The organism is Gordonia jinghuaiqii, assembly GCF_014041935.1.
Lineage (GTDB): Bacteria > Actinomycetota > Actinomycetes > Mycobacteriales > Mycobacteriaceae > Gordonia > Gordonia jinghuaiqii.
The window spans coordinates 4,889,907-5,003,182 of the sequence record NZ_CP059491.1 but is presented as its reverse complement, the minus strand read 5'-3'; the positions used below and the strand labels follow the sequence as shown (position 1 = coordinate 5,003,182).

Annotated in this window: 108 protein-coding genes and 3 pseudogenes (2 of these 111 cut by a window edge); 53 read left to right on the top strand and 58 right to left on the bottom strand. The window is 67.3% G+C overall.

Annotated features, from left to right (window positions below):
* A protein-coding gene (locus tag H1R19_RS22300) for an SDR family NAD(P)-dependent oxidoreductase (RefSeq protein WP_188328461.1) crosses the window boundary here: on the top strand, nucleotides 1-566 show its 3' portion. It extends 190 nt beyond the left edge of the window; 566 of the gene's 756 nt are visible here — the last part of the coding sequence; the start codon falls outside the window, past its left edge; the stop codon is at nucleotides 564-566.
* Nucleotides 567-615: 49 nt separating this feature from the next.
* Entirely contained in the window at nucleotides 616-1,566 is a 951-nt protein-coding gene (locus H1R19_RS22295; RefSeq protein WP_188328460.1) for a PDR/VanB family oxidoreductase, read from the top strand.
* Between the two features lie 27 nt (nucleotides 1,567-1,593).
* Here H1R19_RS22295 and H1R19_RS22290 read toward each other — a convergent pair whose 3' ends face one another.
* The 3 genes from H1R19_RS22290 to H1R19_RS22280 form a co-directional block, all read right to left on the bottom strand.
* Nucleotides 1,594-2,247: a response regulator transcription factor gene (locus H1R19_RS22290; RefSeq protein ID WP_188328459.1), complete on the bottom strand. Its 654-nt coding sequence runs from the start codon at nucleotides 2,245-2,247 to the stop codon at nucleotides 1,594-1,596.
* A gap of 63 nt (nucleotides 2,248-2,310) precedes the next feature.
* Entirely contained in the window at nucleotides 2,311-2,583 is a 273-nt protein-coding gene (locus tag H1R19_RS22285) for a hypothetical protein (protein WP_188328458.1), read from the bottom strand.
* 129 nt (nucleotides 2,584-2,712) lie between these two features.
* On the bottom strand, nucleotides 2,713-4,005 hold the full coding sequence (locus H1R19_RS22280; protein ID WP_219850190.1) for an amidase: 1,293 nt from the start codon (nucleotides 4,003-4,005) through the stop codon (nucleotides 2,713-2,715).
* 142 nt (nucleotides 4,006-4,147) lie between these two features.
* Between H1R19_RS22280 and H1R19_RS22275 the strand changes: the two genes are divergently transcribed.
* The 8 genes from H1R19_RS22275 (at nucleotide 4,148) to H1R19_RS22240 (ending at nucleotide 14,476) form a co-directional block, all read left to right on the top strand.
* On the top strand, nucleotides 4,148-5,647 hold the full coding sequence (locus H1R19_RS22275; protein ID WP_219850189.1) for an MFS transporter: 1,500 nt from the start codon (nucleotides 4,148-4,150) through the stop codon (nucleotides 5,645-5,647).
* A 55-nt stretch (nucleotides 5,648-5,702) separates the two neighbouring features.
* Nucleotides 5,703-6,878 carry a flavin reductase family protein gene (locus H1R19_RS22270; RefSeq protein WP_219850188.1) on the top strand — a complete coding sequence of 392 codons (1,176 nt, stop codon included), beginning with the start codon at nucleotides 5,703-5,705 and terminating at the stop codon, nucleotides 6,876-6,878.
* On the top strand, nucleotides 6,875-7,435 hold the full coding sequence (locus tag H1R19_RS22265) for a nuclear transport factor 2 family protein (protein ID WP_188328454.1): 561 nt from the start codon (nucleotides 6,875-6,877) through the stop codon (nucleotides 7,433-7,435). The genes H1R19_RS22270 and H1R19_RS22265 overlap by 4 nt, the downstream gene beginning before the upstream one ends.
* Nucleotides 7,436-7,569: 134 nt before the next feature.
* Nucleotides 7,570-9,750, top strand: coding sequence for an amidase family protein (locus H1R19_RS22260; protein WP_219850187.1), 2,181 nt, complete (start codon nucleotides 7,570-7,572; stop codon nucleotides 9,748-9,750).
* A 4-nt stretch (nucleotides 9,751-9,754) separates the two neighbouring features.
* Nucleotides 9,755-10,642, top strand: coding sequence for a 5-oxoprolinase subunit PxpA (locus tag H1R19_RS22255; protein ID WP_219850186.1), 888 nt, complete (start codon nucleotides 9,755-9,757; stop codon nucleotides 10,640-10,642).
* A complete protein-coding gene (locus H1R19_RS22250; protein ID WP_219850185.1) occupies nucleotides 10,639-11,991 on the top strand; it encodes a cytosine permease in 1,353 nt (450 codons plus the stop codon). Before H1R19_RS22255 ends, H1R19_RS22250 begins: the two co-directional genes overlap by 4 nt.
* Nucleotides 11,988-13,478 (top strand): amidase, encoded by a 1,491-nt coding sequence (locus H1R19_RS22245; protein WP_219850184.1) that lies wholly within the window; start codon nucleotides 11,988-11,990, stop codon nucleotides 13,476-13,478. The genes H1R19_RS22250 and H1R19_RS22245 overlap by 4 nt, the downstream gene beginning before the upstream one ends.
* Nucleotides 13,475-14,476, top strand: coding sequence for a formamidase (locus H1R19_RS22240; RefSeq protein ID WP_188328449.1), 1,002 nt, complete (start codon nucleotides 13,475-13,477; stop codon nucleotides 14,474-14,476). Before H1R19_RS22245 ends, H1R19_RS22240 begins: the two co-directional genes overlap by 4 nt.
* Before the next feature lie 33 nt (nucleotides 14,477-14,509).
* Here H1R19_RS22240 and H1R19_RS22235 read toward each other — a convergent pair whose 3' ends face one another.
* The 8 genes from H1R19_RS22235 to H1R19_RS22200 form a co-directional block, all read right to left on the bottom strand.
* Nucleotides 14,510-15,247, bottom strand: coding sequence for a type 1 glutamine amidotransferase (locus H1R19_RS22235; protein ID WP_188328448.1), 738 nt, complete (start codon nucleotides 15,245-15,247; stop codon nucleotides 14,510-14,512).
* A gap of 35 nt (nucleotides 15,248-15,282) precedes the next feature.
* Nucleotides 15,283-16,536 carry an NAD(P)/FAD-dependent oxidoreductase gene (locus tag H1R19_RS22230; protein ID WP_219850183.1) on the bottom strand — a complete coding sequence of 418 codons (1,254 nt, stop codon included), beginning with the start codon at nucleotides 16,534-16,536 and terminating at the stop codon, nucleotides 15,283-15,285.
* The gene (locus H1R19_RS22225) at nucleotides 16,533-16,853 is read right to left on the bottom strand and encodes a 2Fe-2S iron-sulfur cluster-binding protein (RefSeq protein WP_188328446.1); all 321 of its coding nucleotides are present in this window, start codon (nucleotides 16,851-16,853) and stop codon (nucleotides 16,533-16,535) included. Before H1R19_RS22225 ends, H1R19_RS22230 begins: the two co-directional genes overlap by 4 nt.
* A gap of 49 nt (nucleotides 16,854-16,902) precedes the next feature.
* On the bottom strand, nucleotides 16,903-18,393 hold the full coding sequence (locus H1R19_RS22220) for a glutamine synthetase family protein (protein ID WP_219850182.1): 1,491 nt from the start codon (nucleotides 18,391-18,393) through the stop codon (nucleotides 16,903-16,905).
* Nucleotides 18,394-18,454: 61 nt separating this feature from the next.
* A complete protein-coding gene (locus tag H1R19_RS22215; protein ID WP_219850181.1) occupies nucleotides 18,455-19,144 on the bottom strand; it encodes a type 1 glutamine amidotransferase in 690 nt (229 codons plus the stop codon).
* Nucleotides 19,141-19,449, bottom strand: a complete 309-nt coding sequence (locus H1R19_RS22210; protein WP_219850180.1) for a hypothetical protein — start codon at nucleotides 19,447-19,449, stop codon at nucleotides 19,141-19,143. The genes H1R19_RS22215 and H1R19_RS22210 overlap by 4 nt, the downstream gene beginning before the upstream one ends.
* A gap of 2 nt (nucleotides 19,450-19,451) precedes the next feature.
* A complete protein-coding gene (locus H1R19_RS22205; RefSeq protein WP_219850179.1) occupies nucleotides 19,452-20,051 on the bottom strand; it encodes an aromatic-ring-hydroxylating dioxygenase subunit beta in 600 nt (199 codons plus the stop codon).
* Entirely contained in the window at nucleotides 20,048-21,394 is a 1,347-nt protein-coding gene (locus H1R19_RS22200; RefSeq protein ID WP_188328441.1) for an aromatic ring-hydroxylating oxygenase subunit alpha, read from the bottom strand. The genes H1R19_RS22205 and H1R19_RS22200 overlap by 4 nt, the downstream gene beginning before the upstream one ends.
* 203 nt (nucleotides 21,395-21,597) lie before the next feature.
* Here H1R19_RS22200 and H1R19_RS22195 point away from each other — a divergent pair, with 203 nt between their 5' ends.
* Together H1R19_RS22195 and H1R19_RS22190 are read left to right on the top strand one after the other, a co-directional pair.
* Nucleotides 21,598-22,509 (top strand): MurR/RpiR family transcriptional regulator, encoded by a 912-nt coding sequence (locus tag H1R19_RS22195; RefSeq protein WP_188328440.1) that lies wholly within the window; start codon nucleotides 21,598-21,600, stop codon nucleotides 22,507-22,509.
* Nucleotides 22,510-22,700: 191 nt separating this feature from the next.
* Nucleotides 22,701-23,531, top strand: coding sequence for an aldo/keto reductase (locus H1R19_RS22190; RefSeq protein ID WP_219850178.1), 831 nt, complete (start codon nucleotides 22,701-22,703; stop codon nucleotides 23,529-23,531).
* Between the two features lie 60 nt (nucleotides 23,532-23,591).
* On the opposite strand, the gene H1R19_RS22185 is transcribed toward H1R19_RS22190, so the two are convergent.
* The 3 genes from H1R19_RS22185 to H1R19_RS22175 form a co-directional block, all read right to left on the bottom strand.
* Nucleotides 23,592-24,401, bottom strand: coding sequence for a class I SAM-dependent methyltransferase (locus H1R19_RS22185; protein ID WP_219850177.1), 810 nt, complete (start codon nucleotides 24,399-24,401; stop codon nucleotides 23,592-23,594).
* 169 nt (nucleotides 24,402-24,570) lie between these two features.
* Nucleotides 24,571-25,353 (bottom strand): sulfite exporter TauE/SafE family protein, encoded by a 783-nt coding sequence (locus tag H1R19_RS22180; protein ID WP_188328437.1) that lies wholly within the window; start codon nucleotides 25,351-25,353, stop codon nucleotides 24,571-24,573.
* A gap of 178 nt (nucleotides 25,354-25,531) precedes the next feature.
* Complete coding sequence (locus H1R19_RS22175) at nucleotides 25,532-26,485, bottom strand: DUF808 domain-containing protein (protein WP_219850176.1); 954 nt, start codon at nucleotides 26,483-26,485, stop codon at nucleotides 25,532-25,534.
* Between the two features lie 146 nt (nucleotides 26,486-26,631).
* Between H1R19_RS22175 and H1R19_RS22170 the strand changes: the two genes are divergently transcribed.
* Nucleotides 26,632-26,853 (top strand): hypothetical protein, encoded by a 222-nt coding sequence (locus H1R19_RS22170; RefSeq protein WP_244970803.1) that lies wholly within the window; start codon nucleotides 26,632-26,634, stop codon nucleotides 26,851-26,853.
* A gap of 15 nt (nucleotides 26,854-26,868) precedes the next feature.
* On the opposite strand, the gene H1R19_RS22165 is transcribed toward H1R19_RS22170, so the two are convergent.
* The 11 genes from H1R19_RS22165 to H1R19_RS22115 all read right to left on the bottom strand — a co-directional run bounded on the left by H1R19_RS22165 (nucleotide 26,869) and on the right by H1R19_RS22115 (nucleotide 37,626).
* Nucleotides 26,869-27,756, bottom strand: coding sequence for an MBL fold metallo-hydrolase (locus H1R19_RS22165; protein WP_219850175.1), 888 nt, complete (start codon nucleotides 27,754-27,756; stop codon nucleotides 26,869-26,871).
* Nucleotides 27,753-28,814 carry an acetamidase/formamidase family protein gene (locus H1R19_RS22160; protein ID WP_244970802.1) on the bottom strand — a complete coding sequence of 354 codons (1,062 nt, stop codon included), beginning with the start codon at nucleotides 28,812-28,814 and terminating at the stop codon, nucleotides 27,753-27,755. The genes H1R19_RS22165 and H1R19_RS22160 overlap by 4 nt, the downstream gene beginning before the upstream one ends.
* The gene (locus H1R19_RS22155) at nucleotides 28,811-29,263 is read right to left on the bottom strand and encodes a cupin domain-containing protein (protein WP_188328434.1); all 453 of its coding nucleotides are present in this window, start codon (nucleotides 29,261-29,263) and stop codon (nucleotides 28,811-28,813) included. The genes H1R19_RS22160 and H1R19_RS22155 overlap by 4 nt, the downstream gene beginning before the upstream one ends.
* Complete coding sequence (locus tag H1R19_RS22150) at nucleotides 29,260-30,003, bottom strand: cysteine hydrolase family protein (RefSeq protein WP_188328433.1); 744 nt, start codon at nucleotides 30,001-30,003, stop codon at nucleotides 29,260-29,262. Before H1R19_RS22150 ends, H1R19_RS22155 begins: the two co-directional genes overlap by 4 nt.
* Nucleotides 30,000-30,809: a creatininase family protein gene (locus tag H1R19_RS22145; protein ID WP_219850174.1), complete on the bottom strand. Its 810-nt coding sequence runs from the start codon at nucleotides 30,807-30,809 to the stop codon at nucleotides 30,000-30,002. Before H1R19_RS22145 ends, H1R19_RS22150 begins: the two co-directional genes overlap by 4 nt.
* A gap of 99 nt (nucleotides 30,810-30,908) precedes the next feature.
* A complete protein-coding gene (locus tag H1R19_RS22140) occupies nucleotides 30,909-31,793 on the bottom strand; it encodes an ABC transporter permease (protein WP_219850173.1) in 885 nt (294 codons plus the stop codon).
* Entirely contained in the window at nucleotides 31,790-32,605 is an 816-nt protein-coding gene (locus tag H1R19_RS22135) for an ABC transporter ATP-binding protein (RefSeq protein WP_188328430.1), read from the bottom strand. The genes H1R19_RS22140 and H1R19_RS22135 overlap by 4 nt, the downstream gene beginning before the upstream one ends.
* Nucleotides 32,602-33,966: an amidohydrolase family protein gene (locus tag H1R19_RS22130; RefSeq protein WP_188328429.1), complete on the bottom strand. Its 1,365-nt coding sequence runs from the start codon at nucleotides 33,964-33,966 to the stop codon at nucleotides 32,602-32,604. The genes H1R19_RS22135 and H1R19_RS22130 overlap by 4 nt, the downstream gene beginning before the upstream one ends.
* A gap of 37 nt (nucleotides 33,967-34,003) precedes the next feature.
* The gene (locus tag H1R19_RS22125; RefSeq protein ID WP_188328428.1) at nucleotides 34,004-35,053 is read right to left on the bottom strand and encodes an ABC transporter substrate-binding protein; all 1,050 of its coding nucleotides are present in this window, start codon (nucleotides 35,051-35,053) and stop codon (nucleotides 34,004-34,006) included.
* Nucleotides 35,054-35,145: 92 nt separating this feature from the next.
* The gene (locus H1R19_RS22120) at nucleotides 35,146-35,853 is read right to left on the bottom strand and encodes a FadR/GntR family transcriptional regulator (RefSeq protein ID WP_188328427.1); all 708 of its coding nucleotides are present in this window, start codon (nucleotides 35,851-35,853) and stop codon (nucleotides 35,146-35,148) included.
* 210 nt (nucleotides 35,854-36,063) lie between these two features.
* On the bottom strand, nucleotides 36,064-37,626 hold the full coding sequence (locus H1R19_RS22115) for an AtzH-like domain-containing protein (protein ID WP_219850172.1): 1,563 nt from the start codon (nucleotides 37,624-37,626) through the stop codon (nucleotides 36,064-36,066).
* A 103-nt stretch (nucleotides 37,627-37,729) separates the two neighbouring features.
* Here H1R19_RS22115 and H1R19_RS22110 point away from each other — a divergent pair, with 103 nt between their 5' ends.
* Nucleotides 37,730-38,230, top strand: a complete 501-nt coding sequence (locus H1R19_RS22110; protein ID WP_188328425.1) for an ureidoglycolate lyase — start codon at nucleotides 37,730-37,732, stop codon at nucleotides 38,228-38,230.
* Complete coding sequence (locus H1R19_RS22105; protein WP_188328424.1) at nucleotides 38,227-39,243, top strand: LLM class flavin-dependent oxidoreductase; 1,017 nt, start codon at nucleotides 38,227-38,229, stop codon at nucleotides 39,241-39,243. The genes H1R19_RS22110 and H1R19_RS22105 overlap by 4 nt, the downstream gene beginning before the upstream one ends.
* A 21-nt stretch (nucleotides 39,244-39,264) precedes the next feature.
* On the opposite strand, the gene H1R19_RS22100 is transcribed toward H1R19_RS22105, so the two are convergent.
* Nucleotides 39,265-39,984 (bottom strand): GntR family transcriptional regulator, encoded by a 720-nt coding sequence (locus H1R19_RS22100; RefSeq protein ID WP_188328423.1) that lies wholly within the window; start codon nucleotides 39,982-39,984, stop codon nucleotides 39,265-39,267.
* A 282-nt stretch (nucleotides 39,985-40,266) separates the two neighbouring features.
* On the opposite strand from H1R19_RS22100, the gene ribB reads away from it, so the two are divergent.
* Together ribB and H1R19_RS22090 are read left to right on the top strand one after the other, a co-directional pair.
* Nucleotides 40,267-41,511, top strand: coding sequence for a 3,4-dihydroxy-2-butanone-4-phosphate synthase (ribB, locus tag H1R19_RS22095; protein WP_219850171.1), 1,245 nt, complete (start codon nucleotides 40,267-40,269; stop codon nucleotides 41,509-41,511).
* An 88-nt stretch (nucleotides 41,512-41,599) separates the two neighbouring features.
* On the top strand, nucleotides 41,600-42,184 hold the full coding sequence (locus H1R19_RS22090) for a hypothetical protein (protein ID WP_188328421.1): 585 nt from the start codon (nucleotides 41,600-41,602) through the stop codon (nucleotides 42,182-42,184).
* Nucleotides 42,185-42,188: 4 nt separating this feature from the next.
* Here the strand turns inward: H1R19_RS22090 and H1R19_RS22085 are convergent, their stop codons facing one another.
* The 4 genes from H1R19_RS22085 to H1R19_RS22070 form a co-directional block, all read right to left on the bottom strand.
* Complete coding sequence (locus H1R19_RS22085) at nucleotides 42,189-43,013, bottom strand: SHOCT domain-containing protein (RefSeq protein ID WP_219850170.1); 825 nt, start codon at nucleotides 43,011-43,013, stop codon at nucleotides 42,189-42,191.
* 120 nt (nucleotides 43,014-43,133) lie between these two features.
* On the bottom strand, nucleotides 43,134-43,628 hold the full coding sequence (locus H1R19_RS22080) for a flavin reductase family protein (protein WP_219850169.1): 495 nt from the start codon (nucleotides 43,626-43,628) through the stop codon (nucleotides 43,134-43,136).
* Nucleotides 43,629-43,636: 8 nt separating this feature from the next.
* Complete coding sequence (locus H1R19_RS22075) at nucleotides 43,637-44,152, bottom strand: NADPH-dependent FMN reductase (RefSeq protein ID WP_188328418.1); 516 nt, start codon at nucleotides 44,150-44,152, stop codon at nucleotides 43,637-43,639.
* Between the two features lie 80 nt (nucleotides 44,153-44,232).
* Nucleotides 44,233-45,090, bottom strand: a complete 858-nt coding sequence (locus H1R19_RS22070) for a GntR family transcriptional regulator (protein ID WP_244970801.1) — start codon at nucleotides 45,088-45,090, stop codon at nucleotides 44,233-44,235.
* A 275-nt stretch (nucleotides 45,091-45,365) separates the two neighbouring features.
* Between H1R19_RS22070 and H1R19_RS22065 the strand changes: the two genes are divergently transcribed.
* The 6 genes from H1R19_RS22065 to H1R19_RS22040 all read left to right on the top strand — a co-directional run bounded on the left by H1R19_RS22065 (nucleotide 45,366) and on the right by H1R19_RS22040 (nucleotide 52,110).
* Nucleotides 45,366-46,508: an ABC transporter permease gene (locus H1R19_RS22065; RefSeq protein ID WP_244970800.1), complete on the top strand. Its 1,143-nt coding sequence runs from the start codon at nucleotides 45,366-45,368 to the stop codon at nucleotides 46,506-46,508.
* A 1-nt stretch (nucleotide 46,509) separates the two neighbouring features.
* Complete coding sequence (locus tag H1R19_RS22060; protein WP_219850168.1) at nucleotides 46,510-47,412, top strand: ABC transporter permease; 903 nt, start codon at nucleotides 46,510-46,512, stop codon at nucleotides 47,410-47,412.
* Nucleotides 47,413-47,474: 62 nt separating this feature from the next.
* Entirely contained in the window at nucleotides 47,475-49,094 is a 1,620-nt protein-coding gene (locus H1R19_RS22055) for an ABC transporter substrate-binding protein (RefSeq protein ID WP_188328416.1), read from the top strand.
* Nucleotides 49,091-49,927 (top strand): ATP-binding cassette domain-containing protein, encoded by an 837-nt coding sequence (locus tag H1R19_RS22050; RefSeq protein ID WP_219850167.1) that lies wholly within the window; start codon nucleotides 49,091-49,093, stop codon nucleotides 49,925-49,927. Before H1R19_RS22055 ends, H1R19_RS22050 begins: the two co-directional genes overlap by 4 nt.
* Nucleotides 49,924-50,697, top strand: coding sequence for an ABC transporter ATP-binding protein (locus H1R19_RS22045; protein ID WP_188328414.1), 774 nt, complete (start codon nucleotides 49,924-49,926; stop codon nucleotides 50,695-50,697). The genes H1R19_RS22050 and H1R19_RS22045 overlap by 4 nt, the downstream gene beginning before the upstream one ends.
* A gap of 78 nt (nucleotides 50,698-50,775) precedes the next feature.
* Nucleotides 50,776-52,110, top strand: a complete 1,335-nt coding sequence (locus tag H1R19_RS22040; protein ID WP_219850166.1) for an NtaA/DmoA family FMN-dependent monooxygenase — start codon at nucleotides 50,776-50,778, stop codon at nucleotides 52,108-52,110.
* Nucleotides 52,111-52,199: 89 nt separating this feature from the next.
* Here H1R19_RS22040 and H1R19_RS22035 read toward each other — a convergent pair whose 3' ends face one another.
* Nucleotides 52,200-53,054 carry an oxygenase MpaB family protein gene (locus H1R19_RS22035; RefSeq protein ID WP_219850165.1) on the bottom strand — a complete coding sequence of 285 codons (855 nt, stop codon included), beginning with the start codon at nucleotides 53,052-53,054 and terminating at the stop codon, nucleotides 52,200-52,202.
* Complete coding sequence (locus tag H1R19_RS22030) at nucleotides 53,051-54,046, bottom strand: esterase/lipase family protein (protein ID WP_188328411.1); 996 nt, start codon at nucleotides 54,044-54,046, stop codon at nucleotides 53,051-53,053. The genes H1R19_RS22035 and H1R19_RS22030 overlap by 4 nt, the downstream gene beginning before the upstream one ends.
* Nucleotides 54,047-54,343: 297 nt before the next feature.
* On the opposite strand from H1R19_RS22030, the gene H1R19_RS22025 reads away from it, so the two are divergent.
* The gene (locus H1R19_RS22025) at nucleotides 54,344-55,990 is read left to right on the top strand and encodes an acyl-CoA synthetase (RefSeq protein ID WP_219850164.1); all 1,647 of its coding nucleotides are present in this window, start codon (nucleotides 54,344-54,346) and stop codon (nucleotides 55,988-55,990) included.
* Between the two features lie 20 nt (nucleotides 55,991-56,010).
* On the opposite strand, the gene H1R19_RS22020 is transcribed toward H1R19_RS22025, so the two are convergent.
* The 4 genes from H1R19_RS22020 to H1R19_RS22005 form a co-directional block, all read right to left on the bottom strand.
* Nucleotides 56,011-57,291 carry a competence/damage-inducible protein A gene (locus H1R19_RS22020; protein ID WP_219850163.1) on the bottom strand — a complete coding sequence of 427 codons (1,281 nt, stop codon included), beginning with the start codon at nucleotides 57,289-57,291 and terminating at the stop codon, nucleotides 56,011-56,013.
* Nucleotides 57,292-57,394: 103 nt separating this feature from the next.
* On the bottom strand, nucleotides 57,395-58,927 hold the full coding sequence (locus tag H1R19_RS22015) for a catalase (RefSeq protein ID WP_219850162.1): 1,533 nt from the start codon (nucleotides 58,925-58,927) through the stop codon (nucleotides 57,395-57,397).
* Between the two features lie 89 nt (nucleotides 58,928-59,016).
* Nucleotides 59,017-60,192: a CaiB/BaiF CoA transferase family protein gene (locus H1R19_RS22010; protein ID WP_244970799.1), complete on the bottom strand. Its 1,176-nt coding sequence runs from the start codon at nucleotides 60,190-60,192 to the stop codon at nucleotides 59,017-59,019.
* 111 nt (nucleotides 60,193-60,303) lie between these two features.
* Nucleotides 60,304-60,789 (bottom strand): MarR family winged helix-turn-helix transcriptional regulator, encoded by a 486-nt coding sequence (locus tag H1R19_RS22005; RefSeq protein WP_219850161.1) that lies wholly within the window; start codon nucleotides 60,787-60,789, stop codon nucleotides 60,304-60,306.
* Nucleotides 60,790-60,934: 145 nt separating this feature from the next.
* On the opposite strand from H1R19_RS22005, the gene H1R19_RS22000 reads away from it, so the two are divergent.
* Entirely contained in the window at nucleotides 60,935-61,327 is a 393-nt protein-coding gene (locus H1R19_RS22000; protein ID WP_244970798.1) for a DUF5313 domain-containing protein, read from the top strand.
* A 72-nt stretch (nucleotides 61,328-61,399) separates the two neighbouring features.
* Here H1R19_RS22000 and H1R19_RS21995 read toward each other — a convergent pair.
* Nucleotides 61,400-61,515 (bottom strand): annotated as a pseudogene (locus H1R19_RS21995) (SDR family oxidoreductase); the annotation flags it as partial.
* A 135-nt stretch (nucleotides 61,516-61,650) separates the two neighbouring features.
* Here H1R19_RS21995 and H1R19_RS21990 point away from each other — a divergent pair.
* Nucleotides 61,651-62,236 (top strand): annotated as a pseudogene (locus H1R19_RS21990) (GMC oxidoreductase); the annotation flags it as partial.
* A gap of 24 nt (nucleotides 62,237-62,260) precedes the next feature.
* Here the strand turns inward: H1R19_RS21990 and H1R19_RS21985 are convergent.
* The gene (locus H1R19_RS21985; protein ID WP_188328404.1) at nucleotides 62,261-62,908 is read right to left on the bottom strand and encodes a TetR/AcrR family transcriptional regulator; all 648 of its coding nucleotides are present in this window, start codon (nucleotides 62,906-62,908) and stop codon (nucleotides 62,261-62,263) included.
* Between the two features lie 219 nt (nucleotides 62,909-63,127).
* On the opposite strand from H1R19_RS21985, the gene H1R19_RS21980 reads away from it, so the two are divergent.
* A complete protein-coding gene (locus H1R19_RS21980; RefSeq protein WP_219850160.1) occupies nucleotides 63,128-65,122 on the top strand; it encodes an OPT family oligopeptide transporter in 1,995 nt (664 codons plus the stop codon).
* A gap of 30 nt (nucleotides 65,123-65,152) precedes the next feature.
* Here H1R19_RS21980 and H1R19_RS21975 read toward each other — a convergent pair whose 3' ends face one another.
* Nucleotides 65,153-66,487, bottom strand: a complete 1,335-nt coding sequence (locus H1R19_RS21975; protein ID WP_219850159.1) for an aspartate aminotransferase family protein — start codon at nucleotides 66,485-66,487, stop codon at nucleotides 65,153-65,155.
* A gap of 91 nt (nucleotides 66,488-66,578) precedes the next feature.
* On the opposite strand from H1R19_RS21975, the gene H1R19_RS21970 reads away from it, so the two are divergent.
* Nucleotides 66,579-67,235, top strand: a complete 657-nt coding sequence (locus H1R19_RS21970) for a maleylpyruvate isomerase N-terminal domain-containing protein (RefSeq protein WP_219850158.1) — start codon at nucleotides 66,579-66,581, stop codon at nucleotides 67,233-67,235.
* Nucleotides 67,236-67,240: 5 nt separating this feature from the next.
* Here H1R19_RS21970 and H1R19_RS21965 read toward each other — a convergent pair whose 3' ends face one another.
* Nucleotides 67,241-67,816: a type 1 glutamine amidotransferase domain-containing protein gene (locus H1R19_RS21965; protein WP_188328400.1), complete on the bottom strand. Its 576-nt coding sequence runs from the start codon at nucleotides 67,814-67,816 to the stop codon at nucleotides 67,241-67,243.
* Between the two features lie 274 nt (nucleotides 67,817-68,090).
* Here H1R19_RS21965 and H1R19_RS21960 point away from each other — a divergent pair, with 274 nt between their 5' ends.
* A complete protein-coding gene (locus H1R19_RS21960) occupies nucleotides 68,091-69,167 on the top strand; it encodes an alpha/beta hydrolase (RefSeq protein ID WP_188328399.1) in 1,077 nt (358 codons plus the stop codon).
* A 32-nt stretch (nucleotides 69,168-69,199) separates the two neighbouring features.
* On the opposite strand, the gene H1R19_RS21955 is transcribed toward H1R19_RS21960, so the two are convergent.
* Nucleotides 69,200-70,333 (bottom strand): phosphotransferase family protein, encoded by a 1,134-nt coding sequence (locus H1R19_RS21955; RefSeq protein WP_188328398.1) that lies wholly within the window; start codon nucleotides 70,331-70,333, stop codon nucleotides 69,200-69,202.
* Nucleotides 70,334-70,519: 186 nt separating this feature from the next.
* On the opposite strand from H1R19_RS21955, the gene H1R19_RS21950 reads away from it, so the two are divergent.
* From H1R19_RS21950 to H1R19_RS21940, 3 genes are all read left to right on the top strand, one after another.
* Nucleotides 70,520-70,963 (top strand): CoA-binding protein, encoded by a 444-nt coding sequence (locus tag H1R19_RS21950; protein WP_188328397.1) that lies wholly within the window; start codon nucleotides 70,520-70,522, stop codon nucleotides 70,961-70,963.
* A 15-nt stretch (nucleotides 70,964-70,978) separates the two neighbouring features.
* On the top strand, nucleotides 70,979-71,716 hold the full coding sequence (locus H1R19_RS21945) for a hypothetical protein (RefSeq protein ID WP_219850157.1): 738 nt from the start codon (nucleotides 70,979-70,981) through the stop codon (nucleotides 71,714-71,716).
* Between the two features lie 340 nt (nucleotides 71,717-72,056).
* The gene (locus tag H1R19_RS21940; protein ID WP_244970797.1) at nucleotides 72,057-73,817 is read left to right on the top strand and encodes an HNH endonuclease signature motif containing protein; all 1,761 of its coding nucleotides are present in this window, start codon (nucleotides 72,057-72,059) and stop codon (nucleotides 73,815-73,817) included.
* 64 nt (nucleotides 73,818-73,881) lie between these two features.
* Here H1R19_RS21940 and H1R19_RS21935 read toward each other — a convergent pair whose 3' ends face one another.
* Entirely contained in the window at nucleotides 73,882-74,778 is an 897-nt protein-coding gene (locus H1R19_RS21935; protein WP_219850156.1) for a LysR family transcriptional regulator, read from the bottom strand.
* A gap of 100 nt (nucleotides 74,779-74,878) precedes the next feature.
* Here H1R19_RS21935 and H1R19_RS21930 point away from each other — a divergent pair, with 100 nt between their 5' ends.
* From H1R19_RS21930 to H1R19_RS21915, 4 genes are all read left to right on the top strand, one after another.
* Nucleotides 74,879-75,247 carry a YybH family protein gene (locus tag H1R19_RS21930; protein WP_219850155.1) on the top strand — a complete coding sequence of 123 codons (369 nt, stop codon included), beginning with the start codon at nucleotides 74,879-74,881 and terminating at the stop codon, nucleotides 75,245-75,247.
* Nucleotides 75,248-75,338: 91 nt separating this feature from the next.
* Entirely contained in the window at nucleotides 75,339-76,736 is a 1,398-nt protein-coding gene (locus H1R19_RS21925) for a phosphotransferase family protein (RefSeq protein WP_219850154.1), read from the top strand.
* A gap of 40 nt (nucleotides 76,737-76,776) precedes the next feature.
* Nucleotides 76,777-78,048 (top strand): acyl-CoA dehydrogenase family protein, encoded by a 1,272-nt coding sequence (locus tag H1R19_RS21920; protein ID WP_188328392.1) that lies wholly within the window; start codon nucleotides 76,777-76,779, stop codon nucleotides 78,046-78,048.
* Nucleotides 78,049-78,061: 13 nt separating this feature from the next.
* Nucleotides 78,062-78,538: a hypothetical protein gene (locus H1R19_RS21915; protein ID WP_188328391.1), complete on the top strand. Its 477-nt coding sequence runs from the start codon at nucleotides 78,062-78,064 to the stop codon at nucleotides 78,536-78,538.
* 303 nt (nucleotides 78,539-78,841) lie between these two features.
* Here the strand turns inward: H1R19_RS21915 and H1R19_RS21910 are convergent, their stop codons facing one another.
* From H1R19_RS21910 to H1R19_RS21900, 3 genes are all read right to left on the bottom strand, one after another.
* Nucleotides 78,842-79,369 (bottom strand): DUF1697 domain-containing protein, encoded by a 528-nt coding sequence (locus tag H1R19_RS21910; RefSeq protein ID WP_188328390.1) that lies wholly within the window; start codon nucleotides 79,367-79,369, stop codon nucleotides 78,842-78,844.
* The gene (locus H1R19_RS21905) at nucleotides 79,366-80,667 is read right to left on the bottom strand and encodes a glycoside hydrolase family 183 protein (protein WP_219850153.1); all 1,302 of its coding nucleotides are present in this window, start codon (nucleotides 80,665-80,667) and stop codon (nucleotides 79,366-79,368) included. The genes H1R19_RS21910 and H1R19_RS21905 overlap by 4 nt, the downstream gene beginning before the upstream one ends.
* 134 nt (nucleotides 80,668-80,801) lie before the next feature.
* On the bottom strand, nucleotides 80,802-81,569 hold the full coding sequence (locus H1R19_RS21900) for a methyltransferase domain-containing protein (protein ID WP_219850152.1): 768 nt from the start codon (nucleotides 81,567-81,569) through the stop codon (nucleotides 80,802-80,804).
* A 101-nt stretch (nucleotides 81,570-81,670) separates the two neighbouring features.
* Between H1R19_RS21900 and rnhA the strand changes: the two genes are divergently transcribed.
* Genes rnhA through H1R19_RS21885 form a run of 3 tightly spaced genes read left to right on the top strand, consistent with a single transcriptional unit; the run spans nucleotide 81,671 to nucleotide 83,923 of the window.
* Nucleotides 81,671-82,165 (top strand): ribonuclease HI, encoded by a 495-nt coding sequence (gene rnhA / locus H1R19_RS21895; protein ID WP_219850151.1) that lies wholly within the window; start codon nucleotides 81,671-81,673, stop codon nucleotides 82,163-82,165.
* Complete coding sequence (locus H1R19_RS21890; RefSeq protein ID WP_188328386.1) at nucleotides 82,162-83,073, top strand: D-isomer specific 2-hydroxyacid dehydrogenase family protein; 912 nt, start codon at nucleotides 82,162-82,164, stop codon at nucleotides 83,071-83,073. Before rnhA ends, H1R19_RS21890 begins: the two co-directional genes overlap by 4 nt.
* 58 nt (nucleotides 83,074-83,131) lie before the next feature.
* Complete coding sequence (locus tag H1R19_RS21885; protein ID WP_188328385.1) at nucleotides 83,132-83,923, top strand: SDR family oxidoreductase; 792 nt, start codon at nucleotides 83,132-83,134, stop codon at nucleotides 83,921-83,923.
* Here the strand turns inward: H1R19_RS21885 and H1R19_RS21880 are convergent, their stop codons facing one another.
* Nucleotides 83,924-84,616 (bottom strand): hypothetical protein, encoded by a 693-nt coding sequence (locus H1R19_RS21880; RefSeq protein ID WP_188328384.1) that lies wholly within the window; start codon nucleotides 84,614-84,616, stop codon nucleotides 83,924-83,926. It abuts the gene before it with no gap.
* 45 nt (nucleotides 84,617-84,661) lie between these two features.
* Between H1R19_RS21880 and H1R19_RS21875 the strand changes: the two genes are divergently transcribed.
* From H1R19_RS21875 to H1R19_RS21865, 3 genes are all read left to right on the top strand, one after another.
* Nucleotides 84,662-85,231, top strand: a complete 570-nt coding sequence (locus H1R19_RS21875) for a YdeI/OmpD-associated family protein (protein WP_219850150.1) — start codon at nucleotides 84,662-84,664, stop codon at nucleotides 85,229-85,231.
* A 345-nt stretch (nucleotides 85,232-85,576) separates the two neighbouring features.
* Nucleotides 85,577-86,863 carry a cutinase family protein gene (locus tag H1R19_RS21870; RefSeq protein ID WP_219850149.1) on the top strand — a complete coding sequence of 429 codons (1,287 nt, stop codon included), beginning with the start codon at nucleotides 85,577-85,579 and terminating at the stop codon, nucleotides 86,861-86,863.
* A gap of 121 nt (nucleotides 86,864-86,984) precedes the next feature.
* A complete protein-coding gene (locus H1R19_RS21865) occupies nucleotides 86,985-87,278 on the top strand; it encodes a transposase (protein WP_188328381.1) in 294 nt (97 codons plus the stop codon).
* Between the two features lie 6 nt (nucleotides 87,279-87,284).
* Here the strand turns inward: H1R19_RS21865 and H1R19_RS21860 are convergent, their stop codons facing one another.
* The 6 genes from H1R19_RS21860 to H1R19_RS21835 form a co-directional block, all read right to left on the bottom strand.
* Nucleotides 87,285-89,204, bottom strand: coding sequence for an ABC transporter ATP-binding protein (locus tag H1R19_RS21860; protein ID WP_188328380.1), 1,920 nt, complete (start codon nucleotides 89,202-89,204; stop codon nucleotides 87,285-87,287).
* Nucleotides 89,201-90,934: an ABC transporter ATP-binding protein gene (locus tag H1R19_RS21855; RefSeq protein ID WP_188328379.1), complete on the bottom strand. Its 1,734-nt coding sequence runs from the start codon at nucleotides 90,932-90,934 to the stop codon at nucleotides 89,201-89,203. The genes H1R19_RS21860 and H1R19_RS21855 overlap by 4 nt, the downstream gene beginning before the upstream one ends.
* A 214-nt stretch (nucleotides 90,935-91,148) precedes the next feature.
* Entirely contained in the window at nucleotides 91,149-91,958 is an 810-nt protein-coding gene (locus H1R19_RS21850) for a family 1 encapsulin nanocompartment shell protein (RefSeq protein WP_219850148.1), read from the bottom strand.
* Nucleotides 91,959-91,998: 40 nt separating this feature from the next.
* Nucleotides 91,999-93,006 carry a Dyp-type peroxidase gene (locus H1R19_RS21845; protein ID WP_188328377.1) on the bottom strand — a complete coding sequence of 336 codons (1,008 nt, stop codon included), beginning with the start codon at nucleotides 93,004-93,006 and terminating at the stop codon, nucleotides 91,999-92,001.
* 114 nt (nucleotides 93,007-93,120) lie between these two features.
* Nucleotides 93,121-94,794, bottom strand: coding sequence for an FAD-binding dehydrogenase (locus H1R19_RS21840; RefSeq protein ID WP_219850147.1), 1,674 nt, complete (start codon nucleotides 94,792-94,794; stop codon nucleotides 93,121-93,123).
* Nucleotides 94,795-94,869: 75 nt separating this feature from the next.
* Entirely contained in the window at nucleotides 94,870-96,348 is a 1,479-nt protein-coding gene (locus H1R19_RS21835; protein WP_219851847.1) for an amidase, read from the bottom strand.
* 401 nt (nucleotides 96,349-96,749) lie between these two features.
* Here H1R19_RS21835 and H1R19_RS21830 point away from each other — a divergent pair, with 401 nt between their 5' ends.
* Nucleotides 96,750-97,715 carry an alpha/beta hydrolase gene (locus H1R19_RS21830; RefSeq protein WP_188328375.1) on the top strand — a complete coding sequence of 322 codons (966 nt, stop codon included), beginning with the start codon at nucleotides 96,750-96,752 and terminating at the stop codon, nucleotides 97,713-97,715.
* Between the two features lie 392 nt (nucleotides 97,716-98,107).
* On the opposite strand, the gene pgfA is transcribed toward H1R19_RS21830, so the two are convergent.
* Both pgfA and H1R19_RS21820 read right to left on the bottom strand, forming a co-directional pair.
* Nucleotides 98,108-99,466, bottom strand: coding sequence for a cell envelope lipid trafficking protein PgfA (gene pgfA / locus H1R19_RS21825; RefSeq protein WP_188328374.1), 1,359 nt, complete (start codon nucleotides 99,464-99,466; stop codon nucleotides 98,108-98,110).
* Between the two features lie 100 nt (nucleotides 99,467-99,566).
* The gene (locus H1R19_RS21820) at nucleotides 99,567-100,943 is read right to left on the bottom strand and encodes an ABC1 kinase family protein (RefSeq protein WP_188328373.1); all 1,377 of its coding nucleotides are present in this window, start codon (nucleotides 100,941-100,943) and stop codon (nucleotides 99,567-99,569) included.
* A gap of 184 nt (nucleotides 100,944-101,127) precedes the next feature.
* Here H1R19_RS21820 and H1R19_RS21815 point away from each other — a divergent pair, with 184 nt between their 5' ends.
* Complete coding sequence (locus H1R19_RS21815) at nucleotides 101,128-102,171, top strand: NAD(P)-dependent alcohol dehydrogenase (RefSeq protein WP_219850146.1); 1,044 nt, start codon at nucleotides 101,128-101,130, stop codon at nucleotides 102,169-102,171.
* Nucleotides 102,172-102,228: 57 nt separating this feature from the next.
* Here the strand turns inward: H1R19_RS21815 and H1R19_RS21810 are convergent, their stop codons facing one another.
* Nucleotides 102,229-102,516 carry a DUF6480 family protein gene (locus tag H1R19_RS21810; protein WP_188328371.1) on the bottom strand — a complete coding sequence of 96 codons (288 nt, stop codon included), beginning with the start codon at nucleotides 102,514-102,516 and terminating at the stop codon, nucleotides 102,229-102,231.
* Between the two features lie 130 nt (nucleotides 102,517-102,646).
* Between H1R19_RS21810 and H1R19_RS21805 the strand changes: the two genes are divergently transcribed.
* Complete coding sequence (locus tag H1R19_RS21805; protein WP_244970796.1) at nucleotides 102,647-102,847, top strand: hypothetical protein; 201 nt, start codon at nucleotides 102,647-102,649, stop codon at nucleotides 102,845-102,847.
* A 74-nt stretch (nucleotides 102,848-102,921) separates the two neighbouring features.
* Complete coding sequence (locus H1R19_RS21800) at nucleotides 102,922-104,028, top strand: hypothetical protein (protein ID WP_219850145.1); 1,107 nt, start codon at nucleotides 102,922-102,924, stop codon at nucleotides 104,026-104,028.
* Between the two features lie 92 nt (nucleotides 104,029-104,120).
* On the opposite strand, the gene H1R19_RS21795 is transcribed toward H1R19_RS21800, so the two are convergent.
* The 3 genes from H1R19_RS21795 to H1R19_RS21785 all read right to left on the bottom strand — a co-directional run bounded on the left by H1R19_RS21795 (nucleotide 104,121) and on the right by H1R19_RS21785 (nucleotide 108,197).
* Entirely contained in the window at nucleotides 104,121-104,555 is a 435-nt protein-coding gene (locus H1R19_RS21795; protein WP_188328368.1) for an SRPBCC family protein, read from the bottom strand.
* Between the two features lie 14 nt (nucleotides 104,556-104,569).
* Nucleotides 104,570-106,165: a phytoene desaturase family protein gene (locus H1R19_RS21790; RefSeq protein WP_219850144.1), complete on the bottom strand. Its 1,596-nt coding sequence runs from the start codon at nucleotides 106,163-106,165 to the stop codon at nucleotides 104,570-104,572.
* 493 nt (nucleotides 106,166-106,658) lie between these two features.
* Nucleotides 106,659-108,197, bottom strand: a complete 1,539-nt coding sequence (locus tag H1R19_RS21785) for an FAD-dependent oxidoreductase (protein WP_219851845.1) — start codon at nucleotides 108,195-108,197, stop codon at nucleotides 106,659-106,661.
* A 163-nt stretch (nucleotides 108,198-108,360) separates the two neighbouring features.
* Here H1R19_RS21785 and nadB point away from each other — a divergent pair, with 163 nt between their 5' ends.
* From nadB to H1R19_RS21750, 7 genes and pseudogenes are all read left to right on the top strand, one after another.
* Nucleotides 108,361-110,013, top strand: a complete 1,653-nt coding sequence (gene nadB / locus H1R19_RS21780; protein ID WP_219850143.1) for an L-aspartate oxidase — start codon at nucleotides 108,361-108,363, stop codon at nucleotides 110,011-110,013.
* Between the two features lie 74 nt (nucleotides 110,014-110,087).
* Nucleotides 110,088-111,064: pseudogene (locus tag H1R19_RS21775) on the top strand (alpha/beta hydrolase).
* A gap of 178 nt (nucleotides 111,065-111,242) precedes the next feature.
* Nucleotides 111,243-112,097 carry a hypothetical protein gene (locus H1R19_RS21770; RefSeq protein WP_219851843.1) on the top strand — a complete coding sequence of 285 codons (855 nt, stop codon included), beginning with the start codon at nucleotides 111,243-111,245 and terminating at the stop codon, nucleotides 112,095-112,097.
* Nucleotides 112,098-112,232: 135 nt separating this feature from the next.
* The gene (locus H1R19_RS21765) at nucleotides 112,233-112,526 is read left to right on the top strand and encodes a metal-sensitive transcriptional regulator (protein WP_188328364.1); all 294 of its coding nucleotides are present in this window, start codon (nucleotides 112,233-112,235) and stop codon (nucleotides 112,524-112,526) included.
* 49 nt (nucleotides 112,527-112,575) lie between these two features.
* Nucleotides 112,576-112,782, top strand: coding sequence for a heavy-metal-associated domain-containing protein (locus H1R19_RS21760; RefSeq protein ID WP_188328363.1), 207 nt, complete (start codon nucleotides 112,576-112,578; stop codon nucleotides 112,780-112,782).
* Nucleotide 112,783: 1 nt separating this feature from the next.
* Nucleotides 112,784-112,978, top strand: coding sequence for a hypothetical protein (locus H1R19_RS21755; RefSeq protein ID WP_188328362.1), 195 nt, complete (start codon nucleotides 112,784-112,786; stop codon nucleotides 112,976-112,978).
* Nucleotides 112,978-113,276 carry the 5' end (the start) of a heavy metal translocating P-type ATPase gene (locus tag H1R19_RS21750; protein ID WP_219850142.1) on the top strand. It continues 2,017 nt past the right edge of the window, so 299 of the gene's 2,316 nt are visible here — the first part of the coding sequence; the start codon lies at nucleotides 112,978-112,980; the stop codon falls past the right edge of the window. The genes H1R19_RS21755 and H1R19_RS21750 overlap by 1 nt, the downstream gene beginning before the upstream one ends.

The window sequence follows — 113,276 nt, the reverse complement described above, 5'->3', positions numbered from 1 at the left end:
ACGTCGCACACCGCGAGAACTTCGTCGCGGCACTGCGAGATGTGCAGTCGCTGTGGGGCACTCCCACCATCATGGTCAACAACGCCGCGCTGACCCAGGCGGCCGACCTGATGACGCTCGACGAGCCGGACTTCACCCGCGTGCTGTCGACGAATGTGAACAGCATCTTCTTCGGTTGTCAGGTGTTCGGCGCGGCAATGGCCGAACAGGGGTACGGGCGGATCGTCAACATGGCCTCGCTCGCAGGCCAGAACGGCGGAACCGCCACCGGCGCGCACTACGCCACCTCCAAGGGTGCGATCCTGACCGTCACCAAGATCTTCGCCAAGGAACTCGCGGCGCGGGGGGTCACGGTCAACGCGATCGCGCCGGGCCCGCACGACCTTCCGGTCGTCAAGGCCACCGTCCCGCCGGACAAGCTCGACGCCGTGGTCGCCGGCATTCCCGTCGGCCGCCTGGGCAGTCCCGAATTCGTCGCCGACATGGTCGGGCTGCTCACCGCCGACAACGCCTACTTCGTCACCGGCGCCTGCTGGGATGTCAACGGCGGCTTGTTCGTCCGCTGATTCACCGGTACACGCGGTAACCGTCATCTCTCCTGCGAGGAACACCACCATGGCACTCATCGACGTCATCGTCTCCGACATCGTGCAGGAGACACCGAGCGTCAAGACGCTCTACCTGTCCCGTCCGGACGGTTCGTCGGTCGGGGGGTACTCGCCCGGCGCGCACATCGACGTCGTCGGTCCGACGGCCATCACACGTCAGTACTCCCTGTGCAGCCGTCCCGACGGCCGGGAGTCCTATGCGGTGGCGGTGAAACGGGAGGAGGCGTCTCGTGGCGGGTCGGCGGCGCTGCACGAGTTGCGCGTCGGCGACCGGTTGCAGATCAGCGAGCCACGCAACCTCCTCGGAATCGATTCCTCCGCCACACATCACGTCCTGGTGGCGGCAGGTATCGGCATCACGCCGATGCTGAGCATGGCGCGGTACCTCGACGTGCAGGGGATCGGCTTCGAGTTGCACTACTTCTCCCGCACCGAACAGGACGCCGCATTCCTGCCGCTGTTACGCGACCGCTGCCCGGAGAAACTGCATGCTCATGTCGGCGTGCCCCGCGACGAGCAGTCGGCCATCCTGAGTGCGGCACTGCTCGACGCCCCGCCCGGCACACACGTATATGTCTGTGGCCCAGATGGGTTCATGGCGAAGGTGCGCGAGACCGCGGAACGGTTCGTGCACGCCGATGCTGTCCATCACGAGAACTTCCACGCGAATGAGCACGCCCAGGATGCGGCCAACACCGCATTCGACGTCGAGTTCGACGGCGCCACCTACCATGTTCCGGCAGACCGCAGCATCGTCGACGTGCTGGGGGAGAACGGTTGTGACATCGACACCTCGTGCAACGAGGGCATCTGCGGAACCTGCATCATGCAGGTCCTGTCCGGTGAACCCGAGCACCGCGACAACGTTCTGACCAAGGCTGAGCGCGAATCGGGAGAGGTCATCGCGGTGTGCGTGTCGAGGGCCGTCGGCGATCGCATCGAGATCGACTACTACTGAGTGGCACCAGATTCGGGCGGAGCAAGGTCAGGAAGTGCGTTCCGTCGGCACGCTGACGCCGAAACGCAGGATGTCGCGGACGAGGGTGCTGATGCTGTCGGCGTCGGTCTTGGCCTTGATCCGCGCGCGGTGCACGTCAACGGTTTTCACGCTCATCGAAAGTCGGCGGGCGATGTTCTGGCTGGGCAGGCCTTCGACGACGAGCGCCAGGATCTCGCGTTCGCGCGGGGTGAGCAGCGCGAGCTTCGCCTGCACCATGCGCTTCATCTCGAAGGCGTGAAAACGTTCCGCGGCCTTGTCGACCCCCGCCTGCACGGCATCGAGGAGTCGCTGCGGATCATAGGGTTTCTCCAGGAAGTCCATGGCCCCGGCCTGCAGCGTCGACACCGACATCCGGATGTCGCCGTGGGCGGAGACGAAGATGACGGCCACATGCGGTGCGAACTCGTTGAGCTTCTCCTGCAACCGGGGTCCACTCATCCTCGGCATCCGAACATCCAGGACGATGCAGGCCGGTACGTCGCCGGAGTACTCGGCGAGGAAGTCGTCGGCGCTGTGACAGATACGCGGTTTGATGCCGATGCTGCCCAGCAGCCAGTCCACCGATTCGCACAGTTCGGGGTCGTCGTCGACGACGTAGACCCTCGTCGCGCGCGCTGCTTCGTCCACCGTTTCCCTCATCTGTCCCCGTCCCGAGAGTAGTCCGCCGCGCGCGGGGTCACGGCCACGTCAGTCCCACGGGGTTCAGTCCCACGAGGCGTCGGCGGTCCAGTAGTTCATACCGAGGGCGCTGACGCGGTGGGTCCACTCGGAGGTGCGCATCAGGCCGGGCTCCTCGCTGCGCACCGACTCGTCGGCGGCCTCGGGGCCGTCGGCTTCGACGGTCCAGTGCACCCAGTTGACCTCGCGGCCGTGCTCGTCGTGCACGAACAGGTCGACGTGGTGCCACCCGTAGTTGAAGGTGTCCTCGTAGCAGGTGAGGAACATGCGGTGGTGGGTCTGGGGCCGGGGTTTCATCGGCTGCTGCCGCGTCGGTGTGGTAGTCGTCGGTGTCGCAGTCGTCGGTGTCGTATTCGGTGTCATGGCCTTCGGCTCAGTCGTCGTCTCCGGGTTCACGGTCAAGGTGTTCTTCTCTCCGCTCGGTGATCACGCCGGGGCAGGCAGGGCCTGGAGTTCGGCCTCGAGTGCGGAGGCCACCGCGAACAGATTCGCCTCGTGTCCGGGCAGGCCGATCAGCGCGATGCCGAGCGGGAGTCCCTCCCCGGAGCGTGCGCCGGGCACCACCACCACCGGGCAGCCCAGGAGCTGCCACGGGCGACTGAGGACCGGTGAACCCGTCGCGCCCAGCCCGTGAGGCGCCGGTCCCGGTGCGGCGGGACCGACGATGATCCGGTGCTCGCCCAGTGTCTCGGCGAGCAGATCGCGGGAGCGGTCGCGCCGGATCAGGGCCGCCCTGTGTGACTCGGGCGCGACGGCCCGGCCGTCGGAGACCAGCGCGCGCAGTTGTGGACTGAGCGCCCCGCCATGCAGTTCGACCAGCTCGTCGAGGGTGTGGGCGGCTTCGTACGACATCACCGTGAGGTGGTCGTCGGCAAGGGTGTGTGCGTGATCGTCCCATTCGAGGTCGCGGGTGGCGATGCCGATCCGCGCGAGCAATCCGGGGAGCAAGCGGAGCAGCTCGGCCATCGCCGGATCGATCGGGTGCAGGTCACTGCCACCCCACATCAGTGCGGTACCGACCGGTGCCCGCCCGGCGGTCAGCGGGGCACGTCCGGTGAAGGCGTTGTACACGTAGTGCAGATCGGCGATGCTGCGCGTCAACAGACCCAGCGAATCGAGCGACTCGCTCAGTCCCGTGACGCCGGCCAGGCTCGTCGATCCGTGGGCCAGGACCATTCCGGCCGCACCGCAATACGATGCCGGCCGAGAGAGTGACCCGGCGGTCTGTGTTCCCAGCGCCACCGGGATGACGCCTGCGCCGACGGCTGCGGCCGAACCGCTCGACGAACCGCCCGGGGTGTGGTCCAGAGCGTGCGGGTTTCGGGTGGGCCCGGGCGAGAAGTACCCGAACTCGGTGGTCACGGTCTTGCCTTGGATCAGTGCACCGAGTTCGCGAAAACGCCTGACGCAGGCCGCGTCGACGGGCGCCGGCGCGGTCGGGGTCACCGTCGATCCCGCCCGCGTGGGAAGCCCTCGGACATCGATCAGGTCCTTGACGCCCAACGAGATTCCCTGCAGGGGGCGTCGTCCGGGAGTGGAGTCCTCGCGGCGTGCGTCGCCGAGGAGACCGTCGGACAGGTCTACCCAGGCCCGGAGATCGGGTTCGGTGCGCGCGATCTCCGCGCGCACCTGCGTCGCGAGTGTCTCAGCGGAGACCGCTCTCTCGTGGACCGCCCTCGCCTGGTCACTGACGGGCTGCTTCCAGTAGGCCGAGCTCACCGTTCCTCCTTTGTCCGGTTGGCTCAGTCTGCCTGTTCGCGACCATTACCGACAGTAAAGATTTCCCTCCTACCGCTGTAGGCACGCCCACCCCTAGCGTTCGACATCATCAGTCCGACCTGTAGCGGAAGAAGGAAACATGATGGCCACCAACACAACAGCCGCGACAGTCGCGGCGTCACCGCCGTCGCCTCGCCGCGTCGACTTCAGCCGGGTGTCGCGCAGGGCGTGGGTGGTCACCGGAATGCTTGTGCTTTTCCAGATCATCGCATTCGCCGACAAGGCGGTCCTCGGTCTGGTGTCCGCGGACGCGATGGCCGAATTGGGTTTGACCGCCGCGGAATTCGGCTTCATCGGTAGTGCGTTCTTCTTCCTCTACGCGATCGTCTCGGTGATCACCGGATTCCTCGCATCGAAGTTCTCGGTCAAATGGATCCTGTTCGCGATGGGGATCACCTGGGCGGTTCTCCAGTTCCCGATGCTCCTCGGTGGCGGCGCCGCGATCCTGCTGCTGACCCGGATCGTGCTCGGCGGCGCCGAGGGCCCGGCAACCGCGATGTCGCTCACCTCGACGCAGACCTGGTTCTCGCCGACCCGACGAGCCCTGCCGTCGAACCTGGTCGCGGCCGGTTCGACGCTGGGACCGGTGTTCGCCGCACCGCTCCTGGCGTGGGTCATCGCGGTATGGGGATGGCGCTGGGCGTTCGGTGTGCTGGGCATCATCGGGCTCGTATGGGTGATCGCCTGGTGGGCGATCGGCGCCGACGGTCCGTACCGCGACCGTCGCGGTCAGTCGACGCAGGTGGCCGACGGTTCCGGACCCGACGAAGCATCCGGTGGCGAGGACGGCGCGACGCCGGCGGCGAGCACCGCGGCGGTCGACGAGCAGAAACCGGTCGTGATCTGGCGGGCGCTGCTCAGCGTGGCATTCCTGGCCGCGGTCATCGGCGGCGCCTCCAACTTCTGGGTGCAGGGCTTCCTGACCACCTGGCTTCCGCAGTATCTCGGGACCGTCGTCGGGCTGGATCTCGGTCAGGTCGGCATGATGACCACCGTGCCGTGGGTCGTGGGCGCGCTCGTGCTTCTCGGGCTGGGAGCCATCGGGCAGCGGCTGCTGCGCAACGGCCGGACCGCCCACATCGCCATCGCCGTCCCCTTCGGCTGTGCCGCGGTCCTCGCCGGCATCTGCTTCATCGCCATTCGGATGGCTTCGGGTCCCACCGCGGTGGTCCTGCTCTGCGTCGCCGCCGGCTGCAGTCTCGCCTACCCGATGACGGCTTCGGCGATCGGCTACGCCGTCGGCGCGCGGCAACGACCCATCATGATGGCGACGCTCGGCGGCGTCGCCTCCTTCGGAGCGGTGATCTCACCGAGCCTGGTCGGCTGGCTCATGACCAAAGCCGGGTACGTCACACCGCCGAAGGGGGAGAAGCCGACCGCCGAGATGGCCGAGCGGATGGCCGACGGTGTCCATCAGGCCTTCACGATCACCGGCATCCTGCTGCTCGTCGGCGGTGCCCTGTGCATCGCGTTCCTGCGGCCCGAGCGGCTCGGCGCGACGCTGCAGAAGCGGTACGTCAAGGAAAGCCCAGCCACGGAAAACCCAGGCAAGGACACCCCCGACGAGGTGCCCGCCGTCTGACGCCGACGGACCCGCGCTGTTCATAACGACCGGCCGACCGGCCACAGGAGACGACATGTCCGACAACACCGCGACCGCCATCGACGCGACGGTCTTCCGGAACGTGATGGGCCACTACCCGACCGGCGTGGTGGTGGTCACCGGCCGCGCCCCCGACGGTGAGGTTCTCGCGATGGTGGTCGGCACCTTCAACTCGGTGTCCATGGACCCGCCGCTGGTGTCGTTCATGCCGATGAAGACCTCGCGCACCTTCGAGAAGATGCGGAGCTGCGAATCCCTGTGCATCAACATCGTCGGCGGCGACCAGGAGGACATCGTCCTGCGGGTCGCGCAGCGCTGGCAGGACAAACTCGAGGGAATCGACTGGTTCGCCTCACCTTCGGGCGATCCGGTCCTGGCCGATTCGGTGGCCTGGATTGACACCCGCGTGGAGAACATCGTCGAGGCGGGAGACCATTGGATCGTGTTGTGCGAGGTCCGGGATCTCGCCGTCACCAATCCGGTCTCGCCCCTGATCTTCTTCCAGGGCGGATACGGCAGTTTCGTGTCCACGTCGTTGATGGCGCGGATGGATCACGAGATCCTGCCCGCCATCCACGCCGCGCACTCCGCCCGCCCACAGGTCGAGGAACTGGCGGCAGCACTGTGCTGCGAGGTCTCGGTGCTCACCGCGGTCAGCTGCGACGAGATGGCGGTGGTGCTCTCGGCGACCGGACCCGGCGTGGACCGTGCCGAGGGGCTCGCCGATCGAATCCCGATGGTTCCGCCGATCGGTGACAGTTTTGTCTTCGCCCAGGATGCGGCCGTGCAGGAACGGTGGCTGGGCAGGCTCGCCGATGCCGACGACTCGGTGCGGCAGCTGCACCGCGAACGCCTCGAGTTCGTCCGCGAGCACGGATACCTCATTTCTTTCCTCCCCGCGGACGCAGGTCCGGCGGCCTACCGCGAGATGCGGTCGGCCACCAGAACATTTGTGAGAGGGCGGCTCACCCCGTCGCAGGAACGCCGCATCCGCGAGTCCATCGGGCGGTCACCGGTCGACTACCGTCTGCGTGAGCTGTCAGATGGGGCCGCCTACGACGTCGGTTCGATCGTGTTGCCGGTCCGCGACCGCAACGGCCGCCCCTCCCTCACGCTTCGGCTCGCGCAGTTGCCGGCGGGGGCAAGCGGTGCGCAGGTGACCGACTGGATCGATCGGGCCCGCTCGACGGTGAAGGCGCTCGAGGGATGAGCGATGTGACCCGGACGATCGCGGCCCTGACCGCACGGATCGAGACGCTGGAAGCCGAGGCGGAGATCCGTCGGCTACAGGCGCGTTACATGTTCCTCTGTGACACACCGTGTCCGGAGTTCGGTCTCGCCGACGACGCGGAGCGCATCGAACTCATCGTCGACCTCTACACCGATGATGCGGTGTGGGAGGGGGTCGGCGAGTACTACGACGGTCAGTTCGGTCGGGCGGTCGGCAAACAGGCCATCGGCGAGCACTTCCGACGGTTCTGGGGAGAGAAGAAGGACCCGGCACTGTTGCTCAACGCCCACTACCTCACCTCGGAGCAGATCCACGTCGACGGCGACGAGGCGACTGGTCAGTGGATTCACATGCAGCCGTGGCTCTTCGACGACGGTACCGCGCTGTTGCGATCCAGCAGGCTCAACAACGCCTTCCGCAAAGAGGACGGCCGGTGGCGAGTGTCGCGCACCCGAACCGAGAACGTCTTCATCGCGCCGCTGAAAAAGAACTTCGCCAGCGACCACCCGTCGACCTCGGTCTTGATGCGCGACTGAACCGGCGTGGGCGCGGACAGATCGGAGCTCCACACTCGTCACGCGCCTGAAACACTTCGACAACACGCCCGGAACCTGCAGCGCCCATGATCTTCGTGTGATCACACGAAGTCACGAGGGGGTGTTGGTATCACATGGCAACTGACCTGGCGGTGACGCCGACTCTGGCCGAGAGTGTCTATCAGCAGGTCCGGCGCAACATTCTCGAGGGCCGGATCGTGCCCGGCACACGTGTGTCGATCCGATCGCTCGCCGAGTCGATCGGTGTGTCGACGATGCCGACGCGAGAAGCACTGAAACGCCTGGGTTTCGAGGGCCTCGTCGAGTTCGATCGACGCGCCGTGACCATCACGATGCTCTCGCCCGACGAGATCCGCGAGCTGTTCACCATTCGGCTGCGGCTGGAATCCCTGGCCACCGAATGGGCTCTGGGCGAGCTCGACGCGCAGACCGCGGTCACGCTCCGATCGATCCTCGATCAGATGACGGTCCCCGGCATCGCCGCGATCACCTGGCGCGAACTCAACCGCGAGTTCCACCAGACCTTCTACGCCTGCGGTAGCAGCCGCTACCTGATGGAACTCATCGGCAACATCTGGGACCGCATCCAGCCCTACATGGCGATCTACGCCACGGCCATGCACGACTTCACCGAAGCCGACTGCCAGCACGAGCAGATGTACCGGCTGATGCTCGCCCGCGATCTCGACGGGTTGCTCGAGGCGACACGCAATCATCTCGAACACACCGCGGAAGCCATCATCGGCGCCCTGGACACCGGCGTCGACACGAACAGGGAGAACGACGTGAATTACGAAGAGCTGTCGGTCAGTACGTTCCACGCGCTGATCGAATCCGGTGCGCTCACCGGCGCCGAGCTCACCGCCTGGTATCTCGATCGCATCGCCGCACTCGACTCGATAGACAATGCCGATGGCCCGCAGCTGAACTCGGTCGTCACGCTCAACCCGGACGCCCTCGACGACGCGCGGCGCATCGACGAGAAGTACTCCCGGACCGGCACATTCGTCGGACCACTGCACGGTGTGCCGATCCTCGTCAAAGACCAGGGTGAGACAAAGGGCATCCCAACCGCCTTCGGCTCCACCGCATTCGCCGATTACGTTCCCGAGAACGACGCCACGGTGGTGGACCGTCTGCGGAAAGCGGGAGCGGTCATCCTGGGCAAGACGGCGATGTGCGACTTCGCCGCCGGGTGGTTCTCCTTCTCCTCGCGCACCGAACACACCAAGAACCCCTACGATCTCGACCGCGAGACAGGCGGTTCCAGCGCGGGGACCGCCGCGGCGGTGACCGCGAATCTCTGCCTGGTGGGGATCGGCGAGGACACCGGCGGATCGATCCGGCTCCCCGCATCGTTCACCAACCTGTTCGGTCTGCGGGTCACCACCGGACTGATCCCGCGTACCGGGTTCTCGCCGCTACTGCACTTCCAGGACACGCCAGGACCCATGGCGCGCAACGTCGCCGACCTCGGCGCCATCCTCGACGTCATCGTCGGTTACGACCCCACCGACCCCTACACCGCCATCGCGACCACGAGCTCAGAGGTGGGCAACTACGGGGAAGCGATCGACGAGGTCGATGCCGGCACACTCTCGACCTTCCGCGTCGGCGTGCTCTCCGACGGATTCGGCACCGGTGACGACCAGGAGCTCACCAACGGTGTCATCCGCTCGGCCATCGAGACGCTGCGCGAACACGGTACGGGCATCGTCGACGACGTCGTGCTCGGTGACCTCTCGACCTGGGTCGCCGACACCTCGCTCTACACGATCCAGTCCAAGACCGACCTCGAGAACTTCCTCGCGTCACGCGACCACGGCGGACCGACGACGATCAAGGAGATCGTCGACGCCGGCGACTTCCACCCGCTCACCGACCTGTTGGCCGACATCGCCGACGGCCCGGACGATCCCGCAGCACATCCCGACTACTACAAGGGAAGAATCCGTCAGGAGGAGTGGCGCCGCACCCTCATCGCGATGATGGCCGACGCCGGCGTGGACTTCCTGGTCTACCCGACGGTCCAGGTGCCGGCACCGACGCGTGCCGACCTGGCCGCGAAAAGATGGACGGCACTGGACTTTCCGACCAACACGGTCATCGCGTCGCAGACCTCGCTACCGGCCATGAGCATTCCGGTCGGCTTCACCGACTCCGGGCTGCCCGTCGGACTCGAAGTCGTCGGGCGGCCGCTGTCCGAGCGTGCACTGCTGCGTTTCGCCCGCGCCTGGGAACTCGCCGAATCCCCGCGCCGCCCCGCGGCTTCGACTGCCGGCGTGGAGGCCTGAGAACATGACCGTCATCGATCTCAACTCCGATCTCGGCGAGAGCTTCGGGGTCTACACCTACGGCGCCGACCCCGAGATGATGCCGATGATCACCTCGGCCAACATCGCCTGCGGTGCGCACGGCGGCGACCCGGCGGTCATGCGGACCAGCGTCGACCTCGCATACGCCCACGGCGTGGCCATCGGCGCCCACGTGGGGCTCCCGGATCGCCTCGGATTCGGTCGGCGGGAGATCCCGACGACGCCACAGGAGGCCCACGACCTCTGCGTGTTCCAGGTGGGAGCGCTGGAAGCCTTTGTGCGCGTGCGGGGAAGCGTTCTGCAACACGTGAAGCTCCACGGGTCGCTCTACATGATGGCCAACCGCGACCGGGGCCTGGCCGAAGCCGTGTGCGCCGCGGTCAACCAGCTCGACCCCTCGCTGATCCTCTACGTCCTACCCGAATCGGCCCTGCACGCCGCCGCGACCGAAAGCGGGTTGTCGACGATGATCGAGGTGTTCGCCGACCGGCCGTACCGGAACGGGAGTGTCCAGATGTACGACCGCACTGCCGAACTCATAGGCGGTCCGGACCAGGTGATCGCGCGAACCCTCGCGCAACTGTCGGCGCTCGACGGCGCCGACGCCCGGACCGTGTGCCTGCACAGCGACACCCCCGACGCACCGGTCCTGCTCGCCGAACTACGTTCCGCCCTCGTCGACGCGGGCTACTCCTTCCGTCCCCCACGACCGACCGCATCACCCCCGGTGTCACCTTCGGTGTCATCTCCCACCGGGCCATCTGCCACAGTGTCATCCCTTTCAGTGTCATCCCTTTCAGCGTCATCGGCGACGCGAGAAACCGTCCCGGCTGCCGTCCCGGCGGCCATCACCCCAGAGAGTGCCTCATGACAACCACTGCACGTTCCGCTGAGGCGGAACAGAACTCGCTACACCTGGAGTCGGAGTTCGAGGACACCCCGGTCCCACAGTCGCACCGACGGTCCACGTTGTCGGTCTCCGCGGTGTGGTTCGGCTTCCCGATGGTGTTGACCTGCGCCATCTTCGGCGGCACCATCGTCTACGGCCTCGGCTTCTGGAAGGGAATCCTGGCCATCGTCCTGGGCAACGCGGTGCTCTTCGGGTACGTGGGTGCGCTGTCCTACCTCGCGGGCAAGACGGGCAAGAACTTCGCGCTCATCGCCGCGGAGACCTTCGGCCGTCACGGATCGAAGATCGTCACCGGCTTCCTCGCCACCGTGGTCATCGGGTGGTTCGCCTTCCAGACCGGCCTCACCGGAGCGACTCTCAACACCTCACTGGGGTGGAACGAGACCCTGATCGTGTTGATCGCCGGTGTGCTCTACATCGGTGTGACGTTCATCGGCATCCGGGCGCTGACAGTGATCGGCATGATCGCCGCACCACTGTTCGTCGCACTCGGCGTGGTCGCGATCTACCTCGTCACCCGCGACAACGGCTGGGGTGCCGTCGCCTCCTATGAGGGCGGCGCCACCGACGCCACCGTGCTGTCCATCGGTGCCGCGGTCACGATCGTGGTTGCCAGCTTCATCGATTCCGGCACCATGACCGCCGACTTCACCCGCTGGTCCAAGGGCGGCAAGGAGGCTGTGATCGCCACGTTCAGCGCGTTCCCGGTCGCCAACCTGATCGCCATGCTCACCGGTGCGCTCATCGTCGCCGCCGGCGGTGCTCTCAATCCCGCCACCGACGGCGGCGACTTCCTGCCGATCCTCGTCGACCACGGGCCGATCCTGACGGTTCTCGCGGTCTTCTTCGTCTTCGTCAACCTCGGATCTGTCTGCGCGCACTGCCTGTACAACGGCGCCGTCGGATGGAGCCAGCTCGTCGGTTCCAAGATGCGGGTACTCACGCTCATCCTCGGTGCTGCCGGTCTGGCGATCGCACTGGCCGGTGTCTGGAGCCACTTCCCGACATGGCTGAACCTGCTGGGCATCTTCGTGCCCTCCATCGGCGCCGTGCTGATCGTCGACCAGCTGGTCACCCGCCGGGCCGCCACCCGCGAGTCCGTTTCCTTCCGCACGCAGCCCTTCGCCGCGTGGATCATCGGCGCCGCCTGCGCCTACGCCGTGCATCACTGGGCGCCGCAGCTCAGTGAAGCGGTTGTCGGAATGGTTTGTGCCGCAGCGGCATACTTCCTCATCGAGCTGATCGCCCCGACCCGGCGCGGTGCGGTCGACCACACCCGGACCACGGAGACCATCGAGGTCACCCCGTGACATTGCCGGCGACTGAGCTACACCAGACGACGGCCACCGAACTCGCCGGGCTCATCCGATCCCGGGCGGTCAGCGCAGTAGAGGTCACCGAGGCGGCCCTGGCACGCATCGACGCTCTCGACGACCGGCTCCACGCATTCGTCGAGCTGACCGACAAGTCCGCCCGGCTGCAGGCCGCCGCCGTCGATGCCGCGCTCGACCGCGGTGAGGACCTCGGTCCGCTCGCCGGCGTGCCGATCGCGGTGAAGGACCTGATCGCCACCGCCGGGGTGCCGACCCGCAACGGGTCGGTGGCGTACCGGGATTGGGTGCCCGCCGAGGACGATGTCGTCGTCGAGCGGGTGAAGAACGCGGGTGCGGTCATTCTCGGCAAGACGACCGTTCCCGAGTTCGGGTACAGCGGCGTCGGTCACAGCCCGGTGTCACCTGCCGCGCGGAATCCGTGGAATCCCGAGCTCACCCCGGGCGGGTCGTCGGCGGGTTCGGGTGTCGCGGTGGCCACCGGCATGGCGCCCCTGGCACTCGGCAGCGATGGCGGTGGCTCCGTCCGCATCCCGGCGTCGTTGTGCGGACTCGTCGGATTCAAGGCGTCGATGGGTCGCGTCCCGCTGTACCCGGGATGTCGTGACGAGCGATATCCGGGCGTGTCCAGCTGGGAAACACTCGAACACATCGGCCCGATCACCAGATCCACCGCCGACGCCGCGCTGCTCATGTCGGTCATCGCGGGCCCCGATCCGCGGGACCGTCACTCGCTGCCGGCCGGCGACGTCGACTGGCGCGCAAGCGTGTCCGAGGAGGCGATCGCAGCGGCGGTCACCGGTAAGACGATCGGCTACACCGCCGATTTCGGTCTCTTCACGATCGACCGTCGGGTTCGAGACGCCGTCGGCAAAGCAGTGCAGGTCTTCGAGTCACTGGGCGCTCGTGTCGTTCCCATCGATCCGGTGATCGACGACCCGAGTCCGCACTTCTGGCCGCTCGTGCTCGCCGACACCGACCTCAGCGGCATGCGCCGGCTGGTCGACGTCTACGGCGGACAGATGTCGCCGCACCTCGTCGAGCTGCTCACCCGCCCGTGGACTGCCGAGGACCTGACCGACGCGCAGATGGGACGCAAGCGCCTGGTCAACCAGATGTGGAAGGTGATGTCCGGCATCGACCTGCTGGTGACCCCGACGCTGTCGGTGCCCGCCTTCCCCGTCGGGTCGCAGGGTCCGGAGCTCATCGACGGGCAGATGGTGAACTCCGGCAGCTGGATGGGCTTTCTGGGCATGTTCAACATGACCGGGCAGCCGGCGGTGTCGGTACCGGCCGGATTCACCGACGACGGCCTGCCGATCGGGATGCAGATCGTCGGACCGCATCTCGGCGACGCCGCCGTTCTGAGTGCCGCGGCCGCTTTCGAGAGCGCGCGCCCGTGGGCAGACCGGTGGCCCGAACTCTCGTTCCCCACAACTGCTGCAACACAGGAGGTCACCCGATGACGGGACTCGACGGTCTGAACCCCTCGCCCGGTGCACTCGTGCTCGGGCTCGTGCAGGCGCGCGTACCCACCATCACCGAGCCCGGCGACCTGAAGTCGACGGCGGAACGTCTCGCCGGGGTCGTCATCGGCGCCAAGAAGGCCATGCCCACAGTGGATCTGGTGGTGATGCCGGAGTACAGCATCAACGGTCTCGATCCCGACACCTGGCTCGACGACGAGCTTCTCTGCGACCGGGACGGGCCCGAGATGACGGTGCTCGCCGACGCCTGCCGCGAGGCCGGGGTGTGGGGCTGCTTCTCCATCATGGAACGCAACCCCGACGGCGCACCGTGGAACAGCGGCATCATCATCGACGATCAGGGCCGGGAGCAGCTCTACTACCGCAAGATGCATCCCTGGGTGCCCGCGGAACCCTGGGCGCCGGGTGATCTCGGCGTACCCGTGTGCGATGGGCCGTCGGGATCGAAACTCGCGCTGATCATCTGCCACGACGGCATGCTGCCGGAGATGGCGCGCGAGGCGGCGTACAAGGGTGCCAACGTCATCCTGCGCACAGCAGGCTACACATATCCGATCCAGAATTCGTGGCGGATCACCAACCAGTCCAATGCCTTCCACAACCTTGCCTACACCGCATCGGTCGCGTTGGCCGGACCCGACGCGAACAACATCTGGTCGCAGGGCGAGGCGATGGTGTGCGACGTCGACGGCACCGTCCTCGTCTCCGGCGACGGCAAGCCCGACCGGGTCGTCACCGCCGAGGTGGTTCCCTCACGCGCCGACGACGCACGACGCACCTGGGGCGTGGAGAACAACATCTACCAACTCGGCCACCGCGGTTACACCGCGGTCGAGGGCGGCGCGCGCGATTGTCCCTATACGTTCATGCAGGATCTCGTCGGCGGCGAGTACAGGGTGCCGTGGGAATCCGAGGTCGAGCACGTCGACGGAACGGGTGCGGGCTGGGGGACGCCGGACACCGTGCGGGCGAAGTGAGTTGACCTGCAGCGGAGTATGGGCAGCGGGTAATCACCGCGGGTTCCGGGGCCCGCCGGGCCTCGCTCGCGCGGCGGTGAGCCCGGCGTGGTCCAGGAACCGCTCGACCAGCTGGTCGCATCGTTGTGCAGCCACGTCCGCGTCACCGGCGATCGCGTGGGCGAGATGATCCAGATCGACACCGTCGTCGCCGAGATCGCTTCGGGCGCCGTCGAACCCGGTGAGCCAGGACGAGAAGCAGTCCGGGGTGATCTCCGGATGGAACTGCACACCGAGGTGCGGTCCGGAGACGAAGGCCTGAACCCCGGCGTCGTTCTCGGCGATCACCTCGGCCGTGGTTGGAACAGTGACGGTGTCGTGATGGAACTCGAACCAGGGGCCGTCGGAGACCAGGTCGGGGCGGGTGGACCGCACCCAGGTGAACCCGTGCTCGGGCTGTTCGCTGCGTCGCACGGTCCCACCCAGGACTGTTGCCAGTAGCTGGGAGCCGAAGCAGACACCCATAACGGGGACCGAGCTGTCGACCGCGGCGCCGACGAGGCGAGCCTCGGCGCCGATCCAGGACACGGAATCGTCGTAGACGGACTCCGGCGAGCCTGTGACGCAGACGGCGTCGTAGTCCTCGGGAGAGGGTGCCGGTCCCGGGTCGGCGACGTCGTGGATGTCGACACCGAACCCGCGCTGCTCGAATGCCGGCCCCAGGGTTCCGAGAACCGACACCCGGTTGCCGGGTGACACATCGTGTACCAACGCCAGCACTCGGCCAGACATGAACGACCTCCTCCGACGCTGGTTACTCCGGCATCTTAGCGAGGTGCCGGGACCCCGCTTCCGGCCGCCGGTGTGACGAGCGACTTCAGCGGCACGCTCGTGTCCCCGGCGACGGCCGGGTCGACGGTGGAACCCTGTGCGAGGGCACGTTTGATCGCCATGTGTTCGCGCGGATCGTTGACGGTGTCGCCGGCGATGAGCAGCCCGGCCCGGTAGTAGAGCACGGTGAGTCTGTCGTCGGCACCGCGTCGTATGACGTAGTGGTCGTGACCGTCGGAGATCCCGGCGATCTGGATCTTCAACGCCCCCTGGTTGGACCAGAACCATGGCACACCCCGCGCCGGGGGTTCCATGTCGAGCAGGGAGTGGGCCGCCACCTTGCCCTGTTCGGTGGCGTTGTTCACCGACTCGATGCCGATGAGATCCCCCTCACGGTGCGGGTGTGGCTGCACGGCGCAGTCGCCGGCCGCGACGATCCCGGGATCACTGGACCGGGCATGATCGTCGACGACGATGCCGGGCCGGCACTGCAACCCCATCTGCACCGCGAGATCGGTGACCGGGACCGCTCCGACCCCGACGATCACCAGGTCGGCCGGAACCTCCTCGCCGTCGTCGAGGAGCACTGCGTCGGCACGACCATCGGTCTCGCCGATCCCGGTCACACCGCGACCCGTCTCGATCCGGATTCCCGCTGCCTCGTGGTGTCGCCGCACGAACGTCGACATCGGTTCGGCCACAACGCGACCCAGGACCCGATCGGCGGCCTCGACGACGGTGACCGCGGCGCCCCGCGCCCGTGCGGCGGCGGCGACCTCCAGCCCCACGAACCCGCCGCCGACGATGACCACGTCGCGAGCACGTTCGAGGCCGGCGCGGATGACGTGGGCGTCGTCGATGGTGCGGAGTGCCACGACCCCGTCGGCGCCGGCCCCGGGGACAGGTAACCGTCGGGGTGTCGAGCCGGTCGCCAGGGCCAGCCGGGAGAACTCGAGAACGGTGCCGTCGTCGAGGGTCGCGGCACCACCCTCCGCGTGGCGTTCGACCGACGTCACGCTCCGGCCGGTGACCAACCGGATGTCGTTGGCGGCGTAGAACTCCGGGGCCCGGAGGAATGCCGGGTCGCCGCCGTCGGTCAGGTACTCCTTGGACAGCGGGGGGCGTTGGTAGGGAGAGAAGGGTTCCGCGCCGACCAGACAGATCTCTCCGGTGTGACCCAGTTCGCGGAGGGTGACCGCGATGGTGAGACCTGCCTCGCCGCCGCCGACGATCAGGATGCGCCCGCTCATTGCTCGGGGGCGATCGTCAGGATCAGGCCGTCGAGCTCATCGGTCATCCTTATCTGACAGGACAGGCGACTGCACTCGGTGGCCGGTGTGAGGGCGTCCTCGAGCATCTCCTCCTCGAAGTCCTCGGCCCTGCCGGTGCGGTCGATGTCGTCGGGTTCGACGAACACGTGACAGGTGGCGCACGACAACCCGCCTCCGCATTCCCCGACGATACCGGGCACGCCGAACTTGACGGCCGTCTCCATCGCGGAGGCACCGGCTTTCGCCTCCAGCTGGTGCTTGGTGCCGTCGGGACTGATGAACGTGATGGTGGGCAACGGAACTCCTCTATCCCTACCTACTGCAACGAAATCGGGTGTTCCGAACTCAGAAGAGTTCGAAGTACTCGCGGTGCTCCCAGTCGGTCACGCCGTTGACGTACGTCGACTCGTCCGGGTTCTCGGCGACCCAGGCGTCGTATCGGGTGACCTCGCTGCGCTTCATGGTGACCAGGTAATCGATGAATCCGTCTCCGAAGGCCTTGCGGAAGAACGAATCCTGCTCGAGCGCGTCGATCGACTCGGCGAGTGAACCCGGCAGCTGGGGGACGTCGGCGCTATACGGGTCATCGCTGACGGGACCGGGGTCGGTGCGATTGAGGATTCCGTCGAGACCGGCAGCCGCCTGGGAGGCGATGTACAGGTACGGATTGGCGGCGGAGTCGCCCACGCGGTTCTCCACGTGGGAGGCCACGTCGCCGGGCGCGCTGATGACTCGCATCATCGCCGCCCGGTTGTCCTGTCCCCAGGCCAGTCGATCCGGGGCCAGCGAGTACGGCCGGCGGCGGCGGTAGCCGTTGATCGTCGGGGTGGTGAACACCGAGGCCGCCGCCCCGTGTTCGAGTGTGCCGCCGACATAGTGGACACCCAGCTCGGACAGCGGCGCGTCGTCGGTGGGCACCATCAGGTTCTCCCCGGTCTCCCGGTCGGCGATCGAGGTGTGCAGGTGCCAGCCGTTGGCGTAGAACCCCTCGATGGCGGGCGTGCACATGAACGACGCCAGGTGGCCGTTGCGCTTGGCGATCTGCTTGGTCGCGGTGCGGAACAGTGCTGCCGCGTCGGCCGCCGCGAGTCCGTCGAGGATGTCGAAGGTGGTCTCCATCTGGCTGGGGGCCCACTCGTCGTCGAACGACCGGATCGGCAAGCCCATGTCCGACAGTGCATTCCGGATGGGTCGCAGGATGTCGTCGACCTCGTCGAGGTGGTCGACGAGGAGGTAGTTGTAGCCGCGGGCCACCGGCGCCACGGTCGGCGGGTCAGCGGGAGACCCGGGCGCGCCGAGGGAACATGTGCCGAGGCCGTCGTCGACGACCTTGGTGAGATACCACTCCATCTCGATGCCTGCGACCAGCTTGTAGCCGTTCGACGCCATCTCGGCGAGCGTGTTCTTCAGGATGGTCCGTGGTGCCAGCGGGAAGGGACGGCCGTCGGCAAGGTACAGGTCGCAGAAGACGAGTGCGGTCTTCGGCGCCCAGGGCAGCACGGTGAAGGTGCCCGGGTCGGGCACCATCTTGACGTTGGGGCTGCCGCCGAGACCGTCGAAGCTGAAGCCGCCGTCGGGGCTGAACGGGTTGAACACGATGGCGTTGGCGGTGTCGAAGAAGAACGGCGCCATGGTGATCTCGTTGCCGGCCTTCATGGCCGCCAGGAACGCGGGGACGGTGAGTGCCTTTCCGCGCAGCAGACCGTGCTGGTCGGGCCAGACCACCCGGACGACCTCGATGCCCTCACGGTTGATCGTGTCGATGGCGTGCTCTGCCGCACGGTGGTCTTCAGGGCGATACAGATCGTATTTCTCGACGAACTTCGCTGCGGTCACTGGAATCTCCTCGGGTTGAACGGTGAGCTGGAGCGGGACTGGGATTGACGGAAACAGATGGTCAGGGGCGGACGGGGTTTCGCACCGGCACGGCGTCGAGCCAGGCGTCGAGCAGGCGGCGGCCGGGTGGTGGGCCGTCGGTCGGGATGGAATCGCGGACGGCGTCGACGTCGACGCCGAACTGTCGCAGTTTGGGTCCTTCGAGAGTGAGCAGGGCCTCGATGCCCGGCCTGTCGAACTCGGGATGGAACTGGATGGCCGTCGACGTCCCCAGCCGCCACGCCTGGAGGTACCGGTCACTGCGGGCCAGCACCTCGGCTTCGGGAGGTGGGTCGGCGGAATCGGAGTGGAACGAGAAGAACCGGCCGGTCAACGTCGACTCCGCGCCACTCGCGGTCACCTCGATGAAACCGCATTCCAATCCGCTGTCGCCCGGGCGGGAACGACCGCCGAGAGCGTCGGCGAGCAGCTGCGAGCCGAGGCAGAGCGCGAGGATCGGCACCTCGCGGGCGTGGACGTCACGCAGGTAGCGCACCTCGTCGACGAGATACGGGTGAGCCTGTGTGTCGTAGGCGCTCTGCGGGCCGCCGAGTACGACGAGCGCCTCGAGCTGGTGGATGTCGGGTAGCGGGTCCCCACGAAAGGGGCCGATCACCGACATCGTCCAGCCACCTTCGTCGGCGGCCTGCGCCAGTACACCGATCGACGGATTGTCCACGTGGGCAATGACTGTGAGCGTGCGACGGTTCATGGTTGCGGCCTCGCCTCGATCGGTGTGGACCACGGCTGCCAGTGGTCGACCCCGGCCAGCGCGGCCAGGAGTTCGGCCGCGGCCGCGCGATCGATCGCGACCCAGTCACTGCCCGGGTGCACGCCGTACGGGGTGTAGTCCCAGATGTCGAGGCCGCGGACGGCGGCGACGAGCGGGCGTGTCGTCGCGATCTCGCGCTCGATGCGTCCCACCCGCACACGCAGCAACTCCAGTTCGGCGGTGAGGGTCCGGACGACATCGGCGAGTCCGGCGTCGCCGGCTCCGGAACCGTCTTCTGCGTTCATGGTCAGAACACCAGGGTCAGGTTCTCGTGGTACTGCTCGGAATCGATCAGATTGACCGACTTGAGCCGAATCCGCCATCCGTCCTGCGTCTTTCGCAGCACGTGCCCATACCAGCCGGTGTAGGTCTTCGCGGTGCCCGCGCGCATCTCGTGGATGACGAAGTTGGAGCGCACATATCGGAGACCGTCCGGGTGGTCGAGGCTCTCGATGTTGGTGAGCAGGCGCCGCGTCCGCGACGGCGGCAGCTGACTGTAGGCCAATCCCGTCCGCAGCCAGTACACCCGGTCGGTGAGGCGGCGATGGTCGTCGAAGGCGTGGCTGACCTCGCGGCGGGGGTCGCCGCCGCCGGCGGTCACGGGCACCCAGTACAGGCTGTCCCCGGTGAACAGATCCAGCCAGTCGTTGAATCGACCGCTGTCGACGAGTCGTGCCTCATCGATCAGGAACGACTGGGCCTCATACCAATCGGTCATCGGGGCGGTCGGCCAGTCGTCGGACAGGATCTGCCGGAACCGGTCGAGTTCGTCGTACCAATCGGCGTCGACGTGATAGGAGAACGACGACGTGTCGGTGTACGCGTCGGGAAGACGGTCGAGGTTCATCGGTTCGCTCCTCGCATCCGGTGCTGCCACTCCTCGTAGTAGCCACGCATGTGGATCTCGTCGGTGACCGCGGTGCGGATCACGCCGTCGTGTTCCACGCTCTGCCAGTCGGGGGCGTCGAGTCCGCGGTTCATGAACACCCATTCGGCTTCGGGGGCGGCCAGACCGCGTTGTGCCTCTTCGAAATTGGCCTGGTCGTCGGGTTCGCCGAAGGCGGGGAAATCCTCCTGGGACCGCATGCGCATCGTGTTGATCATGTCGGGGACACCCCCGATCGAGGTGGCATGCCAGGTGAGTTGCGTCTTGTCCACGGCCAGCGGCTCGACGACCTGGATCTGGTTGCCGATGATCAGCAGGTTGGGGAAGATGCTCAAGTTGATCTGCGCGCCGATCGCCAGGTCGAGCAGGGTATCGGCGGCGTCGCCGTGCTCGGCGCGGACCTGCTCCTCGAAACGCTCGCGGCCGGGCTGCGGGCGCTGGTTGGCCCAGAAGCTGCCCGGTCCCTCGTACACCGGACGCTGGTCGATCACGCTGTGGCCGTTGCCCAGTGAGTACACCTTCATCGGTCCGTCGTCCGGTGTCCTGCCGAAGTAGGACATGTCCTTGGCATCACCCATCCGCGATGCCATCTCCAGCAGGGATCGATGGGAGAAGGACGGGTGATAGCCGTCGCCCGCGTTGTCGAAGGCGAGTTTCCAGTTCCCCCGGTAACCCATCCGGAAGGCCGCCGACTTGACCACGACCTCGCTGGTGGGGGAGCGATCGATCCAGTAGTCGAGCCACGTGCGGGCGTGTCCGAGCCACTCGTCGACGGGCGGTGCGTCGGCGTTCATGGTGCCGAAGATGAATCCGCGGTAGCTCTCGACGCGGGGGACGACGGTGAGACCGAACCGCTCCTTGTCGAGTTCGCCATAACCCTGCGGCCACGGTGCGCCGACGAGTTCGCCGGTGTTGCGGAAGGTCCATCCGTGGTACGGGCACTGGAAACTCTTGGCGGTGCCGGACTCTTCACGGCAGACGGTGGCCGCGCGGTGGGCGCACCGGTTGAAGATCGCGTGCAGTCCGCCACGCCGGTCTCGGGTGACGATCACCGGGCGCAGGCCCATCCGGATCGAGACGAATGCGTTCGGTCCGGGCAGTTGGGACTCGTGGGCGAGGTACACCCAGGACTGGCCGCCGAAGATCTTCACCATCTCCTCGTCGAAGACCGTGGAGTCGGTGTAGAGGGTGCGGTGAACGCGGTCGTGCTGGATGAGATCGGACCATCGGTCCGCTGAGGGGGGAGCCGGGGGTGGGCCCCACGCGGTGGCGGGGGGAGGTGCCGGGCTGTTGTGCAGAGTCATCGCTACTTCCTGGGTGAGCTGAACCGGGATGCAGTGCCGACGTTACATCCATTACGTAGGTCTGTGTAGGCGTAATAGGTAAAACGTTTGTTTCGGGTACGAGGACTCTTGACCTGTCCGGGACCGGTGCGCATGCCGGCCGCTGTCGTACCCATAGACCGCAGACGCCGTTGCGGGCAGGCACGGCCACTAGACTCCGGATCATGACGCAGGGCGCTCCGCTCGAGGGGACTGTCGCGCAGCGCATCCGTCAGGTGCGCGGTTCCCTGGCGCCCGGAGAGCTGCGAGTGGTCGCGGCGCTCACCGACGGCTATCCGACCGCGGGGCTGGTGCCCATCGCGCAGCTCGCCGCCGAGGCGAAGGTGTCTGCGCCGACGGCGCTGCGGCTGGTGAGCAAGCTCGGTTTCGCCGGGTACGGGGCCTTCCAAGAGGCACTCCGCGACGAGGTGCAGACGCGGTTGTTCTCTCCGGTCACCGTCTACCCGGCCCCCGGGAACTCGGGGCACGATGCGGGGAACGGGTCAGCGGGGGACTCCGTCCTCGCCGACGCCGCGTCTCTGTACACCGAAGGCGTGCGCGCCACCATCAACAATCTTTCCAGGGACGACCTCGCCGTCGCGGTCGCGGCGCTGGCCGACGCCGACCGTCGCGTGATGCTCCTGGGCGGCAGGTTCACCTCGGTTCTCGCCGCCGAGCTCCACCAGTATCTGCGGATGCTGCGACCGGGCGTGGTGCTGGTCCCGGCGAGCTCCGCCGACCGCATGGCCGCGATGACCGACGTCGACGACCGCACCGTTGCCGTGCTGTTCGATTACCGGCGATATCAGCAGACCACCATCGAATGGGGCCTGCGAGCTGCCGAGCGTGGCGCCGAACTGGTGCTGATCACCGATGTCTACCTGTCCCCGCTGGCCTCGCAGGCAGCGGCTGTCCTGACCACCAGCCACACCGGGCCCGGCCCGTTCGACTCGATGGCCCACGGATTCATCCTCATCGAGCTGCTCATCTCGCTGGTGGTGAAGGAGCTGGGCGAGCCGGCCCGTGACCGGCTTGCCGACTTCGAGGAGATGCAGCTCGCCGAGGAACGCGAGCGTCGCCTCCCGCGCAAGGGCTGACCGGCCGGGCGGGCCGAAGAATGCAGGCCGAACATGCAGGTGAGAAGTGGTGCCGGAATATCTCACCGGCCGCCGTCCCTTGAACCTGGGCATGGTCGCGCCGATTTCGGGTAAGCCACTCATCGGCCCCTACGTCGCACACTGTATCGGCGACCCAGAGGAATCGGCGACCCCGAGGAAAGGACACTTTCATGACAGTCCCGAACATCACGTTGAACAACGGAATCACCATCCCGCAGTTGGGTTTCGGTGTGTTCCAGGTCCCGCCGGAGGACACCCGTGCGGCGACGTCGACGGCCTTGGAGGTCGGCTACCGGCACATCGACACCGCCGAGATGTACGGCAACGAGAAGGGTGTCGGCGAGGGCATCCGTGAATCGGGCATACCTCGCGACGAGGTGTTCATCACGAGCAAGCTCAACAACGGCTTCCATGCCTACGACGACGCGCTGAAGGCGTTCGACCAGACCCTCGCCGACCTGGGCGTCGAGCAGATCGACCTCTTCCTGATCCACTGGCCGCTCCCGGACGTCGGGGACTACGTGCAGACCTGGAAGGCGCTGGAGAAGGTATACGCCGACGGCAAGGCGCGCGCCATCGGCGTGTCCAACTTCCAGCAGTCGCATCTGCAGCGGCTGTTCGACGAGGCCGACGTGGTCCCCGCGGTCAACCAGATCGAGGTCCATCCCTACCTGTCGCAGAATGCGTTGCGCGCGTTCAATTCCGAGCACGGTATCGCGACCGAGGCATGGTCGCCGATCGCGCAGGGCAAGGTCGTCGACGATCCGGTGATCACCAAGATCGCCGAGGGCAAGGGCCGCTCGGCCGCCCAGGTCACGTTGCGGTGGCACATCCAGCGCGGCGATATCGTCTTCCCCAAGTCGGTCACGCGGTCGCGCGTCGAAGAGAACTTCGCACTCTTCGACTTCGAGCTCTCCGACGACGAGGTCGCCCAGATCGACGGGCTCAACTCCGACGAGCGGATCGGACCGGACCCGGACACGTTCAATTACATCCCGTAGTGAGCTGACCCGACCGCTGCTCCCTGACCCGCGGCTCCCTGAGGTGGGAGTTCTGCCGGATCAGGGAGCGCTGGTGGGGGTCGCAACGGCGCCTCGGGAATCGGTTCGCAGTGAGGCACGCAGCTGGCTGAATCGGATGACGGCAGGCTCCCCGATGACCGCCTCGTAGCGCGCCACCACCGCGCCGATGAAGCCGTCGACCTCCGATGGCGGAAGCCGGCTGGTCCAGTCCGATGCCCCCACCGTGGACCAGGCGCGGAAGTCGGCGACCGAATCGAACTGCCAGCGAACGTCTTTGACCGAGAGGTCATCCACGGTGAAACCTGCCTGGACAGCCAGTTCGCGGAAGTGGGCCGGTTCGACGTGGACGTAGGGTGCGACGAAGTCGTCGAAGTACCTGCGCCAGTGCTCGTCTGCCGCCACCTCCATGAACACATCCTCGATGCTGGGGCGCTCCGTGGCGCACACCATCTGTAGGACCGCACGCCCTCCGTGGTCGAGGCTCCGTGCGATTCCACGGAGAGCGGCACCTTGGTCGGACACCCAGTGCAGGGCGTTGAAGGACACGGCGATGTCGAAGTCGTGGTCGAACGGCAACGCCAGGACGTTGTCGACATGAAACTGCACGCGCAGGTTGTCGGCGGCCACACGCTCGAGTGCGCGCTCGATCATCCGATGCGAAGCATCTATGCCGACAACCGAACCCGACGGGAGACGATCGGCGAGGAGCATGGTGATGAACCCGTCGCCGCAACCGACGTCGAGTAGGCGTTCGTTCCCGACGAGTTCGAGGTCACCGATCGACTCCTCGGCGACCCTGCGCTGCAGTGCGCTCACGTCGGCGTATCGATCGCCATCCCAATCGACCATCGCAACTCCTCGGATCCGACCGACCACCGGTCATTGTGCGCCGAGCAGCGTGAACGTGTGCGGATTCGACGGAACCGAAATGAAGTCACCAGCGGGCGTGTGCAGACCCGCACGCAGATCGCAGTTCTGAAGACCGTTGCGCTGCAGCGGTTCTCCACGCCCGCCGAGCTCACCCCAGCAGGCGCCACAACCCGATCAGCCCGACGATCACGATCACCGCGCGGAGGGCGCGGGGCGACAGGCGTCGACCATAGCGTGCGCCGACGACACCGCCGACCAGCGAGCCGATGGCGATGACCCCGGCAGCAGACCAGTCGATGCGGTCGAACGCCACCAGCGTGTAGGTGACGGCGGCAACGATGTTGACGACCAGTGACAGCAGGTTCTTGGCGGCGTTCATCCGCTGGATGTGGTCGGGTACGACGATGCCGAGGATCGCCATCAGCATGATGCCCTGGGCAGCGGTGAAGTAGCCGCCGTAGATGCCCACCGCGAATGTTCCGGCGACCATCAGGGCGATGCGGACCGCGCTCAGGTGCGGGCGGACGAGCTCGCCGGTGGTGACGGATCGACGTCCGACCCACTTCTGGATCCGGGGCTGCGCGACCACGAGAACCAGGGCCGCGATCAGCAGGACCGGGACGACGGCCTCGAACACCGTCTCGGGCAGATGCAGCAGCAGCCAGCAACCGACGAGGGCGCCGACGAACGAGGCCGGGATCTGCCAGCGCAACTGGGGCCACTGCCCGGCCAGTTCACGGCGATAACCCCAGGTGCCGGACACGCCGCCGGCGACCAGACCGATCGCGTTGGACATCGTCGCGGTCACCGGCGGCACGCCGAAGGCGACGAGCGTGGGGAACGTGATCAGCGTGCCGCTACCCACAACCGCGTTGATCGCGCCGGCTCCGACGCCCGCGACGAGGACGGCCAACAGCTCCCAGGTGCTCACGATCTCTGAGCGTGCCCGTTGCCTCGGCCCGAGCGCTCACCGGGGTGGGTCAGTTGGTTGTCTGCCCGCGAAATGACGTCGCGTGCGACACCAGTCTGAACATTCGACCTCGATCGACGTCGCAGCGTCGGATTGACGTCGCGTGCGACGTCGGTCTTCGATCTGGGGAGAGGCCAGGTCAATGGGCGGCGGGTTGCTTCTTCTTGCGCTTCGGGATGACGTGCATGATCGCCACGACGAGGGCACCGACGACGAGACCGACGACCGCCGATGCGATGGTGCCCGCGGTCCAGGACAGGACCCCGCCGAAGCCGCCGTGGACGAGCTCCTCGAACCAGTGCTCGAGGTGGTGGAGCTGGTCGGCGGGCCAATGGAAGCCGGCCTCGCCGACGTTGACGATCAGGATGTGCCCGCCGACCCACAGCATCGCGGCGATACCGACGATGGTGAGCGTCGACATGATCTTGGGCATCGCGGTCACCAGACCGCGGCCGACCTTCTGGCTCAGCGTCGACTCGCGCTGCGCCAGCGCCAGACCGACGTCGTCGGTCTTGACGATGATCGCGACCACGCCGTAGACGAGGGCGGTGATGAGGAAGGCGACGACAACGAGGACGGCCAGCCGCGTCCAGAACGGCTCGGACTCGACCGACGACAGTGAGATCACCATGATCTCGGCTGACAGGATCAGGTCGGTACGGATCGCGCCGCTGACCATGGTCTTCTCGAACTCGGGACCGTTCCGGTCGACCGTCGTCTCCTCGGTGTGATGACCACCGCCGACCGCCTCCCAGACCTTCTCGGCACCCTCGAAGCACAGGAACAGGCCACCGGCGATCAGCAGGTACGGCAGCGCCTGCGGGAGGAACTGACTCAGGATCATCGCGATCGGCAGGATGATCAGCAGCTTGTTGCGGATCGAGCCGATGGCGATCTTGCGCACGATCGGCAGCTCGCGATCGGGGGTGAACCCGTCGACGTACCGCGGGGTGACAGCCGTGTCGTCGACCACGACACCGGCGGCCTTGACGCTGGCTTTACCGGCAGCCGCCCCGATGTCGTCGAGGGACGCCGCGGCGACTTTGGTGAGGGTCACGATGTCGTCGAGCAGGGCGACGAGGCCACTGGCCACGGGAACCTCCGGAGTCGAAGAGCAGAGTCACCGAACAGTATGCCGAAGCCGCCTTCGGCGGGTACGGCCGCCAGGTGACCTCCCACCGCGCGCGGGGAGTCTCGGGTCCAGCGGTTCCCATGGTTCGCCGAGGTTTCGATTCCGTCGTGGTGCTGCTCAGGGACTTCGCGCAGGCCGTCATCGGATTCACCTGGGAGCACCCGCTGCACCACTACTTCCGGCGGGCCAAGACCGATCAGCTGCTGTTCCAGGACACCCAGGTCCACACCGGCACCGTCGCCGACGCGATGATCGGGCGTGTGCGGGCGAGCCGGTCGATGGACGGTGGCGGCGCTCCGCCGACACACGATGTCACGGCGTTCGGATAGTCCGACAAGCGTTGGTCAGAGCGCGCTGAGGATCGCGAAGCCGGGTCCCTCGGTACGACGGACAGTCGCGCCGTGCGGACCGTCGACGACCTCGCCGCATCCGGGTGCGGCCGCCACGCGGGAGAACGCGGCCGCGACCCGTGCGACATATGCGGCGTCCACGTCGGCAACGAGATTGTGTCCGACAAAGGCTTTCGTGATCGGAAGTGCTGCGAGCGCCTTGAGTGAGGCCGCGAACATCGTGACGTCGCTCTCCGGGTAGTGGGCCCAGTAGGTCGTGGTCAGCACTGTATCCCCGCAGAACAGGAAACCGGTGTCGGCCTCCCACAGGCACACCGAGTCCGGGACGTGGCCGGGTGTGTGCAGCACTTCGAGTCGTCGCCCGCCGAGATCGATGACATCGCCGTGATCGACTCCTCGTGTCGGTGGTGTCGCCGGAATCGCCCACGACCGCAGATCGGGCAACGGTCTCATCGTGAGGTCATCTGGACTGAGGAAGAACTTCACCTTGTCCAGAGCGCGGAACTCGTTGTACACGGCCAGCATCTGCTCGGCGCCCACGGCATAGTCGCGCAGTTCGTCGTCGGGGACCGCACGGTAGAGGGACTCCCCCGACCGGTGGCAGAGGAAGTCCTCGGCGTCGACGTGCTGGTTGCCACCCCGGTGATCGAAGTGATGATGTGAGTTGACGACAACCAGTGGTAGATCGGTGATCCGGCGCACCTGCGCGTGGATGTTGCCGATTCCGAGGCCGGTGTCGAAAAGCAGTGCGCGCTCGGCGCCGACGATGAGATAACTGTTGACGTGGCACGGTTCGGAGATCAGGTGGACCCCGCAACCGTAGTCGCGCACCACGAACCAATCCGGAACAGCTTCCGTGCCGGCGGCCGTACCCGAGCTCATGACCATTCTCGGAAGTCGGCTTTGCGCATCACCGCGTGACATCCCTTCACCTGATCGACGACCTGCGAGATGCGGACATCGGCCGCGGCACTGAGGTAGGCGTAGGCCAGATGCCGAGGGATGTCGTATCGGTGCACCAGGAGGTCCAGTGCACCACGGACACTCTCGCGGCACGCCTCGTCGAGGTCCTCGTCGAGCCCGATACTGATCAGCAGTTCCGCGGTCTCGGCGAACGGGCGATTGTTGGTGGCCCGCGCCCCGCCTTCCACGACGTCCACGTGGAGGGTGGCGCGCAGCGGGGCCTCGAACGCGGTCAGGGCCACCTCGCCATCCCCCTGGGCGAAGTGGGGATCGCCGACGTAGAGCAGCGCGCCGGCCACCTGCACCGGCAGATAGAGCGTGGCGCCGACACCGAGGTGGGAGATGTCGAGGTTGCCGCCGTAGAGACCCGGCGGCGTCGAGTGGGGCCGCAGGGTCGCCTCGGTCGCCACACCCATGAGGCCGAGGAAGGGGTGCAGCGGGAACCGGATGGACCGGCCGCCACCGGCATAGGCGGATTCGTCCTGGGCCAGGGGCAGGAACCCCACGTCACCCTGGGCGCGGCAGAACACACTGGTCGACAAGCCGTCGGGAAAGCTCTCGGGCAGTGCGCCCTTGCCGTGTCGCGACGACACGATGCCGTAGTCGGCGCGACGCCGGAGGTCGACGACGGTGACCGCCAGCAGGTCTCCCGGGACCGCACCGTGCACCGCGATCGGTCCGGTCACGACGTGGGGACCGAGCTGGTCCGCGCGGGGGACGGCGGCCGCGGTCTCCACCGCATCGGGGAGCACCTCGCGGGCCGGCACACCGAAGCGGGCGAAGAACTCGAGCGGGTCACTCCCCTGGTCGGGCAGGATTCCCTCGTGGCTCACCGTGTCGATGGTGATCGTCTCGCCGGGATTCATCGCCGCCACCGGGGAGTCACCGGCGCAGGGGAGCTCGCCCCACATCACCGTGTCCGGGGACGAGACGAGACTGTGAGTGCCGACCACGTCGTCGGCGATGTTCGTACTCACTCTCGGGGAGCCCCCAGCGGACCGGCTGCCGCCAGCACGGCCACGTCGTCGGCGGCCAGTGGGGTCGGTGTGCCACGGAGGATGAGATCCTCGAAGCCGCCGTCGTTCTCCATCACGGTGAGGGCATACATCTTGTCCGTCGCCGATGTGTTGACGATGCGATGCACCGAACCGGTCGGCAACACGATCACCGAACCGGCCGTCAGTTCCACGGCGTGTTCGTCACTGTGCGCCGTCCCGCCGCCTCGCAGGACCACGAAGGTCTCGGTGGAGTCGGCGTGAGAGTTGTCCGGTTGCGACCCGCCGGGTTCCCAGATCTCGAAACAGACCGTCGTCGACGATCCTGACGTCTTCGGTCCGGACAGCACGACCAGCACGACGGTGTCGTCCGGGCTGATCTTGTACGCCGTCAGGTCGGTGATGGCGTGCAGGACAGGTGCGGTGGTCATGATTTCTCGATTCTGGCGATCAGTGCGGAGAAGAGGGCGGTGAATCCGTAGCACTGACGAACGTTGTAGGTGGTGGCTTCCATGCAGTACGAGGGCGATGTGGTCGCGACGACATCGCTGAGCATGATGACGTCGTATCCCAGGCACGCCGCGTCGGTCAGCGTGGCGTACACGCATTGATCGGCGTTCACCCCGGCGAACAGGAGGGTGTCGACGCGCAGGTTGCGGAGTACGGAATCGAGCGGGGTGTCGAAGAACCCGCTCATCCGGTACTTGTCGACGAACAGGTCCCGGGGGTCGGGGTGCAGCGACTCGGTGATCGCCGCTCCCCAGCTGCCCTGTGTGAGAACGGCTTCCGAGCGGCCTGCCCGGTCCCCGATGCCACCGCCGGAACCGTCGGGGTCGTAGACGTGGCGGACCCCCGGCGGCAGATTGGCCAGGTCGGGCCGATTGCCCCAGTTCAGCCAGATGACCGGCACGCCGGCATCACGCAGGACCGGAAGGCCCGCGTCGAGGGTGGTGATCGCCTCGGCGGCACCCGACACGTCGACGCCGATGTGGTTGAGCCATCCGCCCTCGGCGACGAAATCGTTCTGCATGTCGACGACGAGCAGCGCCGTGCGGCCGAGGTCGAGGGTGAGCGCGCTGGGTTCGGCATCCAGCGTGAGGGGGGTGGCAGACGCCGGGGGTCTGCGCAGGTCGGCGTGTGTCGGCGACAACGTCCAGGAGTTGCGCGTCATGACGGGCTGGCGGCGGGCGCGTCGAGGGCGGGGAAACTGAACGAGCGCACCTCCAGGAGGGATTCGGCGAGGTGCCCGGCCGCCGAGGCCAGGATCTTCTTGCCCACATCGGCATTGGCGTGGGTCGGGTCGCCGACCGTGCCCGACCGCGAGATGTCGTCGGTGAGCCAGGCGGTGGGGAAGGTGCCCTCAAGCGTGAGGTGCTTGTACCGGGCGAACTCCCGGGCCGCGCGCTGTCCGTCGGCGAAAGCCCGTTCGTGGCGGACCAGTTCGGGCGCGATCGCCATCATGATCGACGTTTCGCCGTAGCCTCCGTGGATGTCGAAATCGTCGTGCGAGCGGTCCACCTCGGGCGGCGAGGGAAAGCGCATCGGCATGACAGGGAAGACCTCGAGTCCGGTCTGGTGGCGGATGTCGCGGGCGACGACATCGAGCAACCCGGGTTGCCCACCGTGGCCGTTGACGAACACCAGTTTGCGGAAACCACTGGCGGCCAGTGACTCTCCGAGATCCAGGCAGACCGACATGAGGGTCGACGCCGACATCGCGATGGTCCCGCTCCGGCCGAGGTGTTCGGTGGACTTGCCGTAGTGCAGGGTGGGCAGCACCCACACGTTGCAGTCGTCGGGCAGGCTCTCGACGGCGGTGGTGGTGATCACCTCGGCGTGCATGGCGTCGGTGATCAGCGGGAGATGCGGGCCGTGTTGTTCGACGGCGCCGATGGGCTGGACCACCACGGCATCGGATTTGTCGATCGCCTCGACATCGGTGGTGGTCAGATGGGCAAGGTGGAAGATTCGTGACATGGACGGGTCCTCACTCGGCGTCGGGTGGCCGCGGTGTGTCGGGTGGTCGGGATGTGGCAGGTGGTCATGGTGTGTGGGGCCGGCACGGCGCGTGGGCGGTCATTCGTCTTCGGGAAGTGCCGACTCGTGCCACCGGGACAGCAGAAGGCGTTCGAGCAGGACGACAAAGCCGAACAGGACCAGGGACACGGCGCTGGCCATGACGACGGCGACGAACAACTGAGGCGTCCGCAGTTGCACCGCGCTCTGGGTGATGATGTAGCCCAGGCCGCCCTCCCCGCCGCCGACACCGGCGACGAACTCGCCGACGATCGCGCCGATCACGGCCGAGCCGGCGGCGATGCGCATGCCGGTCAGGATGGCCGGTGACGCGCCGGGGAAGCGCAGCGAGAACAGTGTGATCCGCGGCGGTGCGCCCGCCATCGAGTACAGCTGGACGAGGTTGCGGTCGGTCGACTTCAGGCCGTGGAGCGTGTTCGCGGCGACCGGGAACAACGCGATCATGGCACCGACGAGCATGTTGGTGGTCTGCCCGGGCCCGATCCACACGACGAAGAGCGGTGCGATCGCGACGATCGGAATCGTCTGCAGCACGATCAGATAGGGGTAGAAGCCCCGTTCGGCGATGTTCCAGCGCGCCATCACCAGGGCGATCGCGATACCGGTGACGGTCGCGACCGCGAAGGCGAGGTAGGACTCCTGGACGGTCACCCAGGTGGGCTCCCAGATCGCCGTGCGCTCCTCCCACAGTGTCTCCACCAGCGTTCGCGGTGAAGGCAGCATGTAGGGCGGGATGTCGAAGAGCTCGATCACCAACTGCCACAGCGCGAGTCCGATGACGAACGCGCCCAGCGGTGGCAGCATGCGCCGGAGCCGTACGTGCCACGGGGCGTCGGATCCCGCCTTCCTGACCGACGTCGTGGGTCGGACGACCTTGGTGAAGAAGGACTTGACGACAGACGACTGGGACTCGATGACGGTCATTCGCGGAAGCTCCCGAGCTTGATGGAAATCTGTTGTTGCAGAGCACGCAATGCCTGCTCGTCGCGCTCGTGGCCGGGGTCGAGTGAGGGCGGGCTGGGGGACGAGACGACCTCTTCGACGTGGCCCGGGCCGGTGTTCATGATCGCGATCTGATGGCCGAGCGTGCAGGCCTCGTAGATGGAGTGCGTGATGAACAGGACGCTGAACTGCTTCTCGCGCCACAGCCGTAGCAGCTCGGCACCCATCTTCTCGCGGTTGAACTCGTCGAGCGCCGAGAACGGCTCGTCCATCAGCAGCAGTTCGGGATCGCTGGTGACCGAGCGGGCAAGCGAGGCCCGCATCTTCATGCCGCCGGACAGCTCGCGGGGAAACGACTTCTCGAAGCCGTCGAGTCCCACCATCGAGATGGCCTCGGTGGCGCGTGCGCGGCGTTCCTTGCGCCCCACGCCCTGGAGTTTCGCGACCAGCTCCACATTCGCCTGGACTCTGCGCCACGCGAGCAGCGTCGGGTCCTGGAACACATACGACATCCTGTCGGTGTCGCGCGTCATCGTCCCCGACGTGGGCTCGGTGAGTCCTGCGGCCATCCGCAGAAGCGTGGTCTTACCGCAGCCCGACGGTCCGACGAGGACGGTGATCTCGCCGCGTGTGACCGTGAGGTCGATCGGTGCCAGCGCGCGGAAACCGTTGTTGTACACCTTGTCCGCGCGCGTGAACGAGATCAGACCGGAATCCTGTTGGGGCCCACTCTCGTGGTGGGGTCCGGTGTCTTGGTGGGGATCGGGGCCGAGGTCTGTGAGGGACTCTGTCATGGTGTCACCGCCAAATCGTCGAAGTTGACTATCGCTGCGCGTCTCGCACGCATCTCGTGGTGGATGTCGTGGCGGTCGGCGGTGAGGACCTCGGAGTCCCGGACCACCTGGATGCCGTCGACCCACACGTCCCGCACGTCGGCGGGTGAACCGGTGAACACCACCGCCCGGCGCAACGTCGACGATCCGGAGTAGCCGGGGGACTCGACGTCGAGTGTCACCAGGTCGGCGAGATGACCGGCGCGCACGGCGCCGAGACGGCCTTCCATGCCGACCGCACGGGCGCCGCCGCGCCAGGCCATGTCCAGCGCGTCGACCTCGCTGAGCCGCCCGGCGTCGAGCGTGCGCAGCCGATCGGACAGCACCGACCATTTGATGGCCTCGAACATGTTCTGTCCGTTGTTGCTTCCCGGCCCGTCGCATCCGATCGCAACCGGCACGCCCAGGGCGCGCAGGTCCGAGACCGGTGCCGGACCGGAGGCGAGGTAGGCGTTGGAGGTCGGGCAGGTGACCACCGTGGCGCCCAGCTCGGCGATCAGTTCACACTCCTCCGGGTCGATCCACACGCAGTGGACCAGTTGGGTGCCGGGCCCGATGAGGCCGTGGTCACGGAAGTAGGGCACCTCACGCCGGCCGTGGCCGGCGATCGTCGACGCGACGCTGGTCCGGGTCTCCGCGCAGTGCGCGTGCAGGCCGATCCGGTTGTCGGCGATGAACCCGCCCACCCGATCGCAGAGCTCACCCGATGCCAGCCAGGTCGTCTGTATCGCTGCCTCGCAACGGATTCGGCCGTTTGCGGCACCGTCCCAGTCGGACACGAATCGCGCGACGTTGTCGAGGAAGCCGTCGACGGTCTCCAGTCGGGGGTTCGGTACGCCGGGGACCTTCACGTCGACGCCGCCACGGGCGATCAGGCCACGGATGCCGATGTCACGAAAGGCGCGGGCGACCCGGTCGGTGTTGTCCGGGTGGTGATGGACGTACTGGTTCTCCAGGACCGTGGTCACCCCGGAACGGAGGTTCTCCAGGAGTCCCGCGGTGGCGGCGAGGTAGAGGTCGGCCGGCTGCAGGCGGGCGGTGTAGGGCGCGATGTCATTGGCCAGCCAGTCCTCGAGGCATTGCGTCGTCTTGTTGAGCCCGCGAAGCATGGACTGGAAGAGATGGCAGTGTGCGTTGATGAACCCGGGCATCACCAGACGGCCGGTGGTGTCGACCGTGCGGTCGGCCGAGGAGAGGATGTCGTGTGTGGCCTCGCCGTCGCCGACGTCGGTGATCACACCGTCGTCGACGACGACGAAACCCGACGGCACCTCGGCGTGGGCGTCGATGATGACCGCGCCACCGCTGAATACCGTTCTCATTCCGTATGTCCTAGCGTTCGTGGGTCGTGATGCTCGATCAGTTGGCGTCGGCGGGAACCGGCGGCATCTCGGTCGGCGAGGCGATCATCGGGAGCAGGGTCGCGTCGTAGAGTTCGCTCGCGGTCACCGGCTTGGTGACCTGGCCGAGCTCGGTCAGCTGCTCGATCAGGGTGTTCCAGCGGGCCTCGGTCATCGCGCCGATCTGCTTGACGCCGTCGCCGGTCGCCACGAACTTGCGCTGTGCGTCCCAGGCGAACCAGACCGATTCGGGGGACTGCTCCGAGTTGGCCTTGAGGATCGCCTCATTCGCCTTCGTCGCGACATCGACGTCGGCCATGTAGTCGTGCCAACCCTGGATGCTGGCGTCGAGGAAGGCCTTCAGCTCCTCCTGGTGGGAGTCGAAGTACTCCTTCGAGGTGAAGACCACGTCGTTGTAGGGGTTGAAGCCCGACTCCGAGTACGGCATGAAGTTGACCGGGACACCGGCCTCTTCGGCCTGGCGGACCTCGTTGGTGGGCCAGCCCTGCTGGAGGAGCGTGGGGTCGTTGAGGAAGGTCGCGATCGACCCCTGGTACTGCATGGTCTTGAGCGGCACACCGAGCTTCTTGTCGAGCCACACCGGGTACAGCGCGCCGGCCTGGCTGACGAGGGTCTTGCCCTTCATGTCGTCGAAGGAGGTGATGTTCTGATCCTTGTGGGAGATGATCCCCACCGGATTGTCCTGGTAGATGGCGGCGATCGCGACCACCGGGATGCCCTGCTGCTGCGCCTGCACGATGCCGGCGGCGTCGGAGTGGCCGATCTGGGCCCGACCCGACGCGACGAGCTGGGTGGCCGACACCTGGGGACCGCCGGGCTCCAGGGTCACGTCGATGTTCTTGTCCGCGTACAGATTCTCGGCATCGGCGGCGAAGTATCCGCCGCCCTCCGGATCGGCGTACCAGGGCAGGATCACGTTCATCTTGGTGGCGCCGTCGGCATTCTCCGACGTGTCCGAACCGCAGGCCGCGGTACTCAGTGCGAGCGCCGAGGCGATCACGGCGACTGCCACTCGGATGAGCCGTCGACGGGGACGTGCAGGATTCATGGGGAGACCTTCTGTGCGGGTGAATGGGACGCACTGGTCGACGCTGACCGGTGCGAAATGATGAAAGTTGCGGTGCTCGAACGAGTTCGAGGTCAGAACGAGGGGTGGTGTGTGCGTGTCATGTCGGCCACCTCGGACAGGTGGTCCAGCATCGCCTGCCGTGCCGCTTCGGCGTCGCGTTCGCGCAGGCGGAGGTAGATCCGGTGGTGGCCCTCGTGGGACAGGCGGCGCGCGGGCGAATCCGCGTGTGAGAGCGCGCGCGTCGAGGCGGTCCATTCGTTGGCCAGGGTGCCGAGCGCAACCAGCAGCCGGTTCTGGGAGGCCTGCGCGATGAGCATGTGGAAACTGATGTCGAGCTCGATGGACTCTTGCTGGGTCATCGGCAGCCGCGTCTTCGCCAACACGTCCTCGAGGGCGATCAACGTCGAGTCGGTGATGCGACGAGCCGCGAGTTCGGCGAACCTCGGCTCGATGGTCTCCCGCAGCTCGGCGACGTCACGCAACGTGCGCTCGGCCTCGGAGATGCGCTCGTACAAGTCGTTTGCCTGACCGTGCGGTTCGGTGACGATGGTCCCTCGGCCGGGGCGGCGCGCCACCATGTTCTTGACTTCCAGCTCGTGCATCGCCTCACGCAGCGAGGTGCGCGAGACGTTGAGGGAGGTGGCCAGTTCCCGCTCGGAGGGCAGCCGGGTTCCCGGGGCGAGTTCGCCGCTGGAGATCAGTTGTTCGAAGTGGGCGACGATCTCGGCGCCGATCGACGTCGACCGGCGCACGAACCCGACCGAGTGTGGGAACTCCATCACTGGCACCTCGCTGGGCTCGTGGGGCGATTGGACTGATTGGTCCGACCATCTGATGAACACATCGTATGAACAGATCGGCCGCGAGCGCGAGGCGTGCGGCCAAGCCGCAACATGTTCTTGACGCGCGAAACCTCGGCGACACACGGCCCGACAATGCGCCGCGGCCCCGCATCGTCACCGATGCGGGGCCGCCGGGTACCGCGGGAGTCAGATGTGAAAGGTCAAGTGCCGGGCCGCGAATCGCAACAGCGTGTGATCGGCGCCGACCGCCCCGACCGCCGACAGTCCCACCGGTGCGCCGTCCGCGGTGAGGCACGGTGCGGAGATCGCCGGCCGGCCGGAGAGGCTGGCCAGGCACGTGAGATGCAGGGTCGCGGTGCGCGCACGCTCGGCGGAGCCTTCCGTCCGCAGGGGTGCGGGACCGGCTGCGCTGGGGAGGAGCAGGGCCGTACCGGCCCCGAGCACGCCGTCGAGGTGAGCTCGCGCGCGCACGATCTCGGCTCGCGCGTCGTCGGCCTCGGTGGCGCTCACCGCCGACGCGATGCGGAATCTCGCGGCGACATCGGTGGCGACCGCGTCCGGGTGATCGGTGAGGAACTCGCCGTGGCTCCGCCACGCCTCGTGGGCTTGCACGGTTCGGAACGCGTGGAACCACGTGGGCAGGCGCCCGTCGGTGACGTCGTGGTACCGGAGCGCGAGCGAACTGTCGAGGGTGCGGACGGCGGACCAGAACGACTGTGCGACCTCGGGTTCGGCATAAGCGAGGAGCGTGGGGTCCACGACGATCTCGGTGATGTCCGCGTCCGCGTCACCGCGACCGTCGGTCACCAGGATGTCGGCGCCGAGGCGCACCGTGTCGATGTCCCGGGCCATCAGGCCCACGGCGTCGAACGAGGGTGCCAGGGACAGCAGCCCGGTGGTGTCGATGAGTCCGTGGGTGGGGCGGAATCCCCAAATTCCCTGGTAGGACGCGGGAACACGGATGGAACCCGCAGTGTCGGTGCCGAGGCCGAGATCGACCTCGCCCCCGGATACGGCCACTGCGGGACCGCTGGTGGAGCCGCCCGGGATGCGGCCGGGCGCGGCGGGGTTCGGTGGCGTTCCGTAATGCGGATTCGTGCCGCCGAGGCTGTAGGCGAGTTCGTCGGTGTGCGCGATCCCGGTCACGGTGGCCCCGTGGCGGAGCAGTGCGGCGACCGCGCTCGCGTGCTCGGTTTCGACGGGGGCCAGCTCGAGGTGGGCCGGGGTTCCGGCGCCGATGCGTTCGCCGGCCACGGCGAAGAGGTCCTTCACCGCAATCGTCAGCCCGCTGAGGGTTCCCGCGCCGGTCGCCCCGACCAGCGGCGCGCCGACCTTGCGCCACACCGTCTGATCGCGCGGTGACCCGGCACTCAGGTGTGCGTAGGCGACCTTCCAGCCTGCGGGTGTCCGCCGCCAGACCTGAGTCTGCAGTCCGCGCGTACCGTCGGGGCGGCAGTTCTCGGCCAGGACGACGGCGGCGGCGTCGGAGATCTCGCGCACATGGACGGCGGTGATCGTACGCACCGGGGCACCGTGGGAGCGCGCGGCCCGGAACTCGGCGATCGCGTTGTGACCCAGCAGAACTGCGACGGAATCGGCACGCACGGTCTGCTCGTCATCCCAGAACAGGTCGTCGAGGGCGGCGACATCGTTGGCCATGAGCGCGGCCTCGTACCGCCAGAACTGCTGCATGAGAGCGGAATCGGCGTCTGGTGTGAGATCGGGTAACCCCTCGATGCTGGTACTCATCGTCTCAGCCTGCACCGCAAATGTTTCGCGGATGTGACGAGCCCTTTCAACATGTCAGACATGTGCTAGCGTCCCCGCCAAACAACGAATTCACGGAGGAACCATGACTGGTGTCGTCCCTGCCCGGCGCATCCCGATCCAGAACCTCACCGACGACGCGTTCGCCCCGTTCGGGGCCGTGCTGACCGCGGTGCCCGACGGTGACAGCCCCCGGGAGGGTGAGCGGCTTCTCGATCTCTCGCGCGGAACCCCGCGGTTCTACCTGATGGCCCTGCAGGACCGGCCGGCACGGTTCGACTCGATCACGCGTCACCGTTCGGTGACGCAGGTGCTCGCATCGGTGGGCGGCGGGGAGTGGATGATCGCGGTCGCCCCTCCGGGGGCGGTCGACGATCCCGAGGACCGTCCCGGCGCCGACGACGTCAAGGTCTTCAGAGTGGGCGGTGACGCTGCGGTCTTGCTCCATCGCGGGACGTGGCACGCCGGACCGTTTTTCGCTCCAGAGCAGATGTCGTTCTTCAACCTCGAGCTCGACGACACCAACCAGGTGGACCACCAGAACTTCTCTTTCGGTGTCGAGTTCGTCGCCGGACAGTCGTCGTGACGGGGTCCCGGGTGCTGCCGGTCGGCCTGCTGTACCAGATGTGGGAGACACCGGCGGTCTCGACTGCGGCTCTGGTGGAGCGTGCTCTGGACGATTTCGCCCATGCCGAAGCCCTGGGTTTCGATGCGGTGTGGGTGGGTGAACATCATTTCGTCGACAAGGACCGAGACTTCTACGGGCGCATCGCGCACCCGGAGATGCTCCTGGCGAAGGCGGCGGCGGAGATCCCGCGGGTGCGTTTCGGGACCGGGGTCAAGGTGTTGCCAGATATCAGTGCAACCCGCGCGGCGGAGGAGATGTGCATGCTGGATCTCCTGTCCGGGGGGCGGGCGGACTTCGGGATCGGTCAGGGCACCGGGTACTCCGGCGAACAGCGTCTCGAGCGTCAGAAGGTCTACCGACAACGTGTGGACCACATTCTTCGCCTTCTCGACCGTGCGACCGACGACGAACTGCCGACGCTGACCTTCGACGACGGAGCTCGCGTGCGCGCCAACCTGTGGGCGGCTTGTCGCGACGACGACTCGATCGACGACGCCGCCCGGCACGGACTGAATTACGTGGTGGGCCAGGCCGAGAACGCACTGTCACAAGCTGAACACATCCGTCGATTCCGGTCGGCCGGCGGCACCGGCACGGTGCGCGGTGTCCGGGCTGTGCACATCGCGGAGTCGTGGGATCGGGCGTGGGCCGAGTTCGAGGAGGCGTTCGACATGTACGGCGCGATCTTCACCGGCCCCGACCACCGGTACACCCGTGAAGCAGTGGCCGCCGGGCATATACCGGAGACGCCGAGCACTGTCGACGAACGGCTGCGACAGGCGAACGTCATACTCGGGACGCCTGCGCAGGTCGCCGAACAGTTGCGCGAGTACATCGATGTCACCGGGGTCGATCGGCTCGACCTGCTGGTCCAGTTCCCCGGCCTGCCTGCGACTTGTACGCGGCGGTCGATGGAACTGTTCGCCGGCGAGGTGTGGCCCGAACTCGAACCGGTGCTGATCGGCTCGTAGTTCGGGGCGCAAGCGTTCTGGTCACCGCCGCACCAGTCGGATCATCGTGTGCTGAAAGTTGTGCGTGGAGTGGAGTTCCGACGCCCAGTAGGCGGTCCGGCCCGAACGCGCGACACCCACCACTTCCATGGTGAGGGCCGGATGTCCCTCGGGGAGGTCCAGCAGACGGGCGTCGCGTGGTGATGTCGCCGTCGCGGAGGGATACACGATTTCCCACTCGGTCGGGCCGACGCCGACATCGGCCGCGATGTCGAACACGGGCCTGGTGGCGTCGATCTGGGCTGCGGCGCCGGGGGGAAGGACGATCGAGTCGTTGGCCCGGATCACCGGCTCGTCGTCGGCGAACCAGACCTTGGTCGTTCGGAGCAGTCGGGAATCGGGTTCGAGCTCGTACTGCGTTCTCTCTTCGGATGTGGGGACGTCCAGCCTGGATTCCACCACGACCATCGACGCGCGTCGTCCCGTCGACGCGATGAGCTCGCTCCGGTCCACCTGTTCGTCGATGCGCGCAGACACGTCGAGCAACCGTCGATTGATGATCGTGTCCGCGCCCTTGCGCCGCCGGATGTATCCGCGTTCCTCGAGTCGGACGAGGGCTTCGCGGACCGCCGGACGCGACGCGGCGAGGCGCTCGGCGAGCGCTGGTTCTCCGGGCATCGGTGAGCCCGCCTGCGCGGACTGCAACCACACCGCCTCGAGGCGGGCGGGTAGACCGGGCAGCGCCGTGTTCGCGTCGGACATGACCGAAGTGTAGTGGAGCCGAGAGCACGTGTATGACACGTGGACAGTCCGGCCCCGGCGGACGATGCCGGCTTCGACCGATCGGCGGATTGACGTTCGGGGATGATCGCGTCCGGCGTGTTTCGCCGCTCCGCGGCTGCTGACCTGCGGCGTCAGGATCGGTGAGCGGCGAAATTCACCTGCCACGAGCGGGTTTCGCCTCCGACATGGAGACGTTGTCGAATGGCGTACAGCGCGTGGTGAGCCACGCGAGCACGATTCGCTCTACGTCGAGGAGATCTGATGAACGCCGTCGAGAACGCAATCGATGCGCTGCGTGCGGGACGACCGGTCCTGGTGACCGACGCCGCCGACCGCGAGAACGAGGGCGACGTCATCCTGGCGGCCGACCGCGTCACCACCGAGTGGACGGCATGGACCGTGCGGAACACCTCGGGGTTGTTGTGTGCGCCGATGACCGGCGAGCGGGCCGACATGCTCGAGTTGCCTGCGATGGTGATCGACAACGAAGACCCCAAAGGTACGGCGTACACCGTGACCGTCGATGCGGCCGAGGGCGTCACGACGGGGATCTCGGCGGCCGATCGGGCGCACACCCTGCGGATGCTCGCCGCCGCCGCGTCGGGTCCGCGGGACTTCACCCGCCCGGGGCACGTGCTGCCGTTGCGGGCCCGTCCCGGTGGCGTGCTGGAACGTCCCGGTCACACCGAGGCCGCCGTCGACCTGTGCGCGCTGGCCGACATCGCGCCGGTGGGTGTCATCGCCGAACTCGTCGCCGACGACGGCTCGATGATGCGTTATCCGCAGGTCGCCGCTTTGGGATCGCGGATGGGGTTACCCGTGCTGACCATCGAAGAACTGGTCAACTACCGGCGCATGCACGACGCGCAGAGCTGGTCGGTGGCGCCTCGTGTCCGGCGGGGCGCCGAGACGGTACTGCCGACCCCGGCCGGTGAACTGCGTGCCATCGGTTACCGCGACACCGAGACCGGCGCCGAGCACATCGCCCTGATCAGCGACCCGATCGGCGGCAGGAGTCTCCACAAGGACTCCGTTCTGGTCCGGGTGCACTCGGAATGCCTTACCGGTGAGGCATTCTCGTCGCAGCGATGCGAGTGCGGGCCTCAGCTGGATGCAGCCCTCGAACGAATCGGGAACGAGGGCGGCGTGCTCGTCTACCTGCGCGGGCACGAAGGTCGCGGCATCGGGTTGCTCCAGAAGCTGGCCGCCTACCGTCTCCAGGATCAGGGGCTCGACACCGTGGAGGCCAACCTCGAACTCGACGAGCCCGTCGACGGTCGCGAATACGGTGCGGCCGCAGCGATCCTCACCGATCTGGGAATCCAACGCGCGCGGGTGATGACCAACAATCCGGACAAGGTCCGCGGCCTCACCGATGCCGGGATCGAGGTGACCGAACGGGTGTCGCTCGTCGTGGGGGTCACGTCGTCGAACGTCCGGTATCTGGACGCCAAAAGGCAACGCCTGGGCCACTTTCTGGGCAACGCCACGTACGCGCACCGGTAGGCCCGTATGACGCTGTGCTCGGATGGCGACCACAAGGTCATATGGATCTTCAGTCGATGTGCGCCCGCGGGACGTGCAGACTGACCTCATGACGGCACCCGAACCGAATGTGTTCCTGTGGTGGCTGCCGGTCGGCGCCGGTGGCCGAGTCGTGGTGCGCACGAGTGGCTGGTGGGAGTCCGTCTCGGCGCGGCGCGAACATCGTCGGCCACGGCAGCTGTTCCACAGTGCGCTGGAAGTGCGTGTCGGAGAGACGAATCACGTCATCGAGATGGCCCCCGCGTGGGGAGTGCCGCCCGGCGAGCGTGGCGTCGTCGCCACCGGATCCGTCGGGCTCGCGAACCTCGGATGGTGCCCGCTGTTCCGGTACGAGGTGCGGTGCTGGGCCGGCGGGATGATTCCCGATCGCGAGTGGGCGGTGGACGGTCCGGTGGCCTGGTCGGTGGGTGAGGAGGTGGCGTCGGCGCTGGTGCGCATGGTGGGGGACGTGCCGCGCTTCACGTGGGGCCGCGACGCGCTGGGTGTCGGGGACATGTGGAACTCGAACTCGTTGATCGCGTGGCTACTCGAGCGATCTGGGATCGACGCGGCCTCGGTTCACCCGCCCGGTGGCGGAGGTGCGCCCGGGTGGCGTGCGGGAGTCGCAGCCGCGAAAGCTCCGGGCGGTCGCTGACCCGTCAGAGCCGGGCGAGCAGCTCCGCCTTCTTGGAGGTGAACTCGTCGTCGGACAGGATGCCTCGCTGGTGCAGGTTCGCCAGCGACTCGATGGCCGCCACGATGGCGGCCGGGTCGTTGGGCGTCGGTTCCGAAGCGGACGGCGACTGGGTGTTGGAGGACTGGGGGTTTGGGGACTGGAGGTCTGGGGACTGGGCCGCCGCATGTCGGGGTGCGGGCGCCGCCACCGGCGTCTCGGTGATCTGCTGGGCACCGAGCTCCCGGAGGCCGGAGACGTCGAATGTCCCGTACTGGCTGGAGAAGCTCACCGAACCGTAGCCCGACCCCTGTTGCTGCTGGACGCCACCGATCTGATGATCGGCGGTGTCGAACACCCGGGTGACACCGCCGACCTGGATCGCGAGCCGGCGCGTGGCCGGGAAGATCGCGTACCGGACGTCGTTCTGCCCGCCGGTCGAGCTGGGTACGCCGAGGTCGGCCGGCCACCAGTTGTTGGAGGGGAAACCGCCGCCGTTGGGTGCAGAACCCGTCGAATGGGCCGGCGCAGGGGGGAAGATGCTGATGGTGGCCAGCACGTTCGACAGCTCGTTGCACAGTGAGTCGACCCGGGACTTCAGCGAGTGGTTGAACATGTCGCCCACCATGGTCATGCCGCCGCGCATCCACTGTCCGGATCCGCCCAGTTCGGGAATAGTGAACTGCGCCATGGTGCCACCGCCGTTGTTGACGGCCAGCAGCATGGCCAGCACGGCATCGCGTGACAGGCCGTGACGCCGGGCGATGTCGGCGATGGCGTTCTCTGCCTCAAGGGTGACCGGTGGGTTCATGGTGGTGTCTTTCGTCGCGGATGGCCCGGTTCAGGGTACAGGGAAAGCCCTGAACAGCCGCTCACCCACCGGGTGGCCATTACTCCTCTCAGACGCCTACCTGCTGGGGCGCCCACACCCTCAGGCGCTCAGCCGCGCGAACGCCGAGCGGTGGAAGATGATGGGTTGTTTGGAGTGATCGTTGGCGAGTCCGACGACGCGGAGGACCACTATCTCGTGGTCGCCCGCCGTGTGCGAACTCTCGATCGCACACTCGAAGTGAACCGGCGCATCGTCGAGAAGCACTGCGCCGCCGGGAAGTACCGTCGTCGCCACCCCGGTGAACCGTTGCGTCTTGTCCTTCGACGAGAGCTGGCGGATGACCTCGGTGTGACTCTCGCCCAGAACGGAGACGCCCAGGGTGGGTAGATCTTTCAGTGTCGGCCAGGTGGTGGAGCTCTGCTGCACCGCGAACATGACCAGTGGCGGATCCTGCGAGACACCCACGGCGAACGAGGACGCGACCAGCACCGTCGCCACGGTGTCGGACATGCCGGCCAGTGCGACCACACCGGTGGGGAAGGCGCCGAAGGCGTTTCGCAGTTCGGCCGGATCCAGATCGGCGGTCGGCGTCATCGTCGTGCTCATCGGTCGCCCGCCGTGACGGGCACGTTCGCCGACGCCAGCACGATGCGGCCCCACCGATCTATCCACGGTTGAAAGGCTTCGGAGTCGTCGTGCAGCTTGTCGACGACGTACAGGCCTGCTGCCGGGACAGTGGCGCCGAGTTCGACGAGCACGGGCTTGAGGAGCAGGTCCGGTGCCATGTAGTGCGCCGGTCCGGCACCCAGCATGAGCGGGATGGCGGTGACGTCCTGCAGACCGTCGCTGGTGGAGAACTGGTCGAGGAACAGCTTCAGGAGCCCGGTGTAGGTGGCTTTGAAGGTCGGTGACGCGAAGACCACGAGGTCGCTGTTACCGACGATCTCGACAGCCGCTGACACCCCTGCGTCGCCCCAACCGAGGAGCCCCGCACCGAGGTCGACCACGTCGACGACGTGATCGGGTTTCTTGCCGGTGAGGTTCGTGGCCAGCAGACAGGCCGCGGACAATGTTCTCGATGCAGGCTTCGGGTTGCCTGCCACTACCGAAACGATCACGGTCTTCCCCTTCGAATGTCGCGTGTTGCGTTTGAATGCAGCGTGCGGGGGCGACATTGCCGAATCGTCAACCGTTCATTTCACCCAGATTGCGCGAGATCGGCGGGAGGTGAACCGTCCGGATCGTGCGCGATCGTCCCCGAAGTAGCCGATTCGTGCGCGGCCGGAGCGGAATTGGCCTCCGGGAACCATGTCACATCCGAGTTGTCCACTTGTGACTCGAAGCGCACCCGATCCGCGCGGAACCGGTCGAAGACGATCTCCAGAGGTGTGCCGTCGGCGGTGGTGTAGAGGATCTCGCGCGAGAGCAACGTGTCTCCCGACCGAACATCAAGGAGGCGCGCAGTCCGCTCGTCGGCGCTCTCGGCACCGATCGACACCGAGGCGCCCCCGGGCGCGACCCCGAAGAACTCCGCGAGCGTTCGTGCCATCGACATGGGTTTGCCGCGTAGAAGATTGGGGTCCGCGGTGAATCGGGGGGAGAAGTACGCGCTGCGCATGCCGATGATCTCCCCACGCGCGATGAAGGAGTTCTCCACGAGACGGACGACGTCGTCGTCGATGCGGAGTCTCGACCTGATGAGTGGAAACGTCGGGACGATGCACTGATCGGTGACCTGGATCTGAACCTGCTCGCCACCGGTCCCCGACACATCCCCCAGTGCCACACCGAGATCGCGCCGATTGACACGCGTTCCGATGCGTGGCCTGCGGATCACGACGCCGGCCTCACTCAACTCGTTGAGCGCCGCTCGCACCGATCCGCGGCTCGAGTTGAACATGATCATCAGGTCCTCCTCGACGAGTTGTGCATCGATGTCGATGGTGCCGTTGCGAATAGAGGCGAGGATGAGATCGCGGACACGACGGGAGGACACCTGCCGGCCGCGCGCGGAGCCGCCGCGCGAGCGGGGGTGATGTGGGGGTGGTGTCGTCATCAAACGTCACCTCCGATCTGGGTAACAGAGCAAGGAAACGCTTATGACCGGTGAGTCTAAGAGCTCTCCCGCCGTTTCGAGTTGCGAGTAGCCAGCGTCACATCCGGCGCAAAATCCTCGGAGACCAGGACGCAGGGCCTTCTGACCTGTGCAAACGCGTGTTCCTGATTGATTGTGAACCCGCGCAATTGATCAGTCACCGGAAGACGCGGGTTTGGAAACAAACCGCCAACAGGATCTGCACTCATCAGATCGAGTTCCCGGGGAGGGATCGAGTGACCATCCAAGCAAACGACATCGACACCAGACTTGCATTGACTGCAGTCGGTGACGGCGGGGCCGGTAGTGTCGGTGCGCCGGGTTCGGGCGGATCGGCCGTCATGGCGCGGCTGTTCGAGTGGGCCTGGATCGGACGTGCCGCGGGCCGGGCCCTCGTCAACTTCCTCATCTTCGTGGTCGCGGCCTTCTTTCTCGTCCAGTTGATTCCCGGCGACCCACTCGTCTCGGCCTCCGGCGGGCAACTGAGCGGCGAAGCGCTGGAGAAGGCGCGGGAGAGCTACGGGCTCAACGGTTCTCTGGTATCCCAGTTCTGGGACTACCTCACCGGTCTGCTGGGCGTTGATCTGGGCAGCTCGATCGCCACCGGACGGCCGGTGGCCGAGGACATGGCCACCCGTGTTCCGGCGACACTCGAACTCATCGGCACCGGGCTGTTCTTCGCCTGTCTGATCAGCTTGCCGATGTCGTACCTGATCGTCACCCGTCCGACCTCCCGGTTCGCCCGAGTGCTCCGGTCCTACGCCAGTTCGGCGGGCGCGATCCCCGAGTACGTGGTCGGAATCCTGTTCCTGTTCGTCTTCTTCGCGACACTGGCGTGGGTGCCGGCGCCGTCGGGACGCCTGGACCCGATCCTCATGCCGCCGGCGCAGGTCACCGGATTCCCGATCTTCGATGCGTTCCTCGCCGGTGACACCGCGGCGGCCGACTCGTACATCTCGCACCTGATCCTGCCCGTCGCAGTCATGGTGGTCGCGCACACCGCCATCCTGGTCAAGTCACTGGTTCTGGCTCTTGACACCGAAATCGACAGCCCGGCAACACGGTTCCGCATCGCCTCGGGTGCACCGCGTCGCGTGGTGGTGCTGAGCATCTATCGGCGGGCGTTGCCGTCGGCGGTGGCGATGCTGGGCATGATCTTCGGACTGCTGCTCGGCGGCGCGGTCGTCCTGGAATCGCTGTTCGGCCTCGGCGGCCTCGGCCAGTATGCCGTCGACGCGGTACGAGCCTCGGATGTCTACGCACTCAGGTCATTCCTGGTGGTCATCGCCGCCCTGTGTCTGACCGTCTACTTCCTCACCGAGGTGGCCACCGGCCTTCTCGACGCCCGCCGACGCGATTCACGAAACCAGGAGATCTGACATGGTGATGGCACCCCTCTCCGACACCTCGGCTCTCTCGGAATCGCCTTTCTCGGAAGCGGCACCGGACACCCCGCGGCGAACCGGAGCGATCGGCAGGATGCGCGAGTACGCCCCCCTCATCCCGTTCGCGATCGTGCTGCTGCTGGCGATCCTCGGACCGATGCTGGCACCGCAGTCGGCGACGATGGTCGTGGGCACCCCCTCCACGCCGCCCACCGGTGACCACTGGTTCGGCACCGATGCCAACGGCTTCGACATCCTGTCGCGAACCCTCACCGCGTTCCGCCTCGACATCGTGATCGCCATCTGCGTCACCCTCCTGGCCACCATGGCCGGGATCGCGATCGGCTCGCTGGCCGGCATGTACGGTTCGCGAGGCGGACCCCTCGGGATGGTCGCGGCGACCCTGGGACGCACGATCGACCTGGTGCAGGCCATGCCCGTGATGATCGGCGGACTGGTCATCGTCTCGTTCTTCGGACGCAATTCGGTGGTCATCGCGCTGGCGCTGGCACTGGTGGTGATGCCCTTCCAGGGGCGCCTGATGCGCACCGAGGTGTTACGCACGCGCACAGACGGATTCGTGACCGCGGCGCGGATGAGCGGTGAATCCGAAACCCGGATACTCCTGCGCCATGTGATCCCGAACGCGTGCGCTCCCGTATTGGAGAATGCCTCGGCGATCTTCGGTATGGCCATCATCTTCTGCGCCGGCCTCGGCTTCCTCGGCGTCGGAATACCCACTCCTGCTGCCGAGTGGGGGAACATGCTCGCCGCCGGCGCCTCTGACGCCGCCGTCGGACGCTGGTGGCCTGCGCTGTTCCCTGTACTCGCCCTTGCCTATTCGGTGTGGGCTGCATCGAAGGTCACCACATTCGTCTCTCGCCGTCGGCGTTCCTGACTTCTGCCCCGGCTCAACCATTCCTCTCTCGACCCCTTCTACGAACGGAGATCTCGATTCCCATGAGACGCCTATCCACATTGGTCAGCGGCACCGCGCTCGCGCTCGCCGCCGCCATGACCCTGAGCGCCTGCGGTGGCGGTTCGTCGTCGGACTCCGCCTCCGGCGGTGTGGTCATCGTGACCGCCGCCCAGCCTCCGAGTTTCAGCTACGAGACATCGGCCACCGGATACGAGGCCGCCGAGTTCTTCGTGAACACCGGCGCCACTCTCATCCGTAACCCGTACGTGGCGGGCAAGGACGGTCTGGCGGCCCACCAGGAACTGTTCGAGTTCGAGCCCCGCCTGGCCAAGAGCTACGAGGTCAGCCCCGACGGCAAGATCTACACCTTCCACCTCAACACCGAGGCCAAGAGTGCATCGGGCAACGCCCTCGACGCCGACGACGTGATCTTCACGATGAAGCGCAAGTTCGGTGTGGAGACGAGCATCGTCCCGTTCATCAGTGCGCCGGTGATCAACACGCCCGATCAGTTCCAGAAGGTCGACGACGCCACCGTCACGATCTCGATCGACGATCCGGCCCACGGTTTCACCCTCCTGTCCCTGCTGTCGAACGCGCCGTACTCGATCTACGACTCCGAGGTCCTGCAGGCCGCCGCCACCCCGGATGACCCGTATGGCGTCGAGCACTCGAAGACCAACGCGGACTTCGGGTTCGGTGCATACAAGCTGGCCAGCTACACGCCGGGACAGCAGATGGTCTACGAGGCCAACCCCGGCTATGCGCTCGGAGAGCCCGGGGTCAAGCGTGTGGTCCAGCGAGTCGTGGCCGACGCGGGCCAGCGCTCGAACCTGGTCAAGAGCGGGGACGCCTCCATCGCGACTCAGCTGCGCCCGGCCGACCAGGTCGCGCTCCGTGACGCGGACGCGGCGCAGATCTTCACCGTGCCGAGCAACGCCTATGTCTACGTACCGCTGACCACCACCATGGCGCCGTTCGACAACGTCGAGGTCCGGCGCGCCTTCGCCCACGCGGTGCCCTACGACGCGATCATGAAGGACGTCTACAAGGGACGTCTCGGCCCCATCACGTCGATCCTGAACGACACCCTGCCCGACTACAACGGCAACGGGCTCGAGAACAACACCACCGACCCGAAGCGCTCGCTGGAGATCCTGCGCAATGCCGGCATCACGACTCCGGTCGAGTTCGAGCTGACGGTCAACAACGCGGTCCCCGATCTCAAGGAGACGGCGGTTCAGATCCAGACCGCCGCGCGCGCTGCGGGATTCGACATCACCCTGAACGAGGTCAACTCGGCGGTCTTCCAGGAGGGCCTCGCCAACAAGTCGTTCCAGGCGTCGATGGGTCGCGACTACGCGGTCATCCAGTCCCCGCCGTATGTCCTGTCGCTGTTCTACACCCCGGGCTCGCCGATCAACTGGCCCAACTTCGATTACGCGCCGATGAACTCCACCGTGGCCGCAGGCAATGCCGCGGGTGATCCGCTGGGCGCGCCGGCATGGGCGAAGTGGAACGAGGCCGAGCGCATCCTCCAGGACCAGATGCCCACTGTCTACATCGGGTATGTCCAGCCGCTCAACGCCTTTGCCAACGGTCTCGAGGGCTACGCATTCCGCACCGACAGCGTCATCGACTATTCGGAGCTCAAGCCGTGACGGCCCCGGTTCTCGAGGTCACCGACCTGACGATCCGCTACGGCGGCGTGGAGAAGGTCCACCCGAGCTCCTTCACGGTCGGTACCGCAGAGCGCGTCGCGATCGTCGGCGAATCGGGTTCGGGCAAGTCCAGCATCGCCAACGCACTCGGCGGCTTCATCCCGCCGAATGTGGGCGAGGTGTCGGCCGCGACGATGTCGCTGTCCGGACGGCCGCTGCTCGACGGGACACCCGCGCGCATCCCGCACCGGCGCGAGGGCATCTCGATGATCTTCCAGGACGCGATGAGTTCGCTCGACCCCATCTGGTCGGTCGGCAGCCAGCTGATGGCAGTACTGCCGAAGTCGGTCCACGGTTCGCGTAAGGCGCGTGCCGCGGCCGCCGGGCAGCGGCTCGAACAGGTCGGCATCACCGACCCGTCGCGGGTGATGTCATCGGTGCCCGGCCAGTTGTCCGGCGGTATGCGCCAGCGCGTGATGATGGCGATCGCGCTCGCGTCCGAACCCGAGCTGCTGATCGCCGACGAGCCCACCAGCGCACTCGACGCGTCGCTGGCGGTCACGGTGATGGAGCTGATGACCGAGCTCACCATCAGCAACGGCGCCTCGCTGGTCTTCATCACCCACGACATCGCGCTCGCACGACGATTCGCCGACAAGATCCTGGTGATGCGCGACGGCGACATCGTGGAGAGCGTTGCCGCCCGGGAGCTCGACCACGCAACGCACCCGTACACCCGCGGATTGCTGGAATGCATGCCGACGCTCGGGTCGGCACAGCTCGATCGTCTCCCGACGCTGGACACGGTCATGCTCGAGGAGAGTGCGGCATGAGCACCATCATCGAGGTCGTCGACGTGCACAAGCAGTACGGCCGCAAGGTGACCGCGGTCGGCGGCGTGACCACCACGCTCGAAGCCGGCCGGGCGACCGGCATCGTCGGCGAGAGTGGTTCGGGCAAGTCGACTCTGGGCAAGATGATCGTCGGCCTCGCCGCGCCGACATCCGGTCAGGTGCTGGTCGACGGGCGGGATCTGTCCCGTCTGCTGGAGCGGCGGCCCGGGCGACTGGAGTACCGGCGCAAGGTGCAACTCGTCGCCCAGGACACCACCACCACATTCGATCCGCGGCGGATCGTCCGCGAGGCGATCCGACGGCCCGCCCAGATACTGGGCGGGATGGACGTCGCGTCGGCCGACAGCGCCGTCGACGCGATCGTCGCCGAACTCGGGATCACCCCCGAATTGGTCGAACGGTACCCGCACCAGCTCTCCGGCGGTCAGCGACAACGCCTTTCGATCGCTCGGGCGCTGGTCGTGCATCCGGACATCCTGGTGTGCGACGAGGCCGTCAGCGCACTCGACGTGTCGGCGCAGGCGGTGGTCCTCAACCTGCTCAAGGACTACGTCAGGACCCACTCGCTCGGGTTGGTGTTCATCTCGCACGGCCTGCCCGCCACCGCGTTCATCACCGACGACCTCTTGGTGATGAACCAGGGCAAGGTCGTCGAGTCGGGTGAGACCACGGCGATCCTGAACAGACCGTCGAATGCGTACACCAAGACGCTGGTCGCCGCGTACCAGGCCGTCGAAGAAGCCGCCTGACATCCGCAGTATCGGTCGCGCATCCCTGCGGCGCACAACGACTTTCACAACAACACTGCACAACAAGGAGATCTGAACATGTTCCATATGGGTTGGTTCCTCGGCGACGGTTTCGGCATTCACCCCTGGAGCCCGACGAACGGTGACGGTCCGTGGACCGGCACCAACGCCACCGACTGGATGAAGCCGGGCATCTACGTGGACATGGCGACGAGCCTGGAGCGTGCCGGCTTCGACTACATCCTCATCGAGGACACCTCGATGGTGGAGGACTCCTACAACCAGTCGTCGGAGACCTCGTTGCGCCGCGGATTCATGGCGCCCAAGAACGATCCGCTACCCCTGGTGCCGCTGATGACCCAGGTCACCAAGCACATCGGGATCGTCCCGACGGTCTCCACCATCCAGTACCCGCCGTTCCTCGCCGCCCGCGCCTTCACCACCCTCGACCACCTGACCGAGGGTCGCGTCGGCATGAACGTGGTCACCAGCGTCACCGACCGGGTCGCCCAGAACTTCGGCTACGAACGGCATCTCGAGCACGACGAACGTTACGACATGGCGATGGAATGGATCGACGTCGTCAAGGCGCTGGAGAACTCCTGGGACGACGGCGCGGTCATCGCCGACCCGATCGCCGGCATCTACGCCGATCACACCAAGGTGAACCCGATCGAGTTCGTCGGCAAGTACTTCAAGTGCCGCGGTCCGCTCAACACGATCCCCGGTCCGCAGCGCAACGTCCCGGTGTGTTCGGCGGGTAGCTCGGAGCTCGGTCGCGTGCTCGCCGCCAACTACGACGACACCCAGATCGCCATCGTCAAGGATGCCGCGGACGCGAAGACCTACCGCCAGGACATCCGTGCCCGTGCCGCTGCTGCCGGACGCAACCCCGACGACATCAAGATCCTCTTCATCGCTACGCCGACCATCGCGGCCACCGATGCCGAGGCCCACGCTGCCTACGAAGCAGCCCAGGCTTTCCGCAAGACGGACAAGGCCATCGAGTACAACCTGTGGAACATGTCGTACACCTCGGGTGGTCGCATCGACTTCGGTGCCATCGATCCGGACACCAAGGTCGGCGACATCGATCTGTCCAAGCAGAACGGCGAGTACACCTCGATCGCCGGACTGTTCGGTGGGCGCGAGGACGAGACGCTGCGCGAGGTCGTCGCGAGCAGCTTCCAGGTCAAGGACATGGGCCTCGTCGGCTCGCCGTCCACCGTCGCGGACAAGATGGGCGAGATCATGGAAGAGGCCGGTGGCGACGGTTTCCTGTTCTACCTGCCCACCACCCGCATGAATCTCGCGATGGTGTCCGACGGTCTCGCGCCGGAGCTGCGTCGTCGCGGGTTGATCCGCGAGGAGTACACCGGGTCCACCCTGAAGGAGAACCTCACCGCATTCTGAGAAAAGAGAGGGTCCGGTGTCCCCGTTCGCCTCGGCGGGCGGGGACACCGGACCTTTGTGCGGCGCACCGCGTTCGGAGGCGGGGGGCGTCACCGTGCGGCGCGGGCCGCCTGCCTGGCGTGCGGCACCATGCGCACCGATTTCGGGAGACGCGGGATGACGAGCCGGGACTGGAATGAGATCAGGCGGAACAACGTGCGGCGGCCACGACCCCAGTCGACGCCCAGGAGCTCGCGCAACTCCGGGGTGAGCAGTCCGGCGGTGACCGTGGAGAGCACGAGTCCGGCGACCGGACGGACCAGGGTGTTCCATACGATCGGGCGCCGCAGCACCGGGACATGTGGTGGGGGCTTGGGTGAACTCACCACGCCGAAGACGCGGTCGGTGATGTCGGAGCGTTCCAGCTCGGTCCGCGTCATCTCGTCGAACCAGTCGCAGAACGCCTGCCAGTCGGCGGGCATGTCCTGCTCGCGCACGCCGTACATGAGGCCGACCCGACGCATCTCGAGGTAGAACTGCTCGACCTCCCCGGGCCGCCAGCCGCGGCCGAGTTCCTTCTGCTGGGTGTAGACGCCGTGCACGAGACTCGCGTGAACCCAGTGGAACGCCTCGGGATTCAGCGAACTCCAGCGGGAGCCGTCCGGATTCTGGCCCTTGATGTCACGATGCCGTTCACGCAGGCGGTGCGCCATCTCGATCGCGTCGTCCCGGCCGTAGACGACGCCCATGATCATGTTCAGGGTGCGCTCGGCGCGTCCGTACGGGTCGGACTCGAAGACGGAGAACTCGCGCACGCCGGTCGCCACGACGGGATGAGCGACGTCGATGAGCAGCCGGCGTGGCGCGCCCAGCACGAAGGTGAGATCGCCGAAGACGTTCCAGGCCACCGAATCCGGACCCAGTGGCGTGATCTCGTCGTTCTCGTGCGTGGACGCCGATGTCATCGACCCTCACTCATCCCGGGATAGACGGGATCTACCTGGAAGCAGGGGACGCGCGTCGCCTCGGCCGGCGTCAGCGCGTTCTTGACATGCCGCCAGGCGCGCTCGCTGTATGCGATCGCCAGATGCTCGGACAGATCGACCGGGCAATCCTCCTGCAGAAGGATGTTCGTGACGTTGTCGCCCTCGAGGAAACCGTTGGTGAACGGCGTCGCGATCTCGTCGTACTTGGTCACGATGGTCGTGTAGTGCGGCCCGGGTCTGGTGTCGCCGTTGCCGTAGACCTTGCGTACGAGGTCGGAATACTGTGTCTGCTGGGCGAAGGCCGGGAACAGCGCCTTGAAGATGTCATAGCCGACCGGACCGAACGGTGGGATGAAATACCGCAGGTAGGTGAGCATGTTACCGGTCGATCCGTGATTGCCGGGCGCGATGCCGATCAGCTTGTCGACCTTCTTGTCGCCGCCGAGGAAGTCGATGTAGTAGTGCGGCAACAGCCCACCGCCCTGCGACCAGCCGACCAGGTCCACCTTCTTCGCACCGGTACGGCGCATGATGCCGTCGATCTTGCGCGACACCTCGCGCGCGGAGGCCTCGATGTCGGCGAGGCCCTGAAACGGGAAACTCGGTACCGGCGTGATGTTGCCGTAGTTGAACGTGTAGACGCAGTACCCGCGATTCGCCAGGTACGGCGCGCCCGCCGTGTACGCCCACTGCGTGGTGGCGGTGGCGTTGAGGAGGACGACCGGGTTCGGGCGCTCCTTGGTGAGCTTGCACGTGGGGTCGTTGGCGCCGGGTGGGGCCCAGTTGGCATCGAGTGTCTGGTCGAGCATGCCGGGGATCGCGGACCGGAAGTCCCACGAGACCGGGTGTTTCCCGGATGGTGCGGCCGCGGCAAGCCCGGAACCGATGACGGCGGGGACCGCGATCGTGGCCATCATCGTGCACGTCACTGCTGCGGTGACAATCGCTGTCAGCCGATCCAACTTCAGCATCTGTTCTCCATCCCGATCTGATGACGGATGTTGTCAGACATGGTCGCCTTTCGCAACGAATTGCGACTTCTCGGTGAACCCGCGGGGGACCGTACGGCGGTGGCCCCGAAATTTCGCGCGTGCGAAACCTGCTGGGCCGAACTCGATTTCGCGGTATGCGCGGCGTTGCCGAAGGCGTCGCCATAGTCTGGCACCTGCATCGGCGACTGGGGACGCATGTGACCAGAGGTGCGTGGGCGAGCCCGAGCCGAACCCGAATGACATGAGCGTGGCCTCGGCCGCGGAAGGTGGGTGGACATGGTCTCGGTGACCGGTGCGGTCGGCACTGTGGTCGAATCAGCACAGGATGCCTTCGGTGCGTTCAAGGTGCTGAAGCGATCCGGCCTGCTCGACCCGACGCGGCCCAAGGAGCTCCTGACGACGGTCAAGCGCGCGAAGGTCATCGGCCCGTGCGCGTCGGTCGTCGCCCACGGTGCCGACGAGTATCCCGAGGCGGACGCTGTCGTCGACGAACGTGGCGAACTGACCTTCGGCCAACTGAATGCCCAGGCCAACGCACTGGCCAACTCGCTGCTGGCGGCGGGGATCGAGCCCGGATCGGTCATCGGTGTCCTGGCGCGCGACCATCGCGGCCTCCTGACCACGATGAGCGCCGCGGGAAAGGCCGGCTATCGGCTGGCGATGATGAACACGGGTTTCGGCAAGGCGCAGTTCGTGGAGGTCGCGCAGCGGGAGAAGATCGTCGCGATGCTCTACGACGAGGAGTTCACCGACCTCGCCGACGCACTGCCCGCCGACACACTACGCATCGTGACCTGGGTGGACGGTGAGCGCCCGATCGCCGACGGCGTCCGTACCCTCGCCGACATCGCGGCCGGCGGCGACACGTCGACCCCGCCCGAACCTGCCGATTTCGGCGGCCTGGTGATCCTGACCAGCGGCACCACCGGACTGCCCAAGGGGGCGCAACGGTCCAAGATGTCGCCGTTCGCCAGCGCCCTGCTGCTCGACCGCATCCCGTTCCCGCAGCGAGGCGCCATGGTGATCGTCTCGCCGATCTTCCACTCCACCGGCTTCGCGCTCTGGGGCGTGGGCACCGCGCTGGGGAACAAGACGGTGGTGATGCGGCGCTTCGATGCCGAGAAGACTCTTGCCGCACTCGCCGAGCACAAGGCCGAGGTGCTCGTCGCCGTCCCGACGATGCTGCACCGGATGGTCGCCCTCGGGCCCGAGGTCATCAAGAAATACGACCTGTCCGCCCTGCGGATCATCGTCATCGCGGGATCGGCCCTGTCGCCGACACTCTCGGAGGCCGTCCAGGACACCTTCGGCGACGTGCTCTACAACCTGTACGGTTCCACCGAGGTAGCGGTGGCATCGGTGGCCAAACCCGCCGAGTTGCGGCTCGCGCCGGGGACGGTGGGCCGCCCACCGGTCACGAGCCGGCTCGCACTCTTCGACGACAACGGTCAGCGTGTCTCCGGAACCAACGTCCGCGGAAGGCTTTTCGTCCGCAACGGGGCCCCCTTCGAGGGATACACCGACGGACGCAACAAGGAGATCATCGACGGTTTCATGTCCACCGGCGACATGGCACGGTTCGACGAGCACGGACTGCTGCACATCGACGGGCGCGACGACGACATGATCGTCTCCGGCGGAGAGAACGTGTACCCGCTCGAGGTCGAGAACCTACTCGGCGAGCACCCCGACATCGACGACGTCGCGGTCATCGGCGTCGACGACGACGAATACGGAAAGAGGTTGCGCGCGTTCATCGTTGCCGCGCCGAATGCAGACCCCGGGCCCGAGGACATCAAGGCTCACGTGAAGTCGCACCTCGCCCGGTACAAGGTGCCGCGTGACGTCGTGTTCGTCGACGAGCTGCCACGCAACCCGACGGGCAAGCTCGTACGCAGGCAGTTGCCGACCGGACCCCTGTGAGGGGTGGCGGCATCGGCGGATCAGGGTGCCGGAGAACGCAGTTCCCGCACCAGCAGATGTAAAGCCGCGGTCGTGGTCAGTGCGCGGACCCGTTCACGATCACCGGGGAAGCGACGCCTGACGGTCACCGTGGGGCGTCCGGCGATGGCGATGCCGAAACACACGGTGCCGACGGGTTTGTCCTCGGTGCCGCCGTCGGGGCCCGCGATGCCGGTGGTCGACACGGCCACGTCGGCCCGCAGGCGCCCACGAGCACCTTCGGCCATCGCCGCGGCGACCTCCTCGCTGACCGCGCCGTGCGTTGCGATGAGCACGGCGGGCACGTCGATGAGGTCGGTCTTGGCCTCGTTGGAGTAGGAGACGACGCCGCCCATCACGTAGGCCGACGACCCGGGACGGTCCGTGAGCCGGGCGGCGATGAGTCCGCCGGTGCAGGATTCTGCCGTTGCGATCACCCGGCCGTCGAGCGCACCGATCAGGTGGTCCTCGATGGTGGAACCGTCGGTCGAGAAGATCTGAGGTCCGTGACGTTCGGTGAGGTAGGCCAGAAGGGCGTCGTAGACGGGGGCGTCGCCGGCGGCGAACCGGGTCACCATGTCGAGTTCGCCGCGCCGGAGGCAGGTGGTGATCTCGAGCCGGTCGAAGTCCGCGATCTCGGCTTCGGCGGATCGAAGGGTCTCGGCGAGCTCTGCCTCCTGCAGGCCGTAGGCGCGGATGGTCGCCTGTTGCAGGTCGTCGGCGTGCGACAACACCTCGGCGACCGCGGGGGCGGCCACCGCGGCCGGCCACATCGCCTGCAGTTCACCGGGCGGGCCGGGCAGGATGACGATGGCGGGCAGTCCGGTTGCAGGCGGGATGACCACGCCGGGGGCGGTCCCCGTCGGCGGGATCGCCACGGCACCCACCGGGACGTACGCCTGTTTGCGGATCCCGGCGCGGGTGGGTCCGGCGTCGACGTCGACCGTGGCTCCGCGCCAGCGTCGGATGATCGAGGCGATGTGTTCTTCGAGTTCGGCGTCGAGGAGCAGCTCACGCCCGCAGAAACCGGCGACGGTCGCCACCGTCAGGTCGTCGGCGGTGGGGCCGAGGCCGCCGGTGGTGACGATCAGGTCCACGCCCACCTCGGCGAGGAACCTCAACTGGGCGGTCAGGTCTGCCGGCCGGTCGCCGCAGATGGTGATGTGGGCGACGTCCACGCCGAGGTCGAGAAGCCGTTCGGACACCCACGGTCCGTTCTGGTCGGAGATCCGGCCGGTCAAGACCTCGGTTCCGGTGACGACGATCCCTGCACGCACACTCACGGACCCGAGACTAGTCGGATTCCAACGCAGAACGCGCCTGCCGGCACGGCACGAACGCAGAACGCGCCTGCCGGGATGGCAGGCGCGTTCCGCGTCGAACCGGTCAGGCCTTCTCGGCCTTGGCCTTCTCCTGCACGGACGATCGGGCCGGGTTGCCCTGGTCGTCCTTCTTGGGATCGGACTCGTCCTTCTTCTCGGTCACGCCCGACTTGATGCGGGCCCCGATGTCGGGATCGACGCGATGCCAGTACTCGAAGGCGCGTTGGAGAACGGGCTCGGAAACGCCGTTGAGCAGATGTCCGACGACGTTGTCGACGAAACGTTCACGTCCGGCGTCGTCGAACACCTCGCGGACCATGGTGCCCGCCTGACCCCAGTCGTCGTCCTCGGGATGGTCGACGTAGGCGCTGCGGAGGATCTCCCCGTTGGCCGCCCACTGCGGTTCACCCTGACCGGGATACAGCGCCGACGGCCCTCCCTTGGAGTTCGGTGCGTAGACCGGGTCGGGAACGTTGTGAATCCGCATGGCGCCGTCCTTGGAGTACGAGTGGACCTCGTTGATCGGCGCGTTCACCGGGATCTGCTTGTAGTTGCCGCCGATCCTGGCGCGGTGGGCGTCGGCATAGGAGAACACCCGGGCGAGCAGCATCCGGTCGGGACTGAACCCGATACCGGGCACCACGTTGTTCGGCTCGAAGGCGGCCTGCTCGATCTGGGTGTGATGATCGACCGGGTTGGTGTGCAGGGTCATCTTGCCGACCTCGATCAGCGGGTAATCCCCGTGCGGCCACACCTTGGTCAGATCGAACGGGTTGAAGCGGTAGCTCACCGCATCGTCGAACGGCATGAGCTGGACCTTGAGCGTCCACGACGGATGATTGCCGGCCGCGATGTTCTCGAACAGGTCGCGGGTGTGGAAATCGGTGTCGGCGGCAGCCATCTGATCGGCTTCGTGCTGGGTGAGGTCCTCGACACCCTGATCGGTCTTGAAATGATATTTCACCCAGTGCTTGACGCCTTCGGCGTTCACCCACAGGTAGGTGTGGGAGCTGTAGCCGTTCATGTGGCGCCAGGTCTTGGGAATTCCGCGATCGCCCATGAGCCAGGTGACCTGGTGTGCGGACTCCGGGGACAGCGTCCAGAAGTCCCACTGCATGTCGTGGTCGCGAAGGTTGTTGTCCTGTCGGCGTTTCTGCGACCGGATGAAGTGCTGGAACTTCATCGGATCCTTGACGAAGAAGACCGGCGTGTTGTTGCCGACCATGTCGTAGATGCCTTCGGAAGTGTAGAACTTCAGCGCGAAACCGCGCGGGTCGCGCCAGGTGTCGGGGCTGCCGCGCTCGCCCGCGACCGTCGAGAACCGCGCCAGCATCTCGGTTTTCACACCCGGCTGGAACAGCGCGGCACTGGTGTAGGCCGAGATGTCCGCGGTGGTCTCGAATGTGCCGAAGGCGCCGCTGCCCTTGGCGTGCGGCTGCCGTTCCGGAATCCGTTCACGGTTGAACTGCGCCATCTGCTCGATCAGATAGTGATCGTGCAAGACGATCGGACCGCCGGCACCCACGGTCAGCGAGTGTTCGTCACTGCCGGCCGGAGCGCCCGAATCCCGGGTTGTGTAGAGCGAATCTTCGGACATATCGCCTCCGAGAGGTCGTCGTATCCGTGCATCTGAGGGACCCGAGGGCTGCAGGTCCGCACCGGCGATCCTACGCCGGCGGGTCGCCGTCAGATCTCGATGCCGAACTCCCGCAACACCGATTCGGTGTGCTGGCCCAGCGCGGGTACCGGACCCATGGCGAGTTCGACGTCGTCGAAGGTCATCGGTGGCAGGACCGCTCGGACGGGCCCCACCTCGGTGCCGACCTCGCGCCAGCGGTCGCGTTCGCTGAGCTGAGGGTGCGCGACCACGCCCTCGAGGTCGCGGATCTCGGCGGCCGGGACACCGGCATCGGCGAGCCGGCGATCGAGTTCGTCGGTGGTGAATCGTTTGGTCTCGGCGGCGATCAGTGCGTCGACCTCGGCGCGCAGTGACACCCGATCGACATTGGTGCGGTACCGCTCGTCCTCGGCCAGATCGGGACGTTCGAGGACGACGCGGGCCAGGGTGTCCCAGCCGCGGTCGTTCTGCACGCCGATGAGGATCGTGCCGTCCTGGGTCGGGTACTTGTCATACGGCACGATGGCCGCGTGTCCGAGCCCTGCCCGGGCGATCTGACGGCCGCCGTAGAGCCGCATGTACATGGGGTGGCCCATCCATTCGACCGTGGCGTCGAACATCGAGACCGCGACCCGGGCGCCGATACCGGTCCGCATGCGTCGGAAAAGCGCGGAGAGCACCGAGGTGAGTGCGTACATCCCGGCGGCGATGTCCGACGTCGGCACCCCGGTCTTGGTCATCTCGTCGGGGGTGCCGGTCACCGAGATCAATCCCGATTCGGCCTGGACGAGCATGTCGTAGGCCTTGCGGTCCCGGTACGGGCCGGCGTCGCCGTAACCGGACATGTCGACGACGATCAGTTCCGGGTGGTCGGCGCGCAGGTCGTCGGCGGCCAGGCCCAGACGTGCGGCCGCACCCGGCGCCAGGTTCTGCAGGAAGACGTCGGCGCCGGCGATCAGGGTCTTGACCGCCTCGAGCCCCGAGGCGCTCTTGAGGTCGAGCGCGACCGATTCCTTACCTCGGTTGAGCCAGACGAAATGTGAGCCCGCGCCGCCGCGTACCGCGGTGTCGTACTGCCGTGCGAAATCGCCCTCGCCGACTCGTTCCACCTTGATCACCCGGGCGCCGAGATCGGCGAGGTGCCGAGTGGCCAGTGGGGCGGCGACCGCCTGCTCGAGAGCGACGACGGTGATGCCTTCGAGCGGAAGGGATCCGGGAGGGACGGGGCCGGGGTCGGAAGTCACCGGCCAAGGATCACCCGTCCGCCCGGTGCCCGTCAAAGGGAGGGAAGACATCCCCGGTCGAGTCGCTCCGGACCCGCTCGGCTTCGGCGCGTTCCCGTCGACGGCGAGGTGTCAATCCTCTTTGTTCGTCGCCTCGCCGAGGCGGTGCAAGAGCGTGGTGAGGGTCCGGATGTCCTCGGGATCCCACTGCGCCAGACGGGCGCGCCAGTCGATCACCGCCGACGCGACGACGGCGTCGATGCGTTCACGGCCGTGATCGGTGAGGGTGACCACGCGTGCGCGTGCGTCGCGGGGATCCGGATGACGTTCGGCGAGGCCGAGGCGCACCAGCGCGTCGATCTGGCGGGTCACCGTGGATTTCTCCATACCGACGGCCGTGACCAGCTCGGACATGGGCATGGAGTTGTGCCGCGCCAACACCGTGATGAGGGGATAGCACGACGGGTCGAGCCGACTGTCTATGGCGCGCGCCCGCACCCGTGTGCGGATGCGTCCGCGTCGCCAGAAGTCGGTGAGCTCGGATTCGAGTCCGCTGATGACGTCCGGGTCGACCGGAGGGTCCGCGGGATCGTGTGACGCGGTCATGTCCGAGCCCATCTGATCGACTCCTTCCGTGTAGCGCCGATCGCGGTCACCGAGTTGCGGGTCAGGGTACCCACTGCGTTGTGCGCGAGCGCACCTGGTCGCCGGCTGTGGGGTAGTCGACATTGGCGAACCGATCGGCGTGGGGCACGATCGAGGGGTGACCACCACTCAGCGCACCAAGCCGAATCCATGGGAGTACTTCAAGTACGCCTACTGGGCGCGATTGCCGCAATCGATGCTCGCCTGGGTCGCCAACGACCTGGCAGGCCCCGGGGCGTCGGTGCGGATGGTGACCCGCTGGGCGTTGCCGTGCATCATCGTGCTGATCCCGATGCTGTTCGTCCCCGCGGACTGGGGCGTGCGCATCACCATGACCATGCCGATCCTGATCGCATACCTCTTCTTCTCGATCGCGCTGAACCGCGTGTACCGCCGCCACCGGCTGGTCCAGCACGGACTCGATCCCGAGCTGATCAACAAACTCGAGCGCGAGAAGAACTCCGACCTCTACGACGAGTACCACCGCAAGTACCGCGGCGAGCGTCGCTAGCTGTTCTTCCCAGCCAGCTCCTGATCGCCGACGCCGTACACGACGGCGCAGGCACGACGAGGCGGCGCCGACTCAGTACAGGTAGTCCTCGCCGCTGGCGCGCACCGTCACGTCGGACAGGCTGATGCCCCACGGCTGATCGATGACGTGGACGACGGCCCGGGGGTCAGGTCCTCGGGCGTGATGAGCCCCCACGGATCGTCTGTCGTTCGGATCGTCTGTTGTTCGAATCTTGGTCAGATCCCCTCGCACCGGGACGGTGGTGCGGTCACCGCGGTATCTGGCGCCCCGACAGTTCGCGAAACGCGTTCGGGCCGCGGGTCTTGCCCGACGGCCTGGGCGCCGGCTGGGGCACCAACGCCGACCGGATCTACACCTGAACCAGCCCCAGCGTCGATTTCGGTCCGGTGCAGGGCGGGCCGGTGGTCTTCGGCAGCCCCAACTGGAGTGACCCGAAGAGCGCATTCACCATCATCCAGGCCTCGCTGCCGCCGCTGCCCGCCTACACCGCCACGACGATGATGGTCGGCTTCGGGGTCAGCTCGGGCCGGGGGGCATCGCCTACGACTCGAAAGCAGGCGACGCACTGATCCACTGGCCGCACGAGGGGGATCGGGAGATCCAGACCGAACACATCGATGGGGCGGTGCGCCGGATCGCCGGCCCCGACGCGATCCTCACCGACACCAATGCGTTCTTCCCGTCGACGTGGCACGCGCTCGGCGGTGCGAACATGGGCACCGTGTGCGACCTCGAGGGTCGCGTGAAGGGCCAGCGGGGACTCTATGTGGTCGACGGCGCCCTCATGCCGGGAACACGGCGGCGTGCAACCCGTCGATGACCATCGCGGCAGTCGCCGAGCGAGCGCTGGACCACATCGTCGCTCACGACGTGGGCACCCGGATCTGAGTGACAGCGGGAGGCCCGGTCGGTTCACGCCGTTCGGCCCGGACCGACCGGGGCCAGCCACATCCCGGTGAGGGCGTCGACGACGAGGTCGCCTTGGTGCTGCCAGCGGGTCAGTGGGCGGCCCTGCGCCTCCGCGGCGCGTTCGATGTCGGCGAGGGAGTTCACGATCATGTGGCGCGTCATGTTGTTGCGCAGCTCGAGAACATCGTCGGGGTACGCCGGTAGGGCGTCGTAGAAGCGGTCCAGGATCGTCATCAGGGCGATGGAGTCCGCCATCTGCTCGTAGAGCAGGACGGTGGCGGCCGGGTCGCTGGAGACCTGGGCGAAGAAACGGGCGAAGTAGGTGGGTGCCCCGAGTTGGCCGAGGTATTCGATCTCCGGACCCACGAGGCAACGGAGCCAGTCGCGCACGCCGGGATGCGTTCCCACCGTGTCGAGGAATTTCTGGCGCAGCGCCTCGATCGTGTCGTTGTGCACCGTGAGCGTGGCCCGGACCAGATCGTCTTTGGAGCCGAAGTGATGGCCGACAGCATAATTGTTGCCCTGACCGGCGGCCTTGCTGATCTGACGGCTCGACACCGCCGACACGCCGTTCAGGGCGATCAGCTTCTCGGCCGAACTGATCAACAGCCGGCGCGTACGGGCAGACTGCTCCGTCTTCCCCTCGCTCATGGATCGATGATGCCCTACCGCCTTGGTCACAGACGGGGAGATTTGTGACCTGTTCGCGGCAGGGATGGCGCGCGGACAAAAGCGGCTTACCGGGCACCCGTTCACGACGTGCCGCCGGCGACGCGCTACTCGACCACCGGCAACGTCGCGAGTTTGCGCGGAAGGGAGTACCCGGACCTAAGGTGGATCGACGATAGACACCTTTTGTGAGGGGACTCGATGGCGACTGCGCCTACGGCCACGGCAAGCCTGCGGGAGCTGACGTTCCGAGGAACCATCCTCGGCGGCATCATCACTCTGGTCTTCACCGCCGCCAACGTGTATCTCGGACTCAAGGTCGGACTCACGTTCGCCACGGCAATCCCGGCCGCGGTCATCTCGATGAGCATCCTGCGGTACTTCGCCGACCACTCGGTGGTGGAGAACAACATCGTGCAGACGATCGCCTCGGCGGCCGGCACGTTGTCGGCCATCATCTTCGTCATCCCCGGCCTGGTGATGATCGGGTGGTGGACGGGCTTCCCGTACTGGATCACCGTCGCGGTGTGCGCGATCGGCGGTGTACTCGGCGTCATGTACTCGATTCCGCTGCGTCGTGCGTTGGTGACGGGATCGGACCTGCCGTATCCCGAAGGTGTTGCGGCAGCGGAGGTCCTGAAGGTCGGGGACGCCGCGGGCGGCGCCGCGGAGAACAAGGCGGGCCTGCGCACCATCGTCATCGGTTCGGTCGCGTCCGCCGGTTTCGCGCTGCTGGCCAAGCTGAAGGTGCTCAGCGACTCGATCTCGGCGACGATCAAGATCGGTGCGGGCGGAACGCTGTTCAGCGCGGGTTTGTCGATGTCGCTCATCGGCATCGGACACCTGGTCGGTGTGACGGTGGGCGTCGCGATGCTGGTCGGCCTGGTGATCTCCTACGCGGTCCTGCTCCCGATCGAGAGCCAGAACCAAGGCGTGGGCGAGGATCTCAGCGACGCGGTCAGCGCGGTTTTCGCCAACGACGTCCGCCTCATCGGTGCCGGCGCCATCGCCATCGCCGCGATCTGGACGCTGATCAAGGTCATCGGCCCCATCGTGCGGGGCATCAGGGCGGCCCTGGTCTCGTCGCGGTCGCGGCGTGAGGGCGTGACCGTCGACATCACCGAACGCGACATACCGATCAACATCGTCGGTGGCAGCATCCTCGTGCTGCTCATCCCGATCGGACTTCTCCTGTGGGACTTCGTACGCGGCACCGTTCTCCAGGGGAATGCCACCGGCATCATCGCCGTGAGCATCGTCTTCGTCTTCGTCATCGGTCTGGCCGTCGCCTCGGTCTGCGGTTACATGGCCGGCCTGATCGGCTCGTCGAACAGTCCGATCTCCGGGGTCGGCATCCTGGTCGTGCTCATCGCCGCCCTGCTGATCAAGCTGACCTTCGGGACCGCCGACGCCTCGCAGACCGACGCACTCATCGCCTACACGCTGTTCACCGCGGCGGTGGTGTTCGGTGTCGCGACCATCTCCAACGACAACCTCCAGGACCTCAAGACCGGTCAGCTGGTCGGCGCGACTCCGTGGAAACAGCAGGTGGCCTTGGTGATCGGCGTGCTCTTCGGTTCCGCCGTCATCCCGCCGATCCTCGGATTGATGTATGACGTCTTCGGTTTCGTGGGGGCGCCCGGAGCCACCGAGGACGCGCTGGCCGCACCTCAGGCCGGACTGCTGACGACCCTGGCAAAGGGTGTGCTGGGTGCGGACCTGAACTGGGGGCTCATCGGCATCGGCGCGCTGATCGGCGCAGCCGCGATCGTCATCGACGAACTACTCGGCCGCGCAGGTAGGTTCCGCCTGCCGCCGCTCGCGGTCGGCATGGGTATGTACCTGCCGATGTCGGTGACGCTGATCATCCCCATCGGTGCCTTCATCGGGCACTACTACAACCGCTGGGCCGAACGTTCCGGTGGCGCAGTCGAACACAAGAAGCGCATGGGTGTGCTACTCGCGACCGGCCTGATCGTGGGCGAGGCGCTGTTCGGCGTGGTCTTCGCCGGGATCGTCGCGCTGACCGGCGACGACTCGGTCCTCGCGATCGTCGGCGACGGTTTCGAGGTCTGGGCAAAGATCCTCGGCGTCATCGTGTTCGCGGCGACGGTTGCCTTCCTCTACAGCCGCATCAGCAAACTCGCCGCGGCGAGCGGAACGGTGACGACAACGGACGAGAACCCGAAGATCTGATCTCCGGGCGGATCAGCCTATCTGGGCGGATCAGCCTGGCGCAGAGGTGCATTCGGTGATCGCAGTGTCGAGGATCGCCAGGCCGGTCCGGATCTCGTCGTCGGTGGCGGTCAACGGCGGTGCGATGCGGAAGATGCCGCCCATGCCCGGCAGCTGGACCACGTTCATGTGGAGCCCGAGCTCGAAGCAGCGTGCGGTGACGGCTGCGCCGAGAAGGTCCGCACCCTCCTTCGTCTCTCGATCGGTGACCAGTTCGATGCCCTGCATCAGGCCGCGGCCGCGCACGTCGCCGATACAGGCGTGGCGCGCCCGGAGCTCGAGGAGTCCGGTCCGGAGGAGCGAACCTGCTTGCGCCGCACGGTCATCGAGACCCTCGCGCTGCAGGACGTCGAGCACCGTGACCCCGACCGCGGCGACGAGCGGGTCCGAGACATGGGTGGTGAAGAAGAGGTAGCCGCGGTCGTGGGCCGCCTGCTCGATGTCGGCGGTCGTGACGACCGCGGCGAGCGGCAGGCCGGCTCCGAGCGTCTTGGACAGGGTGAGGATGTCCGGCACGATGCCGTCACGTTCGAACGCATACCAGGAACCCGTGCGGCACAGGCCCGTCTGCGCCTCGTCGACGATGAGCAACATGCCGCGTTCCTCGCACTTGCGCTTGAGCCCGGCGAAGTAGCCCGACGGCGGTTCGATGACGCCGCCCGACGACAGGATGGGTTCGACGATGCATGCGGCCAGCGACCCCACTGACTGAGCATCGATGAGCTCGAAACCGAAGTCGAGCTGACGCTGCCAGTCGAGCGTGCCGTCGGGGTTGGTGAAGTCCGGGCGGTACGGATTGGGCGTGGGCAAGGCGAAGTTGCCCGGCGCGAGGGGGCCGTAGCCGCGGCGGCCTGCGCTGTACGTCGACGCCGCGGCGGCGTGCGTCATCCCGTGCCACGAGCGTGCGAACGAGACGATCTCGTGTTTCCCGGTGACCAGCTTGGCCATTCGGATGGCCGCCTCGTTGGATTCGGCACCGGTGCTGAGCAGGAGAACCTTGTCGAGTGCTGCGGGCAGCGTGGTCGACAACCGTGACGCGAGGTCGAGGACCGGCGGGGAGATCATGCCGCTGAAGAGATGATCGAGTTCACCGATCTGGCGGGACACCGTGGCGACGATGTCGGGGTGGGAGTGGCCCAGGATCGCCGACATCTGCCCCGAGGTGAAGTCGAGGATCTCGCGCCCCTCGGCGGTGTACACCCAGCTGCCGGCCGCACGGACGATGACCTCGGGCGAGAACCGGCCGCCGTAGCGAATGAGATGACGGGTGTCGATCCCGTTGGCCTCGAGTGAGGCGGCATCGGAAGGGGCGCGGTGCGTCGTCATGCCCCACACGGTACGAGCCGGCGCGATTCGCGGCGAGGTGACGACTTCGAAGTGACGGCGCCGAGGTGTATCACGCACCACAATGGCTCGTATGACGGGTGAGGAACAGACGGCGTACGACCACCCCAAGCAGGTCCTGCGGCGGGCCATCGAGGATTTCACTGCCGGCGCCGAGCATCTCGTGCAGGTGGTCGGACTGATCGACGACGACCAGTGGGAGCGGCCCGGGCTGGGGGAGTGGTCGCTGCGATCGTTGGTCGGGCATGCGAGTAGGTCGTTGACGACCGTTGTCAGTTATTTGGGCGTCACTTATCTGGGCGAGCCGGGGTCAACCGTCGAACTCGATTCCGCGGGAGCGTATTTCGCGTCGATACAGGGCTGGGGTGACCCGGCCGCGGTGCTGGCCCGGGGCGTCGACGCCGGTGTCGCACTCGGCGACGACCCGAGGGGTGGGGTGGCTGCACTCCGTACCCGGGCGGTCGACGCCTTGTCCGACATCACCGATCGTCCCCTGACCACACCGTTCGGCGGCATCTGGCTGTCGCAGTATCTGCCGACCCGTACCTTCGAACTCGCGGTGCACGGACTCGACATCACCCGCGCCATCGGGGCGAGCGTGCCCCTGCCACCGTCGGTGCTGGGCTCGGCGTTGTCCACGGCGGCGGACGCTGCCGCATTGACCGGACAGGGCGAGCAGGCCCTGCTCACCCTGACCGGCCGCGAATCGGCACCGATCTCGGTGGTCTGACCGGTTCAGCCGACGCCGGTGTGCGCGAACTGTGCGACTTCGGCGACGAGAGCCGCGTTGAAGGCCGCCAGGTCGTCGGGCTTGCGGCTGGTGATCAGGGTGTTGTCGCCGTCGCGGCAGGTCACGACCCCTTCGTCGATCCAGGTGCCGCCGGCATTGATGATGTCGGTCCGCACGCTGGGGTAGGAGGTCAACGTGCGGCCGCGCACCACGTCGGCCTCGATGAGGGTCCACGGGGCATGACAGATCGCCGCCACCGGCTTGCCGGCGTCGAAGAAGCTGCGGACGAAGCGGACCGCCGGTTCGCTGGTACGCAGGAAATCGGGATTGGCCACGCCACCTGGCAGCACGAGTGCGTCGTAGTCGGGGACGCGCGCATCCTCCAGCCTGACGTCGACCGGGAAGGTGTCGGCTCTGTCGAGGTGGTCGAATGCCTGGACCGTCCCCGACTCGGTGGAGATCAGCACCGGCTTGCCGCCGCATGCCTCCACTGATTTCCACGGCTCGGTCAGCTCGACCTGCTCCGTGCCCTTCTGTGCGACCAGAAATGCGACGGTGGTGCCCTTGAGTTCTTCGGCCATGACTTGTCTCCTCCTCGTGCACACCGCGGACGGTCCCGGCTCCCAGGGGATGACCTGCGGTTTCACGTGGGGCGTGACGCGGTGCGGATCGATGTGCCGCCGACCGCGTCTTGATCGCAGGCGCTGCGTTGATGTGATGCGCCTGTCAATAGACCGTACGCCGGGCGCACAACCCCGACCAGCCTCGGTCGGTGCGGCCAGTGTTGAATGGCCTGCGGTGTCGAGCGCGGCCGCCGGCGTGGCGTGAGGGCGACAGGACTTGGGGGAGACAGAAGTGGGTGGCTTGGGCGGTGTGGCAACGCTGATTCATCTGGCCCGCGGTGGCGAGATCGGTGAGCCTCACGAGACGCCGCATACCGTCGTCGTCGATGCGCCACACCGGCAGCTGCGCAGGTACGGCACCGACGAGCAGGTGACGGCGGCCCTCGACACCGGCCGTCGCCCGGTGCTGTTGATCCCGCCGCTCGCGGTGTCGACGAGTTGCTACGACCTGGCGTCGGGGTTGTCGGTCGTCGAATTCCTGCTCTCGACCGGGCGGGTGCCCTATGTGGTGGACTTCGGGGAGATGACCCGCGCCGACCGTCATCTGGGTTTCCCGGACTTCTTCGACGACATCGTCCCCGGCGCCATCGCGGCGGTCGAGAAGGACTTCTACGGGACGGGCCAGGCGGGTGAGCCCGACGCGGGGCTCGATCTGCTGGCGTGGAGTATCGGCGGCACCATCGGCCTGCTCACGCTGGCGGCGAATCCCGGCCTGCCGGTGCGGTCGCTGATCGCAGTCGGGACTCCGCTCGACTACGATCGGGTGCCGCCGTATCCGCTGGTCAAATCGCTGATGCGGCCGATCGGCGCCACGCCGGTCGCGCTCGCTCTGAAGGCCCTGGGCGGAATCCCCGCGCCGCTTGTCCGCGCCGCCTACCGGGGCACGGCGTGGCAGCGCGAACTCAAGAAGCCCGGCTACATCCTGCGCAACGCCGACAACACCGACGCCCTGCTCCGGATGAAGGCCATCGACCGGTTCCAGGAGACCATGCCGGGTTACCCCGGCAAGGTGTCCGAGCAGATGTGGGAGAACTTCATCATGCGCGGCGAGCTCGCCCGGGGCGTGCTGAACTTCGACGGCGCGACCGTCGACCTGTCGAAGGTCGCGGTCCCGGTCCAGCTCTTCGGCAGCCACCGCGACGCCATCGTCAGCTGGGCCGCGGCCCGTCACGGCGTCGAACTGCTCACCGGGTCGCCGCGTGTGGAGTTCGGCACCGTCGAGACAAGCCACCTCGGGTTGATCGCCGGCTCGGCGGCCGTCGAGCAGACGTGGCCGCGGATCTCAGAATTCCTGGCGAGCGTCGACTGATCGTCGCCCACACCGGTTCGGCTGAGAGTTTCTCAGTTCTCCTCGAGGAGACGTTCGAGTAGTGGCCGGTGATAGAAGAGCGTGCCGTCGACGTCGTCGGGACGCTCGAGTTCGCCGAAGTGCACCCGGCGCGCACCGGTGCGCATGAAGACGCAACACCACTGCACCGCCGCGTACACGTAGAACCAGCGCAGCTCTCCGAGTTCGACACCGGTGCGCCTCCGATAGGCCGCCCGTACGTCGTCCTCGCGGAGGAAGTCGGGCAGACCGGGCAGCCCCGCCATCGACGCGAGTTCCTGAAAGACCATGTGCGCGAATATGCTCCACGCGACATCGAGCTCACGAGGCCCGATCCTGGCCATCTCCCAGTCGAGGACGGCAGTGGGTGTGAAGTCGACGAACATCATGTTGCCGATCCGCGAGTCACCCCACGACAGGACGGGTTCGTTCCCGGCAGCATCCTCGGGAAAATTCTCGGTGAGCCAGGTCAGTGCGCGTTCAACCAGTGGCGACCGTCCGATTCCCTTGGCGGACAGGTCATACCAGTCCCGCAGCCATGCGAGCAGGCGGGACAGGGCGGTGTCCCCGCGCGGGAGCTCGTCGGCCAGGAAGCCGAAATGCCGGGCGGAGTCGGGAATGGAGTGCAGGTCGGCGATGACACCGATCACCGCATCCTGGACGCGGCGTCGATCTGTCGCGGCCGCGTCGGCAAACCAGTTGTCGCCGAACGTATAGGGCATGACGTCGGGCGGGACATCGCCCGCGCAGCGGTCCATGAGAAAGAAGGGTGCACCCAGCAGGGTGCCGCTCGTCTCGAGATGGTGGACTGCGGGTACCGGCACGTCGCTGAGCGCGGCGACAAGGCGCATGGTCTCGTACTGATGGTCCATCCGGTACGAGCCGAACACCGGGATGTCGGCGGCCGCGGGCGCCATGCGCATCACCCAGTCCGCGGGTGGTGATCCCGGCCAGGTCACCGAGACCGGGATCGTCTCCGACGACATGCCGTTCGCGTCGACACCCGCGTCGACTGTCACCTCGGGGGTGGCGTCCGGGGTGTCCGGCTGCTGCGTGAGCCAGCGCGCCAGGACTCCGGGGAGGGTGGAGTTGTCCCTGCTGGAGCGCTGTAGATGATCGACCTGTTCGACAGTGGGTTCGGTGGCCACGGGCACCCCCAATATTCGCCACGCTGAGTAGCGTAATGACAGCAGATACATCGCGGAGTTTGTCATACAACAGTCTGGGTGCGCTGCGGCTTTGCGTACCAGGAGCGGTGAGGTCCAGGTGACCGGCGCCCGTTGGTGTGACCCGGTGGTCCCCGGAACCGCAGCGCCGACACCTACACTCGGGGGATGAGCACCCCCGACGCCGCAGGCGCCCCCCGTTCCACCGACGACGTCGTCGAACAGATCCTGTCCACCTATGACACCATCACCGTCGTTGGCGCGAGCGCCAATCCGGCCAAGGCTGCCAATGAGGTCCCGGCGCACATGAAGCACCTCGGCTGGCGCATCATCCCGGTCAATCCCAGCGCCGACGAGATCGTCGGGGAGAAGGTGTACCGGTCCCTGGCCGACATCCCCGAACAGGTCGGTCTGGTCGACGTGTTCCGCCCCGGACCCGAATGCGCCGACGTCGCCCGCGCCGCGGTCGCCGCCGGTGCCACCGCGCTGTGGCTTCAGCTGGGTATCCGTTCCGACGAGGCCCGCAAGATCGCCGAGGATGCGGGACTGCTCTTCGTCGAGGACCGTTGCCTGATCATCGAACAACGACGCACCGGCATCGTCCCTGCCTGACCAGAGAGCGGCCCGGTGACATTCTTCGACGAGCTTACGCACCAACGACTTCCGCTGTTCCTGCTGTTCGCGTCGTTCGTCGTGACGTTCGTCGTCACGCGGGTGATCACCCGGCTCATCCGCGCCGGCAAAGGGCCGTTCCGCAACAACGTCTCCAGCGGGGTCCATGTGCACCACATGGTGCCGGGTCTGATCCTCATGATCATCGGCGCGTTTCTCTCCGTCGGGGTCAACGGAGCCGCGCCCGGTGCGGCGATCAGTGCGGTCATGATCGGCATCGGTGCGTCGTTGGTCCTCGATGAGTTCGCGCTCATCCTGCGCCTCCAGGACGTGTATTGGTCAGCGGAAGGCCAACTCTCGGTCCAGGTGGTCGCGCTGGCCGTAGCCGCGCTCGGGATGGCGCTCCTCGGATTCAACCCGCTCAACGACGCGAGCCTGGAACTCGGGCCGGTTGCACTCGTCGCCACCCTGCCGGTGAACATAGCGTGCGCGTTCCTGTGCTTCCTCAAGGGGAAGTACTCGACGACCATCGTGGGCATCTTCATCCCGGTGTTCGCGTGGTCGGGGGCCTTCCGGCTCGCCCGCCCGAACTCGGCGTGGGCGCGACGCCGCTACTCACCGGAGAAGATCGAGAAAGCGCGAGTACGCGCACGCAGCTACGACGAACGTTGGGGCCGTTGGGGTCTGAGTGTCGGGGACTTGGTGGCGGGCAAGCCGACCGACAACAGTGCTCCCGTGCCGCCTGTCGAGTAGCGGCGAGGCGCCAGCCACGGTTCACTGCCGGCCGCGATCCACTTGCTGGCCGCGATCCACTGTCGGCCGAGTAGGGACGAGGCGCCAGCCGAGGACCGCGATCGAGGCCCCTGGTGACCGGCACACCCGATCCGTATGCGGTTGTGCCCGGTTTCCGAGCACAACATCATACGGATCGTCAGTCGCCTGTCAGTCCGAAGATCTTCCGGGCAAAGATGTTGCTGCACACACCTACTCGCTGTGGATGGCCGATCAGAGTTGTCGGTGGTCGGGTCTACATTGGGTGAATACCCAGTCGGGACCGCCAACCAGGCGGTGCCACAGCACTTTCGGAGTCACCGTGACGGCATGGACCGATCTACCCGGCGAGTTCATCGTCGGGGTCGATCGTGCCCGGTCGGCCCAGTTCGACACCGCAACCCACATGGCCGCCCTGGGTGCGATCCGGGCTGGGGAATCCTATCTGGCCTGGTGTCGTTACGACACGATCCTCGTCCTGTGTGACCGTCTGTTCACCCCCGCCGGCAACAGCTACATCACTGATGGTTTCGCCGATGTGGTGGCCCGTGTCGGCCGGGAAGCCGCGATCACCCGCTACCAGGCAGAGCTACTCGTCAACGAAGCGCTGTGCCTGCGCGACCGGCTACCGCAGGTGTTGGCCACGTTGCGTGAGGGGATCACCTCCCGCAAGCAGGTGCAGGACATCATCGCTCGCACCAACCTGGTGGGTGATGGCGACCGGTTGGACCCCGAGGATCCCGAGAGCCGGCCGATCATCGAGGTCCTCGACGAATCGATCGCCGGCCTGCTCCGTAACCGGGCCGGGTCGTGGTCGACGGCCGGTCTGCGGGATATGGTCGATCGCCTGGTGCTCGGCTGCGATGTCGACGCGGTACGCGAACGCCGCCGCGAGGCACTGGACAAACGTGGCGTGTGGACTCGCACCCTGGCCGACGGGACCGGTGAGATCACCGGGGTGATGGCTGCGGAGAACATCCGCATCGCCGCCACAGCCGTCCGCGCGTTGGCCGATGCGGTATGTGCCGACGATGGTCGCACCCGCAGCCAACGTAGCTCCGATGCCATGTTCGCCCTGCTGACCGGCACCGGATTCGAGTGCCTGTGCGGTCAGGATGACTGCACCGCCACCATCCCCGACCCCGCCACCGCCTCGGTGGGTACCGAGGTTGTCATCCACGTCGTCACCGACGCGGCCACGCTGGCCGGGGCCTCCGGACCGGGCTGGGTGGATGGTCACGGTGTCATCTGCGACGAGCACGTCCGTGACCTCGCCGCCCGCAAAGACGCGGTCATCAGATCGGTCACCCCGGTGCGGACACCACCGACAAGCATCGTCGCCGCCGACCGCACGACCGACGACACCGACGCCGGCGGCATCTCGAGAACCAGCCATCTCGCCGGGCCGCAGCCGAAGTCGTATGCACCGGAACCGGAACCGGAACCGGAACCGGCACCGGACACGGCTCGGGATGGTGTTGTGGTGGTGTATCCGGGTTCTCAGCCCGGCGATCCGTATCGGCCGACCGCGTCGTGTGTCGATTTTGTGCGTGTGCGGGATGGCTATTGCACCGAACCGGGTTGCACGCGGTCGGCGTTCGACGCTGATGTGGATCATGTCGTCGAATACGATCGTGTCTTTCCCCGCCAGGGCGGGAAGACGTCGAGTGAGAACCTCAACGCGAAATGCCGGGCCGGGCATCTGTTCAAAACTCATGGCGACTGGGTGGATGTGCAGTACCGCGACGCCGACGGCCGCCTGGTCACCGAGTACGTGACCCGTGAGGGGTTCACCATCCCCGGCGAGGCGGAAACCCTCGAAGATCTGTTTCTCAACCTGCGACGTATCCGCTTCGAACAAGCATCCCAAGCCCCACCATCGCCGCGCGTGATCGGGCCGGACCGCACACCCCGTCCCACCACCGACCGCACCGCCGCGAAACACGCACGGCGGCGGGCCGAGCGTGCCCGCAACAAGGAACGCCGCGAATCCGCCCAGCAGGCCGCCGGGCAGAAAGGCAGTGCCGAGGCGGCGCAATCCGGACCGGCCGACGGCCGCCATTCTGAACCGCCCCCATTCTGAACCGCCGCCATTCTGAATCGTCGTCGTTGCGACGTCCGCGGCGCCTCGCTGCGCTCGTCCCGGCTCAGGGGGTGGGTCCAGCGTTGTCGGCCAGACCGAACGTCGCACGAGCATTCACGACGAAACGTGCTGTCGCGGCAGATGGTTCGGACCGCCAGACAAAGCCCAGGCGTGCCAGGTCGTCGACGCCGCGTATCGGTAGGCCGATGACACGTTCGTCCGCCTCCGCGATCGACTCACTGAGAATTCCCAGTCCCAGCCCGCTGCACACCAATTCGATGATCGCGTCGGGGGAGGACGCCTCGATCGCCGGCCGGACGGGCGTGCCCAGTGTGCGGGCTGCGGCGTCGAAGACGGCGCGGATGCCGGCGCCGGCCGGGAGGCAGATCAGTGAGCGGTGCCGCAGCGATTCGAGCGTGATGGGGTCGATCGAGGTCGCGGTGTCGCCGGGCATGACGGCGACAACCCGTTCGGCGATGACGGTCAGAGAATCGATATTGCGCGGCAGGTCGTCGCCGTAGCCGGCCAGGGCGATGTCGAGCGCGCCGTCGGAGACCATGGAGATCAGGCTGGACGAGGGCGACTCGCGCAGGCTCAGCTCGATCTGCGGGTGGGCCGACCGGAAGTCGCCCAACGCAGCGAACAGCGGGGCGACGGTGCAGCCTTCCACCATCCCGACCGACAGGCTTCCGCGCAGCAGACCATCGACATCGGCGACCGCCCGGGCGACCGAATCGGCCGCTGCGAGGGCGTCACGCGCCGCCGGAAGTGCGGCGCGGCCGGCCACGGTGAGGCGTACCGAGCGACCGGAGCGGTCGAACAGTGCCGACCCGAGTTCACGTTCGAGCCCTCGGATCTGCGCGCTGATGTTCGGTTGCGTGGTGTGCACGCGGCCGGCGGCCGGCGTGAAACCTCCCTCGTCGGCCACCGCGACGAAATACTCCAACTGACGAAGCTCCATAACTGTGGACGATACTAGGCATCAATTCCATTAGTTGGACTTATTCCGTAGGGCGGCGCAGGTTGGAGGGCGTCACGTCGAATCGAGAAGGGGACACGCCATGCCCGACTATGAGACCGCCCGCGCACCTGAAGACCTGACCAGGCTCTTCGTCGAGTTCTCGAACGCCGCCGACGCCGAGGCGGTGGCGTCGCTCTATCACGAGGACGCCGTGTTGGCCTACCCGCCGGGGCAGGTGACTCGCGGCCGTGAGGCGATCCGTGACCTGTGGGCATCGGTCCTGGAACACCGGCCCACGTTTCTGCCGGAGCCGCCGCTGCCGACACTCATGTTCGGAGAGGACCTCGCCCTCACCGCGACGCCGCCCCGCGACGGAGCGGGCGCACGGGCGCAGGTCGTGAGTCGCCGCCCCGACGGCTCATGGGTACGCATCATCGACCAGCCGGAGTTCCAGCCACCCGGGACGTGATTTTCTGAGGTTGGATTCACCCTGCGTGCTAGCTTCGCTGTGTCGGCGGTTACACCCGTGACGTGATGGAACGCGAAGGGATGGTTTCTGCGTGGGAGTACCTGAGGCCGGGGATGTGGCCGCGCGGATGGCGACTCGACTCACCGCGACGCGGGGCGTCGCGGTGTCGGCCGATTCCGCCCGACTCCTCCCCGCGGGGGCGAGTCGCGCGACGTACGCGGCCACCCTCGTCGACGAGGCCGGAGCGACCGAGCCGATCATCATCCGTGCGGTTCCGGCCGCCGCCGACGACGGCGGGCTGGGGGCGGAGGCCCAGGTTCTGCGTGCGGCCGCGAATGCCGGTGTGCCCGTGCCGAAGATCCTCGACGCCGGCCTCGACGACGACGACAACGTTCTGGGCTTCCCGTATCTGGCGATGAGTTTCATCGGCGGCGAGTCGATCCCGCGACGAATCCTCCGTGACGATGCGTATGCGGGCGCCCGCGCGAAATTCGTCGAACAGTGCGGGGAGATCCTGGCGCGCATCCACCAGATCGACCCCGCACAGACGCCTGGCCTCGCCGAGATCGCCGACCCGATCGACGGCCTCCGCGAGTTGTTCCCTCGTGAATTCGACGCCATGCCCGCCGGTTTGGTGCTCGCCACGCAATGGCTCACCCAGAATGCGCCCGCGCCGTCCCCACGGCAATGCGTGGTACACGGCGACTTTCGTCTGGGGAATCTCCTCGTCGACGCCGACGGTGTTGCCGCAGTGCTGGATTGGGAACTCGTTCACCTCGGGGATCCCGTCGAAGACCTCGGTTGGCTGTGCGCGAAGGCCTGGCGGTTCGGCGGCTCGACGCCGGTGGCGGGGATGGGGGATCGCGCCACGCTGCTCGACGCTTATGCCCGGGTCGCGGGATGGCGACCCACCGAGCAGGCGCTGCGCTGGTGGGAGTTGTACGCCACGGTCAAATGGGGGCTCATCTGTGCGGTCCAGGCAGCCCGGCACCTCGACGGTGTCGAACGCTCGGTCGAGCTCGCCGCCATCGGGCGGCGAAGTGCCGAACAGGAATTCGACGCACTGCTCGACCTCGAACTCGTGACGCCCCAGGTTGTCGACGACCCGCTGGACACCGTGCCGCCGCCGGAAGCCGAGGACCCGCACGGCTCGCCGACATCGGTCGAACTCCTTCAGGCGCTGACCGAGTTCCTCCGCTCCGACGCACTGCAGGCCGAGTTGTCTCCACAGGTGCGCTTCCACACCAGGGTGGCCGGCAACGTCGTCGACGTCGTGCGACGCCAGGCGCTGGTCGGTGCCGAGCAGGCCGCGGAGAGTGCGGAACGACTGCACGCCCTCGGAGTCGCCGATCAGCGCGCACTCTGCGACGCATTGCGGTCCGGCGAACTCGACGGCACGGACGAGAAAGTGCGTGCGGCCATCATTGCCGATGTGCGGGCCCGGCTGCTGGTGGCCAACCCGAAGTACTTCGCGGTCCCACACCCGTGACCGCCGCAAGGTCGAGCACCCCCGAAGAGAAGGACTGATCGTGGACTTCGCACTGCCCGAGTCGCTGAGCGACTACCTGGCCGAACTCGACGCCTTCATCGAGGCGGAAATCGTTCCGCTCGAGCAGGCCGACGACAACATCCGATTCTTCGACCATCGGCGCGAGGACGCCCGAACCGATTGGGAGCGGGGAGGTCTCCCGAACAAGGAGTGGGAGGCGCTGCTGGGCGAGGCGCGTCGTCGAGCCGACGCGGCGGGTCATTTCCGCTACCCGTTCCCCGCGGAGTTCGGTGGACGCGACGGATCGAACCTGGCCATGGCGATCATCCGCGAGCACCTGGCGTCGAAAGGGCTCGGGCTGCACTGCGATCTACAGAACGAACACGCCATCGTCGGCAACAACATCGGACTGTTGCTGATGCTGGAGTACGGAACTCCCGAGCAGAAAGAGGAGTGGGTCGAGGGTCTCGCCGCCGGAACCAAGTTCTTCGCGTTCGGCATCACCGAACCCGACCACGGTTCCGACGCGACCTGGATGGAGACGACTGCCGTACGCGACGGCGACGACTGGATCATCAATGGCGAGAAGACCTGGAACACCGGCATCCATGCCGCGCATCGGGACATCGTGTTCGCTCGGACCAGCGGCGAACCCGGCGACGCGCGGGGGATCACAGCCTTCCTCGTGGACCCGCAGGACCCGGGGTTCGCCGTCGAGGAGTACCTGTGGACGTTCAACATGCCCACCGATCACGCGCACGTCAGCCTGCGCGATGTGCGGGTGCCCGACTCCGCGGTGTTCGGCGCCGAGGGCGCCGGCCTGCAGGTGGTGCAACACTTCTTCAACGAGAACCGCATCCGGCAGGCGGCGTCGAGCCTCGGTGCCGCGCAGTACTGCGTGGACCGGGCCGTCGAGTACGCCAACGAGCGCGCGCCGTTCGGCAAGAAACTCTCCACCAACCAGGCGATCCAGTTCCCGCTGGTCGATCTGCACACCCGCTGCGCGATGATTCGGGCGCTGATCCGCGAAACCGCCTGGAAGATGGACACCTACGGCCCGTTCGCGGCGTCGGCGGAGGTGTCGATGTGCAACTATCAGGCCAACCGGTTGTGTTGCGATGCCGCCGATCAGGCCATGCAGGTCTTCGGCGGTCGGGGCTATTCGCGGCACGAGCCGTTCGAACACATCTACCGTCACCACCGTCGCTACCGCATCACCGAGGGCGCCGACGAGATCCAGATGAGGCGCGTCGCCGGATACCTGTTCGGTTTCATGTCGGGCAAGGCGCCCAAGGGAGTGCGCACCACCTGAGTAGGCTGGCCCCATGATTGCGGTCATCATCATCGTGGCCACCGTGGTGGTCGCCCTGTTCGTCCTCGGCGGTGCAGCCTGGTTCGCCTACGACTCGGACAAACGGGTGCGCACCTTCGCGCGATCCACCGACCTCATCCCCGGCCGGCCAGGTCGCGCACCGGAGAGCTGGACGACCGACAACTCGCGAGAAGCGTTGTTGCATCGTCGTATTCGATATGCGATTGCCGACGTGCATGCGAATCCGGCGATTCCGCTCGACGAAGAACTCGTGGCCGCGCGTAACCGACTCGACGATGCCGTCTTCGAACTCGACGATCGGCTCATCGCGTCGGTCGACCGCGGGGCGGACGAGGCGGCCGAGGTGCTCGACCACGCCGAATCGGCCGTCAAGGACCTCGAGAAGCTGCCCAAGAAGCTGTGGGAAGCACCCAAGGACGAGCAGATCGCCGATCTGGATCGGGTGACGCGCGCCCTGTCTCGGGGCTGAGTCAGATCACCACCGGCCGCGGCGGTGGGTCCGGGTCGGCAGGCCCGGGTTGTGGGTCGGGCGCGGGTGGCGGCGTGGGCACCGGGATCGGCGGCTCCGGTGGCGGTTCGGGGATCGGCGCGGGAGCCGGCATCGGATCCGGCGGTGGTGGGGGCGGCGGGACCGGTTGATTCATCGCGACTCCGATCTGAACGTGTGCGTCAGGTGGATCGATCTTCACCCGACGCTACGCCCGCACTCGGGTCCCGGCCACCGACGCGCTGACCCGGGCCGCGCCGCAGTGACTCGGAGTGGCGCCGTATCTCAGGAAGTGGCCAGGTCCAACAGGGTTCGGACGGTGCGCAGATTGCGGCCGGTGCCCTGCACCCCGAGGCCCCGTGCGATCGCCGGAGCGGTCAACTTCGAGCGCCCCGCCCCGTCGGCGTAGCGGATGTGCAGGTCCTCACCGATGACGCGTAGGGCGTCGTCGCCGAAGTCCTTCTGCTCGAATGCCGCAGCCTTGTCGGCGTCCGGCGTACCGGCCAGAAAGTACACGTAGGAGTACTTGTCGTCGACGATCTCGAACGGGTGTGCCTCGAGGGCGGCACGGACCTGATCCGGTGTGCGGCTGATGACCTCGCGGAAGTACCCGAATCGCTTCTCGATCGAGGTCTCCAACGCACGATCGAAGCGGGCGGCGTCGCCCGGCGGCGTGCAGATGAGGTTCCCCGACGCGATGAACGTCGAGATGTCGGCGGCGCCGAGGTCGGCCGCCAGCTCCCGCAATTGTGCCATCGGGAGTGTGGCTCCCCCGACGTTGACCGCGCGGATCAGGACGATACGACGGGTCACAGACGCAATTTCGACAGGTCGGTACGCACCAGCATCACGTTGTAGTCGTCCCAGCGGGACACCACGAAGTACAGGTTCTTGCCCGACGACCGCGGATGGATGTACGGCGTGTACAGCCCGCTGGACTGCGCGTTCGAGATGAGTACGCGCTCGCCGCTCCACGGCCCCTCGGGTGAGGCCGACGTGCGCAGCATGACGGTGCCGGCACGCTCGGTGAGCATCACGAACTTCTGCAGATGGTTGTTGTACGCCACCGAGATCTCACTGACCGGGCGCGCGATGATCGGCACCGCGTCGGCCGGGTTCGACGACCACCCGTTTCCGCCACGGAAGTACTGGTGACGGTTGAGATTCAGGATGTCGCCGGGGCGGAACCGGGCGACGAACGCGGACCCGGTGCGGCCGTTGGGTGTTCCGTACTGGTAGATGTATCCACCGCTGCGCATGAAGGCGCCCATCTGGAAGCGGCTGTGGCCGGCAGCGACCTGCGGCACGCCGGGGATGGTGAGGTCGGTGTTCCAGCGGATGGTGTTGTTGTCAACTGTCCAGGTCTGACCGTTGTTGTGCGACACCGCAATCGCCGAGTAGTTCGTGCTCCAGCGTCCCGGTCCCAGCCAGCGGTGGATGGACATGAAGCTCACGAACTGCGTGCCGTTGACGGAGATGCCGCCGGTCGGGATGCGGCCGACCTCGGTGTTGCGCACCCCGATGGCGTTGAACATGGGTTGCGACCAGGTGGGGTGCGCCGATGACACCGAAGCGCCCGACCGCACTGAGCCGGGTACGGCATTGGGGAACCGGATCGCCTTGTCCAGGTTGGAGTTCGCGTCACTGCGCAGCAGCGTGTTGTGCTTCCACGCCATCTGGCCTGCACACTTGCCCCAGGTGTCGCCGAATGCCATCAGCACCTGCCCGGAGCCGTTGTCCCACGGGACGCCGACATCGGTGGCGGTGATCCCGAACCGGGTGTCCGTACGCTCGGGGCTGCGCGGGCCGGTCACCCACGAGATCGCCTTGCTCGCGCCCGTCAGTTTCGGCAGCGGACCCTGTGGTTTCTTGCCGCCCGCCCGGTAGCTGCCGAAGTCGAGGCTGCCCCAGCCGAGCTGACTCGAACCCGTGCTGCCGGTGCTGCCGACATCTCCGCCGGTGATGCCGGTGACGTTGCAGACCGCGGCGTGCGCGGGGGCGGACACAGCGCTCACCAGGCCCGCGGCCAGGGCGACGACCGCGCCGCCGACGATCGCGGTGCGTCGGATATGCGAAACCGGGCGCAGGCGGGAACGACTGCGTCGAAACATGGGTGTACCCCCTGCTAACCAGCGACTAGTGGTGTCAGTGTTGCAGAAGTGGCTGGCCCGAACGCGTTCGTTGCCAAACCGACGCCGGTGCGTGACCCGTCGAGACGCTCGCGAGCGCGCCGCTCAGTGGCGGGTCAGTGCGGCGAGGCCACCGCGAAGCTGCGCCGGAACGGCAGGACAGTGCCCACGTCGCGCTGCGGATAGGCGTCGGCGAAGCGTTGTTTCAGGTCGGCGATGAACTGTTCACGCAGGTCGCCGGATAGTGCCTGGAGGTAGGGGCGGGCGCCGGTGCCGCACATCCAGTCGTAGACCGGGTCGCTGCCGTCGAGTACGTGCAGGTAGGTCGTCTCCCAGGCGTTGACGTGATAGCCGCGCTCGGCGAAGAAGTCGAGGTAGGTCTCGGCGTCGAGCGGAGGGAGATGTCGGATGTCGCCCAGAGCCCCGACGTAGGGCTCGGTGGCCGCCAGCTCGGCGAAAACGGAGTGGGTGGGCGCGTCGGAGTTGTTGGGCACCTGCAGCGCGAAGGCGCCGCCGTCGGTGAGGTGCCCCAGCAGCTTGTCGATCACCTCGAACTGGTCGGGTACCCACTGGAACATCGCATTGGAGATCATCAGGTCGACGGGGCGGTGCGGTACCCACTGCGCCACATCGGCGACGTCGTAGTTGGCGCGCGGGTCGGTGTTGTCCCGGATGGCGCGGTCGATCATCGCCGCCGACTCGTCGATACCGAGGATGTCCGCGACCGGCCACAACGCGCGAAGGTGCTTGGTGAGGTGGCCGGGTCCGCAGCCCAGATCGACCACCGTGAGCGGGTTGATCGGGATCTGCGCGATCAGGTCGAGGAACGGTCGCGACCGGTCGTCGGCGAACTGCAGATAGCGTGTCGGGTCCCAGACAGCCATGATCCCACCCTAGGGGTCGGCGGCGGTGGTGTCAGCGCGGCGGCCAGTTTGCTCGCGGTGAGCCTGCGGTCACACCCGGCGGTTGACGTAGGCTTCCCCCCGTGACAGCTCCCGCGAACTCTCCCGTTTTCGAGCCTTCTGACGCAGACCCGGCGGGCGAATCCGTGGTCGAGATCTCCACCGATGGGGCGTGCCTGGGGAACCCGGGACCCGGCGGTTGGGGCGCGGTGCTGCGGTACAAGGGGACCGAGAAGCGGATCTCCGGGTCCGAACCGAACTCCACCAACAACAAGATGGAACTCACCGCCGCCATCGAGGGGCTCGCCGCGCTGACCAGGCCGTCGACGGTGGTCATCTACACCGACTCCACCTACGTGCGCAACGGGATCACCAAGTGGGTCAACGGGTGGCAGGCCAACGGGTGGAAGACCAAGGACAAGAAGCCGGTGAAGAACGCCGACCTGTGGCGACGCCTCGTCGACGAGGAGAAGCGGCACAAAGTGGAGTGGCGGTGGGTGAAGGGGCATGCAGGCGATCACTTCAACGAGATCGCCGACGAGCTCGCGACCTCCGCGGCGAAGGCCGTCGCGCGGTGACGCCGATCCCGGTCGCCGTCGAGCCGGAGCGCGACGAGCATCTCGTCGCCGCCGTCGAGAGCGCGGGCGGCCGGGTGGCGCCGCTCGACGAGGCGCGTGCGCTGGTGTGGATCGGCTCTGCCGACGAGTTCCCCGAGCTCCCCGATACCGTCGAGTGGGTCGCGCTGAAGACCGCGGGCATCGAGGGGTTCGTCGCCGCAGGTGTCATCGACGATCGCCGGAAGTGGACCAACGCCTCCGGGTTCTACGCCGAGAACGTGGCCGAGCATGCGCTGGCGCTCCTGCTCGCCGGTGTGCGGCAGATCAACACCGCGGTCGTACGGCACTGGGACAAGGACCGGATCGACACCGCGGTGCGATCTCTGCGCGGGTCGACGGTGACGATCGTCGGGGCCGGCGGGATCGGCGCCTCCCTGGGGCCCCGGTTGCGGGCGTGCGGTGCGCGGGTCGTCGCGGTGAACCGGTCGGGCCGGGACGTGCCCGGAGCCGATCTGGTCCGCCGGTCGAGTGAGCTCGGCGAGGTATGGGCCGCCACCGATCACGTCGTGTTGGCGGCGCCGGACACTCCGGAGACGCGGCACATGATCAACGCCGAAAGCCTTGGCGCGCTGCCGGATCATGCGTGGGTTGTGAATGTCGCGCGCGGGCCGCTGGTGGACGAGGCGGCTCTGTATCGAGCGCTGGTCGACGGCGAGATCGCCGGCGCAGCGCTCGATGTCACCGACCCCGAGCCCCCTGCGCAGGACCATCCGCTGTGGTCGTTGCCGAATGTGATCATCACCCCGCACGTAGCGAACCCGTCGTCGGGGCTGACGCGCGAACTGGCGCCATGGGTGGCCGAGAACCTCCGGCGGTTCGCCGCCGGGGACGAATTGCTCTCGCTGGTGGAGCCTGGCCGAGACTACTGATCCGTCTCTTTTTCTAGAACACGTTCCTGTTTTTGCGGATTCGTGACAGGGTCTTGGAGTGATTCTCGACAGATTTCGACTCGACGACCACGTTGCGATCGTGACCGGGGCCGGCCGCGGCCTGGGGGCCGCCATCGCGGTGGCCTTCGCCCAGGCCGGTGCCGACGTGGTGATCGCGGCGCGTAGCGAACTCGACCTCGATCAGGTGGCCGGTGAGGTCTCCGACGCAGGTCGGCGCGCGCATGTGGTGCCCGTCGACCTCAGTGACGCCGACGCCGCCGCGTCACTCGCCCAGATCGCGGTCGCGGAGTTCGGTCGCCTCGACATCGTCGTCAACAACGTCGGCGGTGCGATGCCGCGGCCCTTGCTCGACACGACGCCCAAACACCTGGTGGATGCTTTCGACTTCAACGTCGCCAATGCCCATGCGCTGGTGGTCGCGGGCGCCAAGCAGATGCTGGCGACCACCGGCCACGGGTCGATCATCAACATCACCTCCGCGGTCGGGCGCGTGCCCGGACGAGCATATGCCGCCTACGGAACAGCCAAAGCCGCACTGGCGCACTACACTCGGCTCGCCGCCATGGACCTGAACCCGAGGATTCGCGTCAACGCGATCGCGCCCGGGGCAATCCTGACCTCGTCGCTGGAGATCGTGGCGGGCAACGACGAGATGCGCTCGGCGGTGGAGTCGGCGACCCCGATGCACCGGCTCGGGGCCCCCGAAGACATTGCCGCCGCGGCGCTCTACCTCGCGTCACCCGCGGGTGCATACGTCACCGGCAAGATCCTCGAGGTCGACGGCGGGATCATCGCACCGAATCTGGATCTGCCGATACCGGATCTGTGATCACTCCCGCCCGCGCTCGAGGGCGCCCGCGATCTGGCGTTCGAGATGTTCGGCGGCCGGCGGCGGGACGTCGATGAGTCCGTCGAGTTCGGCGCGCGCCTTTTTGTACGCTGCCTGACGTTCCGCGACGGTGGCTCCGGAGTCGGAGGCCACGCCGATCAGTTTGCGCGCCCGGCCGAGGGCTTCACGTTCCACGGGTGAGAACCCGGAGTGTTTGCGGCGCCGCGCTTCTCGTTCGGCCGCGTCGAACGCGGCGGCGTATTCGCCGACGGCGTCGCGATACTCGGCGAAGTCGGCCGGCGCCACCGTCGGCGCGGCGTTGTCCGGCCTGGGGTTGTCCGGGCGTAGGTCGTCCGCGTGGATCCTGGCCCGGTGAAATGCGAGCGTCAGGGGTTCGCGCATGTCGGTCATCAGCGGATACTCGATGAGGGTCGCGAGGTCGAGTTCGTAGGCGAACCACTTCTCGTTGAGGGCGTCGTGCTGCTTGAGCGTCTTGCGCAGTTGCTCGACGGACGTCGTGGTGAGCTTGACCTGCTCGATCTGCGCGTTCGCCTTGACCCGCGCGAGTTCGATCTTGTCTCTGCGCCGCTTCTCGTTGTACTTCGCGATCGATCCCGCCCAGCCGCCGACGACCGCGCCGATCGGGAAGATCAGCCACCAGTTGTCTGTGGCGAAGTGGAGGATCTCATTCACGGATCAACTGTACCGAGATACCGTCACCGACATTAGGGTGTATTGATGGCCGACCCACCCGCGCCCAGACTCCACGTCGACACCGTCGCCGCCTGGGGTGACTGGTTGCGGGACAACCATCAGACCTCCAGCGGCGTGTGGTTGGTGTTCTGGCGCAAAGGTTCAGGCCATGCACCACTCGACTACGACGAATCTGTACGCGAAGCGCTGTGCTGGGGCTGGATCGACGGACACACCCGGGTCCTCGACGAGGCGCGGCGTGGCATGTGGTTCACCCGTCGCGGCCGCAACAGCCCGTGGTCGGCATCGAACAAGGCGCGCGTCGCCGATCTCGCCGCCGCCGGCCGCATTCAGCCGGCCGGGCAGGCGGTCATCGACGACGCACAGGCCACGGGACTGTGGACGCTCCTCGACGATGCCGAGGCGCTCATCGAATCGCCCGAGCTCGCCGCGGCCCTCGACGCCAACCCGACTGCGCGGGCCAACTGGGACGCGTTCCCGCCCAGCGCCCGCAAGCTGGGCCTGACCCAACTGGCCCTGGCCAGGAGGCCCGAGACCAAGACCAAGCGCGTGGCGATCCTCGTCGAGCGGGCGGCGAGGAACGTTCGCCCCTAGTCGCACGGACTAGTGGCATGTCTAGGCGCGGGCGCAGATGGGCTAGCCGTGGACCCGGCGAGGGCATACACTCGGGGACGCGTGATCCCACGGTCGGGTCTCCCCACTGATCGCCGAAGCCGAGTTCCTGTCTCACGAAGACGGGTCCACGGGGATGGCGCCGAGGCCCTGTGCACAGCCACCCGGGATCACGGTCATGCACGGCCACGTCGTGCCGGCTGCGGGGAAGTCCCCGTCTGAAACCTCGGACCGCGATGAGACGGTCACGAGCACCTGAGCGTCCGGGTGGTGAATATCCCTTCGGCGCATCATCATTCAACTCTGCGCGAATCGTAGGTGTCCGCTATGAAGCGGTTGATCTCTGCTGTGATCGGCTCTCTCCTGGTGATTCTCGGATTCCAGGTCGCTCTCGAATTCAACGTCGTGCAAGGACCCGTCGCCGAGGCTGCTGTGTGTCCGGCCTCCCAGAACTTCGTGGTCGGCGGGACCGGGGACAGGAACGGCGTGAACACCCCGAACGTCCCGGCCGGCCCCCGAACCAACATCGTCTATCCGGCGAGCATCTCCCCGGTCGGTGGTCATGAGTCCGGTGACGAATCCGTTCGGATAGGCACGGATGGATTGACACGGGCCCTCAACGGTTTTCGGGCCAGATGTCCGGGATCGGCGGTGACGATCATCGGCTACTCGCTCGGCGCAGTCGTCGTGTCGAATGTATGTGACCGACTGTCCGGGTGGCGGAAGACCTGTATCACCGAGGGCAACCCGAAGCGACAACCCGGGGCCGACGGTGCCGGGATCATGGGTGTTCTGCCCACATTCATTCCCGGCTTCACCTTCACGGGTTGGCGGGAGGCCCCGGCGGGTGGCCCGAGGATCGTCGAGCTGTGCAACCTGCGCGACCTGTACTGTTCGTCGGTCAATCCGCTGAAGGACCCGCTGACCTTCGTCGAACGGGCCGTCGGAACGTATTGTCAACAGCAGCACAGCTATCCGGCGCCGTGCGCCGACCCGGTGCTGCCGTACGTGCCCGTCCCGTGGGATGTTCCGAACCTCCGCGACCTCGATCCGCTGACACGGCAGCTGGTGCCGGCCGCGCCCATCCGGATCGATGCGCCGTACATACCGACCCGGCTGGGGGACTTCCTACCGCCCATCGTGCGTGACGCCTTGCCTGCCGTGGTGACCGACTGGGTTCCGCCTCCCGTGCCGCCTCTCGCCGCGGATTCGGTCCCGCTGCCCGGCAGCGCAACCACCCCGACGGTGGCCGAAGTCGCCACCCCGACGGTGGCCGAGGTCGCCACCCCGACGGTGGCCGAGGTCGCCACCCCGACGGTGGCCGAGGTCGCCACCCCGACGGTGGCCGAGGTCGCCACCCCGACGGTGGCCGAGGTCGCCACCCCGACGGTGGCCGAGGTCGCCACCCCGACGGTGGCCGAAGTGGCTGTGCCGCCGGCGATCTCCGACGATTCACCCTCGCCAGACGCCCCGGATACGGAGCCGGCGACGGTGAGTGATCTCGTACCGGCTGAGGTGGCGGACGTCCTGCCGCCGGCGGTGGCCGACTTCGTACCGCCCGCGCCGGGCGACCTCCTGCCGGACCTCCTCCCCGGTGTACCGGGATCGCCATGACCTGCATGTTCCCGTTATCGAAAAGCCTTGTCGGACAGGATTGTCCGGTGCAAGATCCGAGCCGGACAAGACGCCAGGCCGCACGGAGCATCCGATTCGCCACGCTGAAAGAGGGCCGGTCATGCCCAAACCCTATCCACCGGACTTCCGTCGCGAGGTGATCTCGGCAGCGCGCAGCAGTGATGCGTCGTTGCGGCAGATCGCCAGCAACTACGGAATCTCCGACACCTGCTTGAAGCGGTGGCTCACGATCGCCGACCGTGAGGACCGTATTCGCCAGTCGTCGCCGGACCCCGACGCCGAACAGAACGCCGTCCTGCGAGACGCTCGTAAGCGAATCCGGGAACTCGAGCAGGAGGTCGAGGTGATGCGCCGCGCCGTGGTGTACCTGTCACAACGCATGGGTTCATCATGATCCCACTCAGCCCGCCTCGATCGCCCCGGTGAACTGGCTCTCGTACAGCCGGCAGTAGGCGCCCCGGGCGGCGAGCAACTCGTCGTGGTTGCCCTGCTCGACGATGTGTCCGTCCTCCATGACGACGATGACATCGGCGTCGCGCACCGTCGAGAGTCGGTGGGCGATGACGAAACTCGTGCGATCGGTACGCAGGTTCGCCATGGCCTTCTGGATGAGCAGTTCGGTGCGGGTGTCGACGGAACTGGTCGCCTCGTCGAGGATGAGGATCGTCGGGCGGGCCAGGAAGGCGCGGGCGATTGTGATCAGCTGTCGCTCACCGGCACTCACGCCGCCGCCCTCGTCGTCGAGAACGGTGTCGTATCCGTCGGGCAGTGTCCGCACGAAGTGGTCGACATGGCTCATCCGTGCCGCGTCGAGCACGGCCTCTCGGGGTGCGCTCGGGTCGCCGTAGGCGATGTTGTCATAGATCGTGCCGCCGAACAGCCACGAATCCTGGAGCACCATGCCGGTGCGTTCACGCAGGTCGTCGCGCGTCATCCGCATCGAATCGACGCCGTCGACCCGGATGATCCCGGAATCGACGTCGTAGAAACGCATGATCAGGTTGACCAGCGTGGTCTTCCCCGCGCCGGTGGGTCCCACGATCGCGACCATGTGGCCGGGTCGTGCGACCAGGCTGAGGTTCTCGATGAGCGGTTTGTCCTCGACATAGCGGAACGAGACGTCGTCGAACTCGATCAGTCCGTTGTCGGAGGCGGGTGTCTGCGGGTCGGCGTCGTCGGGTGTCTGCTCGTCGGCGTCGAGGATGTCGAAGATGCGCTCGGCGGAGGCGACACCGCTCTGCATGAGGTTGATCATCGATCCGATCTGCGTGAGCGGCTGGGTGAACTGGCGCGAGTACTGGATGAAGGCCTGTACCTCACCGAGACTCAGCGACCCCGACGCCACCCGCAGTCCGCCGACGACGGCGACGGCGACGTAGTTCAGGTTCCCCAGGAACATGATCGTCGGCATGATGACGCCGGAGATGAACTGGGCACGCCAGCTCGACTCGTACAGCTTCTCGTTGCGCTCGTCGAAGGTCGCCTCGATCTCGCGCTGACGACCGAACGCCGTCACCAGCTCGTGGCCGGTGAACGCCTCCTCGACCTGCGCGTTGAGAGCGCCGGTCGAGGCCCACTGGGCGGAGAAATGCGGCTTGGAACGTTTCGCGATGACCGCGGTGGCGATGATCGCCAAAGGCACTGTGGCCACTGCGATCAGGGCCAGCAGCGGTGAGATCCAGATCATCATCACCAGCAGCGCGATGACGGTCAGCACCGAGTTGGCGAACTGAGAGATGGTCTGCTGCATGCTCTGCGACAGATTGTCGAGGTCGTTGGTGACCCGGCTGAGCAGGTCACCCCGGGGCATCGTGTCGTAGTAGCGCAGGGGAAGTCGGTGGACCTTGGCCTCGACGTCGTCGCGAAGACGCCGGATCGTGCCCACCACAACGATGTTCAGCAGGTATGCGGCCAGCCATGCGAGCATGGAGGACACCACGTACAGCGCCAGTGTGATGAGCAGGACGCGGCCGACAGCGCCGAAATCGACTCCGACGCCGGGCGTCACGTTCATCGACGACACCATGTCGGCGAACGTGTTGTCACCGCTCTCACGGAGACCGGCGACCGCCTCGTCCTTGGAGAGTCCGGCCGGGAGGGTCCGGCCGATCACGCCGTCGAAGACGAGGTCGGTGGCGTGCCCGAGAACCCGTGGTGCGATGGCGATCAGGATGACCGAACCCACCAGCGAGGTGAGCGTCACCGTCATGAGCAGACGGTAGGAGGCGAGCTGGGCGACGACGCGCCTCACCGAGGGCCAGAACGATCGCGGCTTGGTGTCGGGGCTGCCCGCCAGCGGCGGACCTCCGGGCCGGGTCATGAGCGCTCCTCCATCGCCATCTGCGATTCGACGATCTCGGCGTAGGTCGGGCAGGTGTCCACCAGCTCGTCGTGTGTACCGATCCCGACGATCCGGCCACGGTTGAGGACGACGATCTGCTCGGCCTCGACGATGGTCGAGACACGCTGCGCCACAACGATGACCGCGGCGTCACGGGTGGCCGGGCGCAGCGCCGCCCGGAGCCGTGCGTCGGTGGTGAGGTCGAGCGCGGAGAACGAGTCGTCGAAGAGGTAGATCGACGGGCGGCGGATCAGCGCGCGGGCGATCGCGAGTCGTTGCCGCTGCCCGCCGGACACGGTCGTGCCGCCCTGGGCGACCTTGGTGTCGAGACCCTCGGGCATCGCCGACACGAAGTCGTCGGCCTGCGCGATGCGCAACGCCTCCCAGATGTCGGCGTCGGTGGCATCGGCCTTGCCGTGCAGGAGATTGGAGCGGACGGTCCCGGAGAACAGGTAGGGTCGCTGGGGGACCAGTCCGATCACCGACCGCAGCTCGTCGGGATCGAGGCGTTTGACGTCGGTGCCGCCGATGCGGACCTCGCCGGCCGTTGCGTCGATGAGGCGGGGTACCAGACCGAGCAGCGTGGTCTTGCCGGAGCCGGTGGAGCCGACGATCGCGGTGGTGGTCCCGGGTTCGACGCGGAAGTCGATGCCGCTCAGGACCGGGTCGTCGGCGCCGGGATAGCGGAATTCGGCGTCGCGGAACTCGACGATGCCGGGGTGGGTGGCGAAGCCGATGGGCTCGGCGGGCGGATGCACCGAGGTCTCGGTGTCGAGGACCTCCGAGATGCGTTCGGCGCAGACCGTTGCCCGCGGGGCCATCATCGCCAGGAACGACGCCATCATCACCGACATCAGGATCTGCATGACATAGCTCATGACCGCCGTCAGGGCGCCGATCTCGAGGGAGCCGTCGGAGACTGCGTGCCCGCCGAACCAGATGACCGCGACGATGGTGACGTTGGTGATCACCATGACGACCGGGAACATCAGCGCCATCAGCTTGCCGACGCGCAGCGTGGCATCGGCGAGATGATCGTTGGCCGCCGCGAAACGCTTGCGCTCGTGATCTTCCCGGACGAACGCGCGGACCACGCGGATCCCGGTGATCTGTTCGCGCAGCACGCGATTGACGGCGTCGATGCGTTCCTGCATGGCGCGGAAGCCGGGAATCATCTTCGCGATGATCGCGCCCATCGAGATCCCGAGGATGGGCACCGCCACGCCCATCACCCACGACAACGCCGGTGCCTCGCGGATACCCATGACGATCCCACCGACGCACATGATCGGTGCCATCACCAGGATCGAGCTGCTCATGACGATCAGCAGCTGCACCTGCTGGACGTCGTTGGTGGTACGTGTGATCAGCGACGGCGCGCCGAAGGTGCCGACCTCGCGTGCGGAGAACGAGTTCACCCGGTGGAGCAGGTCGCCGCGGATGTCGCGGCCGACGCCGAGCGCCGCCCGGGAGCCGAAGTACTGGGCGGCGACGGTGACGATGATCTGGGCGACGCTGACCAGCAGCATCCAGCCGCCGATGCGCAGGATGTAACCGGTGTCGCCACGGGCCACGCCGTTGTCGATGATGTCGGCGTTGAGGCTGGGCAGGAACAGCATCGCCAAGGTCGCGAACAGCTGCAGCACCACCACGAGGGCGACGTTGATGCGATACCGCGCGAGGTACGTGCGGATGAGTTGGGTCAGCATCTCGGCGCCGGGAGCGAAGCGAGCGGGCCGGACACGCCGGTGGGCGCCGGGAGCGAAGCGAGCGGGCCGGACACGCCGGTGGGCGCCGGGAGCGAAGCGAGCGGGCCGGACATTACAGCGATCACCTGCGCCAGACTAGTTGCCGTCCCTAACGGACGCCGCGGGATGTTCGGCGTTCCGCGGTTCCCGGTGGTGACCCCGGGTGCCGGCCCGTTCAGGCGCCCGTCGGCTTCACCAGGGCGACCGCCGCCTCACCGGTGTGGGTGAGGAACGTGAACGACTCCTGGAAGTACAGGTTCACGACGTCGGCGTCGTGGGAGTCGTAGCCGATGGACACGTCCTGGCCGATCGTCAGTTCGAAGTCGCCGCCGCGGGTGCTCATCACGAATGCGCCGCTGATGGCGGGCGCCCACACGATGTCCCCGGTGAGCAGGCGCTGGATGTGCTCCCGGATCGGGTAGCCGTGATTCGACGTCTCGTTGACCAGCGTGAACAGCTCCGCCGACAGGGCGACGGAGTAGGGCCCGTCCACCGACGCCAGACGCAGGGTGGACAGTGCCTGGCTGACGGCCTCCGGGTAGTCGCGCACGTCGTGGGGCAGCTCGACCGATGGGGCGGACGCCTCGGCGCGGATACCGCTGATCGCCGCGGCGGTGTAACCCTCGAAGATCGCGCGGTCCTCGGCGAGTGCGAGTTCACGCGCGGCCTCGACGACCGGATCCCAGTCGGAGTCCTTCGCACCCCTGTCGACGTCGTCGATCGCCTCACGGGAGACGGTGAACGGGACCTTGAGTTCCACCAGCGACTGGGTGCGACGCTGGAACGCGGTGATGCCCTGGGCGGGTGAATCGATCTTGGAACGGTGTCCGAGGGTGACCGATGCGGTGTCGGGGCCGAGCGGACCGGTCACGTCGACGAGCCGGCGGCCCGCGACATTGCGTTTGAACGAGCGGGTCGCCTCCTCCTCGATCTCCGCCCAGGCGGCCTCCGAGATGGGCGCGAGTTCGCGATGCAGGTTGTTCATGGTGGCCTCCTGATGTGGGTATGGGTGGTGGGGTCGTCGGCTAGCGGAGTGATCCGATGCCCAGGGACCCGTCGGTGCGTCGGGCCGGGCCGGGCGTGGCCTGCTCGTCGGACGCACCCGGCGCAGGGGGCAGATCTTCGAGGAAGTCCAGCGTCGGGGTGAAGAACTGCGAGCCGGTGACCGCGGTGGTGAAGTCGAGAAGCCGGTCGTGGTTGCCGGGCGGATCGCCGATGAACATCTTCCGCAGCATCTCCTCGGTGACGTCGGGTCCCGCGGAGTAGGCGATGTAGAAGGTGCCGTTGACGCCGGCGCCGGAGACGTCGCCGTAGGGCATGTTGTCGCGGACGACGTCGATCTCCTCGCCGTTCTCGTCTTCGACGACGTTGAGCGCGACGTGGGAGTTGGTGGGTTTCACCTCGTCGGACATCTCGACGTTGTCGAGTTTGGTGCGGCCGATGGCCGCCTCCTGGTCCTCGGTGCTCAACTCGTTCCACGACGACAGGTCGTGGACGTAGCGCTGGATCGCGACGTAGCTGCCGCCGGCGAACTCGGGATCGTCGTCGCCGACGCTGATGGCATCGATCGCGGCCTGTCCGATCGGATTCTCGGTGCCGTCGACGAAGCCGATGAGGTCGCGCAGGTCGAAGTAGCGGAACCCGTGGACCTCGTCGACCACGGTGACCGCGTCGCCGAACGCCTCGGTGATCTTGGCGCCGAGCTCGTAGCAGAGGCCCATGTCGTCGGATTTGATGTGCACCAGCAGGTCTCCCGGCGTCGCGGGGGCCGTGTGGACCGCGCCCTCGTAGGGGACGAACGGTCGGAGGGACCGCGGGCGGGGCCCGTCGAAGAGCCGGTCCCACGCATCCGAGCCGATCGACACGATGCCGGCGAGCGCGGCTTCGGGTGCCCGCGAGGACACCGCGTTGTTCAGCCCGGGTATCTCCTCGAGCGCATCACGGACCGCGTCCTCGCCACCGTCGTCGATGGTGAAGACCAGGAAGATCGCCGACTTGGTCTTCCGGGTCAGGATCGTCTGGGGCACGGGCACGCCCTATACCCTAGCCGATGCCGGATGGCCGTGGGACCACCGATCGTGCCGCGAATGTATAGGGCAGGCAACCCTTTTCGCAAGCCACCTGCCGGTGCCCGGGCAGCGGTGAGGTCAGCTGGCCCCTGTCGCCCGTGCAACCGCCCGTCCCGCGGCGCGCCCGGAGAAGATGCACCCGCCGAGGAAGGTGCCCTCGAGGGCGTTGTATCCGTGCACGCCGCCGCCGCCGAATCCCGCGACCTCACCGGCGGCGAACAGGCCGTCGAAGGCGCTTCCGTCGGAACGCAGCACCTGTGAGTCGAGGTTGGTCTCGAGGCCGCCGAGCGTCTTGCGCGTGAGCACGTTGAGCCGCACGGCGATGAGGGGGCCGTGTGCCGGATCGAGGAGACGGTGCGGCTTGGCGACGCGAACGATCTTGTCGCCGAGGAACTGTCGCGCGTTGGTGATCGCCATCAACTGGGCGTCCTTGGAGAACTTGTTGTCCACGTCGGCGTCGCGGGCGGAGATGATCCGTTCGATGTGTGCGAGGTCGAGCTCGGGTCCACGGGCGATCTTGTTCATCCCGGTCACCAGCTCCGGAAGGTTGTCGGCGACCACGAAGTCGATGCCGTTCTCGAGGAACTTCGCGACCGGGCCGGCGGCGCCCTTGGCCAGGCGGCTCCTGGCCGTGAGCTTGAGGTCCTTCTCGGTGATGTCGGGGTTCTGCTCGGAACCCGAGAGCATGAACTCCTTTTCGACGATGGTCTGCGTGAGGATGAACCACGAGTAGTCGTATCCCGCCGACAGGATCGCCTTCATCGTCGAATTCGTGTCGAATCCGGGGAAGTTCGGCGGCGCCAGCCGATTTCCGTTGGCGTCGAGCCACAACGACGACGGTCCGGGGATGATCCGGATCGCGTGGTCGGGCCAGATGGGATCCCAGTTGTGGATGCCCTCGGTGTAATGCCACATGCGGTCCCGGTTGACGATGCTGGCCCCGGCGTCCTCGCTGATCTCCAGCATGCGGCCGTCGACGTGGGCCGGGACGCCGGAGATCATCGTCTCCGGTGCGGGCCCGAGACGATCGACCGGCCAGTTCTTGCGGATCAGGTCGTGGTTGTGGCCGATGCCGCCCGAGGTGATGATGACGGCGTCGGCGTGGATCTCGAAGTCGCCCAACACATCCCGGTTCGACGCCCGACCGCGGTCGACGTCGGTGGGGGCGAGGGTCGCGCCGCGGACACCGACGGCGGCGCCATCGGAGACGACCAGCTCGTCGACGCGATGGCGGAACCGGAACTCGACGAGCCCGCGCTTCTCGGCCTCCAGGACCGGCTCGGCGAAGACGCGGACCACCTCGGGTCCGGTGCCCCAGGTCAGGTGGAAGCGGGGCACCGAGTTGCCGTGGCCGTCGGCGAACCCGCCGCCGCGTTCGGCCCATCCGACGATAGGGGTGATGCGCAGGCCGAGGTCGTGCAGGTACTGCCGCTTCTCGGTGGCCGCGAAGTCGACGTAGGCGCGGGCCCACTGCCGCGGCCAGTAGTCCTCGTCGTCGCGATCGAAGCCGGCCGAACCCATCCAGTCCTGCAGGGCGAGGTCGGCCGAGTCCTTGATGCCGAGACGCCGCTGCTCGGGGGTGTCGACCATGAAGAGCCCGCCGAGCGACCAAAAGGCCTGCGCACCAAGGTTGTTGCGGTTCTCCTGATCGACGACGATGACCCGGCGTCCTGCCTTGGTGAGCTCGTATGTCGCCACCAGGCCGGCCAGTCCGGCACCGACGACCACCGCATCGGCCTTCTGCATCGCCACCGCAACTCCTCACCCCGGGTTCGACGTCGGGGGTGATCCCCCACACGTGATCTTCGAGACGAGACTAGCGTCGCCCTACAACGCGATGTCGGCGTACCGGTGGAACCACGGCGCGGCCTCCTCGAGCCCGGCGGCGAGGGCGAGGAGATCACCGTCGGCGCCGAGCCTGCCGACGAACTGCACGCCGAGGGGCAGTCCGGCCTCGGTCCAGTGCAGCGGCACGCTCATCGCCGGGCGGCCGGTGAGGTTCGCGAGTTGGGTGCAGGGGACCCAGCCGAGGCTCTCGCTGATGAGTTGATCGACGATGCCCAGGCGCGCCATCACCCGGCCGGAGCGGGCACGGGCCGCCAGACGGGCGGCGCGCTGCAGCAGCGGCGGGGTTGTCATCGAACCGATCTGCGGCGGCGGCATCGCCAGGGTCGGGGTGAGCAGCAGGTCGTGGGTTCGGTGGAAGCGCTCCAGCGCGAGGACGTGATCGTTGATGTGGTCGAGGGCGGTGAACAGCGGCACGACGCCGGCGGCGCGACCCAGCTCGGCGAGTGCCAGTGTGTCGGCCTCGAAATGACTGTCGGGGGCGCCGGTGAGGCGGCGCACCTCGTCGACCTGCGCGGCACACTTTGCGAACCAGATGTCGAGGAAATCGCGGGCCAGCTCGGCGTCGTCGTGAGGTGGCTCGACCTCCTCGACCTGGTGGCCGAGGTCGGTCAGCAACGACGCCGCGTGCTCGACCGCGGCGCGCGCCTCCGGGTGCGGGTTCGGGTTGATCGCCGATTTCGTGGTGAGCCCGATCCGCAGGAGCCGTGGCCGGGACGCGATGCGGGTGCTGAAGCTCTCGGTGTGCAGGGGCGCCGGGTAGGTCGACGACGCGGTCGGCCCGATCAGCGCGTCGTAGAAGGCGGCGGCGTCGCGCACGGTGCGGGTCACCACGCCCTCGACGCCCATCCCGAAGAGCGGTTCGCCGGTCTGTGGTCCGTACGGCATGAGCCCGCGCGAACTCTTCAGTCCGAACAGTCCCGTACATGCCGCCGGGATGCGGATGGACCCGCCGCCGTCGCTGGCACCTGCGGCGGGCACGATGCCCGCGGCCACCGCAGCGGCACTGCCGCCCGACGAGCCGCCCGGTGTGACGTTCAGATCCCACGGATTGCGGGTGGGTCCCCAGAAGGTCGGTTCGGTGATCCCCTTGGCCCCGAACTCGGGGGTGTTGGTCTTGCCGAAGATCACCAGCCCGGCGTCGAGCAAGCGGCGGACGCCATGGGAATGCTCGGTGGCGATGTGGGTGGCGAGCGCGCGCGAACCGCGGCTCGTCGGGTACCCGCGATAGTCCTGCGCGAGGTCCTTGATCAGAAACGGGACGCCCGCGAACGGTCCGGACAGCTCGCCGCGGGCCCGGGCGTCGGCTTCGGCGTCCATCCGGATGACGATCGCGTTCAACGCCGGGTTGACCGCGTCGGCGCGGGACCGCGCGAGATCGAGCAGTTCGGCGGGGGTCACCTCGCCCGCGCCGACGAGGCCGGCGAGGGTGGTGGCGTCGGCGGAGAGGTACTCGCCCATGTTCACGCCCCGACCCTAATTGCCCGGGGAGCCGTCCGTGCGTGGTTGCGGCCGATGCGCCGTATCACCGTTCACCACCCAAACGAATAACGAGGCGGTCGCGGGGATGTGGTCCGAACGGACGAAATGTCGGAGCGTGGCGACGCGTATGAGCGGTATGAGCTGTTCAGGACCGTGAATTGTGACGTGGAACACTGGATCGGGGAGTCACGAAGATAGTTCTGACCTTGGCCGCCGCGTTATCGTGCCGTTACACTCCTCAAGGACGGGTACCGCTTCCGCCGGGGACCAATACAATCCCCACTACGTAAAGACCCATCGCGTAGGCCCACCGCAGTACCCGGTAGGCAACACCCATCGCGGCCGACTCCGGCCGCGGAGATCCAAAGGAAAACTGACGAATGCTGACACGCGCCCGTAAGCGCCTCGTCGCCGGACTCGTGGCTCTTGTGGCCGTCTCGGGTGCGACGCTGGTCGCAGCTCCCCCGGAGGCCTCTGCCGCCAACGGCTGCACTGTCGAGTACGTCCGCGCGAACGCCATGAACCGGACCGTGCCCGTGTGCATCGTCTCGGCCGGTGGTAGCGGACCGAAGCCGACGCTGTACCTCCTCGACGGACTCCGCGCCCCCAACAACAACAGCGGCTGGCTGATCAACACCGACGTCGCGCGCTACATGGCGGGCAAGGGCACCAACGTGGCGATCCCGTTCGGTGGCGCAGGCAGCTTCTACACCGACTGGCAGTCGGCCGACCCCAGACTGGGCGTCAACAAGTGGGAGACCTTCCTGACCCGCGAACTGCCGCGCTACATGGCGGCTCGTCACGGCAGCGACAACCGCCGCAACGGCATCGCCGGTCTGTCGATGTCGGGCACCTCGGCACTGAACCTGGCCTCACGCCACCCCAACTTCTACAAGGCGGTCGCGTCCTACAGCGGCTATCCGACGGTCACCCTGCCGGGCTTCACGCAGGGCATCATGGCCTCGGTCGCGGAGGTCGGCGGCAACCCGTTCAACATGTGGGGCTTCTACCCGGCCGGTAGCTGGTTCCAGAACGACCCGTTCCTGAGCGCGGGCAACCTCGCCGGGAAGAACGTCTACGTCTCGTCCGGTAGCGGTGTCGGCAGCAAGTACGACTCCTCGGTCAATCCGTCCAGCAGCAACTTCGACCCGGTCAAGTTCGCGCAGATGATCCCGCTCGAGGTCGCCGCATCGACGAGCAGCCAGCTCTACATCGGTCGCCTTGCGCTCGTCCCGGGCGTCAAGCTCAGCACCCGGATCACCCCGGACGGCGCGCACTGGTGGGACTACTGGCAGAGCACCTTCAAGGACTCGTGGGTCAAGACCTTCCGCCCGGCGTTCTTCTGAGCCGAGCAGTAGCTCTCCGCACGTAAGACCTCTCCGCACGTAAGACACCGACAAGGGCCGGTGACCTTCGGGTCACCGGCCCTTGTCATGTGTATCGGAGGCTGCGGCTTGGTGAGGAACCTCGGCAAGGCCCTTCGTCGCGGTCCTCTGCAGGCTTCAGCAGCTCTCGGGGCAGGGGTGGTGACGGCCTTCTGCTGCGGCCGAGCACCTCTGGGCGCTCAGCGGGTCCGCGGAGCCGTCGGGGTCACTCACTGTCCGGGTCACACACTGTCCGGGTCACTCGCCATCGGAGTCACTCGGTGCCGACATCGCCCGACCTCGAGCACACAACACAGCGGGCGCACCCGGTGGTTACCGGATGCGCCCGCTGTGGTCGCTTCTACCGCCGTGCCCTACTCGGGCGGTGGCTGCTTGCGGAAGGTGCGCGTGGCCGAGTCGTCGGCGGGCGGTTCGCCGCCGTCGACCCTGGGGATCTGCTCGGTTGGCCGCTCCCACGGGTTGCCGGACGCAGGGGCCGCGCCTGCAGGCGGGCCGCTGCGCTTGGTCAGCGTGGTGGTGCGGTCATCGGCAGGCCGTGTCGCGACCGGCGGGACGTCGTCGTCGTCGGTGCGGTTGTTGCGGCCACCGCGGAAGAACATCAGCGCCGCGACGATCAGCAGGATCGCGCCGACGACGCCGAGGATGATCGGCGCCCAGAATCCGCCGACCTTCAGCTGATTGAGGTAGCCGCTGGCCTTGTCCGCCTGGTTGGCGACCGTCTCGTCGGACCACTTGAACGTGCCCTTCAGCGCGTCCATGCGGAACTCCCGCACGGCCTCCGGGGTGGCATCGCTCTGATCGGGCGACTTGAAGTACTGGTGCTGATCCTCGCGGCCGTCGACGATGGTGCCGGTCTCGGGCTCCACCCACACGTGGCGCGTGGCCGCGGCGTAGCGGTGCATCGTGATCGGATCATTCGGTCGCACACCGCGACCGGTGATGCCCCACCACTTGGCCGGCATCGTCAGCATGGTGCCCAGTGCGGCCTCGCCCTGCGCGTTCGGGAGGTTGGAGATGTCGGTCTCGGGGACGTCACACACGAAGTGGTACGTCTTGACCCCGTCGATGGTCTCCTCGCCCTCGAACTTCGCCGTGCAGTCCTGGCGGGTGTTGAGGTCGTAGTACGGGTAGTCGCGCTCCTGGACGTCGAAACCGAACTTGTACTGGTATCCGGTGCGGTTGTCGAGAGCGACCGAGACGTCGTTGACGTTTCCGCCCTCGGGAACTGCCTCGAGCTGCAACGAGCTGACCGCCCCGTTGGGTGCCGAGGTCTTGCGGTTCACCGAGACTCGGTCGATGGTCGCCGTCAGCAGTCCGTCGGTACAGGTGCGGGTCTCACCTGCAGCGGCGACGGTCGGCTCGGTCTCCACTCCTTCGGCGTCGCGCAACCGGTCGATGCGGACGGTCTGCGCGGACTGCAGACTCGCCTGCCGGCTGTCGGACGGCTCGGTGATGATCGAGCGCCGCTGCTGGGTCAGATGGGCGTCGAGCGTGCGTGCACGGTCTTCGGAGACCGAACAGCGATCGAAGATGACCGCGGGGAACCGCTCGCCGGTCGACCCGTCGGGCGAGACCGTGGTGGCGTCGGAGGTGATGTCCAGATCGAGTGGCACCACCTTCAACTGCGGCACCAGGTAAAGAGGTATGGCGATGGCTGCTGCGATGAAGGCAGCGCCGAAGAAGGCCAGCACTGCCGGCACGAAACGTCTCATGTATGACTCCTGGATCAGCTAATCGCTCTCACCCTAGCGGTCTCTGGGTCTCATGTTGGTCGCCAGTGGGTCCGACATGCCGGAATCCAGGTGTTTGTGCTCATGCCCCGGCGGTGCGGTCGGCCCTGCGGTCGCGTTCGGCCTCTTTCAGGATCCCCGCCATATAGCCGTAGATCTCCTTGTCCGACATGGCCTTCCACCGGGGTGCGAGCAGCTTCATGTACTTCTCCACGTACAACAGCTGCTTGCCGACGAGGACCAGCTCGCGGGGGAGCCGGGCGTCGTGCGCCTTGGCGACCGCCGCGATCTGCCTGCCGAGGTCGGTGTAGGACATCGAGCCGAGATCGGTGGTGGACAGCGGCGTGGTGACCTTCTTGATGTCCGCGGCGCCCTTGGTGGTGGAGCCCGGCTTGTGAACGGCGCCGAGGAGGAAGATCGCACGGCCTGCGGATTCGTAGTCGCCGCGCACCACCAGGTCCACGACGAGCTGCCGCAGGATGCGACGGGTGCGCGGGGTGAAACGGCCGACGATGCCGAAGTCGAGCAGCACCAGCTTCCCGGCCTCGTCGACGAGCACGTTCCCGGCGTGCAGATCGCCGTGGAAGAGTCCGCCGTGGAAGGCGGAGTCGAGCAGGGACAGAAGCAGGTTGCGGCACAGTGCGACACCGTCGTGACCGGCGGCGCGGACAGCGGCGGCATCGTCGATGCGGGTCGCGTAGATACGTTCCATGGTGAGCACCCGCTGCGTGGTGAAGTCGTCGAACACGCGCGGGACGCGGACCCGGTCGCCATAGGGCCCGGGTTGCAGGGAGTCGTACCACTCGCGCATCGCGGCCGCCTCGACGCGGAAGTCCAGCTCGGCGTCGAGGCCCGCGGCGAAGTCCTCGACGACGTGCCGTGCACTGAGCATGCGGCCGTACTCGGAGACCTCGGCGATCCCGGCGAGACGTTCGAGGATCGCGACGTCGGGGGCGAGGCGGTCGGCGATGCCGGGCCGCTGGATCTTGACCACGACGTCTTCGCCGGTGTGCAGCGTCGCGGTGTGCACCTGCGCGATCGAGGCCGAGGCGATCGGTACCGGGTCGAAGGCCGCGAAGACCTCCTCGGGGCTCCGGCCCAGTTCGGCGATGAACTGCTCGCGTATGAGTGCCGGGTCGGCGGGTTTCACCCGGTCGAGCAGGGTCTCGAACTCGGCGGACATCTCCTCGGAGAAGACCCCTGGGCTCGACGCGATGAGCTGGCCGAGCTTCACATATGTCGGTCCGAGATGCTCGAAGGTCGTCCGTATCTCGTGCGCGACCCGCGCAGCGTTGGGTGTGCGACCGCGTAATGCGTCGCCTGCCGTGTGGAGGACGAACCGTCCGACGCCTGCGGCTGCGTGGGCGGTTGTCGCCCCGAATCGCGCGAACTCCGCGATCGGGGACACCGGATGCAGCTGCGTACGTTGGCCGTCGTCGACTGAGCTGTTGATCGTCACCGTCGGTCATTGTAACGATTTCGGGCCGGGACTTCAGGGCGCGATCCTTCCCGGGAGCCATGGTGGCGACGAAATGGGCGTGCGGGCAGACTGGCGAGGTCGGGTGAGACAGGTCCGCCCGCAGCGATCGGCCCGCACGACCTCGCGTCTGTGCATCAGCCCTGCACCACCAGAAGGAGTTCCCATGCCCACGACGGTCAACGCCTACATCGCGCCGGCAGCCGACCGCCCGCTCGAGCCGACCACCATCGAGCGGCGGGATCTCGGGCGCAATGACGTGTCCATCGACATCGCCTTCGCAGGCATCTGTCACTCGGACATCCACACCGCTCGGAACGAGTGGGGCGGGACGAGGTTCCCGGTGGTCCCCGGTCACGAGATCGCCGGCACGGTGGCGGCCGTCGGCGAGGCGGTCACCCGCTACGCGGTCGGCGATCGCGTGGGCGTCGGCTGCTTCGTCGACTCCTGCCGCGAATGTGAGCCGTGCCGGCTGGGTGAGGAGCAGTACTGCGAGCGCGGGAACGTCGGCACCTACAACGCGATCGGCCGCGACGGACAACCCACACAAGGTGGCTACAGCACGTCGATCGTCGTCGACGAGAACTACGTCTGCCGGATTCCCGACGGCATCTCACTGGCGGAGGCCGCACCGCTCCTGTGTGCGGGGATCACGCTCTATTCACCGCTGCGGCACTGGGGTGCGGGCCCGGGAAAGAAGGTCGCGATCGTGGGACTCGGCGGCCTCGGGCACGTCGGCGTCAAGATCGCGCACGCACTCGGCGCCGAGGTGACGGTGTTGTCGCAGTCGCTGAAGAAGATGGAGGACGGCCTGCGCCTCGGGGCAGATCACTATCACGCGACCGGCGATCCCCAGACCTTCCGGGACCTGCGCAACTCCTTCGATCTGATCCTCAACACCGTGTCGGCGAACCTTCCGATCGGCAAGTACCTGGGGATGCTCAAGCTCGACGGCACCCTGGTGGAACTCGGCCTGCCCGAGCACCCGATCGAGGTGCCGGCCGGTGCGCTCATCGGAAAACGACGCAGCTTCACCGGTTCGATGATCGGCGGTATCGCCCAGACCCAGGAGATGCTCGACTTCTGCGCCGAGCACGGCATCGGAGCCGAGGTCGAGGTGATTTCCGCGGACCAGATCAACGAGGCATACGACCGGGTCGTCGCCTCGGATGTGCGCTACCGCTTCGTGATCGACACCGCGACCCTGTAGTGGTCGCACCCCCGCCCGGACCCGCGCCGCGGGCCGAGGACGGGCGGGTCGAGCGGGTCAGAGCACCATCACGACGATGCCGACGATCACCACGATCATCGCGACGATCAGGAGCCCGGCACCGATGAGCGCGCCGATCCCGCTGACGGGGAAGTGTCTGGTGGTCGGTGGCTGCTGGAACGACAGTCCGGACGTCTGTGGTGTGTCGGGCGGGGTGTCGCCGGGCGCGACTCCTCCGCCTGGCTCGAGGCCGGGGGTGACCTCGGGGGCCGGGTCGACGCCGCCGGCTGACTGATCGTGACCCCGGTCGGGTCCGTCGGCGGGGCTTCGGTGTTCGTCGGACATGGGTCGTGACTACCCACTCGCCGGGACGACTACACGTGTTTGGAAACCCCGGCCGCCGGGAAATCCGACGTCCGTCCGCACACGTCGACCGCAATGGTGGTGAACGAACGTCATGTCAGAGGAACTGCCGATGGAACCTGCCGAGACCGGTACGCCGGACGCAACACCGGACGACGCACGACGCAAGGTCGACGAACTCGAGGAGCGCCACGTCGACGAACCCGAGGCGGCCGGACCGGATTCGCAGGTCGACCCGGCGGCGGCCACTTCGACCGACGCCGAGGAGGATCCGGAGTCACCCGCGGCCGGCGCCTCCGAACCGCCGGACTGATCGCCGGACCGCGCTCGGCGGAGCCAGGCTCCCCCGGGATCGCCGAGGCGGGACGTACGCGTACGTTGTGACACATGGCTGCCGAACAGGAGGCCGAGCGCATCGGGGGCCTGCGCATCGTGGCCGAGCACGGACTTCCCGCGACACTGATCGAGCACGGGGAGAACAGATTCGATCAGCTCGCCGGTGAGTTGTCCATGGAATACCGGGGTTTCACCATCACCCGGGACACGACTCTCCAGATGAGTCCCCGAGGTGATCTCGAAACCGTCTGGGGCTCTGACGATACCGCCGACGAGGTGATCGTCTTCGTGACCGAGATGCCCCGGTTGTACAAGCCGCGCGGCGTGGAAAACAACGACGACCGGCACCCCCGGAACAGGGTGGTCCTCGCCGAGCTCGATCGCGAGAGCAGGGCCGCGGTCATCTCGCTACCCGCTCTCGGCCCGCTACCGCGTCGGCGGCTACGGCAGCTGATCGAGACGGTGGTCCGCGCGATCATCGGGGACGTGTCGATGAACGAGTTCGAGCGCCGGCGCGGATTGGTCGTCGAGCGAGACGGGAACACCGAATACGTTCTTGCACAGGGATATGTGCGCCGATTGCGCCTCACTGCCGGGATGGTCCGCGGTAACCGTCCCTGGCGACTGATCCCCACTCTCACCGGCATGACCGCGGCCGCGGCGGCCGCGGCGTCGTTCGGCATCTTCTTCTCGACGATCTGGTCGATGGCCAATGCCTTGAGCGCATGGCGCCTGGCGGCGATCTCGGTGTTGTCGATGGTCCTGGCCTCGGTGTGGCTCGTCGCCAACAACAGGCTCTGGGAACGGACGGCAGAGACCGCCAAGCAGCGTGCCCGCCTGTACAACATGGCGACCGTCTGCACGGTGGCGTTCAGCGCCGTGGTGCTCTACGCCGGACTGTTCGCCGCCACCTTCGTCGCGGCGCTCATCGTCATCGACGAGTCCTTCCTCGCCGAACAACTCGGACATCCGGTGGGGCTGCACCATTACGTCTATCTGTCGTGGATGGCGACGTCGATGGGGATGTTCGCCGGCGCCCTGGGTTCGAGCGCGGACAGTCATGACGACGTACTCCGCGCCACCTACGGGTATCGCGAACGGATGCGACGGCAGGCCTCGGACGCGACCGGTTGGTCCGATTCGAGCGAAGTGGCCTGAGAAACAACGACTTTCGACGCCCTGAGGGGCGGTCGAAAGTCGGCGTCTCCACATGGGCACTCGTGGGCGCGCCCGAGGTCCGCAGGCAATCCTCAGCTTGCGTGGTTCTCCGCGAGCATCGCCAGGCGTCGCAGGCATTCGTTCAACCGCGGGGACATCGCGGTCTGCTGCACTACCGGCGGAATCCACTTCAGAGGTGCGGTCTCGACGAACTCCTCCATGCCGATGAGTGAGCCGTTGTCCTGCTTCTCGATCGTCATGCGGATGCGTGCGCGACCGAAAGGCCATCCCGCCGCGGATAATTCGAGGAGACCGGCCTTCGACTCGATCGACGTGGTCTCGTCGTCGAGCAGGGCGGGCCAGATGCCCGCCGAATGGTGGATCTTGGCGCCCGCCTGCGGCCAGGTGGGGTCCACGTCCCTGATGCGCGAGGCTCCGACCACCCAGGAGGAGTAAAGCCAGCCGTTGGACAGCACGGACCAGACCTGTGCCGGGGTTGCGCTGGTGTGTCGTTCGACTCGGTTCATACTTCGATCTCCGTTCACTTGTGGTTCCGGGTCTTGGTGATCTGCCGGATGATATTGCGGTTCAACACTCTGCGCGGGAATCCGCGGACGCCGTCGGCGGCCAGGGCGGCGCGTGCGGCGTTGTTGCCGCAGGCGCCGTGAACCCCGCCGCCGGGGTGGGCTCCCGATCCCGCCAGGTACAGGCCGTCCACCGGTGTCGACGACCCACCGAGGTTCGGCGTCGGACGAAAAACCAACTGCTGGAACAGTTGCGCCGTTCCGCCGTTCACCGTTCCGGACACGAGATTGGCGTCGGCGGTCTCCAGATCGTGTGGGGTCTGCACGTGTCGTCCCACGATGAGGTCGGCGACGCCGGGTGCATGAGCTTCCAGTACCGCGTCCATCCGCTGCGCCAGTACATGTGCTGCCTCGTCATCTGTGACACCGCGGGGGAGGTGACTGTAGGACCAGGCGCTCTCGGTGCCTGCCGGTGACCGTCCCGGGTCGGCTGTGGACATCTGACCGAACAGCAGAAACGGATGTTCGGGGACACGGCCGGTCTCGATATCGGCTGTGGAGTACGCGATGTTGCGGGCGTCCGCACCGAGGTGAACGGTACCTGCCCCACCGAGATTTTCGCTGCGCCAGGGGATCTTCTCGCTGAACGCGTAGTTGACCTTGACGACCGGCGTGTCCCAGGTGAACCTCGTCAGATCGTCGAGAACGCGCGCGGGCACATCGTCGGGGGAGAGCAGTCGTGTGTAGAGCGCCGGGGCCGACACATCGGCCAGTACCGCACGTTCGGCCCGCCACCTGCGCCCGCCGCTGTCCATCACACCCACCGCGCGTCCACCACGTACCTCGATGCCGTTGACCGTGGTGTCGCACACCACCTGCACCCCGGCGCTCTCGGCGCGTCGGCGCAGCGCGGCCGCCAGTTCCCCGGCACCCCCGACAGGCACCGGATAGCCGGTGTCCTGGCCCAGCATGGTCAGCAGATATCCCATCATCCCGCTCCCGGGGGCGTGTAGCGGGATGTCGGCGTGCAAGGCGTTGCCCAGGATCAACAGTCCGGCCTTCTCGCTGTGGAACAGCTCGCGCGCCATCTGATCCGCGGGCAGGATGAGGAATCGGGCGAGTCGTAGCGCGTCGGCGGTGCCGATCGAGCGCAACAGTCCGAGCAGGGCGCGGACCGGCGGAAACGGACCGAACAAGGTGTTGAGTATCGCGGGACCCAAGAGCTGCCACTGCTCGACGAGGTCCAGCCAGGCGCGACCGTCACGCGTGTCGAATGTCGCGAGCTGCGCTGCCGTGTGGGCCGCGTCGGGCTGAACGACGGGGGCGTCGGTGTCGTCGGGGCCTGCCGGATGTCCGAACGCCAAGGGCGCACGGCTCCAACGCAATCCGTGGGCGGCGAGATCGAGGTCGGCGAACACCGGCGAGGCCACCGCGAGTGGGTAGAACGCACTGAACAGATCGGTGATGTACCCCGGGGTCAGTTCGGCGCTGCGAATGGCCCCACCCACCTGCGGCTGCGCCTCGAGCACGGTGACGTCCCAGCCCGCGTCGGCAAGTCTGATCGCGGCGATCAGACCATTGTGGCCTGCTCCCACGACAAGTGCGTCGGACAAACTCGACTCCCCCCGGTTCAGGCCGGTGTCTGCTCGGCAGTGCGTCTTTGCGCCGGGTGCTCTGCGGCCATTGCTCTGCGGCGATTGTTCTGCGGCGATTGTGCCTTCGGTGGTGCGGGGTACCCGCGATGTCGATCGATAAACGCCGATACCCCAGGGTGTAGGTGGGATCACCGTCCCAGTCGGCGTACTCGGCGTCGAAGTCGCCACCTGCGGCTTCTCGGAGACCGTGCAAGAACATCTGTGCACCAACGACTCCGGGGTCCGTGTGCACATCGTGTACCCGGGTGTGGTGCACACGGAGATCGCGGGCAGGGCGCTCTACGTCGATCCGCAGGTGCGGGACTTCGTCACCCACGGATTCAACCACCGGATGCCGGGCACCCGGCCGAGCGCGGCCGCTGCTCCAGCGGCCGGTCGCCATCGCGACGCGACCAGTGTTCCGGCGCATCCTCGGCGGCAGAAGCGGGTCAGCGACGCCCGCGGCATCGGGTCAGCGGTCGGTGGGCGGTTCCGGCGTCGGGAGTGGCCGGGTCGCCGGCCCCTCCAGCACATTGCCCTGAGGATCGAAACGCGAGGCGTGCAGCGGGCAGTCCCACGTCTGCTCGGCATCGTTCCATCGGAGGACACCGCCCAGGTGCGTGCAGAGCGGTGCCACGGACTGCGTCGTGCCGTGCACGGTGCACACACCGCGCGGCGAGATTCCGTCACGACCCACCACGCCGTCGCCTTCGGCGGGCTTCTTGTCGGTGGGTTTGAGCAACGCGGCGTAGCCGGCCGTCATGTATGCCGCAACCTGGCCGTTGGCCGAGAGCGCCGACTTCAGCGAACCGAGGCTGGTGACCTCCGAGGTCCGGAACGGGCGGAGACTCTTCGACCAGGGCGGTTCACTCCCGAGGATCCTCCCGGTCATCGCGAGTGCGGCGGCGACTCCGTTTGTCAGGCCCCATTTCGCGAAACCCGTTGCCACCTGGACACTTTCCATGCCCGGAAGGATGGGACCGATGTAGGGGAGCTGGTCGATGGTGGTGTAGTCCTGCGCCGACCAGCGAGCAACCATGCGCGCGGTGGGGAAGTGCTTCTCGGTCCACTTGAGCATGTCCATGACGCGGAGTCGTTCCGAGCCGGTCCGGCCCACCTCGTGTCCCCACCCGCCCACGAGCAGCAACTCGCCGTCGTGGCTGGGATGGGTGGCGGTCCGCAGCGACACCGACGGGGTGTCCGCACCCAGGTACATCTCGCGCGGGATCGGTTCGTCGACGGTGAAGGCGGCGGCGTAGGACCGGGAGAAGTGCATGCGGGCGAAATACGCGCCGCGGTCGAAGATCGGCTGGCCGGTGGCCACGATGACGGAATCGGCGCGCACATCCCCGGCGTCGGTGGACAGCACATTCGGCGAACCGTGTTTCAGTCCTTTGACGCGGACGCCCTCGTAGAGGTGGCCGCCGTGGGCACGCAGGTCGTCGGCGAGCGCCCGCAGGACCACCATCGGGTCGATCTGTGCCTGGCCTTCCAGCCTGATCGCGGTCCGGACGTCGAAGGGCAGCTCCGGGGTGTCGACGTGGGAGACCGGGATGTCGTGCGCACGGCACGCCTCGAACTCCTTCTCGACGTTCTTGGCTCCGGAGGCCGTCGACGCGAACGTCAGTGCGGCGCGTTCGTCCACCTGCAGCCCGCGATGCTCCAGGTAGTGCCGCAGCCAGGCCTGTCCCTCCCGGTTGGCCTCGACATAGTCGCGAACCGCGGACTTCTTCTGCCGGCTCGATATCGACGACAGGCGGGTCCCCTGAAGCAGGGAGAGTTTGCCGGTGGTGTGTCCCGTCGCGGCGGCCCCGATGTACCTGGCCTCGAGGACGGCGACGCTCTGGCCGGCCCGCGCGAGCAGTAGCGCGGTGGTCAGGCCGGTGATGCCGCCGCCCACGACGACCTGGTCGAAGGTGTCGATGACGTCGAGCGGCATCGTCTCCGGGCGGACGTCGGGCAGCGCGTCGGGGGCGGAGTCGCCCGACTGGTCGAACCAGAGGGTTTTCATGGCCCCGGGATTGCCGTCGGGGGACGTGCTCAAACATCGTCTTCGGCCCTGTCCGGCGGGAGGACGTGCGAGTAAGGTTTTCGACTGGGAATCGAAAACGTTCGTCGGCGGTTGTCGACCGGGTGTCGAAGCACCGGGTGCGACGCGACGAGAGGCGGTTGACATGAGCGTGTCCAGAGGCGAGGCGGTCGCCGATCGCGCCGATCTGGTGGTGGTCGGCGCCGGGGTCGCGGGATTGACCGCGGCGCTGTGTGCCGCGGAGAACGGGCTGTCGGTGGTCGTCCTCAACAAGGGGCCGCACTGGAAACCCGATCGGGGTGAACAGCCCACCTCGACCTTCTACGCGCAGGGCGGCGTCGCGGTGGTTGCACCCACCGGTCACGCCGGTTCGGAGCGGGACTCGGTGGATCTGCACCTCGCCGACACCGTCGCCGCGGGCGCAGGTCTCACGGACGCAGCCGCCTCGTGGCCGATCCTCGCCGACGGTTGGGCGGCGGTGTCCGCGCTCCTCGACTGGGGCACGGAGTTCGATCGTGCCGCCGACGGCAGTCTGCTCCGCACCCGCGAAGGCGGCCATTCGGTGCGACGGATCATCCACGCCGGCGGTGATGCGACCGGCGCCGCCATCCAGCGCGCCCTGTACGCAGCGGTTCGCGACGTGGCGGCCCGCTCGGTCGGGCCGACCCCGGCGATTCGGTTTCTCGACGACTCGATCGCGACCGCTGTGCTCCTGGACAGGCCGGCCGGTGACGAGAGGGCGGTCGGCGTCGCGTATCTGCGAGACGGGCGGCCCGGCTCGGTCCTCGCCCCGACGGTGCTGCTGGCGACCGGCGGCGCGGGGCACCTGTATGCCGCGACGACCAACCCCGCCGGCGCCACCTGCGACGGTATCGCGCTGGCCCTCCGGGCGGGGGCCGAGGTCGCCGACCTGGAGTTCATCCAGTTCCACCCCACGATGCTCTACACGCCGGGCGCGCGTGGGCGCCGGACACTGATCAGCGAGGCGGTGCGCGGAGAGGGCGGGCGCCTCGTCGACGTCGACGGCCGCTCGGTGACCGACGGCGTGCACCCGATGGGTGACCTCGCTCCCCGCGACGTCGTGGCGAATGCCGTCGAGACCGCGATCGAGCTCACCGCGCACCCCTGTGTCTACCTCGACATCGGCGCGGTCGACGACTTCGAGCGCCGGTTCCCGACGGTCAGCGCCGGGATCCGTGCCGCAGGCCTCGACCCCGCGGACCGTCGTATCCCGGTGGTGCCGGGCGCCCACTATCTGTGCGGCGGTGTGGTGACCGACGACGCCGGGCGTACCGCCGTCGACGGTCTGCTCGCCGCGGGAGAGGTCGCCCGGACCGGCCTGCACGGTGCGAACAGACTGGCGTCGAACAGCCTGCTGGAAGGCCTGGTGATGGGGCGACGGGCCGCGGGTGTCGCCGCCGGTCGCCGCGGCCTGCCGGTACCCGCGCGGGTCCGGCAGCCGGCCGCCGAGCTGGTCCCGATCCTCGATCGCGGTGTTCTGCAGGACACGATGTCGAGGTGGGCCGCGCTGCGCCGGTCCGCGGACGGGCTGGCCGTCGCCGCCGGTGTCGTCTCCGCTGCGCCCCGCCGGGAAGCGGGATCGGCTCGGGCGGTGGAGGACGCGGCCTTGACACTGACCGCATCGGCGGTCATCGCCGCGGCGGCCGCCCGCACCGAGTCCCGTGGCGCGCATGTCCGCACCGACTACCCGCTGACCGCCGATGCGTCGGAGTCGCGGAGGTTCCGCCTCGTCGACGGTGCGCTCGAGGAGGCCGGGTTGGCCGGCCTCGCGCGCTGAGCGGGCGAGGAGTGGGGAAACCGCGGGCGGCGAGTCCGATGCGCGCCGGCCGACGCGGCGTTAGATTGACGTCGATGACCCAGACCTCAGCAGACGAACCGGGACGAGTCGCCGTCGACCTCGGACACATCACCTTGCACGCGTTGACGTGGGGACCCGTCGACGGCCCGGTTGCGGTGTGTCTGCACGGGTTTCCCGATTCGGCGTGGACGTGGCGTCGTCTGGGACCCGAACTCGCGGCCGCGGGGTATCGGGTCGTTGCGCCGTTCACCCGCGGGTACGCGCCGTCGGACATCCCGGAGGACAACGATTTTCACGTCGCGGCACTCGCCTTCGATGCGCGCGAGATGCATCGTGCGCTCGGTGCGGGACACGATGCGGTGCTGATCGGTCACGACTGGGGTGCGATGACGGCGAACGCCCTGGCGCACCGCGACGACAACCCTTATGCGGCGGTGGTGGCGATGTCGGTGCCGCCGGTGCCCGCGATACGACGGGCCGCCACCGGTGGGCCCGGCGCGGTGCGGGTTCTGGCCCGCCAGGCGGTGATGAGTTGGTACATCGCGTTCAACCAGCTGCCGTGGCTGCCCGAGCGCAGTCTGGGCCGGTTGATCCCGTTGCTCTGGCGGCGGTGGAACGTGTCGTCCCGGCGTGTCGGACACTCGCGACCGGATCATCGCCTCGACATCGATCATGCGTTCGCGGCGGTGCCCACCCGCGCGCACCGGACGGCGGTGCTGGGCTACTACCGGGCGTTGCGCCGGCCGCGTGTCGACGCCCGTTATGCGGCACTGCGGAACGACTGGTTGGGCGAACCACGTTGCCGCACACTGTATCTCCATGGTGCTGACGACGGGTGCATGCAGTCCCGGTTCACCGATCACGTGCGTGAGGTGTTGCCCGAGGGCAGCGGTACCGCGGTGATCGCCGGGGCGGGCCACTTCCTGCACCTCGACCGAGCCGAGGAGGTGAACGCGCGGATCGTCGAGTTCGTCCTCGAGACGCGCGGGACCAACAGGGTGGCACCGAACCCGCCTCCTTCGTAGACTGACGCCCGGGATCGTCATTCCCGATGTGGCTGCCAGGGGGGTGGACACCGTATTGCGCGCCGGGGGTGGCGCCGAAGGTCGGCCCCAGACCGACGGGGATGAGAAGACAGCCGTGCGCTCGGCGGTGCTGGGGATGGCGCGCGAAGACTTTGAAGCTATGCAGTTATGAAGGGGAGTCCTATGAACGGCGAGGGCTGTTGGTCGACGGTGGTGTGCCGTCCGACCGAACGAGCGGCGCTGGGACTGTCGGGTGACTCCGATTGGTTGCTGCAGTGCCGACTGGCGATCGGTCACCGGGGCAATCACGCAACCGACGCGAGCACACACCCGCGTCACGATCGTCGGCTCTGGCTCGAGTGGAACGACTTCGACGACCGGGCCCAGTCGCTCATCGAACGCAATCCCTGTCAGGTGCCGTCGCCGGAGGGCGCGGCCTGCGTGTTCTTCGTCGGCCACGGCGGACCCCACTTCTATGCACGGACCAACGGGCATGCCCCGGCGGTGATGACGGGCGCCGGCACGCAGAATCCGCAGGTCAGCAGTCCTGCGCTCGATCGATCGGCGCAGCCGCAACACCAGACCCCGGCGCGCATGGGCTCGCATCGGCTGCCCGACTCCCACCAGCCGGCGCCGACCACCCCGCAACCGCAGGCCGCACCGGAACCGGCTCCGGAACCCGCGTACCGCGGCGGACGTCGTGCCACCAACGCCGAACCGTTCGTGGCCGAGGACTACCACGGACGGCGCCACCGCGTCGACGAACACCGCGTCGACGAACAGGGTGCCGGAGAACAGGGTGCCGGAGAACTCGGCTCGGTGGACCCGATCGTCGGCACGCCGGCCGCCGAGCGGACGAACCCGCCCGCTACCTCCGCCACCTCCGTGCCGGATGTCTCCGGTTCCGGAATCTCGCTGCCCGGCGGTGCCGCGGCGCAGGCCCAGGCCCCCGATGCGGCACGCCTGGCGGCCATCGGTACCGCGCTGGACGAGGTCGCGACGGCGCTGTCCCGACTCGCGGCCGCGTTGCGCTCCTAGTTCGCCACGAATCGACGACGCACCCTGGCTGTGACCTGCCACCGGTCGGCCATACGGTAGGGGGGTACCGTTGGGGGCTGATCGCTGGTATACCTGGTCTGTCATACCCCAGTGGGGTACCCGGACAGGAGTGACATGGACGAGCATCAGCACGGCTACATCGGTCGCAAAGACGACTACCTCCGGCGGCTGCGACGCATCGAGGGACAGGCGCGGGGTCTGCAGCGGATGGTCGAGGAAGACACGTACTGCATCGACATCCTGACGCAGGTCTCCGCGATGACCAAGGCCCTCGAGGCGGTCGGCCTGGGCCTCCTCGAGGAGCACCTGGCCCACTGCGTGGTTCACGCCGCGCAGGAGAGCGACGAGGCGGGCAAGGCCAAGGTCGACGAGGCGATGGCCGCGATCACCCGGCTCGTCAAGTCCTGACCGAACCACATCCACCACCATCACCGTCACCACCGAGGAGTTCCACCGAATGAGCACCACCAGCGAGTACACCGTCACCGGCATGACCTGCGGCCACTGCGTCGCATCGGTCCGCGAGGAGATCGAGGCGTTGCCGGGTGTCACGGCCGTCGACGTCACGCTCGCCGACGGTTCGGTCCGCGTCGATGCCGACCGCGAGCTCGGACGTGACGAGGTCGAGACCGCTGTCGCCGAAGCCGGATACGCATTGGCCTGACATGAGTGTTCCCGCCAAGGGCCCGCTGGCCTACATCGTCGTTCTCGTCGCGGTGTTCGCGATCGCGTTCGGCGTCGGCCGCGCCTGGGGACCCGAGTCCGAACCGGCACCCCACGACTCCCCGTCACACAGCGTCGTGGAGACCGGTGTGGAGAACACCGGACCCGCACCTGTTCAGCACGGGGGTGAGCACTGATGACCGCGAACGCCCCGAGCGCCGACCTGCAACTGGTCGACCTCGACATCTCGGGCATGACGTGCGCGTCGTGTGCCAACCGCATCGAACGCAAACTCAACAAGCTCGACGGGGTGAGGGCGTCGGTGAACTACGCGACCGAACGCGCGCACGTCGAGGCGCCCGTCGGCCTGGGCGCCGACGAGCTCGTCGAGGTCGTCCGTGCCGCCGGCTACGACGCCTCGCCGATCCTGCCGGACCCGCCGGCCGGGGCGTCCCCGACGCCAGATCAGGCCTCGGGCGACCCGGAGCTCGACGG

Bases quoted from the DNA above. Each gene is read 5' to 3' on its own strand.
- H1R19_RS22295 (WP_188328460.1), top strand. From the start codon at position 616: ATGGCACTCATCGACGTCATCGTCTCCGACATCGTGCAGGAGACACCG.
- H1R19_RS22290 (WP_188328459.1), bottom strand. From the start codon at position 2,247: ATGAGGGAAACGGTGGACGAAGCAGCGCGCGCGACGAGGGTCTACGTC.
- H1R19_RS22285 (WP_188328458.1), bottom strand. From the start codon at position 2,583: ATGAAACCCCGGCCCCAGACCCACCACCGCATGTTCCTCACCTGCTAC.
- H1R19_RS22275 (WP_219850189.1), top strand. From the start codon at position 4,148: ATGGCCACCAACACAACAGCCGCGACAGTCGCGGCGTCACCGCCGTCG.
- H1R19_RS22270 (WP_219850188.1), top strand. From the start codon at position 5,703: ATGTCCGACAACACCGCGACCGCCATCGACGCGACGGTCTTCCGGAAC.
- H1R19_RS22265 (WP_188328454.1), top strand. From the start codon at position 6,875: ATGAGCGATGTGACCCGGACGATCGCGGCCCTGACCGCACGGATCGAG.
- H1R19_RS22260 (WP_219850187.1), top strand. From the start codon at position 7,570: ATGGCAACTGACCTGGCGGTGACGCCGACTCTGGCCGAGAGTGTCTAT.
- H1R19_RS22255 (WP_219850186.1), top strand. From the start codon at position 9,755: ATGACCGTCATCGATCTCAACTCCGATCTCGGCGAGAGCTTCGGGGTC.
- H1R19_RS22250 (WP_219850185.1), top strand. From the start codon at position 10,639: ATGACAACCACTGCACGTTCCGCTGAGGCGGAACAGAACTCGCTACAC.
- H1R19_RS22240 (WP_188328449.1), top strand. From the start codon at position 13,475: ATGACGGGACTCGACGGTCTGAACCCCTCGCCCGGTGCACTCGTGCTC.
- H1R19_RS22235 (WP_188328448.1), bottom strand. From the start codon at position 15,247: ATGTCTGGCCGAGTGCTGGCGTTGGTACACGATGTGTCACCCGGCAAC.
- H1R19_RS22230 (WP_219850183.1), bottom strand. From the start codon at position 16,536: ATGAGCGGGCGCATCCTGATCGTCGGCGGCGGCGAGGCAGGTCTCACC.
- H1R19_RS22215 (WP_219850181.1), bottom strand. From the start codon at position 19,144: ATGAACCGTCGCACGCTCACAGTCATTGCCCACGTGGACAATCCGTCG.
- H1R19_RS22210 (WP_219850180.1), bottom strand. From the start codon at position 19,449: ATGAACGCAGAAGACGGTTCCGGAGCCGGCGACGCCGGACTCGCCGAT.
- H1R19_RS22205 (WP_219850179.1), bottom strand. From the start codon at position 20,051: ATGAACCTCGACCGTCTTCCCGACGCGTACACCGACACGTCGTCGTTC.
- H1R19_RS22200 (WP_188328441.1), bottom strand. From the start codon at position 21,394: ATGACTCTGCACAACAGCCCGGCACCTCCCCCCGCCACCGCGTGGGGC.
- H1R19_RS22195 (WP_188328440.1), top strand. From the start codon at position 21,598: ATGACGCAGGGCGCTCCGCTCGAGGGGACTGTCGCGCAGCGCATCCGT.
- H1R19_RS22190 (WP_219850178.1), top strand. From the start codon at position 22,701: ATGACAGTCCCGAACATCACGTTGAACAACGGAATCACCATCCCGCAG.
- H1R19_RS22185 (WP_219850177.1), bottom strand. From the start codon at position 24,401: ATGGTCGATTGGGATGGCGATCGATACGCCGACGTGAGCGCACTGCAG.
- H1R19_RS22165 (WP_219850175.1), bottom strand. From the start codon at position 27,756: ATGAGCTCGGGTACGGCCGCCGGCACGGAAGCTGTTCCGGATTGGTTC.
- H1R19_RS22155 (WP_188328434.1), bottom strand. From the start codon at position 29,263: ATGACCACCGCACCTGTCCTGCACGCCATCACCGACCTGACGGCGTAC.
- H1R19_RS22150 (WP_188328433.1), bottom strand. From the start codon at position 30,003: ATGACGCGCAACTCCTGGACGTTGTCGCCGACACACGCCGACCTGCGC.
- H1R19_RS22145 (WP_219850174.1), bottom strand. From the start codon at position 30,809: ATGTCACGAATCTTCCACCTTGCCCATCTGACCACCACCGATGTCGAG.
- H1R19_RS22140 (WP_219850173.1), bottom strand. From the start codon at position 31,793: ATGACCGTCATCGAGTCCCAGTCGTCTGTCGTCAAGTCCTTCTTCACC.
- H1R19_RS22135 (WP_188328430.1), bottom strand. From the start codon at position 32,605: ATGACAGAGTCCCTCACAGACCTCGGCCCCGATCCCCACCAAGACACC.
- H1R19_RS22130 (WP_188328429.1), bottom strand. From the start codon at position 33,966: ATGAGAACGGTATTCAGCGGTGGCGCGGTCATCATCGACGCCCACGCC.
- H1R19_RS22125 (WP_188328428.1), bottom strand. From the start codon at position 35,053: ATGAATCCTGCACGTCCCCGTCGACGGCTCATCCGAGTGGCAGTCGCC.
- H1R19_RS22120 (WP_188328427.1), bottom strand. From the start codon at position 35,853: ATGGAGTTCCCACACTCGGTCGGGTTCGTGCGCCGGTCGACGTCGATC.
- H1R19_RS22115 (WP_219850172.1), bottom strand. From the start codon at position 37,626: ATGAGTACCAGCATCGAGGGGTTACCCGATCTCACACCAGACGCCGAT.
- H1R19_RS22110 (WP_188328425.1), top strand. From the start codon at position 37,730: ATGACTGGTGTCGTCCCTGCCCGGCGCATCCCGATCCAGAACCTCACC.
- H1R19_RS22100 (WP_188328423.1), bottom strand. From the start codon at position 39,984: ATGTCCGACGCGAACACGGCGCTGCCCGGTCTACCCGCCCGCCTCGAG.
- ribB (WP_219850171.1), top strand. From the start codon at position 40,267: ATGAACGCCGTCGAGAACGCAATCGATGCGCTGCGTGCGGGACGACCG.
- H1R19_RS22090 (WP_188328421.1), top strand. From the start codon at position 41,600: ATGACGGCACCCGAACCGAATGTGTTCCTGTGGTGGCTGCCGGTCGGC.
- H1R19_RS22085 (WP_219850170.1), bottom strand. From the start codon at position 43,013: ATGAACCCACCGGTCACCCTTGAGGCAGAGAACGCCATCGCCGACATC.
- H1R19_RS22080 (WP_219850169.1), bottom strand. From the start codon at position 43,628: ATGACGCCGACCGCCGATCTGGATCCGGCCGAACTGCGAAACGCCTTC.
- H1R19_RS22070 (WP_244970801.1), bottom strand. From the start codon at position 45,090: ATGACGACACCACCCCCACATCACCCCCGCTCGCGCGGCGGCTCCGCG.
- H1R19_RS22060 (WP_219850168.1), top strand. From the start codon at position 46,510: ATGGTGATGGCACCCCTCTCCGACACCTCGGCTCTCTCGGAATCGCCT.
- H1R19_RS22055 (WP_188328416.1), top strand. From the start codon at position 47,475: ATGAGACGCCTATCCACATTGGTCAGCGGCACCGCGCTCGCGCTCGCC.
- H1R19_RS22045 (WP_188328414.1), top strand. From the start codon at position 49,924: ATGAGCACCATCATCGAGGTCGTCGACGTGCACAAGCAGTACGGCCGC.
- H1R19_RS22040 (WP_219850166.1), top strand. From the start codon at position 50,776: ATGTTCCATATGGGTTGGTTCCTCGGCGACGGTTTCGGCATTCACCCC.
- H1R19_RS22035 (WP_219850165.1), bottom strand. From the start codon at position 53,054: ATGACATCGGCGTCCACGCACGAGAACGACGAGATCACGCCACTGGGT.
- H1R19_RS22030 (WP_188328411.1), bottom strand. From the start codon at position 54,046: ATGCTGAAGTTGGATCGGCTGACAGCGATTGTCACCGCAGCAGTGACG.
- H1R19_RS22025 (WP_219850164.1), top strand. From the start codon at position 54,344: ATGGTCTCGGTGACCGGTGCGGTCGGCACTGTGGTCGAATCAGCACAG.
- H1R19_RS22015 (WP_219850162.1), bottom strand. From the start codon at position 58,927: ATGTCCGAAGATTCGCTCTACACAACCCGGGATTCGGGCGCTCCGGCC.
- H1R19_RS22005 (WP_219850161.1), bottom strand. From the start codon at position 60,789: ATGGGCTCGGACATGACCGCGTCACACGATCCCGCGGACCCTCCGGTC.
- H1R19_RS21985 (WP_188328404.1), bottom strand. From the start codon at position 62,908: ATGAGCGAGGGGAAGACGGAGCAGTCTGCCCGTACGCGCCGGCTGTTG.
- H1R19_RS21980 (WP_219850160.1), top strand. From the start codon at position 63,128: ATGGCGACTGCGCCTACGGCCACGGCAAGCCTGCGGGAGCTGACGTTC.
- H1R19_RS21975 (WP_219850159.1), bottom strand. From the start codon at position 66,487: ATGACGACGCACCGCGCCCCTTCCGATGCCGCCTCACTCGAGGCCAAC.
- H1R19_RS21970 (WP_219850158.1), top strand. From the start codon at position 66,579: ATGACGGGTGAGGAACAGACGGCGTACGACCACCCCAAGCAGGTCCTG.
- H1R19_RS21965 (WP_188328400.1), bottom strand. From the start codon at position 67,816: ATGGCCGAAGAACTCAAGGGCACCACCGTCGCATTTCTGGTCGCACAG.
- H1R19_RS21950 (WP_188328397.1), top strand. From the start codon at position 70,520: ATGAGCACCCCCGACGCCGCAGGCGCCCCCCGTTCCACCGACGACGTC.
- H1R19_RS21935 (WP_219850156.1), bottom strand. From the start codon at position 74,778: ATGGAGCTTCGTCAGTTGGAGTATTTCGTCGCGGTGGCCGACGAGGGA.
- H1R19_RS21930 (WP_219850155.1), top strand. From the start codon at position 74,879: ATGCCCGACTATGAGACCGCCCGCGCACCTGAAGACCTGACCAGGCTC.
- H1R19_RS21915 (WP_188328391.1), top strand. From the start codon at position 78,062: ATGATTGCGGTCATCATCATCGTGGCCACCGTGGTGGTCGCCCTGTTC.
- H1R19_RS21905 (WP_219850153.1), bottom strand. From the start codon at position 80,667: ATGTTTCGACGCAGTCGTTCCCGCCTGCGCCCGGTTTCGCATATCCGA.
- H1R19_RS21900 (WP_219850152.1), bottom strand. From the start codon at position 81,569: ATGGCTGTCTGGGACCCGACACGCTATCTGCAGTTCGCCGACGACCGG.
- H1R19_RS21875 (WP_219850150.1), top strand. From the start codon at position 84,662: ATGGCCGACCCACCCGCGCCCAGACTCCACGTCGACACCGTCGCCGCC.
- H1R19_RS21870 (WP_219850149.1), top strand. From the start codon at position 85,577: ATGAAGCGGTTGATCTCTGCTGTGATCGGCTCTCTCCTGGTGATTCTC.
- H1R19_RS21865 (WP_188328381.1), top strand. From the start codon at position 86,985: ATGCCCAAACCCTATCCACCGGACTTCCGTCGCGAGGTGATCTCGGCA.
- H1R19_RS21860 (WP_188328380.1), bottom strand. From the start codon at position 89,204: ATGACCCGGCCCGGAGGTCCGCCGCTGGCGGGCAGCCCCGACACCAAG.
- H1R19_RS21855 (WP_188328379.1), bottom strand. From the start codon at position 90,934: ATGCTGACCCAACTCATCCGCACGTACCTCGCGCGGTATCGCATCAAC.
- H1R19_RS21850 (WP_219850148.1), bottom strand. From the start codon at position 91,958: ATGAACAACCTGCATCGCGAACTCGCGCCCATCTCGGAGGCCGCCTGG.
- H1R19_RS21835 (WP_219851847.1), bottom strand. From the start codon at position 96,348: ATGGGCGAGTACCTCTCCGCCGACGCCACCACCCTCGCCGGCCTCGTC.
- H1R19_RS21830 (WP_188328375.1), top strand. From the start codon at position 96,750: ATGCTGACACGCGCCCGTAAGCGCCTCGTCGCCGGACTCGTGGCTCTT.
- pgfA (WP_188328374.1), bottom strand. From the start codon at position 99,466: ATGAGACGTTTCGTGCCGGCAGTGCTGGCCTTCTTCGGCGCTGCCTTC.
- H1R19_RS21815 (WP_219850146.1), top strand. From the start codon at position 101,128: ATGCCCACGACGGTCAACGCCTACATCGCGCCGGCAGCCGACCGCCCG.
- H1R19_RS21810 (WP_188328371.1), bottom strand. From the start codon at position 102,516: ATGTCCGACGAACACCGAAGCCCCGCCGACGGACCCGACCGGGGTCAC.
- H1R19_RS21805 (WP_244970796.1), top strand. From the start codon at position 102,647: ATGGAACCTGCCGAGACCGGTACGCCGGACGCAACACCGGACGACGCA.
- H1R19_RS21800 (WP_219850145.1), top strand. From the start codon at position 102,922: ATGGCTGCCGAACAGGAGGCCGAGCGCATCGGGGGCCTGCGCATCGTG.
- H1R19_RS21795 (WP_188328368.1), bottom strand. From the start codon at position 104,555: ATGAACCGAGTCGAACGACACACCAGCGCAACCCCGGCACAGGTCTGG.
- H1R19_RS21785 (WP_219851845.1), bottom strand. From the start codon at position 108,197: ATGAAAACCCTCTGGTTCGACCAGTCGGGCGACTCCGCCCCCGACGCG.
- nadB (WP_219850143.1), top strand. From the start codon at position 108,361: ATGAGCGTGTCCAGAGGCGAGGCGGTCGCCGATCGCGCCGATCTGGTG.
- H1R19_RS21770 (WP_219851843.1), top strand. From the start codon at position 111,243: ATGAACGGCGAGGGCTGTTGGTCGACGGTGGTGTGCCGTCCGACCGAA.
- H1R19_RS21765 (WP_188328364.1), top strand. From the start codon at position 112,233: ATGGACGAGCATCAGCACGGCTACATCGGTCGCAAAGACGACTACCTC.
- H1R19_RS21760 (WP_188328363.1), top strand. From the start codon at position 112,576: ATGAGCACCACCAGCGAGTACACCGTCACCGGCATGACCTGCGGCCAC.
- H1R19_RS21755 (WP_188328362.1), top strand. From the start codon at position 112,784: ATGAGTGTTCCCGCCAAGGGCCCGCTGGCCTACATCGTCGTTCTCGTC.